This is a genomic window from Paraburkholderia sp. HC6.4b (genome assembly GCF_014200875.1).
GTDB classification, from domain to species: Bacteria; Pseudomonadota; Gammaproteobacteria; order Burkholderiales; family Burkholderiaceae; genus Paraburkholderia; species Paraburkholderia tuberum.
The window spans coordinates 1-114262 of the sequence record NZ_JACHDC010000001.1 but is presented as its reverse complement, the minus strand read 5'-3'; the positions used below and the strand labels follow the sequence as shown (position 1 = coordinate 114262).

The 114262-nt window shown below is 64.9% G+C and carries 101 protein-coding genes and 2 pseudogenes (1 of these 103 cut by a window edge); 65 read left to right on the top strand and 38 right to left on the bottom strand.

Translation table 11 applies throughout. From position 1 onward, the window contains the following. The 3 genes and pseudogenes from HDG34_RS00510 to HDG34_RS39760 all read left to right on the top strand — a co-directional run. On the top strand, positions 1-410 hold the final stretch of the coding sequence (locus tag HDG34_RS00510; protein ID WP_260320952.1) for a hypothetical protein. It extends 1924 nt beyond the left edge of the window; the window shows 410 of its 2334 coding nt (coding positions 1925-2334); its start codon lies off the left edge, out of view; its stop codon occupies positions 408-410. A 12-nt stretch (positions 411-422) separates the two neighbouring features. Further along, positions 423-833 (top strand): hypothetical protein, encoded by a 411-nt coding sequence (locus HDG34_RS00505; RefSeq protein ID WP_184056847.1) that lies wholly within the window; start codon positions 423-425, stop codon positions 831-833. Between the two features lie 110 nt (positions 834-943). Further along, positions 944-1174, top strand: a pseudogene (locus HDG34_RS39760) (PAAR domain-containing protein); the annotation flags it as partial. Between the two features lie 384 nt (positions 1175-1558). On the opposite strand, the gene HDG34_RS00495 reads toward HDG34_RS39760, so the two are convergent. Together HDG34_RS00495 and HDG34_RS00490 are read right to left on the bottom strand one after the other, a co-directional pair. Continuing rightward, positions 1559-2539 (bottom strand): amidohydrolase family protein, encoded by a 981-nt coding sequence (locus tag HDG34_RS00495; protein ID WP_184056844.1) that lies wholly within the window; start codon positions 2537-2539, stop codon positions 1559-1561. Between the two features lie 51 nt (positions 2540-2590). Then, positions 2591-3874: an MFS transporter gene (locus HDG34_RS00490; protein ID WP_184056841.1), complete on the bottom strand. Its 1284-nt coding sequence runs from the start codon at positions 3872-3874 to the stop codon at positions 2591-2593. Positions 3875-3999: 125 nt separating this feature from the next. On the opposite strand from HDG34_RS00490, the gene HDG34_RS00485 reads away from it, so the two are divergent. From HDG34_RS00485 to HDG34_RS00430, 12 genes are all read left to right on the top strand, one after another. Then, positions 4000-4902 carry a LysR family transcriptional regulator gene (locus HDG34_RS00485; protein ID WP_184056838.1) on the top strand — a complete coding sequence of 301 codons (903 nt, stop codon included), beginning with the start codon at positions 4000-4002 and terminating at the stop codon, positions 4900-4902. 120 nt (positions 4903-5022) lie between these two features. Continuing rightward, positions 5023-5646 (top strand): 2'-5' RNA ligase family protein, encoded by a 624-nt coding sequence (locus HDG34_RS00480; RefSeq protein WP_184056836.1) that lies wholly within the window; start codon positions 5023-5025, stop codon positions 5644-5646. A 459-nt stretch (positions 5647-6105) separates the two neighbouring features. Then, the gene (locus HDG34_RS00475; protein WP_018417683.1) at positions 6106-6507 is read left to right on the top strand and encodes a DnaJ family domain-containing protein; all 402 of its coding nucleotides are present in this window, start codon (positions 6106-6108) and stop codon (positions 6505-6507) included. Beyond that, entirely contained in the window at positions 6504-7232 is a 729-nt protein-coding gene (tadA, locus tag HDG34_RS00470) for a tRNA adenosine(34) deaminase TadA (protein WP_184056833.1), read from the top strand. The genes HDG34_RS00475 and tadA overlap by 4 nt, the downstream gene beginning before the upstream one ends. 26 nt (positions 7233-7258) lie before the next feature. After that, on the top strand, positions 7259-8185 hold the full coding sequence (gene ldcA, locus HDG34_RS00465) for a muramoyltetrapeptide carboxypeptidase (protein ID WP_184049200.1): 927 nt from the start codon (positions 7259-7261) through the stop codon (positions 8183-8185). A gap of 319 nt (positions 8186-8504) precedes the next feature. Then, positions 8505-9218 carry a GntR family transcriptional regulator gene (locus HDG34_RS00460; RefSeq protein WP_184056830.1) on the top strand — a complete coding sequence of 238 codons (714 nt, stop codon included), beginning with the start codon at positions 8505-8507 and terminating at the stop codon, positions 9216-9218. A 367-nt stretch (positions 9219-9585) separates the two neighbouring features. Next, positions 9586-11067 (top strand): NCS1 family nucleobase:cation symporter-1, encoded by a 1482-nt coding sequence (locus HDG34_RS00455; protein WP_184056827.1) that lies wholly within the window; start codon positions 9586-9588, stop codon positions 11065-11067. Between the two features lie 48 nt (positions 11068-11115). Further along, positions 11116-11898: an aspartate/glutamate racemase family protein gene (locus HDG34_RS00450; RefSeq protein WP_184049210.1), complete on the top strand. Its 783-nt coding sequence runs from the start codon at positions 11116-11118 to the stop codon at positions 11896-11898. A 194-nt stretch (positions 11899-12092) separates the two neighbouring features. Beyond that, positions 12093-13043, top strand: coding sequence for an allantoinase PuuE (puuE, locus tag HDG34_RS00445; protein WP_184056824.1), 951 nt, complete (start codon positions 12093-12095; stop codon positions 13041-13043). Beyond that, positions 13040-13561, top strand: a complete 522-nt coding sequence (uraD, locus tag HDG34_RS00440) for a 2-oxo-4-hydroxy-4-carboxy-5-ureidoimidazoline decarboxylase (RefSeq protein ID WP_090800522.1) — start codon at positions 13040-13042, stop codon at positions 13559-13561. Before puuE ends, uraD begins: the two co-directional genes overlap by 4 nt. A gap of 66 nt (positions 13562-13627) precedes the next feature. Beyond that, entirely contained in the window at positions 13628-14638 is a 1011-nt protein-coding gene (alc, locus tag HDG34_RS00435) for an allantoicase (RefSeq protein ID WP_184056821.1), read from the top strand. Then, on the top strand, positions 14635-15147 hold the full coding sequence (locus HDG34_RS00430; RefSeq protein WP_184056817.1) for an ureidoglycolate lyase: 513 nt from the start codon (positions 14635-14637) through the stop codon (positions 15145-15147). The genes alc and HDG34_RS00430 overlap by 4 nt, the downstream gene beginning before the upstream one ends. A gap of 95 nt (positions 15148-15242) precedes the next feature. Here the strand turns inward: HDG34_RS00430 and HDG34_RS00425 are convergent, their stop codons facing one another. From HDG34_RS00425 to uraH, 4 genes are all read right to left on the bottom strand, one after another. Further along, the gene (locus tag HDG34_RS00425; RefSeq protein WP_184056814.1) at positions 15243-16589 is read right to left on the bottom strand and encodes a type II toxin-antitoxin system HipA family toxin; all 1347 of its coding nucleotides are present in this window, start codon (positions 16587-16589) and stop codon (positions 15243-15245) included. Continuing rightward, on the bottom strand, positions 16586-16852 hold the full coding sequence (locus HDG34_RS00420) for a helix-turn-helix transcriptional regulator (RefSeq protein WP_184056811.1): 267 nt from the start codon (positions 16850-16852) through the stop codon (positions 16586-16588). The genes HDG34_RS00425 and HDG34_RS00420 overlap by 4 nt, the downstream gene beginning before the upstream one ends. Positions 16853-17100: 248 nt before the next feature. After that, a complete protein-coding gene (locus HDG34_RS00415; RefSeq protein ID WP_184056808.1) occupies positions 17101-18294 on the bottom strand; it encodes a urate hydroxylase PuuD in 1194 nt (397 codons plus the stop codon). Between the two features lie 169 nt (positions 18295-18463). After that, entirely contained in the window at positions 18464-18817 is a 354-nt protein-coding gene (gene uraH / locus HDG34_RS00410; RefSeq protein WP_018417696.1) for a hydroxyisourate hydrolase, read from the bottom strand. Positions 18818-19321: 504 nt separating this feature from the next. On the opposite strand from uraH, the gene HDG34_RS00405 reads away from it, so the two are divergent. After that, on the top strand, positions 19322-20710 hold the full coding sequence (locus HDG34_RS00405) for an 8-oxoguanine deaminase (RefSeq protein ID WP_260320946.1): 1389 nt from the start codon (positions 19322-19324) through the stop codon (positions 20708-20710). A 100-nt stretch (positions 20711-20810) separates the two neighbouring features. On the opposite strand, the gene HDG34_RS00400 is transcribed toward HDG34_RS00405, so the two are convergent. Then, positions 20811-21743: a LysR substrate-binding domain-containing protein gene (locus HDG34_RS00400; protein WP_184056805.1), complete on the bottom strand. Its 933-nt coding sequence runs from the start codon at positions 21741-21743 to the stop codon at positions 20811-20813. A gap of 231 nt (positions 21744-21974) precedes the next feature. Here HDG34_RS00400 and HDG34_RS00395 point away from each other — a divergent pair, with 231 nt between their 5' ends. The 4 genes from HDG34_RS00395 to HDG34_RS00380 all read left to right on the top strand — a co-directional run bounded on the left by HDG34_RS00395 (position 21975) and on the right by HDG34_RS00380 (position 26900). Next, on the top strand, positions 21975-23573 hold the full coding sequence (locus HDG34_RS00395; RefSeq protein WP_184056802.1) for an ABC transporter ATP-binding protein: 1599 nt from the start codon (positions 21975-21977) through the stop codon (positions 23571-23573). 93 nt (positions 23574-23666) lie between these two features. Beyond that, a complete protein-coding gene (locus HDG34_RS00390; protein ID WP_090805345.1) occupies positions 23667-24773 on the top strand; it encodes an ABC transporter permease in 1107 nt (368 codons plus the stop codon). 39 nt (positions 24774-24812) lie between these two features. Beyond that, positions 24813-25742, top strand: coding sequence for an ABC transporter permease (locus HDG34_RS00385; protein ID WP_090800507.1), 930 nt, complete (start codon positions 24813-24815; stop codon positions 25740-25742). Positions 25743-25805: 63 nt separating this feature from the next. Beyond that, complete coding sequence (locus HDG34_RS00380; RefSeq protein ID WP_184056799.1) at positions 25806-26900, top strand: BMP family ABC transporter substrate-binding protein; 1095 nt, start codon at positions 25806-25808, stop codon at positions 26898-26900. A 108-nt stretch (positions 26901-27008) separates the two neighbouring features. Here HDG34_RS00380 and HDG34_RS00375 read toward each other — a convergent pair whose 3' ends face one another. Further along, complete coding sequence (locus HDG34_RS00375) at positions 27009-27218, bottom strand: dodecin (RefSeq protein WP_184049245.1); 210 nt, start codon at positions 27216-27218, stop codon at positions 27009-27011. A 448-nt stretch (positions 27219-27666) separates the two neighbouring features. Between HDG34_RS00375 and HDG34_RS39755 the strand changes: the two are divergent. Together HDG34_RS39755 and HDG34_RS00370 are read left to right on the top strand one after the other, a co-directional pair. Then, a pseudogene (locus HDG34_RS39755) lies at positions 27667-27812 on the top strand (NAD(P)-dependent oxidoreductase); the annotation flags it as partial. A 93-nt stretch (positions 27813-27905) separates the two neighbouring features. After that, entirely contained in the window at positions 27906-29498 is a 1593-nt protein-coding gene (locus tag HDG34_RS00370; RefSeq protein WP_090800503.1) for an ABC-F family ATPase, read from the top strand. A 154-nt stretch (positions 29499-29652) separates the two neighbouring features. On the opposite strand, the gene HDG34_RS00365 is transcribed toward HDG34_RS00370, so the two are convergent. The 3 genes from HDG34_RS00365 to HDG34_RS00355 form a co-directional block, all read right to left on the bottom strand. Beyond that, positions 29653-30585, bottom strand: a complete 933-nt coding sequence (locus HDG34_RS00365) for a uracil-DNA glycosylase (protein ID WP_260320944.1) — start codon at positions 30583-30585, stop codon at positions 29653-29655. A 110-nt stretch (positions 30586-30695) separates the two neighbouring features. Next, complete coding sequence (locus tag HDG34_RS00360; RefSeq protein WP_090800501.1) at positions 30696-30899, bottom strand: DUF1289 domain-containing protein; 204 nt, start codon at positions 30897-30899, stop codon at positions 30696-30698. 123 nt (positions 30900-31022) lie between these two features. Continuing rightward, a complete protein-coding gene (locus tag HDG34_RS00355; RefSeq protein ID WP_184056796.1) occupies positions 31023-32324 on the bottom strand; it encodes an Nramp family divalent metal transporter in 1302 nt (433 codons plus the stop codon). A 534-nt stretch (positions 32325-32858) separates the two neighbouring features. On the opposite strand from HDG34_RS00355, the gene HDG34_RS00350 reads away from it, so the two are divergent. From HDG34_RS00350 to HDG34_RS00335, 4 genes are all read left to right on the top strand, one after another. Beyond that, positions 32859-33959, top strand: coding sequence for a polyamine ABC transporter substrate-binding protein (locus tag HDG34_RS00350; protein ID WP_184056793.1), 1101 nt, complete (start codon positions 32859-32861; stop codon positions 33957-33959). Positions 33960-34049: 90 nt separating this feature from the next. Next, the gene (locus tag HDG34_RS00345; RefSeq protein WP_184056790.1) at positions 34050-35216 is read left to right on the top strand and encodes an ABC transporter ATP-binding protein; all 1167 of its coding nucleotides are present in this window, start codon (positions 34050-34052) and stop codon (positions 35214-35216) included. Beyond that, a complete protein-coding gene (locus tag HDG34_RS00340; RefSeq protein WP_184056787.1) occupies positions 35213-36145 on the top strand; it encodes an ABC transporter permease subunit in 933 nt (310 codons plus the stop codon). The genes HDG34_RS00345 and HDG34_RS00340 overlap by 4 nt, the downstream gene beginning before the upstream one ends. Next, on the top strand, positions 36142-36960 hold the full coding sequence (locus tag HDG34_RS00335) for an ABC transporter permease subunit (protein ID WP_184056784.1): 819 nt from the start codon (positions 36142-36144) through the stop codon (positions 36958-36960). Before HDG34_RS00340 ends, HDG34_RS00335 begins: the two co-directional genes overlap by 4 nt. A 247-nt stretch (positions 36961-37207) precedes the next feature. Here the strand turns inward: HDG34_RS00335 and HDG34_RS00330 are convergent, their stop codons facing one another. Beyond that, positions 37208-38698: an NAD(P)/FAD-dependent oxidoreductase gene (locus tag HDG34_RS00330; RefSeq protein WP_184056779.1), complete on the bottom strand. Its 1491-nt coding sequence runs from the start codon at positions 38696-38698 to the stop codon at positions 37208-37210. A 212-nt stretch (positions 38699-38910) separates the two neighbouring features. On the opposite strand from HDG34_RS00330, the gene HDG34_RS00325 reads away from it, so the two are divergent. Then, entirely contained in the window at positions 38911-39579 is a 669-nt protein-coding gene (locus HDG34_RS00325; RefSeq protein ID WP_184056776.1) for a TetR family transcriptional regulator, read from the top strand. Between the two features lie 93 nt (positions 39580-39672). Here the strand turns inward: HDG34_RS00325 and HDG34_RS00320 are convergent, their stop codons facing one another. The 3 genes from HDG34_RS00320 to HDG34_RS00310 form a co-directional block, all read right to left on the bottom strand. After that, the gene (locus tag HDG34_RS00320; RefSeq protein ID WP_184056773.1) at positions 39673-40857 is read right to left on the bottom strand and encodes a tetratricopeptide repeat protein; all 1185 of its coding nucleotides are present in this window, start codon (positions 40855-40857) and stop codon (positions 39673-39675) included. 161 nt (positions 40858-41018) lie between these two features. Further along, positions 41019-41699 carry a PspA/IM30 family protein gene (locus HDG34_RS00315; RefSeq protein WP_018417715.1) on the bottom strand — a complete coding sequence of 227 codons (681 nt, stop codon included), beginning with the start codon at positions 41697-41699 and terminating at the stop codon, positions 41019-41021. Positions 41700-42158: 459 nt separating this feature from the next. Continuing rightward, positions 42159-42824 (bottom strand): hypothetical protein, encoded by a 666-nt coding sequence (locus HDG34_RS00310; protein ID WP_184056770.1) that lies wholly within the window; start codon positions 42822-42824, stop codon positions 42159-42161. A 559-nt stretch (positions 42825-43383) separates the two neighbouring features. On the opposite strand from HDG34_RS00310, the gene HDG34_RS00305 reads away from it, so the two are divergent. Then, a complete protein-coding gene (locus HDG34_RS00305) occupies positions 43384-45885 on the top strand; it encodes a penicillin-binding protein 1A (RefSeq protein WP_184056766.1) in 2502 nt (833 codons plus the stop codon). An 82-nt stretch (positions 45886-45967) separates the two neighbouring features. On the opposite strand, the gene HDG34_RS00300 is transcribed toward HDG34_RS00305, so the two are convergent. Both HDG34_RS00300 and HDG34_RS00295 read right to left on the bottom strand, forming a co-directional pair. Next, positions 45968-46327 carry a hypothetical protein gene (locus tag HDG34_RS00300; protein WP_143037174.1) on the bottom strand — a complete coding sequence of 120 codons (360 nt, stop codon included), beginning with the start codon at positions 46325-46327 and terminating at the stop codon, positions 45968-45970. 15 nt (positions 46328-46342) lie between these two features. Beyond that, positions 46343-47098: a hypothetical protein gene (locus HDG34_RS00295; RefSeq protein WP_184056763.1), complete on the bottom strand. Its 756-nt coding sequence runs from the start codon at positions 47096-47098 to the stop codon at positions 46343-46345. Between the two features lie 343 nt (positions 47099-47441). Between HDG34_RS00295 and HDG34_RS00290 the strand changes: the two genes are divergently transcribed. Then, positions 47442-47771, top strand: coding sequence for a DUF2489 domain-containing protein (locus tag HDG34_RS00290; RefSeq protein WP_184056759.1), 330 nt, complete (start codon positions 47442-47444; stop codon positions 47769-47771). Positions 47772-47946: 175 nt separating this feature from the next. Here the strand turns inward: HDG34_RS00290 and HDG34_RS00285 are convergent, their stop codons facing one another. From HDG34_RS00285 to HDG34_RS00275, 3 genes are read right to left on the bottom strand one after another with little or no spacing between them, the layout of a single operon-like run. Beyond that, positions 47947-49512 (bottom strand): efflux transporter outer membrane subunit, encoded by a 1566-nt coding sequence (locus HDG34_RS00285; RefSeq protein WP_184056756.1) that lies wholly within the window; start codon positions 49510-49512, stop codon positions 47947-47949. A 14-nt stretch (positions 49513-49526) separates the two neighbouring features. Then, positions 49527-52655, bottom strand: coding sequence for an efflux RND transporter permease subunit (locus HDG34_RS00280; protein WP_184056753.1), 3129 nt, complete (start codon positions 52653-52655; stop codon positions 49527-49529). Continuing rightward, positions 52652-53800, bottom strand: a complete 1149-nt coding sequence (locus tag HDG34_RS00275; RefSeq protein ID WP_184056748.1) for an efflux RND transporter periplasmic adaptor subunit — start codon at positions 53798-53800, stop codon at positions 52652-52654. Before HDG34_RS00275 ends, HDG34_RS00280 begins: the two co-directional genes overlap by 4 nt. Positions 53801-54018: 218 nt before the next feature. Between HDG34_RS00275 and HDG34_RS00270 the strand changes: the two genes are divergently transcribed. After that, positions 54019-54636 carry a TetR/AcrR family transcriptional regulator gene (locus HDG34_RS00270; RefSeq protein WP_090805323.1) on the top strand — a complete coding sequence of 206 codons (618 nt, stop codon included), beginning with the start codon at positions 54019-54021 and terminating at the stop codon, positions 54634-54636. A gap of 85 nt (positions 54637-54721) precedes the next feature. On the opposite strand, the gene HDG34_RS00265 is transcribed toward HDG34_RS00270, so the two are convergent. Next, the gene (locus tag HDG34_RS00265) at positions 54722-54934 is read right to left on the bottom strand and encodes a hypothetical protein (protein WP_184056745.1); all 213 of its coding nucleotides are present in this window, start codon (positions 54932-54934) and stop codon (positions 54722-54724) included. Between the two features lie 269 nt (positions 54935-55203). On the opposite strand from HDG34_RS00265, the gene HDG34_RS00260 reads away from it, so the two are divergent. Further along, positions 55204-56268, top strand: coding sequence for a LysR family transcriptional regulator (locus tag HDG34_RS00260; RefSeq protein ID WP_184049287.1), 1065 nt, complete (start codon positions 55204-55206; stop codon positions 56266-56268). A 31-nt stretch (positions 56269-56299) separates the two neighbouring features. Here HDG34_RS00260 and HDG34_RS00255 read toward each other — a convergent pair whose 3' ends face one another. From HDG34_RS00255 to HDG34_RS00230, 6 genes are all read right to left on the bottom strand, one after another. Continuing rightward, positions 56300-56530: a DUF2795 domain-containing protein gene (locus HDG34_RS00255; protein WP_184056742.1), complete on the bottom strand. Its 231-nt coding sequence runs from the start codon at positions 56528-56530 to the stop codon at positions 56300-56302. A 192-nt stretch (positions 56531-56722) separates the two neighbouring features. Continuing rightward, positions 56723-56977: a hypothetical protein gene (locus HDG34_RS00250; protein WP_090805320.1), complete on the bottom strand. Its 255-nt coding sequence runs from the start codon at positions 56975-56977 to the stop codon at positions 56723-56725. A gap of 216 nt (positions 56978-57193) precedes the next feature. After that, a complete protein-coding gene (locus HDG34_RS00245) occupies positions 57194-58531 on the bottom strand; it encodes a C45 family peptidase (RefSeq protein WP_184056739.1) in 1338 nt (445 codons plus the stop codon). Between the two features lie 142 nt (positions 58532-58673). Then, positions 58674-60407, bottom strand: coding sequence for a ClcB-like voltage-gated chloride channel protein (locus HDG34_RS00240; RefSeq protein ID WP_184056737.1), 1734 nt, complete (start codon positions 60405-60407; stop codon positions 58674-58676). 112 nt (positions 60408-60519) lie between these two features. After that, positions 60520-61257, bottom strand: a complete 738-nt coding sequence (locus HDG34_RS00235; protein ID WP_090805317.1) for a glutathione S-transferase — start codon at positions 61255-61257, stop codon at positions 60520-60522. Positions 61258-61458: 201 nt separating this feature from the next. Next, entirely contained in the window at positions 61459-62538 is a 1080-nt protein-coding gene (locus tag HDG34_RS00230) for a YeiH family protein (protein WP_184056734.1), read from the bottom strand. A 132-nt stretch (positions 62539-62670) separates the two neighbouring features. On the opposite strand from HDG34_RS00230, the gene HDG34_RS00225 reads away from it, so the two are divergent. The 8 genes from HDG34_RS00225 to HDG34_RS00190 all read left to right on the top strand — a co-directional run bounded on the left by HDG34_RS00225 (position 62671) and on the right by HDG34_RS00190 (position 70716). Next, on the top strand, positions 62671-63564 hold the full coding sequence (locus tag HDG34_RS00225) for a LysR family transcriptional regulator (RefSeq protein ID WP_184056731.1): 894 nt from the start codon (positions 62671-62673) through the stop codon (positions 63562-63564). Positions 63565-63800: 236 nt separating this feature from the next. Beyond that, positions 63801-64595, top strand: a complete 795-nt coding sequence (locus HDG34_RS00220; protein WP_184056727.1) for a sugar phosphate isomerase/epimerase — start codon at positions 63801-63803, stop codon at positions 64593-64595. Between the two features lie 165 nt (positions 64596-64760). Then, positions 64761-65744 (top strand): sugar kinase, encoded by a 984-nt coding sequence (locus tag HDG34_RS00215; RefSeq protein ID WP_260320942.1) that lies wholly within the window; start codon positions 64761-64763, stop codon positions 65742-65744. 123 nt (positions 65745-65867) lie between these two features. After that, a complete protein-coding gene (locus HDG34_RS00210) occupies positions 65868-67157 on the top strand; it encodes an MFS transporter (protein WP_184056724.1) in 1290 nt (429 codons plus the stop codon). Next, a complete protein-coding gene (locus HDG34_RS00205; protein WP_184056721.1) occupies positions 67157-68122 on the top strand; it encodes a D-glycerate dehydrogenase in 966 nt (321 codons plus the stop codon). Before HDG34_RS00210 ends, HDG34_RS00205 begins: the two co-directional genes overlap by 1 nt. Before the next feature lie 54 nt (positions 68123-68176). After that, positions 68177-69271 carry a LacI family DNA-binding transcriptional regulator gene (locus HDG34_RS00200; RefSeq protein WP_184056719.1) on the top strand — a complete coding sequence of 365 codons (1095 nt, stop codon included), beginning with the start codon at positions 68177-68179 and terminating at the stop codon, positions 69269-69271. A gap of 83 nt (positions 69272-69354) precedes the next feature. Continuing rightward, positions 69355-70254, top strand: coding sequence for a YhfC family intramembrane metalloprotease (locus HDG34_RS00195; RefSeq protein ID WP_184056716.1), 900 nt, complete (start codon positions 69355-69357; stop codon positions 70252-70254). A 96-nt stretch (positions 70255-70350) separates the two neighbouring features. Next, positions 70351-70716, top strand: coding sequence for a DUF3022 domain-containing protein (locus tag HDG34_RS00190; protein WP_184056713.1), 366 nt, complete (start codon positions 70351-70353; stop codon positions 70714-70716). Positions 70717-70756: 40 nt separating this feature from the next. On the opposite strand, the gene HDG34_RS00185 is transcribed toward HDG34_RS00190, so the two are convergent. Further along, complete coding sequence (locus tag HDG34_RS00185; RefSeq protein WP_184056710.1) at positions 70757-71194, bottom strand: PGDYG domain-containing protein; 438 nt, start codon at positions 71192-71194, stop codon at positions 70757-70759. Positions 71195-71460: 266 nt separating this feature from the next. Next, a complete protein-coding gene (locus tag HDG34_RS00180) occupies positions 71461-71970 on the bottom strand; it encodes a Spy/CpxP family protein refolding chaperone (RefSeq protein ID WP_184056708.1) in 510 nt (169 codons plus the stop codon). A 355-nt stretch (positions 71971-72325) separates the two neighbouring features. Here HDG34_RS00180 and HDG34_RS00175 point away from each other — a divergent pair, with 355 nt between their 5' ends. Together HDG34_RS00175 and HDG34_RS00170 are read left to right on the top strand one after the other, a co-directional pair. Next, positions 72326-72784 carry an Lrp/AsnC family transcriptional regulator gene (locus HDG34_RS00175; RefSeq protein ID WP_090805298.1) on the top strand — a complete coding sequence of 153 codons (459 nt, stop codon included), beginning with the start codon at positions 72326-72328 and terminating at the stop codon, positions 72782-72784. A 257-nt stretch (positions 72785-73041) separates the two neighbouring features. Then, positions 73042-74139 carry a saccharopine dehydrogenase family protein gene (locus HDG34_RS00170; RefSeq protein WP_184056705.1) on the top strand — a complete coding sequence of 366 codons (1098 nt, stop codon included), beginning with the start codon at positions 73042-73044 and terminating at the stop codon, positions 74137-74139. A 116-nt stretch (positions 74140-74255) separates the two neighbouring features. On the opposite strand, the gene HDG34_RS00165 is transcribed toward HDG34_RS00170, so the two are convergent. Both HDG34_RS00165 and cydX read right to left on the bottom strand, forming a co-directional pair. Next, positions 74256-74837 (bottom strand): ATP-binding protein, encoded by a 582-nt coding sequence (locus tag HDG34_RS00165; RefSeq protein WP_184056703.1) that lies wholly within the window; start codon positions 74835-74837, stop codon positions 74256-74258. Next, positions 74834-74980, bottom strand: coding sequence for a cytochrome bd-I oxidase subunit CydX (cydX, locus tag HDG34_RS00160; protein WP_184056699.1), 147 nt, complete (start codon positions 74978-74980; stop codon positions 74834-74836). Before cydX ends, HDG34_RS00165 begins: the two co-directional genes overlap by 4 nt. A gap of 339 nt (positions 74981-75319) precedes the next feature. Between cydX and HDG34_RS00155 the strand changes: the two genes are divergently transcribed. From HDG34_RS00155 to HDG34_RS00095, 13 genes are all read left to right on the top strand, one after another. Further along, positions 75320-75760 carry a hypothetical protein gene (locus tag HDG34_RS00155; protein WP_260320941.1) on the top strand — a complete coding sequence of 147 codons (441 nt, stop codon included), beginning with the start codon at positions 75320-75322 and terminating at the stop codon, positions 75758-75760. 179 nt (positions 75761-75939) lie between these two features. Further along, positions 75940-76917, top strand: a complete 978-nt coding sequence (corA, locus tag HDG34_RS00150) for a magnesium/cobalt transporter CorA (protein WP_184056692.1) — start codon at positions 75940-75942, stop codon at positions 76915-76917. A 315-nt stretch (positions 76918-77232) separates the two neighbouring features. Further along, complete coding sequence (locus tag HDG34_RS00145; protein ID WP_184022717.1) at positions 77233-78207, top strand: sugar ABC transporter substrate-binding protein; 975 nt, start codon at positions 77233-77235, stop codon at positions 78205-78207. A 291-nt stretch (positions 78208-78498) separates the two neighbouring features. Continuing rightward, complete coding sequence (locus HDG34_RS00140) at positions 78499-80091, top strand: sugar ABC transporter ATP-binding protein (protein WP_184056690.1); 1593 nt, start codon at positions 78499-78501, stop codon at positions 80089-80091. Then, positions 80091-81194 (top strand): ABC transporter permease, encoded by a 1104-nt coding sequence (locus HDG34_RS00135; RefSeq protein ID WP_184056687.1) that lies wholly within the window; start codon positions 80091-80093, stop codon positions 81192-81194. Before HDG34_RS00140 ends, HDG34_RS00135 begins: the two co-directional genes overlap by 1 nt. A 145-nt stretch (positions 81195-81339) precedes the next feature. Then, entirely contained in the window at positions 81340-82383 is a 1044-nt protein-coding gene (locus HDG34_RS00130; RefSeq protein WP_184056684.1) for a LacI family DNA-binding transcriptional regulator, read from the top strand. 86 nt (positions 82384-82469) lie between these two features. Further along, entirely contained in the window at positions 82470-83399 is a 930-nt protein-coding gene (gene rbsK, locus HDG34_RS00125; RefSeq protein ID WP_184056681.1) for a ribokinase, read from the top strand. A 357-nt stretch (positions 83400-83756) separates the two neighbouring features. Further along, positions 83757-85553, top strand: coding sequence for a methyl-accepting chemotaxis protein (locus HDG34_RS00120; RefSeq protein WP_184056678.1), 1797 nt, complete (start codon positions 83757-83759; stop codon positions 85551-85553). 361 nt (positions 85554-85914) lie between these two features. After that, positions 85915-86676: a 2-keto-4-pentenoate hydratase gene (locus HDG34_RS00115; protein WP_184056674.1), complete on the top strand. Its 762-nt coding sequence runs from the start codon at positions 85915-85917 to the stop codon at positions 86674-86676. Positions 86677-87259: 583 nt separating this feature from the next. Then, on the top strand, positions 87260-89182 hold the full coding sequence (locus tag HDG34_RS00110) for a PrkA family serine protein kinase (protein ID WP_184056670.1): 1923 nt from the start codon (positions 87260-87262) through the stop codon (positions 89180-89182). Positions 89183-89344: 162 nt separating this feature from the next. Further along, complete coding sequence (locus HDG34_RS00105; RefSeq protein ID WP_184022725.1) at positions 89345-90616, top strand: YeaH/YhbH family protein; 1272 nt, start codon at positions 89345-89347, stop codon at positions 90614-90616. 244 nt (positions 90617-90860) lie between these two features. Continuing rightward, complete coding sequence (locus tag HDG34_RS00100; protein WP_184049337.1) at positions 90861-92384, top strand: SpoVR family protein; 1524 nt, start codon at positions 90861-90863, stop codon at positions 92382-92384. 256 nt (positions 92385-92640) lie between these two features. Then, the gene (locus HDG34_RS00095) at positions 92641-93948 is read left to right on the top strand and encodes an MFS family transporter (protein ID WP_184056667.1); all 1308 of its coding nucleotides are present in this window, start codon (positions 92641-92643) and stop codon (positions 93946-93948) included. A 103-nt stretch (positions 93949-94051) separates the two neighbouring features. Here HDG34_RS00095 and HDG34_RS00090 read toward each other — a convergent pair whose 3' ends face one another. From HDG34_RS00090 to HDG34_RS00075, 4 genes are all read right to left on the bottom strand, one after another. Further along, positions 94052-95245: a glycosyltransferase family 2 protein gene (locus HDG34_RS00090; RefSeq protein WP_260320938.1), complete on the bottom strand. Its 1194-nt coding sequence runs from the start codon at positions 95243-95245 to the stop codon at positions 94052-94054. Between the two features lie 222 nt (positions 95246-95467). Next, positions 95468-95695, bottom strand: a complete 228-nt coding sequence (locus HDG34_RS00085) for a hypothetical protein (protein WP_184056664.1) — start codon at positions 95693-95695, stop codon at positions 95468-95470. A gap of 77 nt (positions 95696-95772) precedes the next feature. Continuing rightward, entirely contained in the window at positions 95773-96702 is a 930-nt protein-coding gene (locus HDG34_RS00080) for a LysR family transcriptional regulator (RefSeq protein WP_184056661.1), read from the bottom strand. Positions 96703-96796: 94 nt separating this feature from the next. Continuing rightward, positions 96797-98194 (bottom strand): DHA2 family efflux MFS transporter permease subunit, encoded by a 1398-nt coding sequence (locus tag HDG34_RS00075; protein ID WP_221309003.1) that lies wholly within the window; start codon positions 98192-98194, stop codon positions 96797-96799. 148 nt (positions 98195-98342) lie between these two features. Here HDG34_RS00075 and HDG34_RS00070 point away from each other — a divergent pair, with 148 nt between their 5' ends. Further along, positions 98343-99203, top strand: coding sequence for a LysR family transcriptional regulator (locus tag HDG34_RS00070; RefSeq protein ID WP_184056658.1), 861 nt, complete (start codon positions 98343-98345; stop codon positions 99201-99203). A 41-nt stretch (positions 99204-99244) separates the two neighbouring features. Here HDG34_RS00070 and HDG34_RS00065 read toward each other — a convergent pair whose 3' ends face one another. Next, positions 99245-99682, bottom strand: coding sequence for a carboxymuconolactone decarboxylase family protein (locus tag HDG34_RS00065; RefSeq protein WP_184022732.1), 438 nt, complete (start codon positions 99680-99682; stop codon positions 99245-99247). 242 nt (positions 99683-99924) lie between these two features. Between HDG34_RS00065 and HDG34_RS00060 the strand changes: the two genes are divergently transcribed. The 6 genes from HDG34_RS00060 (at position 99925) to HDG34_RS00035 (ending at position 106660) form a co-directional block, all read left to right on the top strand. Then, complete coding sequence (locus HDG34_RS00060; RefSeq protein ID WP_184056654.1) at positions 99925-100983, top strand: NAD(P)/FAD-dependent oxidoreductase; 1059 nt, start codon at positions 99925-99927, stop codon at positions 100981-100983. 503 nt (positions 100984-101486) lie between these two features. Beyond that, positions 101487-103460 (top strand): PAS domain-containing sensor histidine kinase, encoded by a 1974-nt coding sequence (locus tag HDG34_RS00055; protein WP_184056651.1) that lies wholly within the window; start codon positions 101487-101489, stop codon positions 103458-103460. Between the two features lie 117 nt (positions 103461-103577). Further along, positions 103578-104774, top strand: coding sequence for an acyl-CoA dehydrogenase family protein (locus tag HDG34_RS00050; RefSeq protein ID WP_184056648.1), 1197 nt, complete (start codon positions 103578-103580; stop codon positions 104772-104774). 33 nt (positions 104775-104807) lie between these two features. Beyond that, the gene (locus HDG34_RS00045; RefSeq protein WP_184056645.1) at positions 104808-105413 is read left to right on the top strand and encodes an SAM-dependent methyltransferase; all 606 of its coding nucleotides are present in this window, start codon (positions 104808-104810) and stop codon (positions 105411-105413) included. Further along, positions 105410-106075, top strand: coding sequence for a glycosyltransferase family 2 protein (locus HDG34_RS00040; protein WP_018417768.1), 666 nt, complete (start codon positions 105410-105412; stop codon positions 106073-106075). Before HDG34_RS00045 ends, HDG34_RS00040 begins: the two co-directional genes overlap by 4 nt. A 90-nt stretch (positions 106076-106165) precedes the next feature. Next, entirely contained in the window at positions 106166-106660 is a 495-nt protein-coding gene (locus tag HDG34_RS00035; RefSeq protein ID WP_090805813.1) for a DUF421 domain-containing protein, read from the top strand. 52 nt (positions 106661-106712) lie between these two features. Here the strand turns inward: HDG34_RS00035 and HDG34_RS00030 are convergent, their stop codons facing one another. Further along, positions 106713-108116 carry an MFS transporter gene (locus HDG34_RS00030; protein ID WP_184056642.1) on the bottom strand — a complete coding sequence of 468 codons (1404 nt, stop codon included), beginning with the start codon at positions 108114-108116 and terminating at the stop codon, positions 106713-106715. 228 nt (positions 108117-108344) lie between these two features. On the opposite strand from HDG34_RS00030, the gene HDG34_RS00025 reads away from it, so the two are divergent. The 3 genes from HDG34_RS00025 to HDG34_RS00015 all read left to right on the top strand — a co-directional run bounded on the left by HDG34_RS00025 (position 108345) and on the right by HDG34_RS00015 (position 112790). Beyond that, positions 108345-108488: a hypothetical protein gene (locus tag HDG34_RS00025; RefSeq protein WP_184056639.1), complete on the top strand. Its 144-nt coding sequence runs from the start codon at positions 108345-108347 to the stop codon at positions 108486-108488. Between the two features lie 448 nt (positions 108489-108936). Then, entirely contained in the window at positions 108937-111528 is a 2592-nt protein-coding gene (gene mprF / locus HDG34_RS00020; RefSeq protein ID WP_184056636.1) for a bifunctional lysylphosphatidylglycerol flippase/synthetase MprF, read from the top strand. Beyond that, on the top strand, positions 111525-112790 hold the full coding sequence (locus HDG34_RS00015) for a virulence factor family protein (RefSeq protein ID WP_184056632.1): 1266 nt from the start codon (positions 111525-111527) through the stop codon (positions 112788-112790). Before mprF ends, HDG34_RS00015 begins: the two co-directional genes overlap by 4 nt. Here the strand turns inward: HDG34_RS00015 and HDG34_RS00010 are convergent. Further along, on the bottom strand, positions 112762-113043 hold the full coding sequence (locus HDG34_RS00010; RefSeq protein ID WP_184056630.1) for a hypothetical protein: 282 nt from the start codon (positions 113041-113043) through the stop codon (positions 112762-112764). The two genes, HDG34_RS00015 and HDG34_RS00010, sit on opposite strands and share 29 nt — an antisense overlap. 101 nt (positions 113044-113144) lie before the next feature. On the opposite strand from HDG34_RS00010, the gene ilvA reads away from it, so the two are divergent. Then, on the top strand, positions 113145-114262 hold a 1118-nt coding region (gene ilvA, locus HDG34_RS00005; RefSeq protein ID WP_184056626.1), incomplete at its 3' end, for a threonine ammonia-lyase, biosynthetic.

Sequence of the window (114262 nt, the reverse complement as noted above, 5' to 3'; positions counted from 1 at the left end):
ATCCAAGAATTACGCCAGCGTCTCTCCATTACTGGGAGGATCCCACTAAGAAGGTGCATGGGCAGATAGTTGTCGTCGGAGTGCCGAAGCTCTGGGCGCCGCGGTACGACCCAGATGTTGTTGGAGCTGATTCGTTCGCAGCGTGTGATAGTGGTGGTTTTTTTTGGATCTGGAAGCACCATGACGGGACTCGAAATATTAGCCGTGTAGCCGATTTGGGGATTTCGGGGGCAACTATCGATAAAGTGAATAAGCTCGTAAACGGTGGGCCTTTTGGCTATTTCGAAAGATTTGCCTTTACTTGGTATACACAAAATATTTTTACCGATTGGATACCTGCTGCCGCAAAAATTAACGTCGCGACACCGCGGCAAGCCACGGTTTTTGTCGATTTGTCTCGTCCAAGTTAAGGAGTTATACGCATGAAAGCGATTTTTCGTATTCTTCTGCTTGCATTGGTTGTAGTGGGATCTACAGCAGCGTTTTCGAAGGCGTTAGATGCCGATGCCTATCAGATTTGTATGAATCGCACGAAGCATGATCGCTTGAATTGCCAGGCGGGTTGCGGGATGATTATTCAGCAGTGTTATGACGAGGGCGTTGCAGATATAAATAAGAAAATAGATATTTTGATTTCGGATATAAAATCTAAAAATGGAGCGGCCTGCTCTGCTCTTGCGACGAATTATTTGAGTGAGGCGTCTCGCATGGAGGGGGGTGTTGAAAATAAAGCCAACAATCTCATAGGGTGGGTCGGGAGTGAATTGACTCTTAATTTTGCGCGACAGCGTCTAGATAATCTTGGAATAATAATGGGTACGTGTAAGCAATAACTTAAATGATTGAGTCGGTTACGATGAAAATTAGATCCTTCGATCCGATGTTTAGACGGCGGGTTGCAACGCGTATTGTGAAAAATAATTAACTAGCTTGGGTGCAGACTATGAAGTCTCCTATCCGTAAAGGTGACAAGCTCGAACATGGCGGCGAAGTCACAGGCGGCTCACCGTGGTTCGAAGTGATGGGCCGCCCGCTCGCCCGCAAGGGCGACGAGGCGATCTGCGAGCAGCACGGGCCAACCACGATTGACGAGGGCTACGCCAAATTTCCCGATCGCGACGGCAAGAAGGTTGCCTTCCATCATTACCGCTGCGCGTGCGGCTGCCGTCTGCTCTGGCGCACCGGCTCACCACCGGCCTCTTTTCTGCCCGGATTGCCGGCCATGGGTGAAACCCCTGCCGGGCAGGCCTCTCCGGCCTGTCCTGTTGCATTCACGCAACTTTCCCCATATATATTCAGATACTGCTTTCAACGACGTTGAAGAGGGCGCGCGTAGGGCTATCGAAGCGACAGATTGCCACGACGTGCATACGTCGTTCGCCCGCTACCTGCCAGATAACCGTCGTCTGGTGGCCACCTACGCGGCGCTGCTCGACGATCTGGTCGCGCGAGCGCCGCGGTAGTCGTCGCGCGCGGCACAAGGGCGAGGTGTCGTTGCGAGAACAGAATTGCCAGCGTATCCCGGCGCATCAGGTCCTCGCTGCCGCCGCGACTCGCGTCAGAACCCGAAGACCCGCAGCGCGTTGTTGCCGCGGATCGCGTCGCATTGCTCCTTCGGCAGACGCGCGGTGTTGGCGAACGCGCCGCGAATGTCGTACACCTGATGCGGCCAGTCGGTCCCGAACATCACGCGATCCGCGCCGACCACCGAGACGAGAAATTCGAACGACGCCGGGCTATACGTGATGCAGTCGTAGTAGATATGGCGCAGATAATCGATCGGCTTGCGCTTCATCTTGCGACGTTGCGGGATCTCGACCTCGTTGCCTTTCTCGAAGCGGCCCGCCAGATAAGGCAACGCGCCGCCCGCGTGTGACGCGATGAGCTTCAGATTCGGATACTGATCGAAGAAGCCTTCGAAGATCATCCGCGTGATGGCGAGCGTCGTGTCGAACATGAAACCGACCGCCCAGCTCAGATCGAACTTCGTCATGTCCATCAGATCGACGCCGGGCGGATCGGTCGGATGCACGAGCACCGGCAACGCGCGACGGTCGATCTCGGCCCAGATCGGCGCGAACATCGGATCGGTGAGGCTGCGTCCCGCGATGTTCGCGAGCACCATCACGCCGCTCGCGCCGTTCTCGCAGGTGCGGCGCAGTTCTTCGAGCGCCGCTTCCGGATATTCCCACGGCAGCGACGTGAACCAGCGGATGCGGCCGGGATATCTGGCCTGTGCTTCGGCGATCGTGTCGTTCGATTCGCGCGCGGCGAGGCAACTGGTTGCCTGATCGCCCCAGTACACGTTCGGGCAGGTCAGCGACACGACCGAAATATCGATGCCCGATTCATCCATCTGGCGGATCCGCATGTCGAAATCGAAGTGGCCTTTTTGCGGAATCACGACCGGCGTGTTGCCGCGAAACACTTCCTGCTGACCGTCGGGGCGCGTCTGAATGTTGTACGCACCGCCGCGCTGCCGCAGCAGTTCGAGCCATTTGTGCGTGAAGATGTGCGTATGAACGTCAATGACAGGCATGCGGGATCTCCCGGAGAAAGTGCGGGTAAGAGGAAAACGGGGATGAGCGGGCTACTGGGTGGCGAACTCGTTCACCGGCGCGGCGCGGCGTTTCAGCATGAACGCGCCGAAAAGGCCGAGCGCGAAGAACACCGCGCAGAAATGCGCAGGCATCATGTTGTTGCCAGTCACGTGCAGCAGCCACGTCAGCACCATCGCTGAGAAGCCGCCGAAAACGGCCGCGCCGATGTTGTACGAGATCGCGAGGCCGGTCGAGCGGACTTCGGTCGGGAACAGGCCGGCGAGCGCGGTCGGAATCGGCGCGTTCGACGCGCTGATCAGCAGCGCGAAGCCGAGTTCGACGGACATGATCGATGCGAACGACGGCGCGTTGACGATCCAGTAGTAAGCGGGGTACAGCACGACGAGAAACAGCGCGAGCGCGACGCGAATCATGCGCTCGCCGCCGATGCGATCCGCGAGATGACCGAATAGAGGAATCGTCACCACGCGCAGCAGCACGCTCGCGAGCAGCACGGAAAACGGCAGCGTCACCGGCATATGCAGGTTCTGCACCGCGTAAATCGGCAGATACGTGATGATCACGTAGGCCATCACGTTGAGCGCGGCCGACAGCGCGGTCGCGACGAACAACTCGCGCGGATAGTGCATCACGACGCGCGAGAACGGCACCTTCACACGCGCGCCAAGCTTCTGGAACGCCTCGGTTTCGGGCAGGTTGCGGCGGATATAGAAGCCGACCGGGCCGATCAGCAGACCAAGCAGGAACGGAATGCGCCATGCCCACGACTCGAGCGCCTCATGCGTGAACAGATGCGTGAGCGCGCTGCCCATCGCGACCGCGAGCAACGCGCCCAGGGCCTGCGCGAACATCTGCCAGCTGCCATACAGATTGCGGCGCGCTGTCGGTGCATATTCGATCAACATCGCGGTCGCGGTGCCGAATTCGCCGCCGGCCGAAATGCCCTGCAACAGACGCGCGCACAGCACGATCGCCGGCGCGATCAGGCCGATCTGCTGGAAGCCGGGGGTGAGCGCGATCATCGCGGCGGCCACCGTCATCATCGCGATGACGAGCGTGAGGCCTGCCTTGCGGCCTTTGCGGTCCGCGTACATGCCCAGCAGAATCCCGCCGAGCGGCCGCACGACGAAGCCCGCGCCGAACGTCGCCGTGGTGAGCATCAGCGCGGCGTACTCGCTGTGGCTGGGGAAGAACTGCTTCGCGATGATGATCGACAGAAACCCGAACACGACGAAGTCGTACCACTCGAGCACATTGCCGAGCGTCGACGCCATTGCGCCGATCAAGCGTTTGCGCGAATCGATTGCTGTCACGACTGTCTCCTGTCGTTTTTTGAACGGCTGTGCGCTGCGTAGGAGAGCAATGTAGGGTACTGTCCGAATGAAAACAATCGAACAAAATCAATGGTCCCATAAAGTAACTTTATGATTGCGCTTCCATGACTCCAACCATCAAACAGTTGCGTGCATTCGCGCTCGTCTGCCGTTTCGGCGTGCTGACGCGCGCTGCCGACGAGATGTTCATCACCCAGCCCGCGGTCAGCGTATTGATCCGGCAAATGGAGGTGGCGCTCGGCCTGCGGCTGTTCGACCGCACGTCGCGCTCGTTGCGGCCGACCGCGGCTGCGCATGAAATCCTGCCGACCGTCGAGCGGATGCTGCGTGATCTCGAGTCGATCCAGTCGAGCGTGAAGGAACTGGCCGGGCGTGAGCGCGGTCGACTGCGCTTCGCGGCGACGCCGTCGATCGCGGCGGCGATCGTGCCGAAACTGCTCGCCGAATATCGCGCGCTGTACCCGAACATCGAGGTCTCGGTCGACGACGCCGCGCCCGATCGCCTGACCGCGTCGACGCTGACGGGCGACGTCGAGTTCGGCATCGGCACGATCAGCGAGCGCCCCGAGGGCATCACGCTGCAATGCCTCGCGCGCGACAACTTGTGCGCGATCTGCCGCAAGGATTCGGCACTCGCGAAAAAGCGGCGTGTGAGCTGGAAGGATGCGCTGCAGTATCCGTGGCTCGGCATCAAGTCGACGAGCGGCATCCGCAAGTTGATCGACGAAACGTTGTTCACGCTCGGCATGCGCAAGGCGGTCGAGTACGAAGTGTCCTATATGACGACCGGGCTTTCGATGGTGCAGGCCGGTCTCGGCATCGCGATTTTTCCGGGCATTCTGCTCGGGTCGTTTCCACATCGCGATCTGGTCGCGCGCAGGCTCGAAGCGCCGCTCGTCACACGCGACGTGAATCTGATCCGACGCGCCGAGCATTCGCTGTCGCCGGCGGCCGAGTCGTTTATCGAGCTTTGGTACAAACGCATCGGCAAGCCGGCCGATCTGTAGCGCGTCGCAGTTGCACACGGCCTGTCATACTGTATGAATATACAGTATCATGACTGCAATGGGCCGCTTGTGCGGCGGTGTGCGGATCGACGGAAAGAATCAGCGAAGGAACGAGGCGCGATGCCTGAACAACTGTGGTTGCCCGGGCTCGAGGCGCCGTCTCCGCCCACCGACGGGCTCTTTTTCGCGGTCTATCCCGATGCCAATACCGCGGCCGGTATCGCGAAGTTCGCGCAGCAGCTTTGTGCGGAGGCACGCATGCGCAGCGGCGTGCGTAGCGGCGGGCACAGCGGCGTGCGCGGCAAACCGCTCGCGGCGAACCGCTTGCACGTCACGCTCAGGCATCTCGGCAATTTCGCGGGCGGCTTGCCGGCGAATGTGGTCGAGGCGGCGAAACGGGCGGCCGCGGCGGTCAGCATGGCGCCATTTACGGTCGAATTCGACGCGGTCGCCAGCTTCGCGAAAAGGCCGCGGCTTGGGCCGGCGGTGCTGGTGGGCGAGCACGGTGTGCACGGACTGCAAGCGCTTCACGATGCGCTCGAAGCGGGCTTGCGCGACGACGGCATCGAGCCCGACGCACGTTTTACGCCGCACATGACGCTGGCGTACGGGATGCAGTGGATCGAGCGCCATACGGCCGAGGCGGCGTGCTGGAATGTGCGCGAGTTTGCGCTGATGCACAGCCTGCTGGGACGGACCAGACATGTCGTCCTCGCGCGTTGGCCGTTGGTGGGGCCGAGCTGAGGGAGGGGCATAGGCCACCTCGGTAACGAATTCGCGGCTGTTTCGCGAGGCGCCGGCTAGAACCGCACGCTCGTCCCGCAGCCCCCGGCATAGGCTCCGCCGCTCGCCGCGGCGCCACCGCAAAAAACGCCGCAGCCGGAAAGCAGCGCGGCCGCGGTAATCGCCGCCAGCGCGCTACGCACGCCGATCCGCCGAGACGCTTGGACGGGAAGAGCACTGGGACGGCCGATCGGTTTGAATGGCATGGCGGCGTCAAATTCGACGAGAGGGAACCTCTGCGTGCCGCGCCGGTTAAGCGCCGCGCGCGTTGTGCGACTTGATGACTTACTCTAAGTCCACGCTGAAGCACCGTCAAATGCCGGGTTGCCGGCAAATCGGCGCCTTTATGCCGTCAAGTGAGCACGGAGCGTCCGTGCGCTCCCTGATAGAATGCTCGGGCCGCAACGTTGTGGATTGCAGATGAAATTGCTTGATGCGCTTGTCGAACAGCGTATTGCCGCCGCCGCTGCGCGCGGAGAATTCGACGACTTGCCGGGAGCGGGCGCGCCGCTGGCCCTTGACGACGATGCGTTGGTGCCGGAAGAGGTGCGCGTCGCCAACCGGATTCTGAAAAATGCGGGCTTCGTGCCGCCCGCCGTCGAGCAGCTTCGCGCGTTGCGCGATCTGCAAACGGAGCTGAATGCCGTGAGCGATCAGCCGACCCGTTGCCGTCTCCAGGCGCGCATGCTCGCGCTCGATATGGCGCTCGAATCGCTGCGCGGCGGCCCGATGGTCCTGCCGCGCGAATATTGCCGCCGCATCGCGGAGCGTCTCTCTGAGCGCGTGGGCAATGTCGATGTGGCCGCCGCGGGTTCGCAGTGAACGAGCCGCTCCCGTGTGCCGCCTCGATCGGCTCTTCTGCGCCAGCCGAGGCCGGCGAGAAATCCGTTGGCGCTTGCATCGGCGCGGTCTTCGCACCGGCGGCTGATCACCCGATGGCCGCTGCCGCCATCCCTCCCGGAAATTCCGACGCTCCCATCATCTCCGAACGCGACCTGCGCTTCATGGCGCTCGCTCAGGCCGCCGCCGAAGAAGCGCGCGCAGCCGGCGAAGTGCCCGTCGGCGCGGTGCTCGTGCGCGGCGACGAAGTCATCGCCACAGGCTTCAATCATCCGATCGGCGCGCATGACCCGTCCGCGCACGCCGAAATGGTCGCGCTGCGCGCAGCCGCGCAGTCGCTCCAAAACTACCGTCTGCCGGGTTGCGAACTCTATGTGACGCTCGAGCCTTGCCTGATGTGCGCCGGCGCGATCATGCACGCGCGCATCGCCCGTGTCGTGTTCGGCGCGCGCGATCCAAAAACCGGCGCGTGCGGCAGCGTGGTCGATGCGTTCGCGAATCCTCAGTTGAACCATCACACGACGGTCAGCGGCGGCGTCCTCGAAGCCGAATGCGGTGCCGCGCTCAGGTCGTTTTTTGCCGAGCGGCGTCGGACGAGTCGCGCAGCCCGCGCGGCGGCGCGTGGCGAAACGGCTGAAGCGGCCGAAGCGGCCGTGGACACCGCCACACCCTCCAGCAGCGAACCGCCCCCAACCACGCCGCTCTAAAACAACAACGCCCAACGGGTCTCGCCATGACCGCTTCTCGCACCATCGAACTGATTGCGCCATCCGGCTATCCGCATGATCCGGAGGTGCTGCATCGCGCGCTGCATCGGCTGCGTGCGCAGGGGCATCGAGTCGACGGCGAGGAGGCCGCGAAGCGCCGCTACCAGCGCTTCGCCGGCACCGACGGCGAGCGCGCGGCCGATCTGAACCGGCTCGCCGATCCATCGCGTGAGCTGCCCGATGTCGTGTTGGCCGTGCGCGGCGGCTACGGCGCGGTGCGGATTCTGCACGGTCTCGACTACGAAGGGCTGCAGCGGCGGCTCGCCGATCAGCCGATAGCGCTGGTCGGTCACAGCGACTTCACCGCGATCCAACTGGCGCTGCTCGCGCGCGCCGGCTTGAAGACCTTCGGCGGCCCGATGCTGATGAGTGATTTCGGCGCCGAGCAGCTCAGCGAATTCACGATGCGCCATTTCTGGTCGGCGTTGACGCAGCCGACCATCACGGTCGCGAGCGACACGCCGCAAGCGCAGAGCGTCGACGTAACGGGCACGCTGTGGGGCGGCAATCTGGCGGTGGTTGCGTCGCTTGTCGGCACGCCGTACATGCCGCCGGTGCAGGGCGGCATCCTGTTCGTGGAGGACGTCAACGAGCAGCCGTTCCGTATCGAGCGGATGATCTATCAACTACATCTGGCCGGCATCCTCGCACAGCAGAAGGCGCTCGTGCTCGGTGATTTCTCGGGCGGCAAGCCGTACGACTACGACAACGGCTACGACCTGCACGCGATGGTCGAGCAAGTGCGCTCGCTGATCGGCATTCCTGTCGTGACGGGGCTGCAGTTCGGGCACGTTCATAACATGGTGACGCTGCCGGTCGGCGCGGACGCGCATCTGGTCGCCAATGCGCATGGCTTCAGGCTGACGGCGTCGGGCTATCCGAGCATTGGCTGAAGCCGTCGTGGGCGGAGCGGCGGCGGGCGGATCGCCCGCTTTTTATTGCGTCAGTAACGCAACTAACTGTCAGCATCTCCACACTCACCACCTCCCACACCCATCGCCAATGTTTGCAGTTTTTGTTGACAAAAACTGGCTGTCAGTACTCGTCTTGGCATTATAAAAAACGGGTAAGATTCCCGCCAGACAGCCGTGCAGCTTGGCTCACAGCCTTCCGCTGACGCCACGCAGCACAAAAACTGTCGAAAATCGACGCAAAAATTGTTGACAATATTTGCGTCCGCCCTATGATGACCAACATACCGAGACGCCAATCATGTCCGACACCGAATCCGTCGCGAACAGTTCGAAGCCCGAAGCAATCGCCGAGCGCATCCGCGCGGCGATCCTCGAGCACCGGCTGGCACCCGGCGCGAAGCTCACCGAAGCTCAGCTATGCGAAGTATTCGGTGTGAAGCGCGGCCCCATCCGCCAGGCGCTGTCGCAGCTGGCGACTGAGCGCCTCGTCGATCTCGAGCCGAATCGTGGCGCGTTCGTCGCGAGTCCGTCGTTGCAGGAGGTGCACGAGGTGTTCGAAATGCGCCGCATCATCGAGCTGGCCGTCGTCGAAAAGATCTGTAGCGGACACGGCATGCGGCGTCTGAAGAACATCGGCGGCATGATCGGCCGGGAACGCAAGGCATTCGAAACGCGGGATTTTCCGGCATGGATCCGCTTGTCGGGCGAGTTTCATACGGAGCTCGCGAACCTGACCGGCAACTCAGTGCTGTGCGATTGCCTGAACGGGCTGGTCGCGCGTTCCACGCTGATTTCCGCGCTGTACGAATCGCTCGGACGCAGCCCGTGCTCGTTCGAGGACCACGAAGCGATTCTCGCCGCGCTCGACGCCGGCGATGCGAAGCAGGCGGCCGCGCTGATGTCGCACCATCTGCAAAGCGTCGAGTTGAAGATGCTGGAGCGCCCCGCGCGCGGGGCAGCGGATCTGCATGAAGTATTCGGCGCGCTTGCGTCGAAAGAAGCATCCACCTAGACAGCCGAAGCCGACTCCACCCCAGGCTGAGGCAAGCAGCAGGCGAGCGCCCGTTCGTGGTGCGCGCCGCACTGAATTGAACTGAACCGATAGATGCACGGCCAGGCGGCCTCGCGTGAGCGCCGCCGGCCTGAACACGCACGTCCGTCGCGAGACGACGGAGTTCGGGTAGCGACGCATCGCCGGAAAGCCGCGGCGGCTGGCGATGCGACAACCACAAGTACGTCAGTACGGAGACACGCGCGGCACGGTCCGGAACCACGACGCCGACTTCTTCGACCCACGCGGGACGAGAAGCGAGCAACTGGCATGGCCGATGCAATGTCCGTCGATGCTCTTTCGACGGTCCCTATCCAAAGGAGGAATCATGGCTCAGTTCAGTGCAGCGCCAGGCAGTCACCCCATCTCCAACTATCCGGACGGCACGGCTCAAACCGATCCGTCGATGCCGGCCGGCTACAGCGAGCGGCTCTACAACAAGGACCTCGCGCCGCTGCGCGCGCAGAACTGGAGCGCGTACAACATCTTCGCGTTCTGGATGTCGGACGTGCATAGCGTGGGTGGCTATGTATTCGCGGGGAGTCTGTTCGCGCTCGGCCTGACGAGCTGGCAGGTGCTGGTGTCGCTGCTGATCGGCATCACGCTCGTGAACGTGCTGTGCAACCTGATCGCGAAGCCGAGCCAACTGAACGGCGTGCCGTATCCGGTCGCGTGCCGCGCGACCTTCGGCGTGCTCGGCGCGAATGTCCCCGCAGTGATCCGCGGCCTGATCGCGGTCGCGTGGTACGGCATCCAGACCTATCTCGCGTCGAGTGCGCTCGTGATCGTCGTGCTGAAGTTCGTGCCGCAACTGCTGCCGTATGCGGACGTGCATCGGCATGGTCTGCTCGGTCTGTCGACGCTCGGCTGGGCGGGCTTCATGCTGCTGTGGGTACTGCAGGCGCTGGTGTTCTGGCACGGCATGGAGACCATCAAGAAGTTCATCGACTTCGCCGGGCCAGCCGTCTACGTCGTGATGTTCATTCTCGCCGGCTACATGGTGTATCGCGCGGGTTGGCGCAACATCGGCATCAACCTCGGCGGCGTCAAATTTCACGGCATGGAAGTGGTACCGGTGATGATCACGGCGATCTCGCTGGTGGTGTCGTACTTCTCCGGACCGATGCTGAATTTCGGTGACTTCTCGCGCTACGGCAGGAGCTTTCGCAGCGTCAAGCGCGGCAACTTCTGGGGCCTGCCGGTCAACTTCCTCGCGTTCTCGCTCGTCACGGTGATCACGACCGCGGCCACGCTGCCGGTGTTCGGCGAACTGATCACGGACCCGGTCGAGACGGTGGGCCGCATCGACTATCCGATGGCCGTGATTCTCGGCGCGCTGACCTTCACGATCGCGACGATCGGCATCAACATCGTCGCGAACTTCGTGTCGCCGGCCTTCGACTTCTCGAACGTTGCACCGCGTCTGATCAGCTGGCGCGCGGGAGGTATGCTCGCGGCGGTCGCGTCGGTGTTCATTACGCCGTGGAACCTGTTCAACAATCCGGCCGTCATCCACTACACGCTCGACGTGCTCGGCAGCTTCATCGGGCCTTTGTACGGCGTCCTGATCGTCGACTTCTACCTCGTCAAGCGTCAGAAGATCGTGCTCGACGATCTGTACACGGTCGCGCCGAGCGGCTCGTACTGGTATCGCAACGGCGTCAACTATCGCGCGGTGGCCGCGTTGCTGCCGGCCGCGCTGATCGCGGTGATCTGCGTGATGGTGCCGGGGCTCGACGGCTGCGCGAATTTCTCGTGGTTCATCGGCGCGGGACTCGGCGCGCTGTTTTACCGGATGCTCGCACGCTGAGTTTCACGGGCTTTCGCCGCTGCAATAACGAGTCGAACAGGAGTCGCCATGCGTATCAAACTGATCAATCCGAACACGACGCGCCGCATGACCGAGGCGATGGGGCGCTGCGCACGCGACGTCGCCGCGCCCGGCACCGAAGTGATCGCCGTCAATCCGACGATGGGGCCGCCGTCGATCGAGGGCTATTACGACGAAGCGCTCGCCACGCCCGGTCTGCTCGCCGAAGTCGCGGCCGGCGAACTAGACGGTTGCGACGGCTACGTGATCGCGTGCTTCGGCGACCCCGGTCTCTATGCGGCCCGCGAGTTGGCGCGCGGCCCGGTGATCGGCATCGCCGAGGCGGCGATGCACGCGGCGAGCGTGCTCGCGCCGGGCTTTTCGGTCGTGACGACGCTCGCTCGCACCTGCGGCATGGCCTGGCATCTGGCCGAGCGCTACGGCATGAAGCGCTTCTGCCGCAACGTGCGTGCGACCGACGTCGCCGTGCTCGATCTCGACCAGCCGGGCTCGGCGGCGCGCCGCATCATCCTCGACGAATGCCGGCGCGCGCTCGCCGAGGACGGCTCGGACGCGATCGTGCTCGGCTGCGCGGGCATGGCCGAACTGTGCGCGGAGATCGAGGATGCGCTCGGCGCGCCGGTGATCGAAGGCGTGACGGCGGCCGTCAAATGGACCGAGGCGCTGGTGACGCTGCGTCTCGCGACGGCCAAGCGCGGCGACTACGCGCGGCCGCTCGCGAAGCGCTACGACGGCGCGCTCGCGTCGTTCAGCCCCGGTCCGCTGCGGGTAAACGCCGAGTCGGCGGACTCGCACATACACTCGCTGTAACACGCACTATCTGCCCGGCTGTATGGGCGCACCGGGGTGTTTTCGCTACACTGGGTCAACTCGGCGCTGCGGTTTCCGCAGCCGCCGAAGCCGCCTGTTGCGTGGCTACACGTGTGAACCCCGCACCGTTGCCGAGGGGTTTCGAACCGCGTTCACGCGCATTCCTGGTCCCGTCACTACGCATCCGTCAAACCATGCCACTCGACCCGAACTACCCGCGCGATCTGATCGGCTACGGCCGCCACCCGGTGCATCCGAACTGGCCGGGGCGAGCGCGCGTTGCGGTGCAATTCGTCCTCAATTACGAAGAGGGCGGCGAAAACTGCGTGCTGCACGGCGATCCCGCTTCCGAGCAGTTCCTGTCGGAGATCGTGGGCGCGGCGGCGTATCCGGCGCGGCACATGAGCATGGAGTCGATCTACGAATACGGCTCGCGCGCGGGCGTATGGCGCATCCTGCGCGAATTCGAAAGGCGCGACCTGCCGCTGACGGTGTTCGGCGTCGGCATGGCGATCGAACGGCATCCAGACGTTGCGCGGGCGTTCGTCGAACTCGGACATGAGATCGCGTGCCACGGCTATCGCTGGATTCACTATCAGGACATGTCGCCGGAGCAGGAAGCGCAGCACATGCGCCTCGGCTTGGAGGCGATCGAGCGCGTGACCGGCGTGCGGCCGCTCGGCTGGTACACCGGCCGCGACAGTCCGAATACCCATCGGCTGGTCGCCGAATATGGCGGCTTCCTGTACGACTCCGATTACTACGGCGACGACCTGCCGTTCTGGATGGACGTCGAGGTGGCGGGCGGCAAGACCGTGCCGCAACTGATCGTGCCGTACACGCTCGACACCAACGACATGCGCTTCGCCACCCCGCAAGGCTTCAACACCGCGGACCACTTCTTCACCTACCTGCGCGACGCATTCGACGTGCTGTACGAAGAGGGCGACGAAGTGCCGAAGATGCTGTCGATCGGCATGCACTGCCGGCTGCTCGGGCGGCCGGGGCGTTTCCGGGCGCTGCAGCGCTTTCTCGACCACATCGAACAGCACGATCGCGTGTGGGTGTCGCGGCGCGTCGATATCGCGCGGCACTGGCACGAAACTCATCCTTACCAGCAAGACAACCGCGAGGCTGCGGCATGAAGGCGATGCAATACACCCTGGACCAACTCAACAGGATCTCGACCGACGCGTTCGTCGCGGCGCTGTCGGGCATCTTCGAGCACTCGCCGTGGGTCGCCGAAGTCGCGGCGCGGGAGCGGCCGTTCGCGAGCATCGACGAGCTGCATCGCAGGATGTCGCAGATCGTCGAAACGTCTGGCGAGGACAAGCAGCTCGCGCTGATCAACGCGCACCCGGAGCTGGCCGGCAAGGCCGCGGTGCGCGGCGAGCTGACCGCCGAGTCGACGCGCGAGCAAAGCGGCGCGGGTCTCGCGCAATGCACGCAGGAAGAGTTCGACAAGCTGCATGCGCTCAATCAAGCGTATCGCGAGAAATTCGGTTTTCCGTTCATTCTCGCGGTGCGCGGCTACGACCGCCACGGCATCATCGCGGACTTCGAATCGCGCGTGAACAACAGCCGCGCCGACGAACTGCGCGCGAGCCTCGATCAGATCTATCGCATTGCACGTTTGCGGCTCGACGACCTGATCGGCGCGTGACGCGCACTGCGTCACGCAGCGAGCCGTAACGTTTTTCCCGCACCAATCGATCTCAAGGACGACAAAATGGCACTTCCGATTCTCGACCCCAACGCACCGGAATTCACGCGCCGTTACGTGAACCTGGCGGACCCGCGTCTGGGCGCGCAGGCGCTCGAGGCCAGCGACGAATTCTTCGCGCCGAAGGACCGCATGCTGAATCCGGAACCGGCCGTCTTCATTCCGGGCAAGTACGACGACAACGGCAAGTGGATGGACGGCTGGGAAACGCGTCGCAAGCGCACGACCGGCTACGACTGGTGCATCGTCAAGCTCGCGCGGCCCGGCGTGATCAAGGGACTCGACCTCGACACGAGCCACTTCACCGGCAACTTCCCGCCGGCGGCGTCGGTGGAAGCGGCGCGCGTTGCGGATGGCGAGCCGAATCAGGCGACGCAATGGACCGAGATCGTGCCTTCGACCACGTTGCAGGGCAATAGCCACCACTACCTCGAAGTCGGCGACGCGAGCGCGTACACGCATCTGCGCGTGAACATCTATCCGGACGGCGGCATCGCGCGTCTGCGTGTTTACGGTCAGCCGCAGGTCGACTGGGCCGGCGCGAGCCGCACCGAGCAGTTCGATCTCGCGGCGATGGAAAACGGCGCGTATCTGGTCGGCGCGAACAACCAGCACTTCGGCGCGGCCTCGACGCTGCTGATGCCGGGTCGCGGCGTGAATATGGGCGACGGCTGGGAAACGCGTCGTCGTCGCGAGCCGGGCAACGACTGGGCGATCATCGCGCTCGCGCAGCCGGGCGTGATCCGCAAGATCGAAGTCGACACCGCGCACTTCAAGGGCAATTATCCGGATCGCTGCTCGATCCAGGCCGCGTACGTGAAGGGCGGGACCGACAGCTCGCTCGTCACGCAGGCGATGTTCTGGCCGGTGCTGCTCGGCGAACAGAAACTGCAGATGGACAAGCAGCATTTCTTCGAGAGCGAGATCGCGGCGCTCGGGCCCGTTACGCATGTGCGCTTCAACATCTATCCGGACGGTGGCGTGTCGCGTCTGCGTCTGTGGGGTACGCTCGAATGAAAGCGCTCGCCATCGAAGCGCTGACGAAAGCGGCGTTCGCCGCATTCGGCGACGTGATCGAACTCGAAGGCGCGAAGCAGATTCCGATCAACCTCGGCACGACGATCCGCTATCACGACCTCGCGAAAGTCGACGTGGCCGACGAGCACGGCCGCACGCTCGTCAATCTGTTTCGTGGCCAGCCGCGCACGCTGCCGTTCGAAGTGAAGATGCTCGAGCGTCATCCGCTTGGCAGCCAGGCGTTCGTGCCGCTCAACGACAAGCCGTATCTGGTCGTCGTCGCGCCCGCGGGCGAACTCGACACGAAGAAGATCCGCGCGTTCGTCACCACTGGCTGGCAGGGCGTCAACTACGCGAAAGGCGTGTGGCACCATCCGCTGATCGCATTGGGCGAGGCGAGCGACTTTATCGTCGTCGATCGTGGCGGCGAGGGGCTCAATCTGAACGAGCAGGATCTGGCGGAGTCGCTGTGGCTCACGGAAGATGCGCTGAGCGCGGTGGCGGTTTGATGGCGATGCAGCTGCCGGGTCGTCGGCAGCGTTGTGGTTCGAAGAACAGGCCCGCGACGTGCGTTACGTCGTGGGCTTTTTTGCATGGATGGCGATCACTTGCGCCTGCCAAGCAGCGGCGAATGCCCAATGACTTCCCTTGACCGATCGGGCGGCTCCGGCGCCGAAAATCCCGCTGCTTCGATGGCCGGCTTGAGCCCCCTGAATTGCAGGCTTTTCTTCGGCGAGCGCAGCGATGTCATGCCGTCGTCCCACGCATGCAGCATCTGCTTGGCGAGCGCACGCCACTGCGGTTCGTTGCGCGCTGCTTCGATCAACTCGTGGCCGACGTCGACAGCGGAGTCGCACAGCGCTTCAACCATCTGCGCATATTGCCGCGGGGCGATGCCCATGCGCGTGTTGAAAAATCGTTCCAGCGTTTTACCGGCTGCCCAGGTTTTGCGGCCGTCGACAGGCAGCCCGGGCGGATTGGCTGCGAAGCGCGGATAAGCCTGGGTCGTCACGACATCGTAGACGGGCGTGAACGCAACGTCGTCGACCGAGGTATAGAACAGTGCGACGTTCTTGGTGTGGCAGTCCGCATTGCGCACGACGTAGTTCGTCAGCAAATGCCAGCCGAGCTGCTGGAGTTGCATCCGCATGGTGTCGCGATCGAGCAGATACGCTCTTGCCGCGTTGAGCATTTTCTCGCTCGTCGAATTGTATTTTTCGTGCGGTGGCAAGCCGAGCAGACCGCACAAGTCTTCGACGCCATACGCCGGCAGTCCCTGCGCGTCGACATCGAAGCGCTCGACGACGAGCGCCCTGCCATCGTCCGACATCCGCGTGCGCGCAACGTGCGCCACCCCCAGCCGCTCCAGCACCCGCATCGAATGGAACTCGTTGAAACCGAGAAAGGGCGTGTTGTCGTCCGAACCTTTGACGATGTGACGGCTCGTTCGAATCGTCGGCTTACCGAGCTGCAACGGTGTCGATGCGGCAGACTGCGCCTGCGGCGCGATGAACTTCGGCACGACGCCCGAAATGGCCGCTCGCGCGTATTCACGTACGAGTTGCGCGAAATGGTCGGCGGTGTTGTCGCCGTGCAGGATGTGCTGGACGTCGAGCGCCTGGAGTTCGGTGCCCGGCGCCACGCCTTCGGGCGTCACGGTGACCCGGCCGATCCCCATCGAGCCCACGACGGCGAGCAGTGACAGGTCGGTTCCGTCGAGCAAGGGCCCGAATTGCTCGCGGATCAGATTCAGCAGATAGCCTTCGGGCAGGTTCTGCCGGAAAAACGGATGCAGGTCGCGTGGCCAGCGCCAAGGCTCTTCGCGCACGGGCATCGTCAGGCTGACGAAGTCGGCCGCGCTCGCATCGCCGTGATATTTGAGGACATAGTCGTCGCGCTCGCGAAACAGCGTGGCAACGTTCTTGCCTAGCACCTGAACGTCGAGCTTCATGGCTGCGCGTCCGGGTTGCGCTGTTCAGCGAGGATGTCTTCCAGCGTGCGGCCATGTCCATGCGCGACGAACTTGAGGTCGTAACCGGCAGCCTCGAGCAGGCGCACGAGCACGGACACGCTCATATCGTTCCTGGCGAGCGTTTCCATCCGCGCGACGGTCGTGCGGGCCACGCCCGCGCGGCGCCCAAGTTCTTCCTGCGATAGTTTGCTGTCGCGTCGCACGGCTTTCAGCATGTCCGAGACATCGGCGAGGTTGGTCATTTGTAGCCTCAGGGCGTCAAATTCAGCGTATTTGGCATTTATTGTAGCCCAAGAGACACAACAGGGTTGCTCGTATTTGTGTCTGCAAGGCTACATTTTATGTATTTTTGCCGATTTTTGTAGCCCGAGGGCGACAGATTCCGCACGTCACCTTCCCAAACAACAACGGGCTTGCCGCTCTCGCGACAAGCCCGCTTCGCACTCCAGCCTCTGCCTCGGCACCGGCTCCGTGATCCGGACAGAGGTCCTTACTTCGCCGCGCCACCTTCGAACCACGCGGCAATCTTCATCCGCTCCTCGTCGGTCATATGCGTGACGTTGCCGAGCGGCATCGCCTTCAACGTGACCGCCTGCTGGTAAATGCGCTGCGCGTTCTGCGAAATTTCGTCGGGCGTATCCATCAGCACGCCGGCGGGCGCGCTGCCCATCATCGTCGGATGCGCGGAGTGGCAGGCCACGCAGCGCTGCTGCAGCACCGGCGCGATGTCGGCGACCTTCAGCGTCGGCGCGTTGGCGGCCTGCGCCTGCGGCACCATCGGACGCGGCATGGTCCACACGAGTGCCGTGCACATCAGCGCGACGCCGACGATCGGCAGATACCACAACACCTGGCCGCGATGGCGCATCACGAAGAACTGACGGATCAGCGCGCCGGCCAGCATGATGACGACGAGCACCGCCCAGTTGTACGGATGCGTGTAGGTCATCGCGTAGTGGTTCGACAGCATCGCGAACACGACCGGCAGCGTGAAATACGTGTTGTGCACCGAGCGCTGCTTGCCGCGCTTACCGTAGATCGGGTTCGGCGTGTCGCCCTTCAGCATCGCGTCGACCATCTTGCGCTGGCCCGGAATGATCACGAAGAACACGTTGGCCGACATGATCGTCGCGAGCATCGCGCCCATGATCAGATACGCTGCGCGGCCCGCGAAGATATGGCAGGCGAGATACGCCGCGATCAGCACATAAACGCCGACGCAGATGCCGAGAAGTTTGTCGCGTGTGCCGAGAATGCGGCACAGCGAGTCGTAGACGATCCAGCCGGCCGCGAGGAAGCCGATCGCCGAGGCGACGGCGACCACCGGCCCCATGTCGAGCACGTTCCTGTCGATCAGGTAGGTGCTCGGCGAGAACAGATACAGCACGGTAAAGAGACCGAAGCCCGACAGCCACGTCGTGTACGACGGCCATTTCGACCAGTGCAGGTCTTCGGGCATTTCGGGCGGCGCGACCGTGTACTTCTGCATGTTGTAGAAGCCGCCGCCGTGCACGTGCCACAGTTCGCCGAACACGCCGCGACGGCGCTGGTTCGGATCGGTCGGCGGCTTCAGGCTGTTGTCGAGCGCGACGAAATAGAACGATTCGCCGATCCATGCAATGGCGGCGACGACGTGGAACCAGCGAATCGCGAGGTTCAACCAGTCGGTGATAAAGCCTTCCATGAAACTCCTCCACTTCTGATTCGTTGCGCGCGCGATGACGTTCGACCTCGCAGGTCATCGCGCCGACTGCGGATAGAAGACGCAGCGCGGGTTGTTATGGGTAGCGCGGGGCGTTGTGCCTGTCCAGGTCTGTTCGTGCCGGTTCGGACGCGGCTCGCATCCAGCAGGGCTAGCTGCCCCGATACGTGCTGTACGAAAACGGCGACACCAGCAGCGGCACGTGATAGTGCGCGTCGGCATCGGCGACGCCAAAGCGCAGCACGACGCGATCGACGAAGCGTGGTTCCGGCACCTTCGTGCCGAGCGAGGCGAAGTAGTCGCCCGCGCCGAACACGAGTTCGTACTCGCCCGCGACGAGCGCGTCGCCTTCGAGCAGCGGCTCGTCGCAGCGGCCGTCGTGATTGGTGACAGTGGTTTTGAGCGCGCGGCGCGTGTCGCCCGCGAGCGCGAAGAGTTCGACCTTGATGCCTGCGCCGGGACGGCCGTTCGCGGTGTCGAGCACGTGGGTAGTGAGCTTGCCCATTCGCAATTGTCCTTGTGTGAATGCGAGGTGTCGGCGGCGGCCCGATCCATTACGTTTGCGGCGGATCGAGGCTCCACGTCAGTGGCTACATACCCGTCGGCGAATCGAAGCGAGCGCCGTGGCAGCCATTGTAGAAAGGATGCTCTGTCCCGAGCGCGAGCGATAGGAAAGATAATAGTTCGCGCATGATGGACAGCCAGACGAAAGCCGCGCCGGCTCATCGGCCGATCGTACCGGCGCCAAAAATGCACCACTATATTGGCGGTGTGAAGTTGGGTATCGCAACCGCGCGGGTTGTCAGCGGGATTTTGGCTACCGAAGGTAAGCGCTGTGCGGCGCGACACACCCGTGCAAAGGCAGGCCTTTGGCACGGACAACCCCGAAGACGGCGACTCACGCTGGGTAACCGGGCCAATGGCGTTCAACGGAACGCGACGGCACGGTGGCGTGCCGCCGCATCGCGTTCGAACGGCTTTGCATGCAGGCAATCAGGCGGACAGACGAATGACGATGAATGAAGCACTGAAACAACCCGGTAAAACGATGCTCGTGAAGCACGCGGACGTGCTGGTCACGATGGATGACGAGCGGCGTGAACTGCGCGACGCCGGGCTGTATATCGAGGACAACCGGATCGTCGCGGTCGGACCGACCGCGCAACTGCCGCAATCGGCCGACGAGGTACTTGACCTGCACGGCCATCTCGTGATTCCGGGCCTCGTCAACACGCATCACCACATGTACCAGAGCCTCACGCGCGCGATTCCCGCCGCGCAGAACGCCGAGTTGTTCGGCTGGCTCACGAACCTGTACAAGGTGTGGGCGAACCTCACGCCTGACATGATCGAAGTATCGACGCTGACCGCGATGGCCGAGCTGCTGCTGTCGGGCTGCACGACGTCGAGCGACCATTTGTACATCTATCCGAACGGCAGCCGTCTCGACGACAGCATCGCGGCCGCGCGCCGAATCGGCATGCGCTTTCATGCGGCGCGCGGCAGCATGAGCGTGGGACGCAAGGACGGCGGCCTGCCGCCCGATTCGGTGGTCGAGCGCGAAGCGGACATCATGAAGGACACGCAGCGTCTGATCGAGACGTATCACGACGATGGGCGCTACTCCATGCTGCGCGTCGTCGTGGCGCCGTGCTCGCCGTTTTCGGTGAGCCGCGACCTGATGCGCGAATCGGCGGCGCTCGCGCGCCAGTATGGCGTGTCGCTGCATACGCATCTGGCGGAGAACCTCAACGACGTCGCGTACAGCCGCGAGAAGTTCGGCATGACGCCGGCCGAGTATGCGCACGATCTCGGCTGGGTCGGCCATGACGTATGGCATGCGCACTGCGTGCAACTCGACGACGCGGGCATCGCGCTGTTCGCGCGCACCGGCACCGGCGTCGCGCACTGTCCGTGCTCGAACATGCGGCTCGCGTCGGGCATCGCGCCGGTCAAGCGCATGCGGCTCGCGGGCGTGCCGGTCGGGCTCGGCGTCGACGGCTCGGCGTCGAACGACGGTGCGCAGATGGTCGCCGAAGTGCGCCAGGCGCTGTTGCTGCAGCGCGTCGGTTTTGGGCCCGATGCGATGACCGCGCGCGAGGCGCTCGAAATCGCGACCCTGGGTGGTGCGCGCGTGCTCAATCGCGACGACATCGGCGCGCTCGCGCCCGGCATGGCCGCGGATTTCGTCGCGTTCGATCTGCGTGAGCCGCATTTTGCCGGCGCGCTGCACGATCCGGTGGCGGCTCTGGTATTCTGCGCGCCGTCGCAGGTCAGCCATAGCGTGATCGACGGCAAGGTGGTGGTGAAGAATGGGCAGTTGGCGACGCTCGAACTCGGGCCGGTGATCGAGCGGCATAACGCGCTCGCGCGGCAGCTTTACGAGGCGGCCGCTTGAGCTCGAGCGGAAGGGGCGGCACTCGCGCCGCGCCGCGCGCAAGCCGCGAGTCGCTGATCCGTGAGCGGCGGCGCCAGTGCGAACGGCGCCGCATGCGGCGTCAGGACTTGTCGATCAACGTCCGGGTCGCCTCGCCAACCACGCCGCGCAGCCAGCGCACTTCATCGGAATAATGCACGCGCTCGTGCCACAGCTGGTAGTACTGCATCGGCGGAAAGTCGAGCGGCGCGGGCATCACGGTCAGCGGCAGAAAGTTCGCGTAGTAGTCGGCAAAGAGGCGCGTCGTCGTGAAGATCAGATCGGATTTGATCAGCACGTACGGCGCGAGATTGAAGTAGGGCAGCGTGACGACCACATGGCGCTTGAGCCGCTCGCGCGCGAGGTGCACGTCGATCGCGCCGCGCTGGCCGACCGAATACGGCGTCGGCGCGAGATGTGGCGCGTTCAGGTACTGGTCGAGCGTGAGCCCGCCGCGTTTGGCGAACGGATGCGTGTTGCTCATCAGGCACACGATCTGATCGACGAACAGGTTCGACAGATGCAACTGCTCGGGCGGCTCCGGCCAGTTGCCGACCACGATGTCGAGCTTGCCGTCCTCGAGCGCGAGTTCGTAGTCGAACGCGGGGCCGAGCGAATGGAATTCGAGCGTCGCGTTCGGTGCGGCCTTGCGGAAACGTTCGACGACCGTCGGCACGAACAGCACGTTCAGGTAGTCGGGACAGCCGATCCGGTAGCAGCGGATCGACGTGGCCGGATCGAAGTTGTGCTGCTGGAACTTGATGCGCTCGATTTCGCGCAGCGCGTTCTGCACCGGTTCGAGCAGGCGCAGACCGTACTCGGTCGGCACCATGCCGGACTTGCCGCGCACCAGCAGCGGGTCGCCGGTGATGTCGCGCAGACGGCGCAGCGCCGCGCTGATGGCGGGTTGGGACTGGTTCAGTTTGACGGCGGCGCGGGTGACGCTGCGCTCCATCAGTAGCGTGTGCAACACGCGCAGCAGGTACGTGTCGATCGCCTCGCGTTGCTGGCTCATGGATTCTCCGAATATATGTGCAGGCTGATCGAACGAACGTGGGGGTATATGCGTTTTAATATGGACGAAAAACGGCGTCAAGGGCGATATACCCGCAGAGCTTGTAGCGGCGGGGGTTTGCGGGAATTTTGTCAACTCGACTGAGTGGGGCGAATTAGGTATTGTCATCCGGTTGTGGTGACGGATCGCCAGCCGGCGGCAAGCAGCGTCACGAACGCACTACGGAATCTCATGAGCGACACTCCACTTAGCGACGGCGCGCAACTCACCGGCCAGGCGGTGCCTCGGCTCGCGCTGACGGGCATCACGAAGCAGTACCCGGCCGTGCGCGCCAACGACGACGTCACGCTCGTCGTCGCGCCCGGCGAAATCCACGCGGTGCTCGGCGAGAACGGCGCGGGCAAGAGCACGCTGATGAAGATCATCTACGGCGCCGTGCGACCCGACGCCGGCGAGATCCGTTGGGAAGGCGAGACGGTCGACATCGCGAGTCCGGCGGCCGCCCGCAAGCTCGGCGTCGGCATGGTGTTCCAGCACTTCTCGCTGTTCGAGACGCTGACGGTCGGCGAAAACATCGCGCTCGCGCTCGACGAACCGTTCGATCTGAAGACGTTGGCCAAACGCATTCGCGAGGTGTCGGCCGACTACGGGCTCGACATCGATCCGCAGCGGCATGTCCACAGCCTCACCGTCGGCGAGCGGCAGCGTGTCGAAATCGTGCGCTGCCTGCTGCAGAATCCGCGTCTGTTGATCATGGACGAACCGACCTCGGTGCTGACGCCGCAGGCGGTCCGCAAGCTCTTCACGACCCTGCGCCGGCTCGCGGCCGAGGGCTGCAGCATCCTCTACATCAGCCACAAGCTCGACGAAATCCAGGAGTTGTGCGACACCGCGACGGTGATGCGCGGCGGTCGCGTGACCGGCCATGTGACGCCGAAGAACGAGACGCATGCATCGCTCGCGCAGTTGATGGTCGGCCACTCGCTGCCGGACTACACGCGGCGCGAGCACAAGCCGGGCGCGGTGCTGCTCGACGTCAGGCAGTTGTCGGTCGCGAGCGACGATCCGTTCGGCACCTCGTTGCGCGACGTGTCGTTCAGCGTGCATGCGGGCGAGATCTTCGGCATTGCCGGTGTGTCGGGCAACGGGCAGGCGGAACTGCTCGCGGCGTTGTCCGGCGAGAAGCGCGCTGAAAAACGCAGCCTGCCGGCCGACGCGATCACGATCTGCGGCAAACCGGCCGCGCGCCTCGGCGCGGGCGCTCGGCGCGCGCTCGGCTTCGGCTTCGTGCCTGAAGAGCGGCTCGGCCGCGGCGCGGTGCCGGCGATGAGCCTTGCCGACAACGCGCTGCTCACCGCGCATCGGCAGAGCATGGTCAACTCGGGCTGGATCAAAACGGCTGTGATGCGCGCATTCGCGAAGCGCTGCATCGACGCGTTCGACGTGCGCTGCGGCGGCCCCGACGCGCTCGCGCAAAGTCTGTCGGGCGGCAATCTGCAGAAATACATCATGGGCCGCGAGATTTTGCAGGCGCCGAAGGTGCTCGTGGTCGCGCAGCCGACGTGGGGCGTCGATGTCGGCGCGTCGGCGTTCATCCGTCAGCAACTGCTGGATCTGTCGGCGCGCGGCGTTGCGATTCTGGTGATCTCGGAGGAACTGGAAGAGCTGTTCGATATCTGCGATCGCATCGCGGTGCTCGCGGGTGGGCGGCTTTCGCCGGTGCGCGCGACCGGTGCGACCAACGCCGAGGAAATCGGCCGCTGGATGGCGGGGCTGTTCGGCGACCGCGAGGGCGCGGCGCCAGCGGCGGATCAACCGGCGCATGCATGAGGCGAGGCGTTGCCCGCCGGCCACGCCAACACGCTAACCACGCACGCGAATGCGGACCCTGAAGAACAGAACCCGAACAAATACACGCTACCCATGATGCTTCCCTATCGACTCGAAGCCCGCACGTCGCCGTCGCGCACGATGCAGCTCGCCGTGCCGCTGATCGCCGCGTTGCTGACGCTCGCGATCGGCTTCCTGATCTTCGGCCTCGTCGGCCGCGACCCGTTGCAGGCGATGCACGGGTTTTTCATCGAGCCGCTGTCGAGCATCAACGGCTGGTCGGAGCTGCTGCTGAAGGCGTCGCCGCTGTGCCTGATCGGCCTCGGTCTCGCGATCGGCTATCGCGCGAACGTGTGGAACATCGGCGCCGAAGGGCAGATGCTGCTCGGCGGCATCGCGGCGAGCGGCGTCGCGATCTATTTCGATCAGGCGAGCGGCTGGTGGATCCTGCCGACCATGATGGCGGCCGGCATCCTCGGCGGCATGGCGTGGGCCGCGATTCCCGCGTTTCTGAAGAGCCGCTTCAATACCAACGAGATTCTCGTGAGCCTGATGCTCACGTACGTCGCGACGCAACTGCTGATCTATCTCGTGAGCGGCCCGTGGCGCGATCCGCAGGGCATGAACTTCCCGCTGTCGGAGATGTTCAGCGGCGACGCGCTGTTTCCGACGCTGTATGGCGACTGGCACTGGAAATTTCTGCGTGGCACGCGCCTGAACGCGTCCGTGTTCCTCACGCTAATCGCGATTCCGCTCGTCTGGCTGTTCATGCGCAAGAGCTTCGCGGGCTACCGGATGAACGTCGGCGGACTTGCGCCGCTCGCCGCGCGCTACGCCGGTTTCTCCGACAAGAAGACGATCTGGACGTCGCTGCTGATTAGCGGCGGCCTCGCGGGCCTCGCCGGTATGGGCGAAATTGCCGGTCCGATCGGCCAGTTGCAGGCGACGTGGTCGCCGGGCTACGGCTTCACCGCGATCATCGTCGTGTTCGTCGGCAGGCTGCATCCGCTCGGCATCGTGCTCGCCAGTCTGCTGATGGCGTTGCTGTATCTCGGCGGCGAAGCGGTGCAGACCTCGATGCAATTGCCGCAGGCGCTCTCGGGCGTGTTCCAGGGGCTGCTGCTGTTCTGCCTGCTCGGCGCCGACCTGTTCGTGAACTACCGCGTGCGGCGCCGCTCGGCCGCAGCAGTGGCTCGTTAAGTTTGCCAATCAGCTCGCTCATCCGCTTTCAGACTCGATATGGATATCCAGCAAGCCAGCGCGCTCACGTCGAGCGCGATCACCGCGTCGATCCCGCTGATGTTCGCGGGCGCCGGCGAACTCGTCGCCGAAAAATCGGGCGTACTCAATCTTGGCGTGGAAGGGATGATGCTGATGGGCGCCGTCAGCGGCTACGCGGTCACGTCGATCACCGGCAGCCCGTGGCTCGGCGTGCTCGCCGCGATCGGCGCCGGTCTCGCGATGTCGCTGCTGTTCGCGTTCCTCACGCTGACGATGCTCGCCAACCAGGTCGCGACCGGCCTGTCGCTGACGATCTTCGGCATCGGGCTGTCCGCGTACGTCGGCAAGCCGTACACGTCGGCGGCGGTGCGCGCGACGATCGATACGTGGACGATCCCCGGGCTGTCGAACATCCCGGTGCTCGGCCCCGCGCTGTTTACCCTCACGCCGCTCGATTACCTCGCGTTCCTGATGTTCGCCGCGATCGGCTGGTTCCTCTATCGCACGCGCGCGGGACTCGTGCTGCGCTCGGTCGGCGAATCGCCGCAGGTCGCGCATTCGGTCGGCTTTCCGGTGGTCGGCGTGCGCTATGGGGCGGTCGCGTTCGGCGGTGGCATGGCGGGGCTCGCGGGCGGCTACTATTCGATCGTCAATCTGCACCTGTGGCAGGAGAACCTGACCTCGGGCCGCGGCTGGATCGCCCTCGCGCTCGTGGTGTTCGCGACGTGGCGCCCTGGGCGACTGCTGATCGGCTCGCTGCTGTTCGGCGCGGTGACGGGGCTGCAGTTCTATGCGCAGGCGATCGGTGTGCCGGTGCCGACGCAGTTCCTCGCGATGCTGCCGTACGTCGCGACGATCGTCGTGCTCGCGCTGATCTCGCGCAATCCGAACACGATTCGCCTGAATGCACCCGCGTCGCTCGGCAAGCCGTTTTTCTCGGCGGGCTGACGGCGACACAGGTCCTTTATCGATCCGCTCAAACTATTCGCTCATTACGACAGGGGAGAAAACATGAAGAGAAGAAATCTGCTGACCGCTTTCGCTTGGGGTGCGGCGTCGCTGGCGCTTGCGGCGCCGCTCGCGCAAACCGCGCAGGCCGCTGACGTGCCGGGCGTCGCGTTCGTCTATCTCGGCAATCCGGGCGATGCCGGCTGGACCTTCGCGCACGATCAGGGCTCGCGGGAAGCCGAAGCGAAGTTCGGCAACAGGATCAAGATCACGCGCGTCGAGAACGTGCCCGAATCGGCCGACTCCGAGCGCGTGTTCCGCGATCTCGCGAACAAGGGCAACAAGATCATCTTCGGCACGAGCTTTGGCTACCAGGACTTCGAGCTGAAGGTCGCGAAGGACTTTCCGGACACCATCTTCCTGCACGCGACCGGCTACAAGAAGGCGCCGAACTTCGGCACCTACGATGTGCGCATGTACCAGGGCGCGTATCTGGCTGGCGTCGCCGCGGGCTACGTGACGAAGAGCAACACGCTCGGCTTCGTCGCGTCGGTGCCGATTCCGGAAGTGGTGCGCAACATCAACGCGTTCACGCTCGGCGCGCGCTCGGTGAATCCGAAGGTGCATACGAAGGTGATCTGGATCAACAGCTGGTTCGATCCGGGCAAGGAAAAGCAGGCCGCCGAAACGCTGATCGGCCAGGGCGCCGACGTGCTGCTGCAGAACACCGATTCGAGCGCGACGCTCGCGACCGCGTCGGAGAAGCACGTGCACGCGTTCGGCTGGGATTCGGACATGAAGAAGTTCGGTCCTGACGCGCATCTCGGCTCGGTGGTCGCGCACTGGGGCGTGTACTACAGCGCGGTGATCCAGCAGGTGCTCGACGGCAAGTGGACGAACGCTCCGGTGTGGTGGGGCATTCCGCAGAAGGCCGTCAACCTCGAGGACCTGAACACGTCGGCGATTCCGGCCGATGGGCAGAAGCAGGTTGCCGCGAAGCGCGACGAACTCGCGAGCGGCAAGCGCGACGTGTTCACGGGCCCGATCAAGGATCAGTCGGGCACGGTGAAGGTGCCTGAAGGCAAGACGCTGACCGATCCGGAACTGCAGCGCCTGAACTGGTACGTGGAGGGTGTCGACGGGTCGCTGCCGAAGTAAATCGGGCGGTCCGTTGTTGAAAAAAGCTGCGTCCAGCCCCGCCTGGACGCAGCTTTTCTGTTTGCGGCTTGCGCGTGGCAAGGGGCAAGCGTGTCGTGCGGTCGCCGCTCAGTCCTCGATGCGCAGGCCGACCTTCAGCGTTACCTGCCAGTACGCGACCTTGCCGTTCTCGATCTGGCCGCGCGTTTCCGTGACCTCGAACCAGTGCAGATTGCGCAGCGTTTCCGACGCTTTGGCAATCGCGGTGGTGATCGCGTCGTCGATCGATTGCTTCGACGAACCGGTCAGTTCGATCTTCTTGTAAACGTGTTCTGACATGAGTTCCTCCTTGGTGTGCGTCGCTGGTCAGTAAAACGCTGCTCGGAAACGTGCATGGAAAAAGTATAGGCAACGGTTCGCGCAGTCCGACGGACAGATGCGCCCTCGCCAGCGCAATCGCCTGCGCGGCGGATCAGACGCCGCCGCTCGAACCATCGATACCGCACATCGCATGCCCGGTATCGCGCGACTTCAGCGCCTGGCGCGGTCGCTATCATCTGTACGCAACATAAGCGATTCAATCTGATAGCCGACGAGGTTCGAACGTGGAAACTGGTTTTTGCGGCCCCGGCCTGATGGGCGCGCCGATGATCCGGCACCTGCTGCGCCGCGCCGCATGCGCTGGATCGTCGATCATTCGAGCATTGCGCCGGCCGCGACGCGCGCGCTGGCGCGGCGGGTGGCGGATTTCGGCGAGGCGGGCGGGGGGCGGACGGCGCGGCGGGGGAGCGCCTACGAGACCGGCACGCCGATGCCGGTCACGTCGACGGTCCAGCAATTGCTGCGACTGGGTGCCGCGATGGGGCTCGCCGACGCGGATTTTTCGGCCTCACCGACATTCTGCAGACGCCACGCGGCGGCTCGAACGGGTGACGCGGGCCGCGCCGGACCAACTGTCGGGTTGAAATCTCTAAACCTGCTAAAATATTGGGTTTTTCGCCGATATCACATTCAAAGGGACGCGCTGTGCTGTCTACTGCCAATATCACCATGCAATTCGGGCCGAAGCCCCTCTTCGAGAACATTTCGGTCAAATTTGGGGGAGGGAATCGCTATGGCCTGATCGGTGCGAACGGCTGCGGTAAATCCACCTTCATGAAGATTCTCGGTTCGGATCTCGAGCCCAGCTCGGGCAACGTGATGCTCGAGCCGAACGTGCGTCTGGGCAAGCTGCGCCAGGACCAGTTCGCGTACGAAGACGTGCGCGTGCTCGACGTCGTGATGATGGGCCACGCCGAAATGTGGGCCGCGATGACCGAGCGCGACGCGATCTACGCAAACCCCGACGCGACCGACGACGACTACATGCACGCGGCCGAGCTCGAAGCGAAGTTCGCCGAGTACGACGGCTACACGGCCGAAGCGCGCGCGGGCGAGTTGCTGCTCGGCATCGGCATTGCGATCGAAGACCACAACGGCCCGATGAGCAACGTGGCGCCCGGCTGGAAGCTGCGCGTGCTGCTCGCGCAGGCGCTGTTCTCGAAGCCGGACGTGCTGCTGCTGGATGAGCCGACCAACAACCTCGACATCAACTCGATCCGTTGGCTGGAAGATGTTCTCAACCAGTACAACTCGACGATGATCATCATCTCGCACGACCGGCACTTCCTGAACCAGGTCTGCACGCACATGGCCGACATGGACTACGGCACGCTGAAGGTCTATCCGGGCAACTACGACGACTACATGCTCGCCAGCACGCAGGCGCGCGAGCGTCAGCAGGCCGCCAACGCGAAGGCGAAGGAGCGCGTGGCCGATCTGCAGGACTTCGTGCGCCGCTTCTCGGCGAACAAGTCGAAGGCGCGCCAGGCCACCAGCCGTCTGAAGATGATCGACAAGATCAAGATCGAGGAATTCAAGCCGTCGTCGCGGCAGAACCCGTTCATCCGCTTCGAGTTCGAGAAGAAGCTGCACAACATCGCGGTGGTCGCCGACAGCATCTCCAAGAAATACGAGCGCTCGATCTTCAATAACTTCAGCATCAGCGTGCAGCCGGGCGAGCGCATCGCGATCATCGGCGAGAACGGCGCGGGCAAGACCACGCTGCTGCGCTCGTTGCTCGGCAATCTGCAACTCGACCACGGCACGGTGAAGTGGGCGGAAAACGCCAACGTCGGCTACATGCCGCAAGACACGTACGAAGAGTTTCCGGGCGACGTCACGCTGATGGACTGGATCGACCAGTACCGCAAGGAAGGCGACGACGAGCAGATGGTGCGCGGCACGCTCGGCCGGCTGCTGTTCAATGCGGACGACATCCGCAAGTCGGTCAAGGTGCTGTCGGGCGGCGAGAAGGGCCGCATGATCTGGGGCAAGCTGATGCTGGGCCGCCACAACGTGCTGCTGATGGACGAGCCGACCAACCACATGGATATGGAGTCGATCGAGTCGCTGCAGATCGCGCTCGACAAGTTCGACGGCACGCTGATTTTCGTGTCGCACGACCGCGAGTTCGTGAGCGGCCTCGCGAACCGGATCATCGAAGTGAAGACCAATGGCACGCTGAACGACTTCGGCGGCAACTATGAGGACTTCCTGACGAGTCAGGGCGTGCAATAAGCGCCTGGTTGCTGGTCTTCAGCTATTCGCAAAGGCCCACGCTGGCAGTTTGCCGGCGTGGGCCTTTTTTGCTTTTGGTGGCTATCCGGCGCCCCAGGCGAACATGCGTTCACAGTGAAGACCGCTCAATGATTCGATCGCGACAAGCACCGGACTAATGCCGGCTCGACGCAAGCCGTCGAATCACCTCATCCAGCTTGGCCATATGGCGAACCTTTCCTTGAAGCGCCTCGCTTGCAGGCTTCGCCGCTCTCGCCGTAGGGTGCCGCACGAGTTCGTGTAGAGGCCGCATCGGGTGACTGAGCAACGCGCTTTCCGCTTCCCGCCCAAGCGCAACGAACCGTACGGTTCGAGGGAACAGGCTGATGAAGTCGGCCAGAATCTGGCCCGTCGCATGTAGCTCGTGATTCGTTGGGCGGCGATTGCTCTGGGCATCTTCGTCCGCGAACGGATGAAACGGGAACGCATTCCATAGCGCAAACTCAGTCGGTCCGAATCCATTGGCAAGCATCGTCTGCCAGACGACCGAGGCGGTTCTCTCATAGACCCCGTAGTCGCGGTCCGTCATTCGAGACAGCGCATCACGGCAACTGGTGCGGGCTGCCGGGCCAGGGAGGTAGTCCGGTAGTGGGCTGTGGTCCGATCCCGTGGCGAAGCTGTTGAGCTTCGTATCGTTGCCAAGCAGAATCCGCTCGGAGGTCATCGCGATGCCTGTGAAACGCCCGCCGCGGCAGCTCAGCGCCTCCGCAATCAGGATGATCTCGACACTCCTTTGGCGGGCTTGCAGGTAGGCCGCAAGTTGTTGCTGGCGAATCCGCGGCGCGTTGATGCCGGGCTGATCGCGCTCATCGGTCTCGGACCATGGATTGAACACGTTCGCCATGCGGCGCCATTCTGCGAGGCACTGAACGAAGTCCTTGGCGGTGGTCATGTAGCCGAAGTTTTGCGAGGCGTTTTCAGGTTCAGTTGCGTCGGGATCTGAAGCGTCTATGGCCGCGAGCCGGCTCTGTCCAACGTATAGCACGTTGCGTAACGCGACCCTCGGTCGCAGCCCGACAATTGATCCGCTGATCGTCGGCGTCGGCATGCGCTTCTGATGCTCGCATCAGAAAACGTGGGCCATAAAAAATGCCGGGAGGTCCCGGCATTTTTTATGGCCGCAACCGGCATCAACGCTCAAGCGCGCAACGAACACCCTCACACCTTGTCGTTCTGAAACCGCATCGCCGTGCCTTCCCGTTCGATCCGAGTCCAGATCGCGCGCTTTTCCTCGTCGCTCAGAAACACCCAGTTCGACACTTCGGTGGCGGTGCGGCCGCAGCCTTTACAGACCTCGTCGAAGAGCGTGGAGCAGACGCCGATGCACGGGCTGTCGGGAAGATCGTGGAGATTCGAAGTCATCGGAAACCTTGAGGCGGGGAGGCGAAGTCCCGCTATGTTAACCGATGCGCGCCGTGCGCCTTGCATGCGCCGCTCAGCGTCGTGCGAACTTCATGTCAATTGCGCTGACCTTTGCGTCTGCGATCACGCCGAAGTCGCCAGTTGCCACATCAGCGCGCCATTGAGCGCAATGATGAACGCCGCCGACAGCCATGACAGCACGAGCGGCACGCCGTGCACGCGCCAGCCGCGCATCAGCGCCGCATCGGACGCGCAGCGGATCAGCGGCACGACCGCGAGCGGCAATTGCAAGCTCAGCACGACCTGGCTCGCGACCAGCAACTGATTCGAGCCATGCTGACCGAACACGCCCACCGCGAGCAGGGCCGGCCCGATCGCGAGCGCACGCGTGAGCAGCGCGCGTTTCCAGCGCGGTAACCGCAGCCGCAGGAAGCCCTCCATCACCGTCTGACCGGCCAGCGTGCCGGTGACGGTCGCGCTGAGTCCGCACGCGAGCAGCGCCGTCGCGAACAGGATGCCGGCCCAGCGGCTGCCGACGAGCGGCGCGATCAGCCGATGCGCATCGGCCAGATCGGTCACGTCGCGATGACCGCTGGCATAGAACACGGCCGCCGCGACGATCAGCAGCGCCGCGTTGATCACGAACGCGAACGCAAGCGAGCCGAAAGTATCGAGATTGACGACGTGCAGCGCGGCCTTGATCTGCGCGTCGCTGCTGTCGGGCGCGTGATGCTTGACGAGCGCCGAATGCAGATACAGGTTGTGCGGCATGACCGTCGCGCCGACGATGCCGGCCGCGAGCCACAGCATGCCCGCGCTTCTGATCAGCTCCAGGCTCGGCACGGTGCCGGCCAGCGCCGCGTGCCAGTCGGGTCGCGCGAGCGCGAGCTGCACGACGAAGCACAGGCCGACGAAGCCGATCAGCGCGGCGATCACCGCCTCCAGCCTGCGGCCGCCTTTCTGCTGGAGCGCGAGCAGCGCGAAGGTGCAGACCGCCGACATCAGCACGCCGACCGTCAGCGACACGCCGAGCAGCAGTTGCAGCGCGACCGCGCTGCCGACCACCTCGGCGACATCGCAGGCGATGATCGCGACCTCGCTCGTCAGCCACAGGAACAGCGTCGCGCGCCGGCCATTGCGCTCGCGGCACAATTGCGCGAGGTCGCGCCCGGTCACGACGCCGAGGCGCGACGACAGCCATTGCATCAGCATCCCCATCAGGCTCGACAGCAGCACGATGCCGAGCAGGCGGTAGCCGTAGCCCGCGCCGGCGCCGAGCGCGGTCGCCCAGTTGCCGGGATCGATATAGCCGACCGCGATCAGCGCGCCGGCGCCGAGGAACGAGAACCAGTGCGCGGGACGCATCGGCTCGCCCGGCAGGCGCCGGCGCCGGTTGGGACGCATCGCGAAAGGATTGGTGTTCATCGTGCCAGAGCTTGTGGGAAACGCATCCTGTTGCAAGTCACATGCCCATCGCACGCGCGCAGCGGCTGGCCGGCCATCGCGCGACGACGTCGCGCAATACGCATCAAAAGATCATGATAGGAGCATTCGAGCCGTCGTGGCGGCGCCGCGGCGCATGAAAGGCGCGCCGGACGCCGACGCGGCTCTGCACCGGCAAGCACCGTCCGGCACTCGCGCGCGCCAGAGCGGCGCACCGTCCAGGCGCGAGCCAACGCCGAGCTGACAACCAGATAACAGCGACGCGATGAAACCCTCGCAGCCTGTGCCCAGCGCGGATAAAGCGCGGCCGACGACCGCGTATTTTTCGGTAGACACGGGCCGATAACCCGTTAAAATTGCGCCCATTTTGCAAGGGTGCGGCCAGAGCCTGTACCGTTTGCGCGACAGCTCCGGGTTTTTTTTTGTGCGGGCAATAATTGGTGGTAGTTTTCGGGGTTTTCAGGGGACCGTGCGGGCGACGGCGCGGCTTGAGTGACGAGAGGATCGGAGAACGGGATGAACAAGCGGATAGTGGGGCATATGGCGGCGCTGATCTTGTGCGCGGCGCCGTGGTTGACGGCCGCTGCGAAGGATACGCAGCTCAACGTGTATAACTGGTCCGACTACATCGCGAAGGACACGATACCGAACTTCACCAAACAGACCGGCATCCAGGTCAAGTACGACAACTACGACAGCGACGACACGCTGCAGGCGAAGCTGCTCACCGGTCACTCGGGCTACGACATCGTCGTGCCGACCAGCAACTACGCGGGCAAGCAGATCGCCGCGGGCATCTTCGAGCCGCTCGACAAATCGAAGCTGCCGAACCTGAAGTACCTCGACCCGTCGCTGATGGCGCTCGTCGCCGGCGCCGATCCAGGCAACAAGTACGTGGTGCCCTGGGCGTACGGCACGACCGGCCTCGGCTACAACGTGACGAAGGTCCAGCAGATCCTCGGCAAGGACGCGCCGCTCGATAGCTGGGACATCCTGTTCAAGCCGGAATACATCTCGAAGCTGAAGGCCTGCGGCGTGTCGGTGCTCGACGCGCCGGACCAGATGTTCGCAGCTGCGCTGCACTACATAGGCAAAGACCCGATGAGCACGAACCCGGCCGACTACCGCGCCGCGCTCGCGATGCTGAAAAAGATCCGCCCGTACATCACGCAGTTCAACTCGTCGGGCTATATCAACGACCTCGTCGGCGGAGACATCTGCTTCGCGTACGGCTGGTCGGGCGACGTCGTGATCGCCAAGCATCGCGCGATCGAGGCGAACAAGCCGTACAAGATCGAGTACTTCGTGCCGAAGGGCGGCGCGCCGGTGTGGTTCGACGTGATGGCGATTCCGAAGGACGCGAAGCACAAGGAAGCCGCGCTCGAGTGGATCAACTACATCGAGACGCCGCAAGTGCACGCCGCGATCACCAACGCCGTGTACTACCCGAGCGTCAATATGGAAGCGCGCAAGTACGTGGACAAGGACGTCGCGAACGATCCGGCCGTGTACCCGTCGCCGGAAACCATCAAGACGCTGTTCCTGTTGAAACCGCTGCCGCAGGAAATCCAGCGGCTGCAAACGCGGCTGTGGACCGAGTTCAAGTCCGGCCGCTAAGCGCGACAACAAACAGATAAGCAGCCTATGAAGCCCTCGGTGTTCACCGGGGGCTTTGTTCGTCAAACGCCGGAGTGAAGCAGCATTATGATGAGTAGTGACCAGCCGGGCGCGCTGGCCGGGACGGCGGTGCCGTCGACGGGCTCGAACGCCGTGACGGGCGACGCAGCGGAGCAGTTCATCCAGATCGTCGATGTCGTGAAGAAGTTCGGCGAGACCGTCGCGGTCAAAGGGGTCAATCTGACGGTGAAGAAGGGCGAGCTGTTCGCGCTGCTCGGCAGCTCGGGCTGCGGCAAGTCGACCCTCCTGCGCATGATGGCCGGGCTCGAAACCGTGACGTCGGGCAAGATCCTGATCGATGGCGAAGATCTCGCGCAACTGCCGCCGTATCGCCGGCCGGTCAACATGATGTTCCAGTCGTACGCGCTCTTTCCGCACATGACTGTCGAGGCGAACGTGGCGTTCGGTCTCAAGCAGGAAGGCGTGTCGAAGGCCGAGCTGAAAGATCGCCTGCACAACGCGCTCGAACTCGTGCAGATGGGCCGCTTCGCGAAGCGCAAGCCGCATCAGCTGTCGGGCGGGCAGCAGCAGCGCGTTGCGCTCGCGCGCTCGCTCGTCAAGCGGCCGAAGCTGCTGCTGCTCGACGAGCCGATGTCGGCGCTCGACAAGCAGATCCGCCAGCGCACGCAGATCGAGCTCGTCAACATTCTCGACCAGGTCGGCGTCACCTGCATGATGGTCACGCACGATCAGGAGGAAGCGATGACGATGGCCAACCGCCTCGCCGTGATGAGCGAAGGCCAGATCGTGCAGCTCGGCACGCCGCATGAAGTCTACGAGTACCCGAACAGCCGTTTCTCGGCGGAATTCATCGGCTCGACCAATCTGTTCGAAGGCCGCACGGTCGAGGACGAGCCCGATCACGTGTTCATCGAAACGCCGGATCTGACGTGCCATTTGCACGTCAATCACGGCATCACCGGTCCGCTCGGCATGCCGGTGACGATCTCGGTGCGCCCCGAACGCATCGCCCTCACGCGTAAGCCGCCGGAGGGCGCCTACAACTGGGGCAGGGGCGTCGTCACGAATATCGCGTACATGGGCGGCTATTCGCTGTATCACGTGAAGCTCGACGGCGGCAAGACCGTGATCGCGAACGTGACGAGCCTGGCGCTCACTGAAATCGATCCGCCATCCTGGGGCGACGAAGTCTACGTGCGCTGGAGCGCATCGGCCGGCGTGGTGCTGACGTCATGAAAGAGGCGCTTTCGTCGTTTTTCGCGTGGCCCGTGCGGCGTCTGAAGTTCAGGGGACGCACCGCGGTGGTGGCGGGGCCGTTCATCTGGCTGCTGCTGTTCTTCCTCGTGCCGTTCCTGCTGGTCGTGAAGATCAGCTTCGCCGATTCGCAGCTCGGCATTCCGCCGTACACGCAGCTCGTCACCTTCGCGGAAGGCGCGCTGCACATCACGCTCGATCTGTCGCACTACGCGTTTCTGTTGACCGACAGCCTGTACTTCGCGACCTATGTGAATTCGGTCGTGGTCGCGGCGATTTCGACCGTGCTGTGTCTGCTGATCGGCTATCCGATGGCGTACTACATCGCGCGCTCCAATCCGGCCACCCGCAATCTGCTGATGATGGCCGTGATGCTGCCATTCTGGACCTCGTTCCTGATCCGCGTGTACGCATGGATCGGCATTCTGAAGAACAACGGGCTGCTGAATAACTTCCTGATGTCGGTCGGCCTGATCCATTCGCCGATCGAGCTGTATCACACGAACACGGCGGTCTATATCGGCATGGTCTATTCGTACCTGCCGTTTCTCGTGATGCCGCTGTACGCGCATCTCGTGAAAATGGACCTGACCTTGCTGGAAGCCGCCTACGACCTCGGCGCGAAGCCGTGGAAGGCGTTCTGGCAGATCACGCTGCCGCTGTCGAAGAACGGCATCATCGCGGGCTGTCTGCTGGTGTTCATTCCGGCGGTCGGCGAGTACGTGATTCCCGAGCTGCTCGGCGGCGCGAACACGCTGATGATTGGCCGCGTGATGTGGAATGAGTTCTTCGACAACGCCGACTGGCCGATGGCGTCCGCCGTCACATGCGCGATGGTGCTGCTGCTGCTGGTGCCAATGGCGCTGTTCCAGCATGCCCAGGCGAAGGCATTGGAGGAGGGCCGCCAATGAAGCCGAATCGCATGCTGCAGCTGATCGCTCTGGGCATCGGCTTTCTGTTTCTGTATATCCCGATCGTCAGCCTCGTCGTGTATTCGTTCAACGAATCGCAACTGATGACGGTGTGGACGCGCTTCTCGACGCGCTGGTACGCGGCGCTGTTGCAGGACGGCGAGCTGATCACGTCGGCGTGGCTGTCGCTGCGTATCGGCCTGCTCACGGCGTTCGCGTCGGTGATCATCGGCACGTGGGCCGGCTTCGTGCTCGCGCGCATGGGGCGCTTTCGCGGCTTCACGCTGTACACCGGCATGATCAACGCGCCGCTGGTGATCCCCGAAGTGATTCAGGGTATCTCGCTATTGCTGCTGTTCATCGAAATGGCGCGCTGGATCGGCTGGCCGGCCGAACGCGGCATCTTCACGATCTGGATCGGTCACGTGATGCTGTGTATTTCGTACGTCGCGATCATCGTGCAATCGCGCGTGCGCGAACTGCATCCGTCGCTCGAGGAAGCCGCGCTCGACCTCGGCGCGACACCGCTGCGCGTGTTCTTCTTCGTCACGCTGCCGCTGATCTCACAGGCGCTGGTGTCGGGCTGGCTGCTGTCGTTCACGCTGTCGATCGACGACGTGGTGCTGTCCGCGTTCCTGTCGGGTCCCGGCTCGACGACCTTGCCGCTCGTCGTGTTCTCGCGCGTGCGACTTGGTCTGAACCCGGAGATGAATGCGCTCGCGACGCTTTTCATCGCGGTCGTCACGGTCGGCGTCGTCGCGGCGAACTTCTTCATGCAACGCGCGGAGCGCAGGCGGGCCGTGATGGCGGTTTGAGCTTGCGCGACGCGCGGGCATCGCGCGCCACGCGCGATCGAACTGGAAATCGCGGCCCTCACTTCTTCTGACGATAGCGATGATCGAGTCCCTTCTGCGCGTGTTGGACTGGCAGCCGCTCTATCGGCTGTGGGAACTGATCGTGATCGTCGTGAAGTTTCTGTGGGAGCTGTTGCAGTTGCTGAGCGGTGGCGGGTAACGAATGCGCCGGCCCATGCCCGCGGCGCCGGATGGCCATTGTGCGGACTCAACGCGCGAAGCGGTAATCCTGCGGCCGCACGCGGCGCGTACGCTTGCGAAAGCTGAACGTGAAGCCGGGCCAGATCGCGGTGACTTTGCCGCTCTGCGTTTGATACCAGCTGTGGCAGCCGCTCGTCCACACCGCGTGCCGCATCTCCTGTTGCAAACGCGTGTTGAAATCGCGCTGCACGTCGGCGCGCAAGGTCATCGTGCGCGCATTCTGTTTGCGCAGCACGCGCAGGCAATCGCCGATATACCGCAGTTGCGACTCGATCATGTAGATCATCGAGTTATGGCCGAGCCCCGTGTTCGGGCCGACGATCATGAAGAAGTTCGGGAAGTTCGCGATGCTCGTGCCGAGATAGGCCTCGGGGCCATCGCGCAGCCATAGCGTGCTGAGGTCGGTGCCGTCGAGGCCGGTCACTTCGAACGGCGCGGGCACGTCGTTGACCTGGAAGCCGGTGCCGCAGATGATCGCGTCCGCGTGGTGGTGCACGCCGTCGTCGGTCACGATGCCATCCGCGACGATCTCGCGGATACCGCTCGTCACGACGTCGACGTTCGGCTGACAGACGGCCGGGTAATAGTCGCTCGACAGCAGCACGCGCTTGCAGCCGAGCCGGTAGTTCGGCGTGAGCTTCGCGCGCAGCGCCGGGTCCTTGACGCGTCGCTGCAGATAGCTGAGACCGAACTTCATCGGCATCTTCATCAGCTTCGGATTGACAACGAACGCGATCCCACGCGACTCGAGCTGCCAATAGATCGCGCTGCGAACGAAGCGCTGCGTGAACGGCAGCGTACGGAACAGCCATTGCGCGCGCAGGCCGATCGGCTTGTCGCGCTTCGGCATCACCCATGGCGCGGTGCGCTGGAACAGAGCCAGATGCGCGACGCGCGGCTGGATTTTCGGCACGAACTGGATCGCGCTCGCGCCGGTGCCGATGACCGCGACGCGTTTGCCGTCGAGCGGATAGGCGTGATCCCAGCGCGCCGAATGGAACAGCTTGCCCTCGAAACGTTCGATGCCGGCGATGCGCGGCAGCGCGGGACGCGACAGCGGACCGTTCGCGGCGATCAGCACGTCGGCCTCGACGATTTCGCGCGCGCCGTTCGTGTCGAGCTCGACGAGCCAGATCTGCCGCGCTTCGTCGAAGCGCGCGGCGCTCACTTTCGCATTGCAACGCACGTAGCGATCGACGCCGTACTTGCGCGCGCAGTGCTGCAGATACGCGAGAATTTCGGCCTGGCTGCTGAACGAGCGCGACCACGCCGGATTCGCCTCGAACGAGAACGAATAGAGATGCGAGGGGACATCGCAGGCCGCGCCGGGGTAGGTATTGTCACGCCACGTGCCGCCGATGCCGCTCGCGGCCTCATAGACCGTAAACGACGTGATGCCCATTTGCTGCAGACGGATGGCCATGCCGATGCCGGCAAAGCCACTGCCGACGATCGCAATGCGCAGCGCGGTGGATGAAGCGGAAGGGGCAGGCGTCACGGCGGTCTCCGGCACGGGGCGAAAGCGGCGGGTGAAACGATAGCGGCTACGGCGCGCTGGACTCGCGCGGCGCGACGGGCAGGGGCGAAATCGCGCGTCTACAGCTGTCTACACACGGCTTAACGCGCAGGGTAGACAACTGTACACATCGCGTCAAGATCGTTTAGAGTGCAGCTATTAAACGCGCATACCGCGCGACGATTGAACGCACGATGACGACCGTCCCCGAAGCAGCGTCCGTCGCCGGCCCGCAGTTGCCGCCCGGCAAGCGCAAGCTGATCGAAGCCGCGCTGCGGTTGACCGCCGGCGGCCGCAGTTTCGCGAGCCTCGGCTTGCGCGAGCTCGCACGCGAGGCGGGGCTCAATCCGAACACGTTCTACCGCCATTTCAGCGCGCTCGACGAGCTTGCGCACGAAGCTGTCGCCTCGGTGAGCCGACGGCTTCGGCCGATGCTGCGGCGCGAGCGCTGGCTCGCCGCGCACGACGAACCGCACAGCGTGCCGCGGCGCGCGTGCGTCGCGTTTTTCGCGTTCGCGCTCGCGAACCGCGAGGCGTTCCTGAGCGCGCTGGCCGAATACCACGGCACGTCGCCGGCTTTGCGCGAAGCGGTGCGCGCGAACCTGCACGAGGTGTCGGCGGAGATGGCGGACGACGTCGTGCAGCTCGAATTGATGCCGCGACTCGCGCGCGAGACCGTCGACGAAGTCTGCACGCAGATCGTGCTGCAACTGTTTCATCTATCCGCTGAATACATCGATGCGAACGCCGCGCGCCGCGACGCATTGATCGATTACGCGGAACGTTTCATCGTGCGGCTGTTTGCGGGGGCGGTCGTGCTCGCGCAGCACGAGGGTAGCCGGGCGGAGTCGGCGCGGGCCTGACCTGAACGAAGGCGGTACACAAAACCGGCAGGCAAAAAACAGGCTCCGCGAAGGAGCCTGTCTTTTCATTCGACGCGGATCGATCGGGTTCGATCAGGTATCGGTCCAACCGCCGGAATCGTCGTTGCTGCCCATGTCGATGCCGCCGCCGCTGCCGTCATCGTTCCAGTCGTTCGAACCCTGACCGAAGTCGAGGCCGCCGCCGTTTCCGCCGTCGTTGCCGCGCCGGCGCAGTTCGTCGGGGTCGACGACCACGTCGCGCTCGACTACGCGGTCACGCCCATGACTGAGCGCCTCGCCAAGCAGCACGCCGGTCAGCAGACCGCCCATGCCGCCACCCATGCCACCGCCTTGCTGCACGATGACCTGCGGCTGCTGCTGATAGGGACCCTGTTGCGGATAAGGCGCTTGCGGGTTGCCGAAGCGGTCGGCCTCCTGCGCGTACGTCGATTGCTGAGCGCTGCCCACGGACGCGGCGGTCGGATCGGGCCGGCCGTCGGCGCGCGCGCGCAGGCTCGCGATGCGCTGCTCGAATTCGTCGAGTGCATAGGGCGGCAGCGGATTCTTGCCGTTCGACAGCGTTTCGACGGCGCCGCGCAACTGTTCTTCGGTCGCTTCGACGTCTTTCTCGAGCAACTCGTGACCCGGCGCGGCGGACAGCTTCACGTCGAGCTTGATCGAACGCACCGTGTTGAGCATGTCGGTGGCGCGCTTCAATTGTGCACGGCGGTCCTCGTCGGCGCGCGTGTCTTCCTGGCTGCGCGCGCGGCGCAAGGTCCAGCGCAGCACGAGCGCGATCACCGCGATCAGAACAATGATACCGATCCACATACCCACCCCCGGACCATGCCGTTGTTGCGCTTGCGACATCATCGCCGACTGTTGCTGCACAGCAGGCGCATTCTGCTGCGCGAACGGATTCGCGGCGTGACGGGTGACGTTGCCGCCCGCGCGTTCCGCGTCGCGGCGCAGGCGCGCTTCGGTTTGCGCGAAGCGGCTCGGGTCGGTGAAGCGGACCTGCGGATCGAGCGTCTTTGCCTGTTGGAGCTGCGCGAGCGCGTCGGCGGAACGGCCTTCGCGATCGAGCACCTGGGCGTACAGATAGTGCGCGTGTGCGTTGTTCGGATGCGCTTGCAACACTTCGGTGAGGCCGGCGTCGGCCTGCTGCCAGTTGCCCTGCGACATCGCCGATTCGATTTGCTGAGCGGTCGGCACCGCGAACGCCGCGGCCGACACGAGCAGCAGCGAAGCGAAGGCGGTTGCGAAAAGTTTTTTCATTTGCGGACCGGGCGGGACGCGCCCGTCTCCATCAGTCGATTGCGGTGGCTGCCTGTGGCGGCCGGTATGCCGGTGCGTTCAGAAGCGAGCGCACCGGCATGTACTGCTACTGCAGTCATTGCTGCGTGTACTTGCTGCGAGGAAGTACACGCATCCAGCACTTACTGCGCCGGCGTATTGAGCTGCTTCTTCAGCGCTTCGAGCCGATCGTCGACGGACGGCCCGCGGTTCAGATCCGCGAGCTTGTCGTCGAGCGCCTTGCCGCTTTTCTCGTCGGCGGAGTTCAGACGTGCGTCGGAACGCGCGTTCGACAGCGCGACTTTATCTTCGAGCTTCTGGAAATCCTCGGACAGGTTCTTGCCGCCGATGCCGCCGAGTGCGGTGGCCGCGGTATCTTTCGCCTGCGCGATCTGCTGCTTGGCTTGCAGGATGTTCGAGCGCGCGTTCAGGTCGTTGCGGCGCGTGCGCATGTCCTCGATCTGGCTTTTCAGTTGCGCGACCGACGGCTCCAGCGAAGTCAGTTCTTTGGTCAGCGCATCGCGTTCGGCTTCGGCCGTGGCCTGCGCGCCGAGCGCTTCACGCGCGAGCGCTTCGTCGCCGGACTGCAGCGCACGGCGAGCACCGTCTTCATACTTCTTCGCCTTGTCCGCGGCAACATCGCGCTTGCTTTGCTGGGTGGCGACCTGCGCCTGAATCTCGATCAGCGAGTTTTCGGCCTTGCCGATGCTGTCGTCGAGTTCGCGCACGATCTGGCGCGAGTCGCGCGACGGATCCTGCACCGAATCGGCCGCATCGTTCAAAAGACCTTTGAGCGTGCGCGAAATGCTGTCAAAAAGCGACATGAAAACCTCCAGAGAATGTGAGCGGCGCCGACGATGCGTGCGCGCCTGACTGCCTTGAACTACTGCTACTTTACGCCGCCGTGCGCCATGCTGCGCAACGTTCGGACCGGAGTTCGGGGCGCACTTGCCAATTGCAATAGCGCGGTCCGTTTTTGTTGAGGCGCAATGCCGGTTGAGGATTGCCTCGATGATGGAAAGCCGCGATGGGCATGGACTTGACGGCGGATATTACACCACCGGCTGTCTTAAAGATGGCTTAATCGATGCGCTACCCGAAGGCGCGAACGATGCGCGAAAAGCCGCTGTTTGCGGGTGTGGGCGGGCGTTACCGAGCGGCGTTTCACGCAGGTGTCACTGATGTAACGATATGCAACGGGGACCCGTTGCGTACGCTCGCCTGCATCGCTCGGATGCAGTGATTGCGGCTCGGTGCGCAGTAATTTTCCGTCACGCTTTGCGTCACGCGAAACGGCCGCCTTCGGCGCTCGGGTCGCTGTGCGGTTCGTCGTCGTCGGAGTCCTGGTCGTTGGGACGGCGCTTGAGTGAGTTGCGCAGACGCGCCGACGTGCCGGGCAGCCGTTTCGACGCGGCGTTGTCGATTGCGTCCGCTTCGGCGTTTTCCGCGTTTTCGGCGGCTCGTGCTGCCGTCAGACGCGCGACGGCTTCGGCGGTGGCCGCGGCCTGTTCGTCCTGCCCGGCGGCGAGCGCGGCGGCGACGCCCGCGGGAAGCAGCGGGGCGGGGGCATCCACAGCGTCGGTCACGGGAGCGGGGCGACCGGCTTGCTGCATCGAGGGCGAAGCCACGGCATCGGCCGCGCCGGCAGCCGCCGGAGCCGCCGCGTCTTTCTCATCCGCTTGCAGCGCTACCGGCAGCGCGGCGCGCGCATAGCGCGTACCGCGCGCGACGCGCTGCAGCGCCGCGTTCAGCGGATCGGGCGCGCGCGGCGCGCGCAGCCGGTCGACGATGCTCGCGGCCTTGACCTGTTCGCTGGTCGCGCCGAAGCTCAGCACCGCGCGCCGCATCAGTTCACTCACGCTGATGCCCAGATCCTCGGCAGTCGCGGTGATCGCACGTTTCTGCGCGGTCGTGACGAATACGACGATGCGCTCACTGGGCTTGGACATGATCGACTCGCAGTCTTGTTAGCATGGGCGGATCGGCGCGTGCCTTCGGATACGGTGTCGGAACCCGTCATCGGAACTGCCGTTGGATCCCGCCGTTGGGGTCCCCATCGCGCGCATCGAGGGACGCGCGCGGGGTTCATCATATGACGAGTTGCGCCGCCACGGAACAAGCGCGGTGCGAAAATCCCGTGGCATCAACGAGTTGTAGTGTTTGCGGCCGGTTTGTCCACAGCCCTTTCAACAGAAAATGTTGATAACCCCGCATAAGCTGCGCGTCGCGCGCACGCTGCAATGCGCGCTGCGCGAAATTACAGACCCTTACCAGGAAAAGGCGGCCGGCAAAGGGAATTCTTACAAAAAAACTGCCTTGGACCGCTGCCGATTTCTTTAAAATGCGCTGTTACGTTGCGCCGGACATGGTCCGTGGCGTGCCGTGCGGCCAGCCGGGGGCAAGGTCCGCAGGGCAGCGTACGTCCCTGCCAGGATGTCGAACACGACCCATGCGCGCGCCGCGAGCGCGTGCAGACAGGCGCGCAGTTGCGGGCCCATTATTCCAGTCATGCCAATCATCAAACGACCGCATTCCTCGAACTCTCCGGCCGGTGAAGACCGGGACTCCCACCAACGCACCCCTGGACGCAATGCCGCTTCGCGCGAGCCCGGGCGCGGCCGTCGTTCGATCGGCGCGTCGCTCGTGCTGTGGTTCTTCGGCCTGATCGCGACCGTCGTCGTGGTCGGGGCGCTGATCGTCGGCTATGCGCTCGTCGTGATGGGGCCGCAATTGCCGTCGCTCGACGCGCTGACCGACTATCGCCCGAAAGTGCCGCTGCGCGTCTACACCGCCGATCACGTGCTGATCGGCGAATTCGGCGAGGAGCGGCGCAGCCTCGTGCGCTTCCAGGACATCCCCGACCAGATGAAAAAAGCCGTGCTCGCGATCGAGGACTACCGCTTTTACGAACACGGCGGCGTCGACTTCGTCGGCATCCTGCGCGCCGGTTTCGCCGACCTTGCGCATGGCGGCGCGTCGCAGGGCGCGAGCACGATCACGATGCAGGTCGCGCGCAACTTCTTCCTCTCCAGCGAGAAGACGTACACGCGCAAGATCTACGAGATGCTGCTCGCGTACAAGATCGAGCGCGCGCTGACGAAGGACCAGATCCTCGAGCTGTACATGAACCAGATCTATCTGGGCGAGCGCGCGTACGGCTTCGCCGCGGCCGCGCGCGTGTACTTCGGCAAGGACCTGAAGGACCTCACGCTGGCCCAGGCCGCGATGCTCGCGGGCCTGCCGAAGGCGCCGTCCGCGTATAACCCGGTCGTCAATCCGAAGCGCGCGAAGATCCGTCAGGAGTACATCCTGCGACGCATGCTCGAGCTGAACTACATCACGCAGCAGCAGTACGACCAGGCCGTGAAGGAAGAGATTCACACGAAGAATCCGGGCAACGAGTACAGCGTGCACGCCGAGTACGTCGCCGAAATGGTGCGGCAGATGATGTACGCGCAGTACAAGGACGAAACCTATACGCGCGGCCTGAACGTGACCACCACGATCGATTCCGCCGATCAGGACGCCGCGTATCGCGCGGTGCGCAAGGGCGTGATGGACTACGAGCGGCGCCACGGCTATCGCGGACCGGAAGGCTTCGTGCAGTTGCCCGAGGCGGGCGACGACCGCGACCAGACGATCGACGACGCGCTGACCGATCACCCGGACAACGGCGAGATCATCGCCGGCGTGGTGACGGACGCGAGCCCGAAGCAGGTGGCCGCGCAACTGGTCGACGGTACGCAGGTGACGGTGTCGGGCGACGGCCTGCGCTTCGTCGCCGCGGCGCTGAGCCCGCGCGCGAACGCGACGCTGCGCATCAAGCCGGGTTCGATCGTGCGCCTCGTCGCCGACGACAAGGGCAACTGGCAGATCACGCAGTTGCCGCAGGTCGAGGGCGCGCTCGTGTCGCTGACGCCGCAGGACGGCGCGATCCGCGCGCTGATCGGCGGTTTCGACTTCAACAAGAACAAGTTCAACCATGTAACGCAAGCGTGGCGGCAGCCGGGTTCGAGCTTCAAGCCGTTCATCTATTCGGCGGCGCTCGACAAGGGGCTCGCACCGGCGACGATCATCAACGACGCGCCGCTGTACTTCCCGCCGAGCACGCCGGGCGGCGACGCGTGGGAGCCGAAGGACGACGATCAGCCTGATGGTCCGATGTCGATGCGCGTCGCGCTGCAGAAGTCGAAGAACCTCGTGTCGATCCGCATCCTGTCGTTCATCGGCACCAGGTACGCGCAGGATTTCGTCACGCAGCGCTTTGGCTTCGACGCCGACAAGACCCCGCCGTATCTGCCGATGGCGCTGGGCGCGGGCCTCGTCACGCCGCTGCAGTCGGCGGGCGCGTACTCGGTGTTCGCGAACGGCGGCTACCGGATCAATCCGTATCTGATCAACGAAGTGACCGACGCGCGTGGCGTGGCGATCTCGCGCGCGCAGCCGCTCGTCGCTGGGCACGACGCGCCGCGCACGCTCGAGCCGCGTAACGCATACATCATGAACAGCCTGTTGCACTCGGTCGCGACCGCGGGTACGGGCGCGGGCACCAACGTGTTGAAGCGCTCGGACCTGCAGGGCAAGACCGGTACGACCAACGACGCGAAGGACGGCTGGTTCGCCGGCTATCAGCAGTCGCTGGTGGCGGTTGCGTGGATGGGCTACGACCAGCCGAAGAGTCTCGGCAGCCGCGAATTCGGCGCGCAGCTCGCGCTGCCGATCTGGATCGAGTACATGCAGCGCGCGCTGCGCGGTGTGCCACAGGCCGAGCCGCAGCAACCCGACGGTGTGACGGTGATGAACGGCGAGCTGTTCTTTACCGACAAGTTGCCGGGGCAAGGCTTCGTCGCGAGCATCGGTCTCGATTCGGGCAATCCGATGGCCGGCGCGACCGATGCGGTGGGCGGGGTCGGCCCGGCGGGCATGACGCCGCCGGTGGTGCCGCCGCCGAGCGTGTCGACGACCGAGAAGAAGCAGATCATGGATCTGTTCGAATCGAACAAGCCTTGATGTCTCGGATGGCGGGTGCGCGGGGGGCCGCGGATTCTTAAGCGATACGGGCACCGGCCCGCTCTCGCCGCATACCGTCATGTCAGCGGCGAAACACCTCGACGCGAGGCACATCGTCGGAAAAAGCGGACTGAAGTGCCCACTCCTCGTAGCGTTTCGCGCCGGCAAGATGCTCTGATAACTTCATGGTCAGATCATGCCAGGCTGAATCGCCTTCCGGCACGGTCATGGTACGGCCATCGTCTAGCCGGACGAGCAATACGATCGAATTTCCAATCCATTGTTCTGACCGCGTAGCGACGATTTCGCAAATATCTTCCCAGGCAATCTGTTGCTCGCCTTGCTGATTTGTCACGACGAGACCCTTATCGCTCAGGGATAGAGCGAAGGAGAATCTGCGTGACGGCAGGCGTCCTAGCAGCCAGGAGTTGATCCGGCTCATTATCATGTCGTAGCTCTATTTCCATTTGATTGGGGCGAGGCGCCAGATATTCTCTGCGGCCTCCTTGCCGACATGGTGGCCGAGCCAGCTCGCCATCATTCCACCGGCAATACCCCCCAGCACAATTGCCCCGCCTTCCGCCAACTCTCCTACGACCGGAATCATCAACGATGGCGCGGCCCATGTGCCAGCCCATGCCGCGCCAGCCGCCGCACCTGCCCACATGCCTCCCGTGCCCGCTGCCAATCCACCGATGGCTCCTGCAAATTCCTCAGTCGCTACTCGCGCTTTGTCCTTCTGCGGCGCTTTCTCGATGACTACGCCGACGGCAACAATCTCAATCACGATGCCGGCGGACCCAGCCATCCGGCCTACAAATGCGATACGGTTAACGACAGACCGCGTTTTGCCGACGCTCAGCAGAACCGCTTCTATATTGCCTTTTTTTCGAAGCAGGGTGTCCAGGGTTGGCAAATTTTTGGATGGTTTGAGCGCCTCAGAGTAAAAGCGCCCGAATGGACTTAGACGCCTGCGCATTTCAATCACCAAACCGTTGCGTTGCACTTCGACCAATTGTCTGGCTTCCTCGTGAGTGATATTCCCACGCTGAAGGAGTCGCTTGGCCTGTTGCTGAATTACGGAATTCGTCTTGTCATAGATGTGTCTTGCATATCCGTCCCAAGCCATATTCGCGGCGACGGGAAGCTGAATGTTAACTACATCTGAAACTTTAGCTGTATAGCTGTATCGTGTTCTACTTTGATCTGCCATTATCTAACTCGCATTGAGAAAATCGAAAATCTTGCATAGTCTATATGGCGAATCATCCTAAAATTGCGGCGATAGCTACCGTGACCTAAGCGCACTGTGCGCGGCAACCGTGACTCAAAGCAGTGCGCGGGTAGCCCAAAACTGGACGGAAAGGAAACGCACGAAAAAAGTATGAGCAAGTGTTAAATAACGGGATGCAGATCCAACGCAAATCATCGTCATGACCTCGGATATTGATGATATCTCCAATCGAGAGCCCTTTTTCGCGATTCTGATACAGTTCTATTCACCACAGACTCACGATGGGCGTCCGATCGATCTTTGAAATAGACAACGGTTTGAAATGAACGAAAGTGAAACCTTTGAGCGTCGCCGTTTAGTGGCAGTGGCACAGGCAATGTTGGACGGCAATCTATTCGTTCTTGAAGGGGCGGCGCAGCTACTCGCTCTTAAGAATCAGTTAGACGGGATTGCCGATCGCGATCCGGACTTTGATGTCTTCGTCGTCATTCGATCAGAGACCGATCATTTGCCTTTCGAAGCGCAACGGTCGCAGTGGCTATCTGAGGCGCTTGCTCGTCTTCAGCCCGAGTTCAAAAGCTCGCAAGAGTGGGCAAGTTCTTTCGCGCCTCAAGCATGCATCGATCTGATAGCACGATTCAGTGATCGATAAACACCGTTGAGGCGCTGCAGAGCACGCGTCCTGTGGCTTGCTTCTGATTCGTTTTGCACCGTACAAACAAATCGTATTAGGTTCAATGCGTTAGCCCGTTGTTCAGACAGTTTTCAACAGGCTCATCAACACGGACTGGGGATAAGTGCGCCGCGTTCCGTACGGAATCCGAGATTTAGTTGGATGTCGCCGTGTTCGTCGTCCCAACCGATGCAGGCGCAGAAGCCGAAGTCGCCGCAGCCGATGATGCGCCTGCCTGATCAACCAGCGGATTCCCCATCGCCTGAAACAACGCCGCCGTATCCGTCAGCCGCGCGCTCATATAGCGGATCTCATCGAGCTGCGCGTTGCGCCATTGCTGCTCGCTCGAACGCGTCGCGGCGACGGGCAGCGCGCCGAGCCGATAGCGCGCCGAGGTTTCGTTGAACACGCCCTGTGCCGAACGCGCGGCGACGTTCGCGGCGTCGAGCGACTGCGCGTCGTGCTCGAGTGAGGCGAGCGTGTCGGCGACGTTCTGAAACGCGGCCAGCACGGTCTGTTTGTACTGCGACACGCTCGCTTCATACGTGTGCTGCGCCGCGCGGCGCTGCGCGAGCAGCGCGCCGCCATGAAACAGCGGTTGCGACAGCGACGCGCCGATGCTCCAGATGGCCCCCGCACCGGACATCGCGACCGGCCAGCTAAACCCGCCTTGTCCCATCGATGCCGACAGCGACAGACTCGGGAACATCTGCGCGGTGGCGACGCCGACATCGGTCGCAGCGGCCTTCAGCGCGGCGTCGGCGGCCTCGATGTCAGGCCGCGTGCGCAGCAGCTCCGACGGCACGACCACCGGCACCTGCTCCGGCACATGCAACTGCGCGAGATCGATGTCGTCGGGCGCTGCATCGGGTGTGCGGCCAAGCAGCACCGCGAGCGCGTGACGCGTAGTGAGCCACTGTTGCTTCAGCGCCGGCAGACTCGCCGACACGCTCGCCGCGCTCTGCTGCGCGTTCAGCAGATCGGCATGCGATACCGCACCGAGCGCGAAGCGCCGCTCGGTATCGCGCGCCTGATCGTTGGCGAGAACCACGAGCCGCTCGGTCGTATCGATCTGCGCGTGCAGCGCGGCGCTCGTGATCGTCGCGGTCACGATGTTCGCGGCGAGCGCGCGCCGCGCCGCCTCGAGCTGGTAGACCTGCACGTTCACGCGCGCGGCGAGCGCCGCGTTCGCGAGACGCGCGGCGCCGAACAGATCGAACGTGTAGTGCGCCTGCAACTGGCCGACGAACACGTTGTACAGAAACGTGTTCGGTCCGATCTCGGGGATCGCGAGCGCGCGATTGCGGGTGGCCTGGCCGCCGGCGTCGATGGTCGGCAGCAGCGAGCTGCCGACCTGCGCGCGCAATTGCTCGCGCGCGGCCGCGAGACTGCGGTCGGTCGCGTCGAGCGTCGGACTATTGCGCAGGCCTTCGTCGACGAGCGCGTTCAGCGCATCCGAGCGGTACAGCTTCCACCATTCGGGCACCGGCTGCGCGCCGGTCACGAACTGCTGCGTGACGCCCTGCGCGGGCACGGTTTGCGTCGGTAGCGGCTCGGCACCGTAGTGCGCGGGCCGCGGCATCGCGGGCGCGTCGCCGTTCGGTCCGAACGAGCAGGCGCCGAGCATGCAGGTGATGCTGGCGATGCTCGCGGCAAGCGTGGTGCGGGCCAGCGCGTCGAAGCGCGCGCGGCGTTGGGGGGAGAGGGCGGGAATAGTCATGCTCGTGCTCATGCTCAGTTACCCGTGTGCGTGGCGCCGGCACCGGACGGCGTCTGCGGCTCGCGCTCGTCGGCGCGTACGCGGAACGACGCGGCGTACAACGCGGGCAGATAGAACAGCGTGAGGATCGTCGCGCTCGTGATGCCGCCCATCAGCGCGGTGGCCATCGGCCCGAAGAAGTTCGAGCGCAGCAGCGGGATCAGCGCGAGCACGGCGGCCGCGGCGGTCAGCGTGATCGGCCGGAACCGCCGCACGGTCGCGCCGACGATCGCATCGAAACGCTTGTGCCCCGACGCAATGTCCTGCTCGATCTGATCGACGAGAATCACCGAGTTGCGCATGATGATGCCAAACATCGCGATCACGCCGAGCATCGCGACGAAGCCGAACGGCTGGCCGAACAGCAGCAAGGTGAGCACGACGCCGATCAGGCCGAGCGGCGCGGTCAGCACGACCATCAGCACGCGCGCGAAGCTTTGCAGCTGGATCATCAGCAGCGTGAGCACCGCGATCACCATGATCGGAATCTGCGCGTTGATCGAGGTTTGACCCTTCGCGCTTTCCTCGACTGAGCCACCGATCTCGATCCGGTAGCCGACCGGCAGCGTCGCGCGGATCGGCGCGAGCGCGCGGTCCACCGCGTGCGTGACGTCGATGCCTTGCGCGCCGGCCGCCACGTCCGACTGCACGGTGATGGTCGGCTGACGGTCGCGTTCCCAGATCACGCCGTATTCGAGGTCGTTGCGCAGATGTCCGAGCGTGCCGAGCGGCACCGGGCCGTTGGGCGTCGGCATCGCGAGCGCGGTCAGCTGCGACGGGTCCACGCGTTCGGCGCGCGGCGCGCGCAGATCGACGCTGATCAGCTTGTCGCGCTCCCGATACTGCGTGACCGTGTAGCCGGACATCGTCATCGCGAGGAAGCTGGCGATGTCTTCGGACGTCACGCCGAGTTCGCGCGCGCGCTTCTGGTCGATCTCGAAGCGCACCGAGCGCTCGGCGGGTTCGTCCCAGTCGAACTGCACGTTGCGCGTGCCGCGATTGGCGCGCATCGACGCGGCGACGCGTTCGGCGATCGAGCGCACGGTCGCGATGTCGTCGCCGCTCACGCGGAACTGCACCGGATAGCCGACCGGCGGCCCGTTCTCGAGGCGCGACAGGCGCGTGCGGATCGCCGGGAAGTTGTTGAGCAACTCCGGTTCGAGCCACTGCGCGAGCTTCTCGCGATCCTTGACCGACTTCGCGGTGATCACGAACTGTGCGAAGTTCGGCTGCTGCAATTGCTGATCGAGCGGCAGATAGAAGCGCGGCGCGCCGGTGCCGACGAAGCTGACTGAGTGATCGATTTCAGGCCGGCCCTTGAGAACCTGTTCGAGGCGCTGCGCCTGGCGCAGCGTTGCATCGAACGACGCGCCTTCGGGCAGCCGCACATCGACCAGCAACTCCGGCCGGTCCGAGCTCGGGAAGAACTGCTGCGGCACGAGCGAGAAGCCGGCCATCGCGAGCACGAACAGCAGCACGGTGATCGCGAGCACGACGAAGCGCCGCTCGATGCACCAGCCGATCCAGCCGCGCAAACGCGTGTAGAAGCGCGTGTCGTAGATGTCATGTTCGTGGTCGTCAGGCTCGTGCGCATGGCGCTTGCGCTCGGGCAGCATGTGATAGCCGAGCAGCGGAATCAGCACGACCGCCGCGAGCCACGACGCGATCAGCGCGATCGCCGACACCTCGAAGATCGAGCGCGTGTACTCGCCGGTGCTCGACTTCGCGAGCGCGATCGGCAGGAAGCCGGACACGGTGACGAGCGTGCCGGTCAGCATCGGAAACGCGGTGCTGGTGTACGCGAAGGCCGCGGCGCGCGTGCGGTTCCAGCCTTGCTCGAGCTTCACCGACATCATTTCGACCGCGATGATCGCATCGTCGACGAGCAGGCCGAGCGCGAGCACGAGTGTGCCGAGCGATACCTTGTGCAGGCCGATATCGAACAGGTACATGCACAGCGCGGTGACCGCGAGCACCACCGGAATAGAGATCACGACCACCATGCCGGTGCGCACGCCGAGCGACACGAGGCTCACGACCAGCACGATCCCGACCGCTTCGGCGACCGCTTCGAGGAAGTCGTCGACCGAGCGCGCGACCGCGTGCGGCATGCTCGATACTTCGACGAGATTCAATCCGGCGGGCAGCGCGGCGCGCAGTTGGGTCATCTGCTGATCGAGCGCGCGGCCGAGGCGGATCACGTCGCCGCCCGGCTGCATCGTCACGCCGATACCGAGCACGGGTTTGCCGCCGAAGCGCATCTGCGTGACGACCGGGTCGTCGTAGCCGCGCTTGATCGTCGCGATGTCGCCGAGACGCAACGTGCGGTTGTTGATGCGGATCAGCGTGTCGGCGAGCGCGCCCACGTCGTTGAACTGGCCGCTCGGGCGCACGAACACGCGGTCGTCCGTGGTGGTCAGCGTACCCGCGGGAGCGATCGTGTTCTGCGCGTTGATCGCCTGCCCAAGCTGTTGTGGCGAGATGCCGAGACGCGTCAACTGCGTGTTCGCGATCTCGATGTAGATGTGCTGATCGGGATCGCCGAAATAGTCGACCTTGCCGACGCCCGGCACGCGCACCAGCACCGAGCGTAGCTGGTCCGCGTAATCGTGCAGTTGCGCGGCGGAAAAGCCGTCGCCTTCGAGCGTGTAGATGTTGGTGTAGACGTCGCCGAATTCGTCGTTGAAGAACGGGCCCTGGATGCCCGGCGGCAAGCTCGACGCGATGTCGCCGACTTTCTTGCGCACCTGGTACCACGTCTCGGGCACCTGGCTCACCGGCGCCGAGTCCTTCATCGTGAAGAAGATCAGCGATTCGCCGGGACGCGAATAGCTGCGCACGAAATCGATGTACGGCGTTTCCTGCAGCTTGCGGCCGATGCGATCGGTCAGCTGCTCCTGCACCTGGCGCGCGGTGGCACCCGGCCAGAACGTGCGGATCACCATCACGCGGAACGTGAAGGGCGGGTCTTCCGACTGCGCGAGCCGCGTGTAGGCGAGGATGCCGAACGCGGTGGCGAGCGCGATCAGGAATACGACCAGCGCCTGATGACGCAGCGCCCAAGCGGACAGATTGAAGCGTCCTTCTTCGTGCGACGTGCTCATGAAGCGAAGTCCTCGGGATGCAGCGGCGCGATCGCGCGGACTTTCTGGCCGGCGCTCACGGTGTGCACGCCTTGCAGCACGACGCTTTCGCCATCTTTCAGGCCATCGCTGACGACGAACGTGCGCTCGTAGTAGCGCGTGACGGTCACGCGACGCAGCTCGAGCGTGTTGTCCGCGGCGCGCACGACCCACACGGCCGGTTCGCGCCCCTCGTGAAACAGCGCGGTGACCGGCAGCGTGAACACGCCGTGCTGCGCGGCCGCCGCGGCGAGCGGCACGGCCGGCGTGACGTCGGCGGTCATGCCGAGGCGCACGTCGGCGCCGGCATCGAGCAGGGTCAGACGCGCGCGCCAGGTGCGGCTCTGCGGATCGGCGGCCGGCGACAGCTCGCGCACGCGTGCGCCGAGCTTGCGGCCCGGCAGCGCGGCGAGCGTGACGCTCGCGTTCTGGCCGACCGCGAATGCGGCGAGCGCGCTTTCGGGCACGTCGCACAGCACGTCGACGTCGCCGCTCCACGCGAGGTTGTAGACGGCCTGACCCGCCGACACGTTCTGGCCCGTGTCCGCCTGTTCAGCCGTGATGACGCCCGCATGACCGGCGACGAGCGTCGTGTACTGCAGCTGGTTCTTCGCGAGTGCCGCCTGCTGCTGCGCCTGATCGCGCTGCGCGAGCGCGGACGCGTAGGCGTTGGTGGTCTGTTCGAGCTGCGCGGGCGCGATCAGGTTCTCTTTGGCCTGCGCCCTGTCGCGTTCGAGCTGCTGCTGCGCATAGACGAGGTTGTGCTGCGCGGCGTCGAGCTGCGCCTGCGTGCTCGCGGCGTTTTTCTGCGCATCGGCCGGGTCGAGCAGCGCGACGACTTCGCCGCTTTTCACCGTGTCGCCGAGCCGTACCCGCCGCTCGATGATCTTGCCGGCGACGCGGAACGACAGCGGCGTCGAATAGCGCGCCTGCACTTCGCCGGGCAGCGACGCCGCCTGCAGCGCGTGGCCGTCCGCATGCACGGCGAGCGCGACCACCGGGTGCGGCGCGGGCGCCGCGGCTTCCTTCTTCGAGCAGGCCGCGAGCGCTAGCACGCCTGCCAGCGCCAGCGCGCAGGTCTGCCTGGAGAAACCGCGGTGAGAGGATGGGGGAGACTGCTGGCGCATCGCTGACGATGCGGGAGAACCGGGACGCTTCACAATTACCCCAACTGGAGACAGCGAACGAACACGGCAAGCCGCGCGGCCCGCCAGCGAAGACCCGCATGCCGCGTCATGCTAATGGCATACAGGGATGGCTTTGAATGACGAAATGCATTCTAATACACTCATGTATCTGAATGCATGGATGGATTTGAATTCTTTTGGGTGCTAGGCTTGCGGCCATGAAACGTCAAAGACTGACAAGAGAGCAGAGCAAGGATCAGACGCGGGAGCGGCTGCTCGATGCCGCGCAGGCAATTTTCATGAAGAAGGGCTTCGTCGCGGCGAGTGTCGAGGACATCGCGGCGGCGGCTGGCTATACACGCGGCGCGTTCTATTCGAACTTCCGCAGCAAGACCGAGCTGTTTCTGGAGCTATTGCGGCGCGATCACGAAGCGATGCAGGCGGGCCTGCATGCGATCTTCGAAAGCGCGGCGTCGCGCGAGGAGATGGAGGCGCGCGTGCTGCGCTACTACAGCTCGCTGCATCGTGAGAACAAGTGTTTTCTGTTGTGGGTCGAGGCGAAGCTGCTGGCGGTGCGCGACGGCCGTTTCCGGCTGCGCTTCAACGCGTTCATGCACGAAAAGATCGAACAGTTGAGCGCCTATGTGCGCGAGTTCTCGGAGCGCGTGGGCACGCCGATGTCGATGCCGCCCGAGCAGCTCGCGATCGGCCTGATGGGTCTGTGCGACGGCGTGCAGTTCTTCTACACGGTCGATCCGCAGAATGTCCCGGCGGAGATGGCCGAAACGGTGCTGGCGGGGTTTTTCTCGCGCGTGGTGTTCGGGCGCGATGCGTAACGGTAGGCGTTGAGCCTGGAGGCGCAGATGCGCGAATGCGCGACCCGGAGGGATCGCGCATCAGATACGGTTCAAGGCGGAAAAATCATTCGACCGGCAGTCGCGCGCAGGCCTCGGCGGCGGGCGCCGCGCACGCGAACGCGTACTGGCCGCTGGCGTCGAGGAATTTTTCCCCGGCGTGCAGGGCAACCTTGATATCGGGGCAGCGCTCGTAAGCGATATAGGCCGAGCTCGCGGCGGCCGACCAGCAAACCAGCGAAAACGCGATCTTTTCCAGCAGACGAAAACGATGTGGCATGGCGGTGTAGCGGTAACTTTCTTTGGCCGCCATCTTACCAGCAAGCTAGGGTTTATACCTAGCTAAAATCCACGATAGACGCCGTAATAGTGGCGCGATGGACACGCCGCGCCGAATCTGACCGGAATGTCATGTCTGGGTCAGGGTTGGGACATGTCCTATCGCTAGAATCGGTTGCGTTGGGCGGACCCGCGCGCGCCCATGCGGCGCGGGTCGACACAGGCGGCAACGGTTGCGCCGGCCCGGCTTTACCGAGGCAGGAGTCGTCCATGAATCAACTGCAGTCGATGCGCGTGTTCGTCAAGGTGTCGGACCTCGGCAGTTTCGTCGGCGCGTCGGGCGCGCTGGATCTGTCCACCGCGGTCGTCACGCGGCACGTCGCGGATCTCGAAGCGCGGCTCGGCACGCGACTGCTGAACCGCACCACCCGCCGTCTTTCGCTGACCGAATCCGGCGCGACCTATCTGGAGCGCGTACGCCACATCCTCGCCGATCTCGAAAGCGTCGAGCAGATGGTGGTGGCGCGCAATCACGAGCCGGTCGGCACGCTGCGCATCGTCGCGCCGGTCGTGTTCGGATTGCACAGTCTCGCGCCGGTCGTGCAGTCGTACGCGGCGCGCTATCCCGACGTCGTGCCCGACGTCACGCTCGCCGACCGCCACGTCGATCTGGTCGAAGAGGGCTTCGACGTCGGCATCCTGGCTGCGCGGCACATGCGCAGCGCGAGCATCGTCACGCGGCGGTTGACGACCGGCTACATGACGGTTTGCGCGACGCCCGAGTATCTGGCGCAACACGGCACGCCGAAGCGCCCCGAGGATCTACTCAGGCATTCGTGCCTGAGCAGGCCGGCCGAGCAGGGCGGCGAGGAGCGGTTGTTCAATGGGCCGGACGGCGAAGTGCGGGTGCGGCCGACCAACGCGATCGCGGCGAACAACGCCGAGATGCTGCGGCAGTTCGCGCTGCTCGGCATGGGCGTGGCGATCCTGCCGAGCTACCTGATCGGCCGTGATCTGACGGCGGGGCGGCTCGTGCGTCTGCTCGACGCGTACAGTCTGCCGCCCATCGAAATCACGATTGCGTATCCGAGCCGGCTACATCTGCCGGCGAAGGTGCGGACGTTCATCGACCATCTGGTCGAGCATTTCCAGCCGGACAGCGCGCAGGCGCGGGATTCCCGTAGCGTGGCGCCGGTGCGGGTGGTGGCCGGGGTGAGCGGGTCCGACGCCCCGACGGCGCGCGAGATCGCCGACGACGCGCTCGAAAACAGCCGCACGACGCGCCGTGTGACGCGGGTGGCGCGCGCGCGGATCGCGGCGTCGTCGCAGTTCTGACGTGTGAGCTGAGGCGAGGCTGAATCCGGGTTCAGGTCCCCAGGCCCGGGCCATAGTTGCCGCCGATCAGGCGCGTGACCGACTCGATGTCGACATAATCCTGCTCCGGCATACCATCGAGCATCGCCAACACCTCGTTGCTCGCGCCGGCTTCGCGCGCGGCGTCGACGAGTGCGTCCTTGTTGGTCGGGAATTCGACTTCGCTGAGAAGATCGGCGATCTGCAGATCGATCGATTCGCCGGGGATGTCCGAGGCCGTCATGCGCATGCTCCTGGTGAGCTTGAGTTAGTCACGTCGTTATTGCTGCCACGAAAAGCCAGCGCCTCGCCGCGATGAGTTTCTCGCAGTCTGTTGCAATCCCGCGCGCATTGCCACCCCATCGTCATGACAGCCGGCGCAAACCGGGCAGGCGCGCCGTCGTAGCCGCGCCGCCGCCCGCCGTTGCGGCGGCCCTCACGTGGTCAGATGCTCGTTCTGCCCGGTCAGGCTGCGGTCCAGATGTCGGGACTTCGGCAGCGCAATATGCTCCCAGTGCTGCGGACGGCTGGCGTCGGTGCTCGACACGTCCGGGGCCGGAGGCGCGACCGGCGCGGCGTTCGCGCGTTGCGCGAGCGTGATGGAATCCGTGCTGTCCGAGGCGGTATGAACCGGCGCGGCAAAGCACGAGGCTGACAGCGTCACCATGATTAACAGTGTCGAGGTTTTCATCGCCCGACCTCCTAAAGCTCATGCGGCGCTGACAATCGAGCAAACCCTGTGCCGTCCCGCGTCGAGAGGACGGTGCAAGCCGAGGACGGCATGGCGCTGCGCGGCCCAGGCTCCTTACCATCTTAGATGGCAAATACTGCAACGCGCGCACATTTGCGACAAAACCGGATTGTAGATTCGATCATGGCACGAACAGGCGCGCGCGTCCGCCATGCGCTAGCGCAGCACATCGAAGCGCGTCCACGGCCACGACGGCCGGTCGCGCATATAGCCGTTCAGCCAGTTCCACTGCGGATGCCGCTTCATGAACGCCTGTGCGTCGAACGGCCGGCCGCACGGATGCCCCCAGCGCGCGGTGAAGGCCATCTCGCGGGCCATTTCGCTGTCGATCACCTTGCCGTCGTTCGCGCCCCACGGATTGAACGGCCCGTGATCGGTGCCGCCGAAGCGCGCGTCATCGAGCTCCAGATGCCCGCAGATCGTGCGCGAGCACGGGTTGTCGTTGCGATCGAGATAGACGTCGTGATGATCGGCGATCATCTGCTTCGCGAGCTCGACGTCGATGCTGCCGCGATGCAGTTCCTCGAGCTGCATGAAACGCAGACGCCGCGCGCCGTTCTTGCGCACGTCGGTATAGTCCTCGCCTTCGCCGATGCATTCCTGGTTGCGGATCTTCAGATCCGTCGCGGTGTTGTAGCCGCTGTAGAAACCGTCTGTGGTGGTCTCGAAGCCCGCATAGTGCAGCCCGAGTTCGTAACGCGCGATCTCGCCGGTCTTCGTGTCGCCGAGCAGCCAACTGTTCGCGTAGCCGCCGTTGTTCGCGAGCGAGAACATGTCGCACCATTCCTTGATGCTGTTCGCATATTGCGACGCGCGCCGCGAGCGATAGAACTCGGGCGCACCGGCCGCGTTGTAGCCCGCGAAGTTCGAGATCGTCGTTTCGGTGATCATCAGGCCGGCCGCCGTGACCCAGAAATCGGTCAGGCTCGAGATGCAGCCCGGCAGGCCCTGCATCAGGATGCGGTTGCCGCGGTCGGGCACGATGTCGAACACGACGTTGAACGCGTCGCCGGCCGCGTAGCGGTCCCACGAGTTGTGCGCCATCACGATGCGGCCGTCGCGCGTCGCGTTGCCGGTTGCGATGAACGCGCTGCAGTGGTGACCGCGCCGGCCGCGCCACAGTTTCGCGCCCAGATGCGGCTGCGCCTGCGCGGCGTGCGTCGGCCACCAGCTTTGCAGCAGATCCATGTAGCCGTTCCACGCGAGCACTTCGGCGAACGGCAGCTTCGCGCCGTCGGCGATGCCATGGATTTCATCGGCGAATTCGGTGTCGAGCTTGCTCGCGAACTGGCTCGTCGCGGCATTGACGAAGGTGTCGAACTCCTCCCCGGTGTCCCATTTGGCGAGATAGCGCGCGGTGCGGATCGCGTTTCTGATTTCGTCGGCGAGTAACTGGCCGTGCTGCTCGCCGCGATCGTACGGCTCGCCTTCGATATGCACGAAAATCCAGCCGGCCTGATCGCGGCGTACGGCCTCGGGGGACGGTTCGCTCATCTTCGCTCCGACGCTACGGCGGGCGCTGTCGCTGCGCCCAAGCTGGGCTCACGCGTGCCGGCCGCGTGAAGGGCCGGCGGGTCTGTCCATTGTAGAGAATCCGCGGCGCTTTGCATCGCGCCCCGCGAAGCCTTCAAAAGCTCTAGCGCGACGGACTCATGCGGAAGTACGCATCGAGCAGCGAGGTCTTGTAGACGACGCCGGCGAGCTTCGGATGCGCGGTGCTTTCGATCACCGGCAGCCGCTCGCCCTGAAACGCCATGAAGTGCTGTAACGCGATGGCGAGCGACATGTCCGGCGTCAGCACGTCGAAATGCGGCTGCAGATAATCGGCGGCGGTTTTCATCGACGTTTCGCGCCGCTCGAGCAGATCGGACGTGATGTCCTTCAGCGCGACCACGCCGAGAAACGCGCCCGAGTCGTTCGCGACGTACAGATACTTGACCGGATACTCGAGGAACACGCGCGTCATGTCGTGCACGGTCGCGTTCGGCGGCACGACGGTCTGCGCGGGGCGGATCAGCTCGCGCATCTGCGTCGCGCGCAATCGCGAGCGCTCCTGCTCCTCGCGATTGCGGCGCAGCGTGATCTCGTACATCGAGGTCTTGCCGATCGCGCGAGCGATGAAATACGCGACCACGCACGACAGCATCAGCGGCAGCACGACCTGATAGCTCAACGTCATCTCGAAGATCATCAGGATCGCCATCAGCGGCGCCTGGGTCGCGCCCGCGAGGAATGCGCCCATGCCGACCATCGCATAGGCGTAAGCGGCCGACGTCGCATGCGGCCACAACGCGTGCATGCCCTGGCCGAACAGCGAGCCGACCGCCGCGCCGACGAACAGCGTCGGCGTGAACACGCCGCCCACCGCGCCGGAGCCGGCCGTCGCCGCGGTCGCCGCGAGCTTGCAGACGAGCACCAGCAGGAGCGCGGACCATGTCCACGGCGAATGCAGGATCGAGTTCACGACGCTGTAGCCGTTGCCCCACACCTCGGGCTCCGCGACCGAAATGATGCCGACCACGAGACCGCCGAGCGCGAGCCGCACCGGCAACGCCACCGGCAGCTTGCGAAAGGCCGCCTTCGATGCGTTGAGCAGCCGCAGAAACTGCGGCGCGGCCGCGCCGCACAGCGCGCCGAGCGCGACGAACAGCAGCACCTCGGGACCGGTCACGGTCGGAAACTCCGGCATCTCGTAGGGCGGCTTGTAGCCGGCGAACTCGCGCATCGTGATGTTCGCGACGACCGCCGCGACCAGCACCGGCCCGAAGCTTTCCATCGCGATCGAGCCGAGCACGATCTCGGTGACGAAAAACGCGCCCGCGATCGGCGCGCTATACGCGGACGTGATACCGGCCGCCGCGCCGCACGCGACGAGCAGGCGCAGCCGCGGCGGATCGAAGTGGACCCAGCGGCCGATCAGCGACGAGGCGAGCGCCGCGAGCTGCACCATCGGACCTTCACGACCGATCGAACCGCCGCTCGCGATCGTAAACAGCGACGACACGCTGCGCCACAGGCTCAGGCGCACCGGCACGACGCCGTCGCCGATCGCGACCGCTTCCATGTAGTCGGTGTGCGTTTTCGTGTCGGCGTGACGCTGCGCAATCAGCAGGAAAATGCCGGCGACGAGACCACCCGCGGCCGGCAGCCAGATGCGCATGGTCCACGGTAGGCTGCGCGCCATGTCGACGAAGCTGCCGGAGCGGCCGGCAATCGCCAGCTGCAGCAGTTCGATGCCCTTGCGAAACACGATGGTCGCCAACGCGCCGGCAATGCCGACCACAACGGCCCAGACCAGCACCGTATGGGCTTCGGAGAGGCGGAAAACGCTTTGGGCGCGGGTGCGCAGCTTCAGCAGGAATGAAAGCACGTCGTCGGTACGGGGCGTGATGGAAGGTTGAAAAAACCGCGGCGCAACAGCAGCGCGCCCGCCTCGAATGGCGGGCGCGCGGCGGCGAGCGGGCGGAGGCGGGCGGCGCGGTTCAAGTCGCCGCCTTGTCGAGTTCAGGATAGTGCCGGAAGATGCAGCTTTCGTTATGGCCGATGCGCCGGTCCGAGTCCAGATACGCGGCGATGTTCGGTCTTGCGATCACGGCGTCGTGCAGCGCGGCGAGCCGCGGATAGTGCTCGCCGAAGCGCTTCAGCGCGCGCGGAAACGCGTACAGCAGACCGTCGATCAGCTGGAACATCGACAGGTCCACATAGGTCAGCGTGTCGCCGACCATGAAGCTGTCGCCGGCCGGATTCTGCGCGAGCACGCGCTCGAAGTACGACATGAACTTCGGAATCCGATGGTCGATGAAATCGTGCGCGCGCACCTTCGCCGCGTCTTTCTGCTCCTCGTAGTAGAGGCCGCTCGCGAGCGGATGGTGGGTGTCGTGCGCTTCGGTGACGACGTCGGCGATCGTCAGCTGCAGGCCGTTCGCGACATAGCGCAGGCTGTCCACCTCCGGCGCCAGCTTGAGCCGCGGGCCGAGATAGAACAGGATGTTGGCGGTCTGCGCGATCACCAGATCGCCGTCTTTCAGAAACGGTGGCGCGAACGGCGGATACGGCTCGTCGGGGCTTTGCATCACCGCCATCATCGCTTTGGTGCCAAGGCCCTTCGAAGGCTTGCCGCGCGCGACTTCGACATAGTCGACGCCGGCTTCCTCCAGCGCGAGCCGCACGAATTCGCCGCGGCCTTGCAGGCCATCCCAGTAGTACAGTTCCAGGCTCATCGATCGATCCTCATTCCGGTCGCCCGGACGCGTCGCGGCAAGGCGGTTTCACCGCTGCCATCGGACGTCGCGCACGGGCGGGTTGGGGGGCAAAGTTCGCAGCAACGAGTATGCCGTGTGATCGGCCGGGATGGTGCGCCAGAAAGCGCAAAACCCCGCGCGCGGCGGGGTGTCGGGGAAGGCGGGAGAGCCGGCGACGGCTTAGTGGAACAGGTGCTGGACGGTCCATGTGATGCCGAGTCCGCCGGCGATCAGCCATACATACAGAATCAGGCCGGTGGTCAGCGCGCGCGGACCCGCTTCGCGAATCTGCGAGAAGCGCGTTTCCATGCCGAGTGCGGTCATCGCCATCGTCAGCGCGAAGGTGTCGAACAGGTTCAGCGTCGAGGTGGCGCTTTCCGGCAGCACATGCAGCGAGTTGATCGCCACGCAGGCGAGGAAGCCGAGTGCGAACCAGGGGATCGCCAGCTTGCGCGGGGCGGCGCCGTCCGTGCTGCCATCCGTCGCGCCGCGCGTCGCGCGGTTCACCCACAGGCCGACCACCAGCAATACCGGCACGAGCAGCATCACGCGGGTCATCTTGACGATCGTCGCGATGTGCGTCGCTTCGGGGCTCACGTTGCTCGCCGCGCCGACCACCTGCGCGACCTCGTGGATCGTGCCGCCGAAGAACAGGCCGGCGCCGACCGTGTCGAGATGCAGCCAGCCTGCGTTGAACAGCACCGGGTAGAGGAACATCGACAGCGTGCCGAACAGCACGACGCTGCCGACCGCCATCGCGCTCTTGTGCGGCTTCGACTGCAGCGTCGATTCGAACGCGAGCACCGCGGCCGCGCCGCAGATCGCGCTGCCGGCCGCCGTCAGGAGCGCGGTGTCGCGATCGAGCTTCATGATTTTCATGCCGGCCCAGGTGCCGATCACGAGCGTGCTGACGACGATCAGCACCGACTCCGCGAGACCCGGCAGGCCCACCTGGGCGATTTCCTGCAGGCTCACACGCAAGCCGAAGAACGCGACCGCGATGCGCAGCAGCTTGCGCGCCGAGAAATTCACGCCGGCCGCCCAACTGACCGGCATGCTGTCGCGCAGCGCGTTGCCGTAGATCGCCCCCGCGACGATGCCGACGATCAGCGGACTCAGGCCAAGGCCGGCAATCGCCGGAATCGCCGCGATGCGCGTGACCGCGGCGGCGAACAGCGCGACGAACAGTACGCCGTTGAGCTGGCCGCGGGTGGACAGCGCGGGGGAGGCGGCGGCGAGCGGGGCGGTGGGTGTGGACATGATCGGTGGTTTCGTAACGGACTTGCGTGGGACTGCATAAGCAGCAATGGGGCTAATCCTAAATTAGATATATCGATATGAAAAATCGTGATTTAGAATGTGAAGTATCGGCTCAACGGATATTTAATCGAGATGACCCCGGATCAACTTATAACGTTCGCCGCCGTCGCTGAGCATCGCAACATCAGCCGGGCGGCGGTGGCGCTGCATCTGTCGCAGCCGGCGGTGTCCGGCCAGCTGAGGCAATTGCAGGACGAGTTCGGCGAGCCGCTGTATCAGCGCGATGGCCGCGGGGTGCGGCTGACGCCAGCCGGCGAACAGCTCGACGCCTATGCGGCGCGGCTGCGCGACACCTGGCGGCAGGCGCATGCCTATCGCGACGCGCTGCGCGGTCTCGAACAGGGCACCTTGCGGATCGGCGCGAGCACGACGCCGGCGAGCTACCTGCTGCCGTACCTGATCGCCGAATTCCATCGCCGCTATCCGCACGTGAGCGTGCATACCGCCAACGGCAACACGGCCGAGATCGTCGGTGCGCTCGGCTCGGTCGACATCGCGATGATCGAGGGTCCCGCCGGCGCCGATCTGCCGCCGGACACGGTCGTCCATGCGTGGCGCGAGGACGAAATCGTCGCGATCATGCCGCGCTCGCATCCGCTCGCGCAGGCGGACAATGGCGGGCGCATCGAACTGGCCGCGTTCGGCGCGTATCCGCTGGTGCTGCGCGAGGAAGGCTCGGGCGTGCGGCAGACGGTCGAGCGCGAGTTCGCGCGCGCGGGCGTGCCGATGCGCGTGGCGCTCGAAATCGCGGGGGTCGAAGGGGTGAAGGAGGCGGTGCGGGCGGGGATGGGTGTCGGTTTCGTGTCGGCGATGTCGATGCGGCATGAGGACGGTGCGCTGCGGCTCATGTCGCTGAGCCCGCAGCCGCTGACGCGGCGGCTGTCGATTCTGGTGCCGCATGCGAGCGCGCCGTCGCGGGTGGTCGAGCAGTTTCTGGCGATGTGCGTCGCGGACGAGGGCGGCTGATTACCGCGCTGGCAGCGTATGGGGTCGAGAATCCGAACCCGCGCGGGGCGCTGCCGTGGCCGGCGCGCTTCGCTTTACGCTCGCCGTATGCCGGCCGCGCCTGGGGATTTCCTCTATGGTGCGCGATGGCTGTCCCGAGCACCATTCGCACATCGCAGCGCCTCGGCGCTTTTTTTCGAAGTTTAGTTGGAACCGGTTCCAAAAGCGGTTTCGCTTCAGAATTGCGTGAGTTGGATATGGCTGATGCAGTGGAGATCGTGGTCGTCGCCAGCGCGTTCGGTGTGAACGCCGTGCGCGCCGACGGCCATCTGAAATGGGCGCAGGCGGCAAAGCGCGCCGGCGCAGCGGGTTTCGAAGTGCGCCGGGAGCTGTTCGCGAGCGACGCGGACGCGGACCCGCAACGGCTGCGCGCGCTCGGCGCGGCGTTGGCCGATCTCGGGCTGTGGTCGGTGTTCTCGACGCCGGCATCGTTGTACGCGGCGGACGGCCAGCTCGATACCGACGCACTGCGTGTCGCGCTCGATCAGGCGGCCGCGCTCGGCGCGCGCTTTGTCAAGCTGCAACTCGGCGGCTTCGCGGGCGAGGCTCACGGCGCGGCCATCGTCGCGCACGTCGCGAGCGGCTCGGGCACCACGGGCGGTGCGCAGCCACGGCTCGTCGTCGAAAACGGGCAACTGGCGCAGGGCGGCTCGCCCGCGCAGTTCGTCGGGCTGTTCGATGCGCTCGCGCGTGAAGGCCACGCTGGCGTGCTCGGCATGACCTTCGATACCGGCAACTGGGCGTGGCTCGACGTCGCGCCGCTATCCATCGCGCCGCAGCTCGCGCCGTACGTCGAGTACATCCATTGCAAGACCACCACGGGCGAGGGCGCGCGGCGCTTTGCGAGCGCGCCGGCCGAGGATGACGCGCCATTGCGCGCGCTCCTCGACCGGCTGCCGCGCGAGGTGCCGCGCGGCATCGAGTTTCCGTTCGATCCGAGCCGGATCGACGCGGATGCCGCGCGTTATGTGAGCTGGCTTGCGCGCGTGTAGACGCGCGACGCGGCATCACGAAGCGCCTCGGTCGAAGCCGTATAGCAGACGAGGCGGCAACTCAGGCAGCAACCCCGGCAGCAACCCAGGCAGCAACCCAGGCAGCAAAGAACGCATTCCACGCAACACGAATCACCGCATCAGAAGCACCACCAGGAGCCCAGCATGACGCACCCTTACCCCGCGCTCGACGTGATCACCTACGGCGAAGCGATGGCGATGTTCGTCGCCGCCGAAGCCGGCCCGCTCGCGGGCGTCGGGCACTTCACGAAGCGCATCGCCGGCGCGGATCTGAACGTCGCGATCGGCTTGTCCCGACTTGGCTTCAGGGTGGGCTGGATGAGCCGCGTCGGCGACGATTCGTTCGGCCGGTACGTGCGCGACACGCTGACGAAAGAGGGCATCGACCAGCAATGCGTGAGCACCGACGCGCGCCATCCGACCGGCTTCCAGCTGAAGTCGAAGAGCGACGACGGCAGCGACCCGGCGGTCGAATACTTCCGCAAGGGCTCGGCGGCGAGCCATCTGTCGCTCGATGACTACCTCGCCGATTACGTGCTGCCCGCGCGTCATTTGCATCTGACCGGCATCGCCCCGGCGATCTCGGCAAGCTCGCGCGAACTCGCATTCCACCTGGCCCGCGAAATGCGCGCTGCAGGCAGGACGATCTCGTTCGACCCGAACCTGCGTCCGACGCTGTGGCCCTCGCGCGCGGCGATGGTCGAAGGCTTGAACGCGCTCGCCGCGCTCGCCGACTGGGTGCTGCCCGGCATCGGCGAGGGTGAGATTCTGACCGGCCACACGCAGCCGGAGGACATCGCGAAGTTCTATCTCGAGCGCGGCGCGCGCGGCGTGATCGTCAAGCTCGGCGCGCAGGGCGCGTATTACCGCACCGCGACCGATGCCGCGACGATCGCTGGCCGGCCGGTCGCGAGCGTCGTCGATACGGTCGGCGCGGGCGATGGTTTCGCGGTCGGCGTGATCAGCGCGCTGCTCGAAGGCCGCACGCTCGCGCAGGCGGTCGCGCGTGGCAACCGGATCGGCGCGCTCGCGATCCAGGTGATCGGCGATTCGGAAGGTTTGCCGAGCCGCGCCGAACTCGACGCACTGGAGCTGGCCGAGGTACCGGACATCGCAAGCGCGGCCTGACGCGGATCGGACCGCATCGATAGCGCTGCATCCACAACCAGCATCGACGACAACAAGAGCGCCCACAGCGCGCCCAGATTTTTTCATCATTGATTCGGGACGACGCCGTCCAAGGAGACTTCCATGACCTCATCACTTGCGATTCGCCGTTGGTGGACGATCATGCCGATCGTGTTCATCACCTACAGCCTCGCGTATCTGGATCGCGCGAATTTCGGCTTCGCGTCGGCGGCCGGCATCAACCAGGATCTCGGCATCAGCAAGGGGCTCGCGTCGCTGATCGGCGCGCTGTTCTTCCTCGGCTATTTCTTCTTCCAGATTCCGGGTGCGATCTATGCCGAGCGCCGCAGCGTGAAGAAACTGGTGTTCTGGAGCCTCGTTCTGTGGGGCGGCTGCGCGGCGTTGACCGGCATGGTCAGCAACATTCCGTCGCTGATGGCGATCCGCTTCCTGCTCGGCGTCGTCGAAGCCGCGGTAATGCCGGCGATGCTGATCTTCATCAGCAACTGGTTCACCAAGAGCGAGCGCTCGCGCGCGAACACGTTCCTGATCCTCGGCAATCCGGTCACGGTGCTGTGGATGTCGGTCGTGTCCGGCTATCTTGTGCATTCGTTCGGCTGGCGGCACATGTTCATCGCCGAGGGCGCGCCCGCGATCATCTGGGCGATCTGCTGGTGGTTCCTCGTCAAGGACAAGCCCGAGCAGGTGTCGTGGCTCACGCAAGAGGAAAAAGACGCGCTCGCGCAGACGCTGCGCGCGGAGCAGGCCGCGATCAAGCCGGTGCGCAACTACAGCGAGGCGTTTCGCACGCCCGCGGTCATCAAGCTGTGCGCGCAGTATTTCTGCTGGAGCATCGGCGTGTACGGCTTCGTGCTGTGGCTGCCGTCGATCCTGAAGAACGGCTCGTCGTTCGGCATGGTGGAAACCGGCTGGCTGTCGGCGCTGCCGTATCTGGCCGCGACGATCGCGATGCTTGCAGCTTCGTGGGCATCGGATAAACTCAACCGCCGCAAGGTGTTCGTGTGGCCGTTCCTGCTGATCGGTGCGATTGCGTTCGCGGCGTCGTACGGGCTCGGCTCCGCGCATTTCTGGGTCTCGTATGCGCTGCTCGTGATCGCGGGCGCGGCGATGTACGCGCCGTATGGACCGTTCTTCGCGATCGTTCCGGAACTGCTGCCGAAGAACGTCGCGGGCGGCGCGATGGCGCTGATCAACAGCATGGGCGCGCTCGGTTCGTTCGTCGGCTCGTACGTGGTCGGTTATCTGAACGGCGCGACCGGGTCGCCCGCGGCATCGTATGCATTCATGAGCGTGGCGCTCGTCGCCGCGGTGATCCTCACGCTCGCCGTCAAGCCGGCCGCCGCCGAACAACGTGGCTCCGCTCGTCCCACCGTCACAAGGAAAATTAGCTGATGAACAAGATCGTCGCCTGGAAGTCGCTGCCCGAGGATGTGCTCGCCTATCTGCAACAGCATGCGCAGGTCGTGCAGGTCGATCCGTCTCAGCATGATGCGTTGGTCGCCGCGCTGCGCGACGCCGACGGCGGCATCGGCGCGAGCGTGCAGATCACGCCGGCGATGCTCGAAGGCGCGAGCCGGCTGAAGGCGCTGTCGACGATCTCGGTCGGCTACGACCAGTTCGACGTCGACGACCTCACGCGCCGCGGCATCGTGCTCGCGCACACGCCGGACGTGCTGACCGAATCGACCGCCGATACCGTGTTCTCGCTGATCCTCGCGTGCGCGCGGCGCGTCGTCGAACTGGCCGACTGGGTCAAGGCGGGGCAGTGGCGCACGAGCATCGGGCCCGCGCAGTTCGGGCTCGACGTGCAGGGCAAGACGATCGGCATCGTCGGCTTGGGTCGGATCGGCGGCGCGGTCGCGCGACGCGCGGCGCATGGCTTCAACATGAAGGTGCTGTATACGAACCGCAGCGCGAACCACCAAGCGGAGCAGGCGTATGGCGCGCGGCGCGTCGAGCTGGCTGAATTGCTCGCGCAGTCCGATTTCGTCTGTCTGCAGGTGCCGCTCACGCGAGAGACGCGGCATCTGATCGGCGCCGCCGAACTGCGCGCGATGAAGAAGAGCGCGATCCTGATCAACGCTTCACGCGGCGCGACCGTCGACGAACCGGCGCTGATCGAGGCGCTGCGCAACGGCACGATTCACGGCGCGGGCCTCGACGTGTTCGACACCGAACCGTTGCCTGCCGACTCGCCGTTGCTCGCCATGCCGAACGTGGTCGCATTGCCGCATATCGGCTCGGCGACGCACGAGACCCGTCATGCGATGGCGCTCAACGCGGCGGAGAACCTGGTCGCCGCGCTCGACGGCACGTTGACGACCAACATCGTCAACCGTGACGTCCTGGCGAAGTGATTCGCAGGGCGGCGCGCAAGCTCCCGTCCTCGGACCGGCACGAGCGATGAGCGAATGAGCACGACCCCGCCCCCGGCCAGCATGCCGCCTGGTCCCCCGAGCGCGCCGCCGCGACGCGCGACGATCACCGATGTCGCGCGTGAAGCCGGCACCGGCAAGACCAGCATCTCGCGCTATCTGAACGGCGAGTTCAGCGCGCTGTCGCCCGAGCTGCGCGCGCGCATCGAAGCCGCGATCGCGCGGCTCGACTATCAGCCGAACCAGATGGCGCGCGGCCTGAAGCGCGGCCGCAACCGGCTGGTCGGCATGCTGGTCGCCGACCTGACCAATCCGTACTCCGTCGAAGTGCTGCAAGGCGTCGAGGCCGCGTGCCACGCGCTCGGCTTGATGCCGCTGATTTGCCACGCGGCGAACGAAGTCGAGATGGAGCGGCGTTATCTGCAACTGCTGACCACGTACCGCGTGGAAGGTGTGATCGTCAACGCGCTAGGCGTGCGCGAGGAGACGTTGCGGCCGGTCGGCGACGGCGGGATTCCGGCGGTACTGGTCGATCGGCGCGTGGAGGGGCTGGTCGCCGACATGGTCGGTCTCGACAATGGCGCGGCCGCCGCGCTCGGTACGCGGCATCTGCTCGAACGGGGCTTCGAGCACATCTGGTTCGTCGTGCAGCCGTTCGAGCAGGTCAGCTCGCGGCAGTTGCGCGTCGAAGCATTCGATCGGGCGATGCGCGACGATGGCCGCGCGCGCGGTCGTACGCTGGTGCTCGATCTCGCCGATGCAACTGCGCTCGAGCGCGGTCTCGCGGAGCTGGATCGTGCGATCGACTCGCCAGGCGGGGCCGGTGCCGAGCCCGCCGGCGCCTCCCCACGCGTCGCGCTGTTCGCGGCCAACGCACCGGTCGCGTTGCGTCTCGCGCTGCATCTGAACGCGCGTTACGGCGCGCACTGGCAGAGCCGCGTCGCGCTGCTTTCCATCGACGATCCGGAGTGGGCCGAGCTCGCCGGCATCACGACGATCCGCCAGCCGACCTACGACATCGGTTATCGCGCGGTCGAATTCCTGCACGAGCGCATCGAAGGCGCGCAGACGGGCGCGCGCGACTGCCTGCTGCCCGGCGAGCTGATCGTGCGTGCGTCGACCGCACGCTGATTTCCGGCCAATCTGCGATGATGCGGGCTGCGGCGCGCAGCGGTTGCGCGCCGGGGATTGCAAGGAACCCCGCAAGGATACTCATGGTCGTGCCACCGCTTACCCTCGCGAGCCTCGCGCTCGCCACGCTCGTCATCGCCGCTTTACCGTTTCTGATTTACCGACAATTGCGCCGTCCGCTCGCGCTTCGGCCACGCGACGCGATCGCCGGCGTCGCGGTGTTCGCGCTGTTCGCGATGGTCATCGAGCGTGCACTGCACGACTATCTGTTGCGTGGCAACGAGACGACCGCGGCGTTCCTTTCGCAGCCGCTCGCGTTCGTCGTCTATGGTGCGCTGGCCGCGGGCGTTTGCGAGGAAGTGGGGCGGTTCGTCGGCATGCGGCTGCTCATGAAGCGCGCGGCGGCGCGGCCGGCGGTGCGCAAAAAGGCGAACGTCGACGCGCCCGCCGGCGTCGCTGCAAGCGCGGGCGCGAGCCCCGCCGCCAGCACGACCGCCGACACGCGCACCGCCGCATTGCGCGCCGACGATGGCGCCGCGCTCAGCTACGGCCTCGGCCACGGCGGCGCAGAAGCGTGGATGGTCGGCGTGTTCGTGCAGTTCCAGTGGCTCGTGTTCGCGGTCCTCGAAAACCGTGGCCGGCTCGGCGATTACCTCGGCAATCTGCCGGCCGAAGCGGTGATGCGCGTGCATCTGATTCTCGCGAGCCTGACGCCGCAACTGGCCGGCATTTTCGCGCTCGAACGCGTCGCGGCGCTGGTGTTCCAGATCGGCCTGTCGGTGCTGATGTGGCGCGGCGTGCGGGCCGGCTCGCGCGGCATCCTGCCGCTCGCGATCGGGGTGCACGCGCTGATCGACGTGCCCGCGGCAATGACGCAGGCGCGGCTGCTGCCGCTCGCGGCGGCCGATACGATCTATGGGGTGGCGGCGGTGTTCGTCGCGGGACTGCTGATACGGACTTACCGGCGGCCGGCGGCGGCGTGAGCGGATGAGCCGCTGGACAGCAGGCGCCTCGCTATCCCTTCAGCGTTTCTCTAAAATGCGCCTACGTTTCAGGACCTTCTTTTCCCGGCAGCCTTCATGGAAGCTTACCAATACGACTGCGCGCATCCGGAGTTCGACGAGCTCGCGCGCGTCATCAGCGATCTGTTTCCCGAGCAGACGCAGTTCATCGAGCGTGCCGCCGACGATGGCACGCCCACACTGACGGTTCACTGGGTAGCAATGCGCTTCGGTTCCACCGCGCGCCGTATCGTGATGACGGTCGCGATCGCGCCGGCGGCGCTCGCGCGTTATCGCGCGATGCCGGCGCGGTTGCGTGGCCGCAGCTTTGCGGTATTGCGCGCGTACGTCGAAGCGAGCCTGGGCTCGCTCGAAGAAATGTACGCGAATGGCGAGGCGGTCCCGCGCGAAGTCACGGTCGATCTCGGCGACGAGTTCGCGTGACGCGCGAATGAAGCGCGAATGAAGCGCGGGCGAAGCGGATTCAATCCGCGAGCCGATAGACCTTCGCGAAACGCGCGGCCTGCACGACGCCGTAGTCGCCGGGCGCGTACTGCATGACCCAGTCGCCGGCCGCGCCGTGCAGCACGTCGCCACCGCTCGCGCAGCGCGCGAGCGAGAAGGACTCGTCCATCTGGCGGGCGAGTACGACCGCCGGGCGATTGCGGTAGGCGCCGGCTTCGCCGTGCGCGAGCGCGGCGTCGGCGGGCAGGTACTTCGCATCGAAGCGCTCGCGCGACACGACCCAGCGCTCGCCTGTCGAGCCGGTGATCAGCGCATCGCCGCGCACATAGCGGTTCGGGCCTTCGAGGCTCATCAACTGGCCTTCGGCGGCGGCGAATTCGACGCTTACCGTTTCGTCCTTGACGACGCGTTGGGCGTGCGGATCGTCACGCAAATCGAGATTCCTGAGTTCGGTCATGAAGCGGGTGGAAGATTAGGGGGGGCGAGCGTTGCGGCGAGACTTGCCGCTTTGCGGCGATCGTGCGTCGAGTCGCTGGGACGGGTAGCCGGCCCAGACAGCGCGCCCCCGAATAATGCCAGATGCATGAGCCGGGCGGGGGAGGCGAAAGGCTGAGGCGTGGTGAGAAAGCCGCTGTTCGGGCGCCATCGGAATTGCCGAAATCAACCGCGTCCGAACGGACCCTCGCCCGCAACGGGGCAACCCCCGCCGCGGGCGCTCTTTCATTACGGCTTGACAGTCGCGTCGCTCGCGGCTGCCGCGGGCTTGCCGCCCTTGCCATGGTGGCCGCGATGATGACCCTCGGGGCCGCCCTGGTGGAACGTCGCGTCGGCGAGCTTCTTCTGCTCCGGCGACAGGCTGCTATACAGCGGATCGAACGCATCGACGAGCTTCTTCATGCCGTCCGCATGCGCCTGCGCGATCGTTGCGTACTGTTTCATGTCGTCGAGCGCGCTCACGTTGGTGGCCGCCTTGCGCTGCTCGAACAACTGGCCCATCGTTTCGCCGTTGCTGCGCATGACGTCGGCGAACGCCTTCCATTGCGTTTCCTGCGCGGGCGTGATCTTCAGTTGCGAGTGCAGATAAGCGATGCGGTCTTCGACGTTGCGTTCGTGGCCGGCCTTGGCCGCGGAGGCCGAGGCCGTGGTGTCCGGCGCGGCGGCCGGCGCGGCGGTTTGGGCGAACGCGCCGCCCATCGAAACGGCCGTAGCCAGCATAACCAGTGCTTTTTTCATCGAAACTCCTGATGTCTGTTCGTTATTGAGACACGGCGCGCGGCGAGCGTCTTGCCCCGCGCCAGCGGCGAATGGCGCCGCACCGCAAGCGGCTGCCGCATTCGCCCGGCGCCGCTATTAGTAACACGTTAACCCTACAATACGGTGCGTGTGCGACAAACGCTTACAACCGAAACGAACGCGAAACGGCTCGCGCCTGAGCGGCAATCGCGCCGACATACTGCGCCGAGGCCGCCCCACAGTGTGCCGTGCATCTGTGACCGTAGCGCGTGACATGGCGCCGCTGCGTGCAGACGCGCGATAATCCGCGACATTCCACACCAACTTCATTCCACACCAACTTCCTTCCCCTTCGATGAGACCTCCGCGCCTCGACCAGCTCGACGACCTCGACCGCAACCTCGTTGCACTGCTGCAAGCCAACGCGCGCGAGAGCGTCGCGAATCTTGCGCGGCAGCTCGGCGTCGCGCGCACGACCGTGATCGCGCGCATTGCGCGGCTCGAGCGCAGCAACGTGATCGCCGGCTACAGCGTGAGGCTTGGCCAGGACGTGCTCGATTCGAGCATCGTTGCGTATGTCGGCATCATCATCGCGCCGAAGCACGGACCGGCCGTGCAGAAACGCCTCGGCAAAATGCCCGAAGTCCAGATGCTGTGCGCGGTCAGCGGCGAGTTCGACTACGTGGCATGGCTGCGCGCCGATTCGCCCGAGCGGCTCAACGATCTGCTCGATCAGATCGGCGGACTAGAGGGCGTCGAGCGGACCACGACGTCGATCATTCTCGCGCGCAAGATCGACCGCGGCACGGTGTGAGTCGGCGCGCGGCGTAACCTCTTCGCGAGTGCTGCGAGAGTTCATCGTTGACGCCTTTTTTACGCTGTTTCGACAAATCGTTTGACCGATTCGTCAGAACGTCGAACCGCATGGTCATACCGCAGCAGTTTGCGCGTATGAACTGTTTTTGCTTCTTCCTACACTGTCATTCAGGGGTTCGGCCCGCAGGCGCCGCGCGCAACACGCGGCGCACTTCCCAAGCTCAGAGACAGCACATGGATAACAAGGAGAAGCAGATGAAAGTAGCTATCGTTGGCGCAGGTCTGATCGGTCACACCATTGCCCATATGCTGCGCGAGACGGGCGACTACGAAGTCGTCGCGTTCGACCGCGATCAGCACGCGCTCGACAAGCTCGCCGCCCAGGGCATTCCCACCCGCCGCATCGATTCCGCCGACGCCGCCGTGCTGCGCGCCGCGATCCAGGGCTTCGACGTGCTGATCAACGCGCTGCCGTACTACCTCGCGGTCAACGTCGCATCGGCCGCGAAGGGCGCGGATGTCCATTATTTCGACCTGACCGAGGACGTACGCGCGACGCACGCGATCCGCGCGATCGCCGCAGATGCCGATCACGCATTCATGCCGCAGTGCGGTCTCGCGCCGGGTTTCATCGGCATTGCCGCGCACGAGCTCGCGAATCGCTTCACGGAAATCCGCGACGTGAAGATGCGCGTCGGCGCGCTGCCCGAGTTTCCGACCAATGCGCTGAAGTACAACCTGACGTGGAGCGTCGACGGCCTGATCAACGAGTACTGCCAGCCGTGCGAGGCCATCCGGGATGGCCGCACGCAATGGGTGCAGCCGCTCGAAGGCCTCGAGCATTTCTCGCTCGACGGCACCGAGTACGAAGCGTTCAACACGTCGGGCGGGCTGGGCACGCTGTGCGAAACGCTGGCGGGCCGCGTCGAATCGCTCGACTACAAGTCGGTGCGCTATCCGGGTCATCGCAACCTGATGCAGTTCCTGCTCGAAGACCTGCGTTTGTCGAGCGACCGCGATACGCTGAAGACCATCATGCGCCGCTCGGTGCCGTCGACCGCGCAAGATGTCGTGCTGGTGTTCATCACCGTGAGCGGCATGCGCGACGGTCAGCTCGTGCAGGAGGTGTTCACGCGCAAGATCTTCGCGAAGACCGTCTGCGGGGTGCCGATGAGCGCGATTCAGATCACGACCGCCGGCGCGATGTGCGCGGTGCTCGATCTGTTCCGCGAGCGCAAGCTGGCGCAAAAGGGCTTCGTGCGGCAGGAGCAGGTGTCGCTCGGCGATTTTCTGGCGAACCGCTTCGGCAAGTTGTACGAAGGTCAGTCGCTGGAGGCAATGGCGACGGTTTGAGGCCGGCATGGCTCGCGTCAAATGAAAATCCCCGTATGTCGCCGACGTACGGGGATTTTCCGTTTTTCAGCCATCATCGGACCAGCGCGGCACTCGCCAGACACAAGGGAGGGCCGTCATCCAGCCACGATTTGCGCGACGAGCGCTTCATGGTCCGCCGAACTGGGCGCGGTATTGTCGAACATCAGCAGACCCTCGCGGCTCGCGCCGCTCGGCTCGAAGCGCCGCCGCCGGTAGTCGTCCCAGTGCGCGAGCTTGTACGCATCGTTGGGATTCGCGCGCGCGACGATCCGCTGCCGCGCCACGTCCTCCGAGGTCCGCACCCACACGACACGCAACCTCACGTCCGACGCGACGCCGAGCCAGGCATGATCGAACAGCCGCCGCTCGCGCACCTCGCGAGACAGCGGGCCGACGACCAACGCGCTGATGCCGAGTTCGAGATTGTCGCGCGCCGTATCGATGAGGCCGCGATACTCGGGGTCGCGCAGATGCTGCAGGAAAAGAGGGCTGTCGCGATCGTTCGGATTGCCGGTCAGCATCGCCATCGCGGCCGCGCTATAGCCGCCGTACAGCGTGTCCTTGTCGAGCAGGCAGAAGGGGGTGCCGCTCACTTTCATCAGCGGGCCGAGCAGTTTTTTCGCCAGCGTCGTCTTGCCCGTGCCCGCATGACCGCAAAAGAAAACCAGAGAAGTCACGCAGGCTTGTCCTCACGCGGCGCGGCGGCGTCATCGGGGCGCGGGTCGCGCGCGAACGTGCCGTTGGCCTCGAGCCACATCACGTTGATGATGCCGAAGCCGAGCGCCACACCCACGCCGAGAATCCAGGTGAAATACCACATCGCAGTCTCCTTGATCGTGCGTCCGGCGATGCGGATCGACAGGCATGCCGGCAACCGACGATGGCCAGCCGCGAGCGCGGCCGCCTGCACCGATCATGAAGAAGAACGCCGCGCCATGCAAGAGGCGCGGCGCCCGAGTTCCGTGCGCCGTGGCTGGCGGTATGTCCGCGCGTTGCTATGATGCGCAACGGTGATGCGTACGAGCGTACCGTGTCCGCCGAACCGGCGGACGCGGAGCGACGACCCACGCCGCGTAGTCGGAAACGCGGGCCGCAATCGAGAGTACAGGGGAGAACCAGCATGCCGAGGCGCCTGTCTTGCCGCTGCCGAGCCGCACGGATGGCCGGGTCCGCACGCTGCGCCGCGTTGGCCGCATGCGTCGCGCTCAGCGTGCTCACGCTGGCCGGCTGCGCGTCGACGCCGGCCGAGCCGGTACCGTTCAAACCGGTGCCTGCCGAGCGCATCGTCAGACAGGGCTATACGGCGCCGGGCCCCGGCCTCGTCGCGGTGGACGTGCGGCGCGAGCGTTCGCGCGACGTGATCGTGCGGTTCCGCAATGCGCTCGTCTATATCGACGGCGAGCGCGTGACCGACCTGATGAACGGCGAGCACGTGGTGTTCTATCTGCGGCCCGGCGCGCATCGGATCGGCGTATCGACGCAGTTCGATCCGGTCATCGAGCTGAACTTCGTCGTGACGGCCGACCCGCGCTACACGAACCGCGCCTCGGTCACGTTCAACGACGATCACCGCATCGGCCTGCAGCGGGTCGCGCAGTAGCCTGTCGTCGCGCATTAACAATTGGAAACGCGCGGCTCACGCGGCACGTCTTAACATGGCGGCTGATTCAAGCCGGCTGGAAGCGTGCTTGTCCGTTCATGCAGACCCGTCGACCGTCTTACGCAATGCTTACGTGAGAGGGTGGCGAGGTCTGCTTTTGTATGCAAGGTAATCCGAACATGCTGATCAATTGCGCCGCCTATCAGGACGGCCGGAAACTCGCCGACATCGATATCGACAGCATCAGCGACTACGTCTCGCGGCGCGAGTGCTTCGTCTGGGTCGCACTAAAAGACCCGGAGCCGGAGGAACTCGCGGCCATGAAAGACGAATTCAATCTGCATGAGCTCGCGATCGAAGACGCGCAACACGGTCATCAGCGCCCGAAAATCGAGGAGTACGGCGATTCGGTCTTCACCGTGATGCACACGGTCGAGATGGATGAGACAGGCGAGCTGGTGATCGGCGAAGTCGATGTGTTCGCCGGCACCAACTATGTGCTGTCGGTGCGCCGCGGCACGCGCACCGGTTTCCAGAGCGTGCGGACGCGCTGCGAGCGCGAGCCGCATCTGTTGAAGGAAGGCTCGGCGTTCGTGCTGTACGCACTGATCGACGACGTGGTCGACCGTTATTTCCCGATCATCGAGGCGATGAGCACCGAACTCGAAACGCTCGAGGACCGCATCTTCGAGAAGAACGATTCGGCCGCCTCGCGCGCGATCGTGCAGGACCTGTACTCGATGAAGCGCCGGCTCGTGATCCTCCAGCACCATATCGTGCCGCTGCAGGAAGCGGTCGGCAAACTGACGGGCGGCCGCATTCCGAGTGTTTGCGCAGGCATGCAGGCGTACTTCCGCGACGTCTACGACCACCTCGACCGGATCGTCAGAACCATCGAGGGGCGCCGCGAAATCGTCGTCACGGCGGTGCAGGTGAACCTCGGCATGATCTCGCTCGCCGAGAGCGAAATCACCAAGCGGCTCGGCTCGTTCGCGGCGCTGTTCGCGGTGCCGACCATGATCGCCGGCATCTACGGGATGAACTTCGAGCGCATTCCCGAGCTGCATTTCAAGTTCGGCTATCCGGTCGTGCTGGCGGTGATGCTGGCGATCGACTGCGTGCTGTACCGGCGTTTTCGCAAGGCCGGCTGGCTGTAGCTGGCGCGCCGTTCAATTTCCTCGGGGTTTCACTTGCGGCGCGCGCGATACCAGGCCAGCATAAGCGGCCTGTGTGTCGCGCCGCACGCGACGCACAGGCGTCATCGACTGCACGAACTGAGCGAGGGAACCTTGCCACACGCTGCCCGGATCGATCGAGCGCATTGCGGCGCCGCAGATGTTGCGCGCCGGTGCGTTGCAACAGCGCGAATCGTTGACATTCCGAAGAGCTTGCGCTGAGAATGGGCCTCGCAAACGTTTGCGCATCACAAAAAATACGGCTCGCCCGCGAGCCTGACAACCTTGGAGATACGCATGAGCCATCGAACCCGTCGTCGCATTCTTGCCGCCGCAGTTCTCGCCACCGCCTCCGCCGTCCTGCCTTTTTCCGCCGCCCACGCGCAGAACGCCCCGGCTCATAAGCCGAAGGTCGCGCTCGTGATGAAGTCGCTCGCCAACGAGTTCTTCCTGACCATGGAGACCGGGGCGAAAGACTATCAGAAGCAGAACCCCGGCAAGTTCGACCTGATCACCAACGGCATCAAGGACGAAACCGACACCGCCAACCAGATCCGCATCGTCGAGCAGATGATCGTGTCGAAGGTCGACGCGATCGTGCTCGCGCCGGCCGATTCGAAGGCGCTGGTGCCGGTCGTCAAGAAGGCGGTCGACGCGGGCATCATCGTCGTCAACATCGACAACCGGCTCGATCCGGACGTGCTGAAGTCGAAAGACCTGAACGTGCCGTTCGTCGGCCCCGACAATCGCAAGGGCGCGCGGCTCGTCGGTGACTACCTCGCGAAGCGCCTGAAGGCCGGCGACGAGGTCGGCATCCTCGAAGGCGTGTCGACCACCACCAACGCGCAGCAGCGTACCGCGGGCTTCAAGGACGCGATGCAGGCAGTCGGCGCGAAAGTCGTGTCGGTGCAGTCGGGCGAGTGGGAAATCGACAAGGGCAACGCGGTCGCATCGGCCATGCTCAACGAGTATCCGAACCTGAAGGCGCTGCTCGCCGGCAACGACAACATGGCGATCGGCGCGGTGTCGGCCGTGCGCGCGGCCGGCAAGCAGGGCAAGGTGCTGGTGGTCGGCTACGACAACATCAACGCGATTCATCCGATGCTGAAGGACGGCCGCGTGCTCGCCACCGCCGACCAGTTCGCGGCGAAGCAGGCCGTGTTCGGCATCGATACCGCGTTGAAGGCATTGAGCGAAAACAAGAAGCAGTCGCAGCTGTCGGGCGTCGTCGAAACGCCGGTCGTTCTGGTGACGAAGGACACCCTGAAGTAAGCGCGCCGCGCCCGGCGTGAAGCACGAGCCGGGCGCAGCCGGAAAAACGCACGGGAAGCCGCAAAAATCACCACGAATTATGGATAGCGTGTTTTAGAGGCAAACCACCACCCAGCGATCCGCTTTTATTCAACGAACGCTCAAGAATCCCGCCGCACCGCCGTTAATCCCAGAGATAAGCGTCGTGACGGCGGCTCGCGTGGTGAGAGGGAGCGCGGCCATGAGCAGCTGTGCATTCCGCGTAATGGGGCGCCACGAAGGCGCCAGAAGCGCCATGCAACCAGGAGCGCGATGGATTCGACCGACCACGACGCCTTGCCTGTCGTACTGAGCGTCAGCGGCATCGGCAAGACCTATGCCGAACCGGTGCTCGCCGACGTATCGCTGTCGCTGCGAGCGGGCGAGGTATTGGCGTTGACCGGCGAGAACGGCGCGGGCAAGAGCACGCTGTCGAAGATCATCGGCGGGCTGGTCGAAGCGAGCGCGGGCACGATGCGGCTTGCCGACGCGCCGTACGCGCCCGCGAGCCGCACCGAGGCCGAGGCGCTCGGCGTGCGCATGGTCATGCAGGAGTTGAATCTGCTGCCTACGCTGTCGGTCGCCGAGAACCTGTTCCTGAACCGGCTGCCGCGTGCGGGCCCGTTCAGCTTCGGCTGGATCGATCGCGGCAAGCTGCGCGAGAACGCGCGCGAGGCGATGGCGCAGGTCGGGCTCGACGCGATCGATCCCGGAACGCTGGTCGGCGAACTGGGCATCGGTCATCAGCAGATGGTCGAGATCGCCCGCAACCTGATCGACGACTGCCGCGTGCTGATCCTCGATGAGCCGACCGCGATGCTGACCGCGCGCGAGGTCAATCTGCTGTTCGAGCAGATCGGGCGGCTCAAGGCTCGCGGCGTCGCGCTCGTCTATATCTCGCACCGGCTCGAAGAGCTGGCGCGGGTCGCCGAACGGGTCGCGGTGCTGCGCGACGGCCGCCTCGTGCATGTCGACGCGATGGCGAACCTGACGAGCGAGCAGATCGTCACGTGGATGGTCGGCCGCGAGCTCGGCGAGCATATCGATCTCGGCGAGCGCAACATCGGCGCGCCGCTCCTGAAAGTGGAGCGGCTCGCGCGCGGCAAGGTCGTGCGCGACGTGTCGTTCGAGGTGCGCGCGGGCGAGATTTTCGGTGTGAGCGGACTGATCGGCGCGGGCCGCACCGAGCTGATGCGGCTCATCTACGGCGCCGACCGCAAGGACGGCGGCAGCGTGTCGCTCGCCGCGACGCCGGGCGCGCCGCCTACGCCGGTGCGAATCGACTCGCCGGCGGACGCGGTACGCGCGGGTATCGCGCTGATCACCGAAGACCGCAAGGGCGAAGGCCTGCTGCTGCCGCAACCGATCGCGGCCAACCTGTCGCTCGGCAATCTCGGCAGCGTCGCGCGGCACGGCGTGGTCGACGCGAAGCGCGAGAACGCGCTGGCGCACAAGCAGATCGCCGCGATGCGGATTCGCAGCTCGGGGCCCGCGCAGGTTGTCGGCGAGCTGTCGGGCGGCAACCAGCAGAAGGTCGTGATCGGCCGCTGGCTCGCGCGCGAGTGCCGCGTGCTGTTGTTCGACGAACCGACGCGCGGCATCGACGTCGGCGCGAAGTTCGATATTTACGGCCTGATGGGCGCGCTCGCTCGCGACGGCCGTGCGCTCGTCGTGGTGTCGAGCGATCTGCGCGAACTGATGCTGATCTGCGACCGGATCGGCGTGATGTCGGCGGGCAGCATGACAGGCGTGTTCGAGCGCGCGAGCTGGAGCCAGGATGCGCTGCTCGCGGCTGCGTTCGCCGGCTACCGCGGCCGTGACGCGCTGCTGCACACGCACGGCGTCAACGAAGCAGGGAGTCTGTGATGACCGATCAATCGTGGCGCGAGGCAGCGGGTGTCAAACAGGACGGCCATTTGGGCGGCCAGCAGGATGGCCAGCAGGACGGCAAGCAAGGCGGTGCGCCGGACGCGCCCGCCGTGACGCCGCCCGCCGATCCGTCGGCGCCGCTCGCGAGCGGCAAGCCGGCCGGCACGCGGCTCGGCTTTTCGAACTACCTGGGCCTCGCCGGCGCGCTGCTCGCGATGATCGTGCTGTTCTCACTGCTGAGTTCGCACTTTCTGACCTACGACACGTTCAGCACGATCGCGAACCAGATTCCGGATCTCGTCGTGATGTCGGTCGGCATGACCTTCGTGCTGATCATCGCGGGGATCGATCTGTCGGTGGGCTCGGTGCTCGCGCTCGGGGCGTCGGTGGTCAGCGTGGTGACGCTGAAGTGGGGCTGGGGGCCAGCTGCCGGCGCGCTGCTCGGGGTCGCGGTCGCGGCGCTGACCGGCACCGTGACCGGCGCGGTGACGGTGGGCTGGCGAATTCCGTCGTTCATCGTGTCGCTCGGCGTGCTCGAGGCGGCGCGCGGCATGGCGTATCAGATGACCAATTCGCGCACCGCGTATATCGGCGATGCGTTCGATTTTCTGTCGAACCCGATCGCGCTTGGCATCTCGCCGGCCTTTCTGATGGCGGTCGCGGTGATGGTGATCGCGCAGCTGGTGCTGACGCGCACGGTATTCGGGCGCTATCTGGTCGGGATCGGCACCAACGAGGAAGCGGTGCGGCTCGCGGGCGTCAATCCGCGGCCGTACAAGGTGATCGTGTTCGCGCTGATGGGCGCGCTGTCCGGACTCGCGGCGCTGTTCCAGATCTCGCGGCTCGAGGCGGCCGATCCGAATGCGGGTGTCGGCCTGGAGCTGCAGGTGATCGCGGCGGTCGTGATCGGCGGCACGAGTCTGATGGGCGGGCGTGGTTCGGTTATCAGCACGTTCTTTGGCGTGCTGATCATTTCGGTGCTGGCGGCGGGTCTCGCGCAGATCGGCGCGAACGAGCCGACCAAGCGCATGATCACCGGCGCGGTGATCGTGGTGGCGGTGGTGCTCGATACGTACCGCAGCCGTCGCAAACGCGCCTGAGGTGGGAGCCGCCGCGCAACGATGAATGACTGCATGGGACCGGAGTAAGCGCTAAAGCGCTAACTCCGATCGACCGCGATGAAACTGCATGGGATCGGAGTAAGCGCTAAAGCGCTAACTCCGATCGACAGGAGAGCAACAGGTTATGACGACGATCAAGGATGTAGCGGCGGTGGCGGGCGTGTCGTTCACGACGGTATCGCACGTCGTGAACAACTCGCGGCCGGTGTCGGCCGATGTGCGCGCGAAAGTCGAGCACGCGATCCGTCAACTGCACTATGTGCCGTCGGCGGTCGCGCGCTCGCTGAAGTCGCGCGCGACCGCGACGATCGGACTGGTGGTGCCGAACAGCACGAACCCGTATTTCGCGGAGCTCGCGCGCGGCATCGAGGACGGCTGCGCGCGCAATGGCTACTGCGTGTTCTTCTGCAACTCCGACGATGACCCCGCTAAGCAGCGCAACTATCTGCGCGTGCTGCAGGAAAAACGCATCGACGGGTTGATCGTCGCGTCGGCCGGCGACGACGCTGTGCTCGCGCAGGCGCTCGCCGACGCGCGCGAGCCGCTCGTGGTGGTGGACCGCAACATCGAGGGAGTCAGCGCGGACCTCGTGCAGATCGATCACGAGAAGGGCGCGTATCTGGCCACCCGGCATCTGCTCGAGCTCGGGCATGTGCGGATCGGTTGCATCACGGGGCCGGTGCAGACCGCGGTCAGCGCGATGCGGGTGCACGGCTTCATTCGCGCGATGGCCGAGCGTGGCATCGAGATTCCGGCCGATGCGATCGTCGAAAGCGATTTTTCGGGGACGGGCGGACATCGCGCGGCCGCGCAGCTGTTCGATACGGTCAGGCCGTCGGCGATTTTCGCGGGCAACGACATGATGGGCATCGGCGCGTTGCGCGCGGCGGCGGAGCGCAATATCAGCGTGCCGCGCGATTGCTCGATCATCGGTTTCGACGATATCGAGCTGGGCCGCTTCACGTTCCCGTCGCTGTCGACGGTCGGACAGTCGGTGCGCGCGCTTGGCGACACCGCCGCGCAGACGCTGATCGACCGGATCGCCGAGGCGTCGTCGAACCGCACCACGCGAGCGCCTGCGCGCCGCCGCGTGGTGTCGCCGCGGCTGATCGTGCGGGAGTCCACCGCGACATGGGCGGGCGAGGAACGGCGGGATCTGGCGGCCTGATGCGCCGGATCAAGGACGCATGAGGGGCGCTCGAAGGACGCGCGCGCAATAGCGACGCGACCCGTCGCGCAACGGAGGACACTCGAGTGGCAAGCAACCCAACGCGCGCACGCGTCACGGTGGTCGGTAGTCTGAACATGGACCTCGTGGTGCGTTCGCCACGCCTGCCCCAACCGGGCGAGACGCTGGCCGGCCGCGGCTTCGCGCAGGTCGCGGGCGGCAAGGGCGGCAATCAGGCGGTCGCGGCCGCGCGGCTCGGCGCGCAGGTGTCGATGCTCGGCTGCGTCGGTGCCGATGCGAATGGCGCGCAGCTGCGCGCGGGCCTCGAAGCGGAGCGCATCGACTGCGCCGCGCTCGAAACCGGCAGGGAGCCGAGCGGTGTTGCGCTGATCGTCGTCGACGATGCGAGCCAGAACACGATCGTGATCGTCGCGGGCAGCAACGGCGAGGTCACGCCGGCCACCATCGCGCGACACGAAGCGACGCTCGCCGCCGCCGCCGTCGTGGTCTGTCAGCTCGAAACCCCGCCCGAATCGGTGCGCGCGGCGCTGGCGGCGGCGCGGCGGCTCGGCAAGACCGTGATCCTGAATCCGGCGCCCGCCACCGGCCCGTTGCCGGCCGACTGGCTGCCGCTGATCGACTACCTGATTCCGAACGAACTCGAAGCCGCCGCGCTGAGCGGTCTGCCCGTCGACTCGCCCGAGGACGCCGCACGGGCCGCCGCCGCATTGCGCGCGGCCGGCGCACGCAACGTGCTGGTCACGCTCGGTGCGCGCGGCGTGCATGCGTCGCTCGAAGGCGCGGCCGCGACGCTGTACGACGCGCCGCGCGTCGAGGCGGTCGACACGACCGCGGCCGGCGACACCTTCATCGGCGGCTTCGCGGCGCAGCTCGCGCAGGGCGCGAGCGCCGATGCGGCGATCCGCTTCGCGCAGCGCGCCGCCGCGCTATCGGTGACGCGCGCGGGCGCACAGCCATCGATTCCGACGCGCTCCGAGGTCGACGCATCGGACTGACGCCGCGGCGGCATTGGCACCGCGCACGCTGCCTGATCGAACTGTCCTGCCACCGCTTAGGGCGACTCCGAACGGCTCGCATCTCCACCCATTCCCGCCGCCAAACCGTCAAAAATCGTGCTTTGACGAATATCGCCGCGTTTCCCTGCGCGCCGCGAACACACTCATTTCCAGTCAACTTGCTTTCAACGTCTTACAACGTCTTTGTTCATACCTTTTAAATGCTTCAAGTCTATGAGTGCGCTGCCGTAAACGGAAATTAGAGCGCTCTTTCAAAAAAGCGCCGGACCCAACACACGCCGCCCCCACGCTGCGTAGGCAGCGGCCTCTCATTGAGCACAGCACACAGGACCCAGCATGTTGAATAAAGGCATCACGATCAAGGCGCGAATTGGCCTCACGATGGCATTCCTCGCCGCGTTGCTGGTTGCGATCGGCGTTTTCGGTCTGTTCGGCATGAGCCGTTCGAACGACGCCTATGAGGACACGTTCACCAACGCGATGCCGGGCGCGGTGAACATCGGCAACGCGGAAATCTACGCGGCGCGCGAACGACTCGCGCTCGACCGCGCCGCGTTCCTGGTCGGCACACCGGAAGCGGCCACCACCATCGAGCGCGGGCGCATGCTGGGTGGCACGTCCGACATGTGGTGGAAAAAATATCTCGATCTGCCACGCAACGCGGACGAAGACCGGCTTGCGCAGGACGTCGCCGCGAAGCGCAACGCGCTGCATCAGCAACTCGAAACGTTCGCGGTGGCGATCACGGCGAACGATCAGGGCAAGCTGGTCGAGCACGCGAAGAATCTGCAGGTCGTCTTCAACGACCTCGTCGGCGCCGACGACGCACTGCGCAAATACCAGTTCGATTCGGCCAGGGAGGGCTTCGACTCCGCGCAGAGCAGTTTCCAGACGTTCCGCGTGGTCAGCATCGGCGCGCTGGTGGTCGGCGTGCTGGCGGCGGCGCTGTCGTATCTGACGCTGAGCCGCTCGATCGCGCGTCCGCTCGACGAAGCGCTCGGCCACTTCGATGCGATTGCGGCCGGCGATCTGCGTCGTCCGGTGATCGCGACATCGCGCGACGAAATGGGGCAACTGCTCGAAGGAATCGCCAGAATGCAGCGCAGCCTCACCGAAACGGTGCGCAGCGTGCGCGGCGGTAGCGAGTCGATCGCGACCGCGACGCGCCAGATCGCGGCGGGCAACATCGACCTGTCGTCGCGGACCGAGGAGCAGGCGTCGGCGCTGCAGGAAACCGCCTCGAGCATGGAGCAGCTGACCGGCACGGTGCGGCAGAATGCCGACAACGCGCGCCAGGCGAGCGCGCTCGCGGCCAACGCGTCCGAGATCGCCAACAAGGGTAGCGCGGTGGTCGGCCAGGTGGTCGGCACGATGGGCGACATCAACCAGAGCTCGGCGAAGATCGCCGACATCATCTCGATCATCGAAGGCATTGCCTTCCAGACCAACATCCTCGCCTTGAACGCAGCCGTCGAGGCGGCGCGCGCCGGCGAGGAGGGGCGCGGCTTCGCGGTCGTCGCGGGCGAAGTGCGCAGCCTCGCGCAGCGTTCGTCGGCGGCGGCCAAGGAGATCAAGGAGCTGATCGATACGTCGGTCGAGCGCGTGCAGTCGGGCTCGGCGCTCGTCGACGAGGCCGGCCGCACGATGAGCGAAATCATCGGCGCGGTGCAGCGCGTGACCGACATCATGGGCGAGATCGCGGCGGCGTCGGAGGAGCAGAGCGGCGGCATCGACCAGGTCGCGCGCGCGGTCACGCAGATGGACGAGGTCACGCAGCAGAATGCGGCGCTCGTCGAGGAAGCGGCCGCCGCCGCGTCGTCGCTCGAGGAGCAGGCGGCGCGGCTGCGCAGCGCGGTCGCGGTGTTCCAGGTCGACGACAGCGGCCGTGGCGGTCACGAAGCGGCGTCGGCGCTTGCGGCGCCGAAGCGCCCGGTGTCCACGAGCCGGGTCGCCACACGCGCGCGCAAGCTCGCGCCGGCTACCGCGCAGGCGGCGTTGCCGGCGAAGTCATCGATCCAGGCCGCGGCCGCTGTCGCGCCGCCGGTAGCGGCCGCCTCCACGTCCACGCCCGCGCGCGCGCCGGCCAGATCCGCGGCGACGGCCGGCAGCGATCAGGATTGGGAGACCTTCTGAGCTGGCTCGGATCAGGTGTACATGGGCGGCGGCGCTCTCGTGCCTGAGGTGAGTCGAGACGCGCCGTTCGGCGCAACGGCCGTTCCCGTTCGCTAGCTGTCCGGCATCCGCGTCGCACCCGCGACGATCGCTTCGCGAAAAGCCGCGCCTGGACACCCCATGCGCGGTTTTTTTCAGCTGCGGCAAGAATTAACGTTTGCGCGCCGCCGCCTTTCACCGGCGCGTGTCGCGATCCGGTACATTGACGGGCACGGCCCCGATCCGTTTGCGCGGCGCGCGGCTGCCCGCACCTCCAACAGGTGGTTCCCACATATTGCTACGTCCTGCGAACCCTGCCATGCGCCAGCCACAAAGAACCGACATGACGCGATACGATCTTGCGCAACGCCTCGTCGAGGCACGCCGGCAGCGCCGGCCGATCGACGCGCCCGCACCCGACAGCCTGCCGCCCGACGCGGCGACCGCCTACGCGATCCAGCAGGCGGTGATCGAGGGCCTCGGCGAGTCGACCGGCGCTTGGAAGATCGGCGCGAAGTCGCCGGGCGGCGCCGCGTCGGGCGCACCGATTCCGGCCTCGCTGGTGATGCCGTCGCCAGCGAGGCTCGCGCATGACGGCTTCTTTCGCGTGCTGGTGGAGCTCGAGATCGCGTTCCGCTTCGACGTGACGATCGAGCCGCGCGCTCAGGCGTATGCGCGCGACGAGGTACTGTCGAAGGTCGGCGCCGTGCTGCCGGCCATCGAGATCGTCGACAGCCGCTTCGCCGAATGGCCGAACGTCGCGCCGCTCGCGCAGTTGGCCGACGCGCAGAACAACGGCGCGCTGATCACCGGCCATCCGGCCGTCTATGCGAGCCTCGCGCGCGGCTTCGACTTCGTGTCGCCGGAACTGGAGCTGAGTTTCAACGGCCGCTCGCTGATACCGGAAGTGACCGGCAATCCGGCAGGCGATCCGCGCGAGCTGCTCGTGTGGTTCGTCAACCATTGCGCGGCGATGGGCATCACGATCGAGGTTAACTGGACCTTGACCACCGGTTCATACGTCGGCGCGCACAAGATCGACGAACCCGGCATCGTGCGTGGTCATATCGACGGATTGGGTGAAGTGGAAATTGAACTGACCTGATCGATGCTGCGGCGCTTGTAACCGCAAATTACAACGCTTGATTCCAAACGGCTGCCCGCGTGCAGCCGTTTTTATTTTTGGCGAATTTGAAACGGTGGCAGTCTTTGAATCGTCAACCTGTTCGAATGCATTTGTTGCAACTTTGCCGCTTCCACACCTATGAGAGCGCCGCGAGTTCGTCACGTGCATGCTTTTTGTGACGAAGTGTGCGTGCGCAGACAGCCGCATTTTGGTGGCGGGTCGACGGTGCGGGTACGGGATGTGCAATAGCAATGCGGTGACTTGACGCGATGCAGCGGTCCGGCGAAGTCCTGCAGGAGCACTGAATAGCGATGCGGTGCTGAAGAAAGTAGCGATACAGCGGTGCAGCAGATGATGTGACTGGTTGCTGTGTGAGTAAAAAAATTGTAGGTGGTCGAATCTCTGTTTCCAAGTGAGGATTGTAGGGTGGCGGTTACGGCGCGATTTTCGCAACGTAGTCCGTGAAAAAAAATTTAAAAGGGTTTAGGATGAATTCGAGCGATGTCGTTTCCGAATAGCGCGCCGCGCACGACATCGCCCCAGACTTCGGCGAGGAGGTAGCATGGATATCTACAGCAGTTTCGCGACCCGCTTCGAGAAAACACGGGAGGACGAACTCTCGCTCGAGGAGTATCTCGCGCTCTGCAAAGACAATCCCGCCGCGTACGCCACCGCGGGCGAACGCATGTTGACGGCAATCGGAGAACCGGAACAGATTGACACTCGCAACGATCCGCGTTTATCGCGTATCTTCGCGAACAAGGTCATCAAGGTATACCCCGCATTCCGTGAATTCTACGGAATGGAAGAGGTGATCGAGCAGGTGGTCGCCTACTTCCGGCATTCGGCCCAGGGGCTCGAAGAAAAGAAGCAGATCCTGTATCTGTTAGGACCGGTCGGCGGCGGCAAGTCGTCGATCGCGGAACGTCTGAAGCAATTGATGGAACGCGTGCCGTTCTATGCGATCAAGGGCTCGCCCGTCAACGAATCGCCGCTCGGTCTGTTCGACTACGAGGAAGACGGTCCGATCCTCGAAGAGCAATATGGCATTCCTCGTCGCTACCTGCGAGGCATTCTGAGTCCGTGGGCGGTCAAGCGCCTGCACGAGTACAACGGCGACATCCGCAAGTTCCGCGTGGTGCGCCGCTATCCGTCGATCCTTCGCCAGATCGCTATCTCGAAGACCGAACCGGGCGACGAGAACAATCAGGACATTTCGTCGCTGGTCGGCAAGGTCGACATCCGCAAGCTCGAACAGTACGCGCAGGACGATGCCGACGCGTACAGCTACTCGGGCGGCCTGTGCCTCGCCAATCAGGGCCTGCTCGAGTTCGTCGAAATGTTCAAGGCGCCGATCAAGGTGTTGCACCCGCTGCTCACGGCGACCCAGGAAGGCAACTTCAAGGGCACGGAAGGCTTCGGCGCGATTCCGTTCGACGGCATCATCCTCGCTCACTCGAACGAATCGGAATGGAAGGCATTCCGCAACAACCGTAACAACGAGGCACTGCTCGACCGGATCTTCGTCGTCAAGGTGCCGTACTGCCTGCGCTATAGCGAAGAGGTCAAGATCTACGAGAAGCTGCTGCGCAACTCGTCGCTCGCCAGCGCGGTCTGCGCGCCGGGCACGCTGAAGATGATGGGGCAGTTGTCCGTGCTCACGCGTTTGCACGAGCCGGAGAACTCGAGCCTGTTCTCAAAGATGCAGGTCTACGACGGCGAGAATCTGAAGGACACGGACCCGAAGGCGAAGTCGTATCAGGAGTATCGCGACTTCGGGGGCGTCGACGAAGGCATGACCGGCGTGTCGACCCGCTTCGCGTTCAAGATTCTGTCGCGCGTGTTCAACTTCGACTCGACCGAGGTCGCGGCCAATCCGGTGCATCTGATGTACGTGCTCGAACAGCAGATCGAACGCGAGCAGTTCCCGCCGGAAACCGAGCAGAAGTATCTGTCCTTCATCAAGGACGTGCTCGCGTCGCGCTATGCGGAGTTCATCGGCAAGGAGATTCAGACCGCGTACCTGGAGTCGTACTCGGAGTACGGTCAGAACATCTTCGACCGCTATGTCACGTACGCGGACTTCTGGATCCAGGATCAGGAGTTCCGCGACCACGACACCGGCGAAAGCTTCGACCGTGCCGCGTTGAACGCCGAGCTGGAGAAGATCGAGAAGCCCGCGGGCATCAGCAATCCGAAGGACTTCCGCAACGAGATCGTGAATTTCGTGCTGCGTGCGCGGGCTGCGAATGCGGGCAAGAACCCCGCGTGGATCAGCTACGAGAAGCTGCGCGTCGTGATCGAAAAGAAGATGTTCTCGAACACGGAAGAGCTGTTGCCGGTGATCTCGTTCAACGCGAAAGGCTCGGCCGAAGAGCAGCGCAAGCATGAAGACTTCGTCAATCGCATGGTGGCGAAGGGCTATACGCCGAAGCAGGTGCGCTTGCTGTGCGATTGGTATCTGCGCGTGCGCAAGTCGTCATGATGCGCGCATGATACTCATGGTGTGCCGCCCGTACGGTTCGACCGTACGGGCAACCGGCGAGGCGCAAGCCGCATAGCATTGCACTGCGCGGCGGGCGTCTCGCGCACCCGAAATATTAGTGCGGCCGCAGGGAATCGCGGTTGCATGGACGGGAGACCGGGCGTGCTTCATCAAATCATCGACCGCAGGTTGGCAGGCAAGAACAAGAGTATTGCGAACCGTGAGCGCTTTTTGCGCCGCGTCAAAAACTATATTCGTCGTGCCGTTTCGGAGGCAGTGCGCGATCGCAGCATCAAGGACATCCAGAACACCCAGAGCATCACCATTCCACGCAAGGACATCGCGGAGCCGTCGTTCCGTCATGGACCGGGCGGCCGGCGCGAGATGGTGCATCCCGGCAACTCGGACTACATCCGCGGCGACAAGATCCAGCGCCCGCAAGGCGGCGGTGGCGGCGGCGGAGGCAGTCAGGCCAGCAACGAGGGCGAGGGTCAGGACGACTTCGTGTTCGAGCTGAGCCGCGAAGAGTTCATGCAGTATTTCTTCGACGACCTCGAACTGCCGCGTCTCGTCAAGACCCATCTGATGGCCGTGCCGACGTGGAAAAGCGTCCGCGCGGGCTGGGCCGCGGAGGGCACGCCAAACAATATCGACGTGGTGCGCTCGTTGCGCAGCGCGCTCGGCCGGCGCATCGCGCTCGGCGCGCCGCTCGTCAACCAACTGCACGAAATGGAGCGGCAGCTGGAAGAGTTGAAGGCCGATCCCGCCGATCGCCGCGACGAGATCAAGCTGCTCGAAGACGACATCCACCATCTGAAAGGACGCATCTGGCGGATCCCGTTCATCGATCCGTTCGATCTGCGCTACGTGAATCGCGTGAAGCAGCCCACGCCGTCGAGCCAGGCGGTGATGTTCTGCCTGATGGACGTGTCCGGTTCGATGGACGAGCAGCGCAAGGATCTCGCGAAGCGCTTCTTCATCCTGCTGTACCTGTTCCTGAAGCGTAACTACGAGCGCATCGAAGTCGTGTTCATCCGCCACCACACGCGCGCCGAGGAAGTCGACGAAGACACGTTTTTCCACTCGACCGAAAGCGGCGGTACCGTGGTGTCGAGCGCGCTCGAACTGATGCGCAAGGTGATGGACGAGCGCTACTCGCCGACTGAATGGAACATTTACGGCGCCCAGGCGTCCGACGGCGACAACTGGACCGACGACTCGCCGAAGTGCCGCAAAATACTCTCGGATGACATCCTGGAGAAGGTGCGGTATTTTGCGTATATTCAGGTGACGCCCGAAGAGCAGAATCTGTGGCTCGAATACGCGCAACTGGCGCTGTCGCAACCGCACATGGCGATGAAGAAGGTCGAAACCGCGGCCGATATTTATCCGGTGTTTCGCGAGCTGTTCGAGAAGCAGGCGGCGACTTCTTGATGGGATGCTGGTGGCGCACGAAGCACCTGAACGACGAAGCGCGCGGCGATTCGTACGACAAGGGGTGACCCAGGGGCGACCCGCCGTATGACCGCGCCGCAGCGCAACAAAGGCGTGCCGCAGCGACAGTCGGGGCATGCCGAGGCAGGAGCGGCCAGCACGGGAGCCGCTAACGCCGGAGCAGTCCGCGATGCTGCAGCACGGGACACACCGGAACGCCCAACGAGGGCAAAGGGAAGTCCGTATGAACGTAGCCGATAGACGGCCTCTGCCGTGCCCGTCCGACTGGACCTTCGAATTGATCGAAGAGTACGACTCGCATATTGCCCGTGTAGCGGAGCAATACGAGCTCGACGTATATCCGATCCAGCTCGAACTCATCAGCGCCGAACAGATGATGGATGCCTATGCGTCCGTCGGCATGCCGGTGAACTACCGTCACTGGTCGTTCGGCAAACATTTCCTTGCTACCGAAAAAAGCTATCGCCGCGGCCAGATGGGGCTCGCGTACGAAATCGTCATCAATTCGAACCCCTGCATCGCCTATCTGATGGAAGAGAACACGATGACGATGCAGGCGCTCGTCATCGCGCATGCGGCCTACGGTCACAACTCGTTCTTCAAGGGCAACTATCTGTTCGGCTTATGGACGGACGCGCACGCGATCATCGACTACCTCGTCTACGCAAAGAATTACATCGCGGAATGCGAGGAGCGCTATGGGCTCGATCGCGTCGAGGAATTGCTCGACTCGTGCCACGCGCTGATGAATTACGGCGTGGACCGCTACAAGCGGCCGCAGAAGCTGTCGCTCCAGAAGGAGTTCGCCGCGCGTCGCGAACGTGAGGCGTATCTGCAGTCGCAGGTCAACGAGTTGTGGCGCACGTTGCCCACGCGCCATACGCCGCTGCCCGAAGAGGTCGAGGGGCGCTATCCGCCCGAGCCGCAGGAAAACCTGCTGTATTTCGCGGAGAAAAACGCGCCGCTGCTCGAAGCGTGGGAGCGCGAGGTGATCCGGATCGTGCGCAAGATCGGTCAGTACTTCTATCCGCAGCGGCAGACCCAGGTGATGAACGAAGGCTGGGCGACGTTCTGGCACTACACGCTGCTCAATACGATGTACAACCAGGGCAAGCTCGAAGACGGCTTCATGATGGAGTTTCTCCATTCACACAGCAACGTCGTCTATCAGCCGCCGGTCACGAAGCCGTATTACAGCGGCATCAATCCGTATGCGCTGGGCTTTTCGATGATGAGCGATATCCGGCGCATCTGCGAAGCGCCGACCGACGAAGACCGCAAGTGGTTTCCGAATCTGGCCGGCAGTCCGTGGCTGCCCGCGATGCACTACGCGATGCGCAACTTCAAGGACGAGAGCTTCATTGCGCAGTATCTGTCGCCGCATCTGATCCGCGAAATGCGCCTGTTCTCGGTGCTCGACGACGACATGCGCGACGCGCTCGAAGTGTCGGCGATTCACGACGATAGCGGCTACCAGTACGTGCGCCAGGCGTTGTCGCGGCAGTACGACATGCATCACCGCGAGCCGAACATTCAGGTGTGGGCCGTCAATACACGCGGCGATCGCAGCCTGACGTTGAGGCATTTCATGAGCGACAACCGGCACCTGTCGTCGGATAGCGAGGAGGTGCTCAAGCACATGGCGCGCTTGTGGCAGTTCGACGTGTACCTCGAGAGCGTCGACGAAAACGGTACCGTCAGAAAACGCTACGACTGCCGGTATATGCCGCCGTCCGTGAGAATATGAGCGCCGCCTGACTCCCGCCTGAGCGGTTCGTGTCGCCCGTCAAGCCCCTGCCAGTCCCCAACTGGCAGGGGCTTTGTTCTATTGGTGCGCAAATCCGGCCGACCCAGGGCTTTCATCAGGCCACGCTGACAAAAGACCTTCCTCTGCTTTCATTTATGTAAAATTCGCGCACCTGCGACGGCCGCTCAGGCCGGGCGCGCGACATCAAGGCGGCGCCACGACCGTCCTCCTCGTTTAAATAAGGAAAGACACCAGCATGAACGACCAAACCGAACAATACGTCGTGGCCTCGACGCACGACACGCGGCGCCGCATTTTTGCAATCGTCGGCGCTTCATCGGGCAATCTCGTCGAGTGGTTTGACTTCTATGTGTATTCGTTCACGGCGCTTTACTTCGCGCCGTCGTTCTTCCCGAGCGGCAACACGACCACGCAGTTGCTGAACACGGCCGGCGTGTTCGCCGCGGGCTTCCTGATGCGGCCGATTGGCGGCTGGTTCTTCGGGCGGCTCGCCGACAAACGTGGTCGCCGCACCGCGATGATGGTGTCGGTATTCATGATGTGCGGCGGCTCGCTGGTGATCGCGATGCTGCCCACCTACGCGCAGATCGGCGCGCTCGCGCCGGCGTTGCTGCTGCTCGCGCGGCTGTTGCAGGGGCTGTCGGTGGGCGGCGAATACGGCACCAGCGCGACCTATATGAGCGAAGTCGCGTTGAAGGGCCGGCGTGGCTTTTTCGCGTCGTTCCAGTATGTGACGCTGATCGGCGGCCAACTGTGCGCGCTGCTCGTGCTCGTGACCCTGCAACAGACGCTGACGACCGAAGAGCTGAAGGCGTGGGGCTGGCGTGTGCCGTTCGTGATTGGCGCCTTCGCCGCGTTGATCGCGCTCTATCTGCGTAAATCCCTTGATGAAACCACCACCGCGGCGATGCGCCAGCGCAAGGAAGCGGGCACGCTGCGCGGGCTGTGGGAGCACAAGACCGCATTCATGACGGTGCTCGGCTTCACGGCCGGCGGCTCGCTGATCTTCTATACGTTCACCACCTACATGCAAAAGTACCTGGTCAACACGGCCGGCATGCACGCGAAGACCGCGAGCTCGGTGATGACCGCCGCGTTGTTCGTCTACATGCTGATGCAGCCGGCGTTCGGCGCGTTGTCGGACCGCATCGGGCGGCGCCGCTCGATGCTGTGTTTCGGCCTGTTCGCGACCCTCGGCACGGTGCCGCTGCTGCATGCGCTGAAAGACGTGACGAGCCCGTATGCGGCCTTCGCGTTGGTCGTGGTGGCGCTCGCGATCGTCAGCTTCTATACGTCGATCAGCGGCCTGATCAAGGCGGAAATGTTTCCACCGCAAGTGCGTGCGCTTGGCGTAGGGCTGTCGTATGCGCTCGCCAATGCGATCTTCGGCGGCTCGGCGGAATATGTCGCGCTGTGGCTGAAGTCCGCCGGTGTCGAGACGATGTTCTTCTGGTACGTGACGGCGCTGTGTGCACTCGCGGGTATCGTGTCGCTGCGCATGCGCGATCCCTCGTCGGCAGGGTATCTGCGGCACGAGCCGTGAACCGCTAGTCGGACACGGCGAAACGTCGTGCCGCGATGGCAGCGTTCAGGCGGCGGTCCAGGGCAACCGGGCCGCCGTTTTTCATGGCATCGACGTTTGCGCGTCAATCCGCAAGCGAGGAGCAGCGCGCTTCGCTTAATTGACGACGATCCGTGTCCCCCATGCATGCAGCAGGTCGCACAAGCTCTCGGCCTGTTCCATCGTCGACGAACGCATCGACCCTCGCGGCCTCATTCACCGTGGCCGCGCCAACCGCCGCGACCGTCGCCATCGAAGGCGTTGCCGCTACGCCGGCGACAGCATCGGCCGCGGCGCGCGGCATCGGCAGACGGCCACGCCAGGCCGCGCGCGCCAGCATCAGCAGATGGTAGTAAAGCCGCGCGCTAAAGCCGTAGTTGTAGGCGAACAGATGCGCGCGCGCGATGCGCCAGCCCGCGCGCGCCTCGCCGTTGCTCGCGTGAATCGACACCACGATCGGTGCGAGCCGCCGCAGCGCCTGCCGCCGCGACGGTTCGAGCGGCGCCGGCAGACGCAGCGACTTCACGAACGCATAGGCGCTCAACGTTGCGGCCATGCTCGTGCCGCGCGTGCTGTGCGAGACCGACGTCGCGGTCTTCCGATACACCGACACATAGTCGTGCAGATAAAACACCTCGCGCGCGGCCAGGCATAGCTCGGTGCCGAACACGTAGTCGCAGCAGACGCCATACCGCGCGTCGTAGCCGACCCGCTTGACGAGCCGCGCGTCGGCCATCCAGCCATTGTTCGGAAACATCTGGATCAGGCCGGTGCGGCCCGCGAGCGGCTGGAGACCCTCGCGGGCGTGAGTGCGCCGGAACGCCTCGTTCAGGCGCGCGCTCGCGGCGAGATCGATCGCGCCATTGTGATCCGCTTCGTATTGCGCACCGAATGCCGCATCGAGCCGCGGATAGCGCTGCCATAGCGACACGAGCTTGTCGACGGCGTCGCTCGTCAGCAGATCGTCGTCGTGGATCAGCAGGATCTTGTCGCCGCGCGCCCGCTCGAACAGGCTCGACACGTTGCGCGCCTGGCCAAGCGGCGGCTCGTGCTTCTCGTAGCGCACGCGCGGCTCGTCGCGGTAACGCTGCAAGATCAGTTGCCGCGAGCGCGCGTCCGTCGAATCGTCGCCAATCACGATTTCGACATGCGGATAGCTTTGCGCGAGGCACGAGTCGACGCATTCGATCAGCAGGTCGGGACGATTGCAGGTGGGCACGCAGATGGACACATGGGCGAGCGCCGCACGGGCGAGGGGAGAACTTGACGCGTTGGACATGATGACGCCTTTTATCGATCGGAAGCGGCAAAAACCGGCGGAAAGCGGCAGCCGGTTCGCAGGGCGCACACCTTGCTGCAAGCAGCAAAATAGTCCAAGGCGTCAAAAAAATATTCGGTAAAAATGAGGAAGAAATGTTTGCTTACAGAAAGGTGCTGGAAGGGAAAAGTGATGCGGCCCGGGTGCGCGACGCAGCCAGGGCCGCTCATAGGTTCTATTTTTTCAACCGACTGACGGTTCGCCCTCGCCGGGCTTTTTGCCCGGACGGTCCGCCGGGGACTGCTTGTGACCTTCGTCGTGGCGCTCGGGCATCTTGCTCTTCGCGTTGTCGCTATGCACGGCGCGGTGCGGATGCGCGAAATCCTCGGTCTGGGCGCCGGCCTCGCTTTTCGATTCGTTGTCGGCCGCACTGTTTGCTTCGCCTTGGGATTTTTCCGTCGCTTTGCTCATCGCTGCTCTCCTGGAGGGAAGACAAGCCTCCGACAGCAAGACGCGGACCCGGGCGGGAGCAAACAGACGTTGCGCGCTCAGGCACCCGCGTGGCGCGGCCTGCCGCCCGTCAGCGACATGATGAAGTCGAGAAACACGCGCACCTTGGCCGGCGGATGGTGCCGTGACGGATACAGCGCATACAGCGGGTACACCTCGTCGCCCCAATCCGGAAAGAGCTCGATCAGCTTGCCGCTCGCAAGCAGCGACTCCGCGCCGAGCGCGAGAATCTGCGCGATGCCCTGGCCCGCGATGCATACGCTATGCAGCGTGCCGACGTCGTTGACGGTCAGCCGCCCCTGCGGCGTCAGCGCGAGCTGCTTGCGGCCGCGATGGAATTCCCAGCTGAACGGATAACCGGTGAGCGGATCGCGAAACTTGATGCAGATATGCCGGCCGTCTTCGAGCTCGCCCGGATTCGCCGGCTTGCCATGCTTCTTCAGATACGACGGCGCCGCGACGGTCAGGATGCGCGTATCGAGCAGCTTGCGGGCGACGAGCGTCGACACCGGCGGGTCGCCGAAGCGGATCGCGACATCGAAGCCGTCCCCGACCATGTCGCCCAACTGGTCGCGCGTGACGAGTTCGAGCTGCAGGTCCGGATGTTTGTCGATGAAGCCGCCGAGGCGCGGCCCGAGCACGAGCCGCGAAAAGAACGGGTCCATGTTGACGCGCAGACGGCCCCGCACCGCGGTCGCGCCGTGCGCGGCGGAGGCGGCCGCTTCCTCGAGTCCGCCGAGCAGCGGCACGATCTGCTCGTAGAAACGCCGGCCTTCGTCGGTCAGCGTGACCGAGCGCGTGGTGCGGTCGAACAGACGAATGCCGAGGCGTGCTTCGAGCCGGGCGACCGAGCGGCTTACGCCCGATTGCGACATGTCGAGCGCTTCACCGGCGGCCGCGAAACCGCCGCAATCGACGATCGCAGTCAGGACGCCCATGCCGTTCAGCACGCGCTCATCAAATGGCATCGGGGCTCCCTGCCTGGTAGCCATGGATGCCCGACATGCTAACGCTATGACCTTTCGAATGCGTGCGCCGGCACGCGATGAAACGCGTCGCGTCTCAACGCCCCGCGCTCGGCGCAGCCTGGCCGCGAATCACGCGCGTGCCCGACGGGTCGTCGAGGTGGCGAAAGATCCACGCGGACACGAGCGTGATCGCGCCGACGCACACGAATGCGAGCCGGAAGCCGAGCGCCGCCGACCATTGCGTCGCGAACAGATTGACGAGCCCGCCGCCGATCGACACGCCAAGCCCGATCGCAAGCATCTGCACCATCGAGAACAGGCTATTGCCCATGCCAGCGTCTTCGTGCGACAGGTCCTTCAGCGTGACACTGTTCATCGCCGCGAACTGCATCGAGTTGGCCGCGCCGAACACCGCGAGGATCGCGATTTCAATCACGAGCGGTGTGCCGAGCGAAATCAGCGAGAACGCGACGATCGCCGAGCCGACGATGACCGTGTTGACGAGCAGGAACGTGTCGTAGCCGTAGCGGCGCACGAGTGGCGCGATCCAGCGTTTCGCGAGCGTGCCGGCGAGTGCCGCGGGCAGCATCATCAGACCCGAGTGCAGCGGCGAGTAGCCGAGCTGCAATTGCAGCAGCAGCGGCACGAGGAACGGCACCGCGCTCGAACCGACCCGGCATACGAGGTTGCCGATCAGGCCGACGCTGAAGTTCGGCTCGCCGAACAGCGACAGCTTGAACAGCGGATCGCGGCGGTTTCTGGCGTACGGAATGTAGGCGAGCGCGCTGGCGACGGCCAACGCAAACAGCCCCGCCGACCACGCCGCGCGATGCGAGGGGACCGGCGCGTCGATCGCGAGCGAAAACGCGATCATGCACGACGACAGCAGGGCGCAGCCGATCACATCGAACGGCGGCGCCTGCGCCTCGTCATGCGACGGCAGAAAGCGATGCACCGCGTACAGACCGAGCGCGCCGATCGGCACGTTGATCAGAAAGATCCAGTGCCACGTGATCGCCTGCACGAACCAGCCGCCGAGCGTTGGCCCGGCGATCGGGCCGAGCTGCCCCGCGATCGATATGAACGCGAGCGCCGACACGTATTGCTCGCCCGACACGCTGCGCAGCACCGCGAGGCGTCCGATCGGCAGCAGCATCGAGCCGCCGAGGCCTTGCAGCACGCGCGCCATCACGAGCTGGCCGAGCGTGTGCGCGCTCGAGCAGCAGATCGAGCCGAGCACGAACACGAGAATGGCGGCGAAATAGACGCGGCGGGTGCCGAAGCGGTCGGCAAGCCAGCCGGAGGCGGGCGTCAGCATCGCCATCGTCAGCGTGTAGGCGACGACGACCGGTTGCATCGCGAGCGGCGCGACGCGCAGGCTGTTCGCGATCGACGGCAGCGCGGTGTTGACGATCGTCGTGTCGAGCGACTGCATGAAGAAGCCGGCGGCGACGATCCATAGTAGGGCGGTTTGAGAGGAATCCTTGGTCATGTTTTCGACAGCGGGCGCGGCGGCAAAGCGCCGCCAGAGCGGGGCCAGGCGGAATTCCGTCATCTTATTGACATCCTCGTCAATCGGGAACCCCACTAAGCCCGCTGACTGTTATCGACAATGCCGATAAGCAGCGCCACAATCAAGCATGCTCAATCCAATCTGGCTCAAGACCTTCTCGACCGTCGCGGCTTGCCATAGCTTCACCGAAGCGGGGCGGCGGCTCGACCTGACGCAGTCGAGCGTCAGCGAACATATCCGGCGCCTCGAACAGAGCGTGGGCCGGCGCCTGTTCGTGCGCGACACCCATTCGCTCGCGATGACACCCGACGGCGAAGCGATGCTCGCGCATGCGAGCGTGATCCTGCAGGCGCTGTCGCGCGCGGAATCGCAGTTTCGCGCGCCGCGTCTGAAGGGGCGCGTGCGGCTCGGCTCGTCGGACGACATCGCGCTCGGCCCGCTCCCCACCGTGCTCGCGGCGTTTCGCAACGCGCATCCCGACGTCGAACTGGAAATCACGATCGGCATGACGGGCAGGCTCTACGAGTTGCTCGACGCGGGCGCGATCGATCTGCTGGTCGGCAAGCGCCGGCTCGGTGACCGGCGCGGCGTGGCGCTTTTCACCGGGCGTCTCGAATGGCTCGCGCGGACCGGCACGCTCGTCGATCTGAGTCAGCCGCTGCCGCTGATTCTGGTCGCCGAGCCGAGCGTGACGCGCGCGGTCGTGCTCGATGCGCTCGCCGAAGCCGGCGCGAGCTGGCAGATCGTCTGCACGAGCATCAGTCATTCCGGCTGTATCGCGGCCGCGCGCGGCGGACTCGGCATCACCGTGCGGCCGCAGTATCTGACCGCGCGCGGCCTCGCGCCGCCGTTGAATGCGGCCGGACTGCCGACGCTGCCGTCGGTGGAATTCATCGCGCTGGCGGCGAAGCGCTTGAGTCGCCCGGCGGGCACGCTGCTGCAGTTGCTGCATGACAGCGATCTGCGCGGGTCGTGGATCGGGGAGTGAGGCGGGCAGTGCGTCGCCTCATGCTGCCGTCATGCCGAGGCTCAGGCCGGCATCTTCCGGAACGAGATCGCGAAGCGGTTCCATGCATTGATCGCCGAGACGAGCAGCGTCAGGTCGACCAGTTCCTCGTCGCTGAAATGCGGCCGCACCGCCTGCCATACCGCGTCGGGCACATGATCGTGCGACACCAGCGTGAGCGCTTCGGTCCACTCGAGCGCCGCGCGTTCGCGGTCCGTGAAGAACGGCGTTTCGCGCCACACGACGACGGTCGCGAGACGCCGCTCGGTTTCGCCGCCCTTGCGTGCGTCCGCCGTATGCATATCGACGCAATACGCGCAGCCGTTGATCTGCGACGCGCGCAACCGCACCAGTTCGGTCAGCGATTTTTCGAGCGACGATTTGCCGATGCGCTCTTCGACGCCGAGCAGCGATTTGATCGCGGCGGGATTGGCTTTGTAGAAGTCGAGACGTTGTTCCATGATGGGCTCCTGGGCGGGTTTGACGATGCGATGCATCGGACAGGTGTTAGCTTAGTCCGTCGTTTGGATCATAAGAATGGCCGATTCCAGGTATTTTCAGGTAGCCACTTTCGGGCGTTGAGCGGGCACGCCCAGCACCCTTACCGTCGACGATGGCATCGTTGCCGCGTGCGGGCCGATTCGGTATGGTGGGTCATCGACGCTTCCATTGCGCCTTTCACCGTGATCCGGAGACCTGCCCCATGACCGTTGCCACCGATCCGTCCGCTGTGCCCACCTCGCCGATCCGCACCGATGTCCTGATCGTCGGCGCCGGTCCCGTGGCTCTGTTCGCGGCATTCGAGGCCGGCGTGATCGGCCTCACCTGTCAGATCGTCGACATACTCGGACGGGTCGGCGGCCAATGCATCGAGCTGTATCCCGAGAAGCCGATCTACGATATCCCCGCGATTCCAGCGTGCACCGCGCGCGAACTGGTCGAGCGACTGGTCGCGCAATGCAAGCCGTTCGATGTGCCGATTCATCTCGAACAGCGCGTCGACACGGTCGAGCAGCGCGACGACGGACGCTGGACCGTGCGCACGCAGCGCGGCCTCGTGTTCGACGTCGCGGCGATCCTGCTCGCCGCCGGTAACGGCGCGTTCGTCCCGCAAAAGCTCCCGCTCCCCGAGGCCGTGCCGCTGGAACAGCGCTACGTGCACTACAGCGTGCCGCGCCTCGCCGATTTCGCCGACAAAAACGTGGTCGTCGCGGGCGGTGGCGATTCGGCGCTCGACTGGGCGCTGGCACTACGCAAGGTCGCGCGGCGCGTGACCCTCGTGCATCGGCGCGCCGGCTTCAGCGCGGCCGATTCGAGCGTCGAGCTGATGCGGCGCGCGGTCGACGCTGGCGAGATGGACTTCGTCGTCGGCGGGATCGCGGCGCTCGATGTGGAAGACGGCGCGCTGCGTTCGCTGACGCTGCGGCAGGTCAACGGCGAGACACAGCTCGAAGCCGACCATCTGATCGCGCTGTATGGACTCGTCGCCGATCTCGGACCGATCGCGCAATGGGGACTGACGATTCATGGCGGGCGCGTCGACGTTGATACTTCGAACTACGAAAGCTCGCGGCCGGGCATTTTCGCCGTCGGCGACATCGCGAACTATCCGAACAAGCAGAAGCTGATCCTGTCGGGCTTTCACGAGGCGTCGCTCGCGCTGCGCAAGGCGTACGCGTACGCGTATCCCGACAGGAAACGCGTGCATGTTCATTCGAGCTACGACGCGAAGCTCGCGGAAAAGATCGGCGCGGCGGCTTGACGGGCGCGCCAGCGCAGCAGCAGTTTCGATTGGCGACGCGTGCCGATTCTCAGCGATGTCGAGCCGGGCCGGCCGTTGGCATCACGCGACGGTCGGCCCGCTGTTATCTGCTCGTGTTGCTCGCGGCTGGCAGTATTTTCCAGCGGGTCGACTCGCAGCGGCCGCGGCGCTCGCGGCCTTGTCTTTCTTTCTTGCTGGCCTCATGGTGGCCGATCGCGCAGCCCGCCGCGTCGTGAATACCTTTTTCAATTGACACGCCTGTTTTTGCCAACGAAGGCCAAAACGGAAAGCCGAAACCGCAGCGCGGCGACGTTTTCCGTCATGACCCGCTAGCTATCGCGGTGCTCGCCGTTATAAGCTTGGCGCCTTACAGCCGGCGCGCGAGCGCCCTTGGCGACGCATCCCGGCCCCCTCCGTGGACCGCGCAAGCGCTTGCGCGACGGCTTCGCCGCCGGCCAGGCGCGAGGCTTGCTTAAAACGAAAGTTCCAATGACGTGTCCGCCATGACCCAGCTCGAAGCTTCTTCTTCCCACGACTACGCCGAGCGCGCTCGAGTGCCGGCCGAGGCCGCGCCGTCGGCGCCCGTCGGCATCGATTATTTGTCGCTCGTGCAGGCGATTTCGGACTACGCGATCTTTCTGCTCGATGCGAAGGGCAACATCGTCAGCTGGAATGCCGGCGCCCAGAAGCTGAAGGGCTATGCGCAGAGCGAGATCGTCGGTCAGCATTTCTCGCGCTTCTATACCGAGGAAGCCGTCGCGCGCGGCTGGCCGACCTACGAACTGGAACAGGCTGCGCTGACCGGCCGTTTCGAAGATGAAGGCTGGCGCGTGCGCAAGGACGGCACGACGTTCTGGGCGAACGTCGTGATCACCGCGATACGCAACGAGAAGGGCGCGGTCACGGGCTTCGCGAAGATCACGCGCGACCTGACCGCGCAGCGCGAATACCTCGAAGCGCTGCGCCAGAGCGAGGAGCGCTTCCGTCTGCTCGTCGATAGCGTGAAGGACTACGCGATCTTCATGCTCGATCCGCAAGGCTTCGTCGTCAGCTGGAATTCGGGCGCCGCGCGCATCAAGGGCTATACGCACGACGAAATCGTCGGCCGGCACTTCTCGCAGTTCTATGTGCCCGAGGAGGCCGCGGCCGGCAAGCCCGCGCGCGAGCTCGCGATCGCGCGGCAGATCGGCGCCGTCGAAGACGAAGGCTGGCGCATGCGTAAGGACGGTTCGACGTTCTGGGCCAACGTGATCATCACGGCCGTCTATGACGAATCGCGACGCTTGCGCGGCTTCGCCAAGGTCACGCGCGATTTGACCGAGCGGCGCCGGCGCGAGGAACTGGAGCGCTCCGGGGAGCGCATGCGCGAATTTCTCGCGACGCTCGCGCACGAACTGCGCAATCCGCTCGCGCCGGTGCGCAACGCGGTCGGCACGATGCAGATGGAAACCGATCTGAGCCCGGTGGTCGCGCGGGCGCGCGATCTGATCGATCGCCAGGTCACGCACCTGACGCGACTCGTCGACGATCTGCTCGATATCGGCCGCATCATGTCCGACAAGGTCGAACTGCGTATTGCGCGCGTCGATCTCGCCGAGCTCGTCGCGCGCGCGATCGAAGCGGCGCGGCCGTTCACCGACTCGCGCGAGCAGCGCGTGGTCGCGCATGTACCCGACGCTCCCGTGATGATTCGCGGCGACATGACGAGGCTCGTGCAGGTCCTGCAAAACCTGCTGCACAACGCGTCGAAGTTTTCGCCGAACGGCAGCGCGATCGAGATGCAGGGACGTGTCGACTTTCGTATGGCGGTGCTCGAAGTGCGCGACCCCGGCTGCGGCATTCCGGTGCGCTCGCTCGACAAGATCTTCGAACTGTTCGCGCAGGAGAAGGAAGGGCAAAGTTTCGGCGAGGGCGGCCTTGGGATCGGCCTGACGCTGTGCAAGTCGCTCGTCGAAATGCATGGTGGCAGCATCGTCGCGAGCAGCGAAGGACTGGGACTCGGCAGCACGTTCACGCTGAGTCTGCCGCTCGCCTCCGCGCAGTCCGACACCGCGGAGAGCGGCACGATCGATGCCGCGCCCCACGTGCAGCCGCTGCGCATTCTCCTCGTTGACGACAATCGCGATTCGGCCGACAGCCTCGCGATGCTGCTCGAACTGAAGGGCCACGAGGTGCGTATCGCCTACGAGGGCGAGCAGGCGCTGCAGATCTCGCCACGCTTCTCGCCGCATCTCGCGCTGATCGACCTCGCGATGCCGAAGATGGATGGCTATGCGACGCTCGCGGCGATGCGCGCGCGGCCCGAGATGTCGCGCACGATGTACGCGGCGATGACGGGTTTCGGCCATGCGAGCGATCTCGATCGAACTCGCCACGCGGGTTTCCATGCGCACCTCGTGAAGCCGGTCGAGATGGCGGTCCTCGACGCGTTGCTCGCGAAGGCGGATGGACGTCTGAGCGGAAGTGGCGGGACGTAGCCGCTGTTTCGCTGCGCGGCTGCCTCGCCAGCCGGGGCACGGTGTTTGCTGCCACTCTGCATACATTCCGGTCCGCCGCTCGGCGGGCCGTGGATCGAACCGGTGCAGGGAGGCACGATGCTCGACATACGCGACCACGCGGCTAGCTTCAAGGCCCAGTCACGGCAGGTCTCAAATCAACACGGTGGCCGCGCACTACGCGCGAGCGCCCGCGCGCCGCAGCCCGGCAAGCCTGCTATCTCGCTCGACGATTTTCTGCGCGACGCGCGTTTCGATGCGAACGATCCCGCTGCCCTCGGAGCACTGCTCGCTGATCTGATCGAGCGCGGCTACGATCGCGCGCCGACCTTGCCATGGCCGGGGCATGGGGAGACGCTGGTGCGCTGGCGCGCGCTGGCCGCCGTTGCCGCATGCGACCTCGGCCTCGTCAAACTGTTCGAAGGCCATACCGATGCGCTTGCGATTCTCGCCGAGCTCAATGGTCCGCTGCCGCCCGCGGCAAGCCGCTGGGGCGTGTGGGCCGCCGAAGCGCCGCACGCGCGGGTGCGCGCCATCGACGAAGGAATCCAGACCGTTGCCGGCGAGGGCGCGCAGGTGCGCCTGTCCGGCACCAAAGCCTGGTGCTCCGGCGCGCAGGCGCTCACCCATGCGCTCGTGAGCGCATGGCGCGACGATGAGCCCGTGCTCGCGGCGCTCGCGCTGGACCAGCGCTCGATCTCGATCGATACATCGAAGTGGCAGGCCGTCGGCATGCAGGCGACCGCGAGCGCGGATGTCACGTTCAAAGACACCGTGGCGACGCTCGTCGGTGCGCCGCATGCGTATCTGCGCCGCGCGGGCTTCTGGCATGGCGGCGCCGGTATCGCCGCGTGCTGGTACGGCGCGGCCGCGCAGATCGCGCGCACGCTGCGCGACGCGTGCGCCCGGCACGCGGACGCGCATCGGCTCGCTCATCTCGGTGCGACCGATGTCGCCTTGCAGTCGGCCGCCGCGCTGCTGCGCGAAACCGCCGCGTGGATCGACGCGCAGCCGTCGGCCGATGCAGCGACGCGCGTGTTGCGCGCGCGTCTGGCCGTCGAGCAGGCCGCGAGCGCCGTGATCGAGCACGCGACACGCGCGCTCGGCGCGGGCCCGTTGTGCCGCGACGCGCGCTTCGCGCGGGCGCTCGCCGACCTGCCGGTGTTTCTGCGGCAAAGCCACGCGGAACGCGACCTCGCAGCGCTCGGCGAACGGCTCGTCGAGGCCGCTGACACGACTGCCGCGCCGGCATCGCATCAGGCGTCTTCGCAAACACTCGCGCCGTGGACGCCATGACTTTTTTCCCCCTGCCTTGGGAGGATCGCTGAGATGAACTCGACGGCGCCGTACTTCGATGAACTCTACCGACGCAGCGACGATCCGTGGCGTTTGCGCGAAGGCTGGTACGAACGCCGCAAGCGTTCGCTGACGCTCGCGTTGCTGCCGCGGGCGCGCTATCGCAACGCGTTCGAACCGGGCTGCGCGAACGGCGAGTTGACGGCCGGGCTCGCGACGCGCTGCGACGCGCTGCTCGCTGCCGATCTGCACGCGCGCGCCGTCGAGCTTGCGTGTGAACGCATGGCGGGCGCATCGAACGTGCGGATCGAGCAGCGCAGGGTGCCGCGCGACTGGCCGACGGAGCACGGGCCGTTCGATCTGATCGTGATCAGCGAGTTCGCGTACTACCTCGACGCGGGCGAGCTCGAAACGCTGGCCGCGCGGATCGCCGGGTCGCTGACGGCGGACGGCACGCTGCTCGCCTGTCATTGGCGCCGGCCGTTCGCCGAAGCGCGCGAATCCGCCGACCATGCGCACGCGCTATTCGATGCACGCTGCGGTCTCGCGCGTCTCGCGCATCACGACGAAGCCGACTTGCTGATCGACGTGTGGTCGCGTGACGCACGTTCGGTCGCGCAGCGCGAGGGGCTTCTATGATCGGCGTGATCGTTCCGGCGCATAACGAAGAGGCGTTGCTCGCACGGTGCCTCGCGGCCTTGCTCGAAGCGTCCCGACACGAAGCGCTCGCCGGCGAGGAGGTGCGGATCGTCGTCGCGCTCGACGCCTGCAGCGATTTCAGCGGAGCGATCGCGCGCGCTTACGGCGTGCAGACGCTGACGCTGAAGGCGCGCAACGTCGGGATCGCGCGGGCGCTCGGCGCGTCGCTGCTGCTCGCGCACGGCGCGCGCTGGCTGGCGTTTACCGATGCCGACAGCCGCGTGTCGCCCGGTTGGCTGGCCGCGCAACTGGCGCTCGGCGCCGATGCGGTGTGCGGCTCGATCGCCGTCGACGACTGGAGCGCGCATCCGCACAGCGTGCGCGAATATTTTCGCAAGACGTATGTCGACGCCGACGGACATCGTCATGTGCACGGCGCGAATCTCGGCGTTTCCGCCGACGCCTATCGGCGCGCGGGCGGCTTTCCGCCGCTCAAGTGCAGCGAGGACGCCGCGCTCGTCGATCGCCTGATCGCGACTGGCGCGCGCATCGCGTGGAGCGCCGCGCCGCGCGTGACCACGAGCGCGCGCACCGTGGCCCGCGTGCGCGGCGGTTTCGGCGATACGCTCATCTCATGGGCGACGGACGGCGCGCTGGCCTGAGCGACGGCGATGCGTCGCGGGCTCGTCTCGCTCGCAACTATCCGGACACCAGAACATTTCGCACGGCAATCCGCCGCGGGGAGGACGAACATGATGGACGCGTTTTTCGTTCTATTCGGCCAAGGCAGGGAGCTCGATCCGTTGCAGATGGGTATGCGCTCGATCGCCGTGTTCGTGATCGCGCTCGCGCTGATCCGTGTATCGGGGCGCCGTTCATTCGGGCAGCGCTCGCCGTTCGATTCGGTCGTCGTGATTCTGCTCGGCGCGACGCTGAGCCGCGCGATCGTCGGTGCGTCGCCGTTTATCGCGACCGTGGTCGCGTCGTTCGCGATCGTCGTGTGTCACCGGGTGCTCGCGTGGTCGTTCATACGCTCGCGCCGCTTCGAGCTGCTGGTGGGCGGCGCCGAGCGCGAGGTGTTCAGCGACGGCAAGTTCCACGCGAACGAAATGCACGCGGCGCTCGTCACGCGCACCGACATCGAGGAAAGCGTGCGGCAGAAAACCGGCTCGCGCTCGATGGACGACGTGGCCGCCGCGATTCTCGAACGCAATGGCGAAGTGAGCGTGATTCGCAAGCGCGCGTGAGCGCCCGAACCCGTGAAGAGCGGGGCGCTCGCGCGGGGACACGGTAGCCGGCTCAGCCGCGCCCGCCTCGCGAAATCTCCGCGCCCGCGCCGCGCGGCAGGCGCAGCGTGACTGGAATCGACGCGAACGAGCATAGCCCGACCACGAGAAACGCGGGCCAGAAATCCGACCAGGTGATGCTCGGATGCCCATGCAGCGCGCGCGAAATCTGCAGCACGATGCCGCCGACCGTCACGCCGAGGCCGAGCGACATCTGCTGCACGACGCTGCCGAGGCTCGTCGCGCGGCCGACGTCGCGGCTCGCGATCTCCGCGTAGGTCAGCGAATTGAGGCTCGTGAACTGCAACGCGGGGAAGAAGCCGCCGAGCAACACGACGACCCAGATGATCCACGTCGGCGTGTGCGGGAAAAACAGCCCGCACGCGGCGATCGAAATGCCCGATAGCGCGGCGTTGAACACGAGCACCTGGCGAAAGCCGAAGCGGCGCAGCACCGTGGAGGCGATCGTGCGCATGAACATGCCGCCGAACGCGGACGCGCAGGTGATCAGCCCCGATTGGAACGCGCTCATGCCGTGGCCTTCCTGCAGCAGCAGCGGCAGCAGGAACGGCAACGCGCCGAGACCGATGCGAAATAGCGAGCCGCCGAGCACGCTCGCCTGGAAAGTCGGCACCTTGAAAAAACGCAAATCCAGAAGCGGCAGTGCGACGCGCTGCGCATACGCGACGTAGATCGCGAGCAGCGCCGCGCCGAGCGCGCACATGCCGAACGCGTCCGTGTTCGAAATCAGTTCGCCGCCGACCAGCGACAAGCCGAGCAACAGCAGCACCGCGCCCGCCGCCGACAGCAGGAAGCCGATCCAGTCGAGCGGGCCGGGGTCGGGCTCGCGCGTATTGGCGATATAGCGATTGGTGAGATAGATGCCGAGAATGCCGATCGGCACGTTGATGAAGAAGATCAGCCGCCAGTGCAGATACGTGGTGATGAAGCCACCGAGCAGCGGACCGGCGGCGGGGCCGAGCATTGCGGGCACGCTCAGGTAATTCATCGCGCGGATGAAGTCGGCTTTCTCCACCACGCGAAAGATGATGATGCGCCCGACGGGCACCATCATCGCGCCGCCGACGCCCTGGATGAAACGCGCAACCGTGAAAGTGGCAAGCGAGTTCGACGCGGCGCACAACAGCGAACCCGTCACGAAGACGCCGATCGCGGTGCGAAATACCGTGCGCGCGCCGAACTTGTCGGCGAGCCAGCCGCATACCGGGATGAACACGCCGAGCCCGAGCACGTAGCTTGTCACCGCGATCTTCAGCGTCACCGGATCGCGCCCGAAATCGCGTGCCATGGCCGGCAGCGCGGTGACGATCACGTTGGCGTCGACGCTTTCCATGAACATCGCGCACGCGACGATAAGAGGCGCAATCAGAGCTTTTTGGGTCTGGGCGACGGTCATATCGGCGAGCCTGCGGCGAAGCGTCGCAGGCAAAGGGGGCATTATGCACCTGTACGGTGCGGATTGTTAATACCTGCACGACCGATGCCGCCCCTTTACGAATTTTCCGTAGCCGGTACGCGACGTTGGCATCACGACGTCGCCAAAAAATATTGTTTTGTTGCGCTGCGGCACGAGATCGCTATAATCGGGTTATTCCGTAGGTATAAACCCTGATCAGGAGTCGCCATGAACACCGCATCGAATGCCGTCCGTTCCACCCCCGCTGCCAACACGTTCTTCGGCAAGCTGCGCGCGCTGGCGCTGCATGCGCTGAACCTGCATCTGCAGAACTGCGCAGTGATCGCCGAAGCGTACCGTCGCCCGAACTAAGCGCGAGTTTCCCGCGCGGGCCCCGCAAGCCCCTGCTGTCGTGTCAATGCCCGCTCGAGTAGCGGGCATTGTGCTTTGTGGCCCCGTCAAGCGGAGCACGTTCAGCGAGTCGGCTCCCCAGTCCCACCAGATAGACGCCCACCGTCAGCTAATTCCGGGCTGCCATCGCCGTTTCCCTTCCTGATATCGTGCTTCCGCTCCTGATGACGGCACGCCCAGCCGTGATCTTGATGCCGCGGTTGCGCCGGCCCGATGCCTCGCATCACGCGAGGAAGCATTACAATCGCGCGCTTTTGACACGCGACGCGCAAGTGAACTGACGGCAAAATTGCTAATGCTGTCAACCTTTTGCACGTTTTGCCGTTATCACTTTGTAATCGCCGCCACAGGCGATACCGCGCGTGACGACCCGTCGCCGCGACCGCTCCTCGCAAGGCCCGCATTGACCATGTTCCACCGACTTCAACACAGCTTCGAGCGCCTCCCGGCGCTGCTCGGCCGTGCATCGAAAGCGCTTGGCAGCCGGGGCCTTCTATCGCCCGTGCTCGCGCTCGTCATTTGCGGGTTGCTGCTGGTCGTGCTGCAGCATCTGTCCGAGGCAGTGAATTACCGTTCGGTGATCCGCGAACTGCGCCAGCTGTCGGCGCGCGAGTGGATCGGTGCGCTCGGCGCGACCGCGCTCAGCTACGTCGCGTTGGTCGGGCGCGACGCGGTCGGCCTGCGCTATCTCGGCGCGAGCGTGCCGCGCGCGGCGCTGTGGGTCGGCGCGACGGCCGGTTCGGCGCTCGGCAATGCGACCGGTTTCGGCGCGCTGACGGGCGGAGCGGTGCGCGCGCGCGTGTACGGCGTCGCGAACATCACGCCCGCGCAGATCGGCCGCATGACGGTGTTTACGAGCGTGTCGCTCGCGCTCGCCCTCGTCTTGATGACCGCGCTGGGCATGGTCTGCATGGCGGGCCAGCTCGCGCCGATGCTGCATCTGTCGCCAGCCGCGCTGCGCTGGAGCGGCGCTGCGCTGCTGCTCGCGCTGGCGCTCGCCGCGGCCGCGTGCCGTCGGCAAACCCGGCCGATCCGCACGCGCTGGCAGTGGCTCTCGTTCGATATTCCCGCGCGCCGCGATCTGCTCGCGCAGGTTGCGCTGGCGGTGCTCGACGTGGTCGCCGCGGGCCTCGCGTTGTGGGCGTTGCTGCCGCATGCGAACGTGAGCTTCGTCGGCTTCATCACCGTCTACGCGGCCGCGATGCTGCTCGGCCTGATTGGCCATACGCCCGGCGGCGTCGGCGTGTTCGAAGCGGCGATGGTGTTCACGCTGAGCGGCAGCGTGCCGATGCATCAGATGGTCGCCGCGCTGCTCGCGTATCGCGCGATCTATTTCGGCGTGCCGCTGATCGTCTCCGCGGCGCTGCTCGCGGGCTTCGAAGGGCGCGCGCTGAAGAATCGTCTGTCGATGTTGCAGGCGGAGCGCGTGTCGGAACTCGCGCCGCTGTTTCTGAGCCTCGTCACGTTCGTGGTCGGCGGCATGCTGGTCATTTCGAGCGCGACGCCGGCGTTCTGGCAGCGCATTCATATGCTGCGCGACCTGGTGCCGCTGTGGGTGCTCGAAAGCTCGCAGATGCTATGCAGCGTGCTCGGCGTACTGCTGCTGTTCGTCGCGCGCGGCCTGCTGCGGCGGCTCGATGCGGCATGGTGGATGACGCTCGCGCTTGCGTTGCTGAGCCTCGCGCTGTCGCTGACCAAGGGTCTCGCGTTCGTCGAAGCCAGTGTGCTCGGCATGCTGATCGTGCTGCTGCTCGCGACGCGCAAGCGCTTCAACCGTCATTCGTCGCTGTTCGCGGAGCGTTTCACGGCCGGCTGGCTCGTGTCGGTCGCGATGGTGCTGATGCTCGCGACGTGGGTCATGCTGTTCGCTTTCCGTGACGTGCCGTACACGGGCGATCTGTGGTGGCAATTCGCGTTCGACGAGCGCGCGCCGCGCGCGCTGCGCGCGACGCTCGCCGCGAGCGTGTTCGCCGCGACCTTCTCGTTCTGGCAATTGCTGCGTCCGGCGCCGGGCCGCTTCGTGAAGCCGGCGCCCGAAGATCTGCACGACGCCGCGCGCATCGTGCGCGCGCAGGAACGCAGCGATGCGGGTCTCGCGTTGATGGGCGACAAGAGCTTCCTGTTTTCGGAGTCGCGCGAAGCGTTCCTGATGTACGCGAAATACGGCCGCACGTGGGCCGCGTTGCACGATCCGGTGGGGCCGCGCGAAGAGTGGGCGGGTCTCATCAGCAAGTTCGTCGCGCTCGCGCATGCGCATGGCGGCCGCGCCGCGTTCTACCAGGTGCGCGCGAATGCGCTGCCGCTGTATCTCGACGCTGGCCTCACGCTGATGAAGCTCGGCGAGGAAGCCCACGTCGTGCTCGACGACTTCGATCTGAAGGGCTCGCATCGCGCGCATCTGCGCTATGCGCTCAAGCGCGGCGAGCGCGACGGCTTTAGCGTCGAAGTGATCGATCAGGCCCATGTGCCGGCCTCGCTCGAAACGCTGCGCGGCATTTCCGACGGTTGGCTCGACAGCCGCGACGCGCGCGAGAAGAGCTTCTCGGTCGCGGCTTTCCATGACGAATACCTGGCCGCGCAGTCGGTGATGCTGGTGCGCCAGAACGGCGAGCCGGTCGCATTCGTGACCTTCATGACGACCGATATGAATACCGAGGCGACCGTCGGCGTGATGCGTCACGTCGAAAGCGCGTCGCCGTATGCGATGGAATATCTGTTCACGCAGCTCGCGCTGCATCTGAAAGAGGCGGGCTTCCGCTCGCTCAGTCTCGGCATTGCGCCGCTCTCCGGTGTGCAGCCGACGCCGCTCGCGTCACGCTGGCATCGGCTGGCCGGCATCGTGTGGCGCTTCGGCGGTCGCTTCTACAACTTCCGCGGACTGCGTGCTTTCAAGAGCAAGTTCCAGCCGCGCTGGGAGCCGCGTTATCTCGCGGCATCCGGTTCGGGCGTGTTCTTCACGCTCGCGGACCTGTCGCTGCTGGCAGGAGGCCGGCGTTCATGACATTGCATCCGTTGTTCCGGCTCGCCGTCGCGGCGAGCGTTCTGAGTTGCGGCGCGCTCGCGCACGCGGCCACCACCACCGTGCCCGGCGGCCGCTATGGCGACGTGCGCGTGACGCAGTCCGAGGGGCCGCTACGCGGCTTCGTCGTGCTGTATTCGCAGGCAAGCGGCTGGAGCGCAGCCGATCAGCAGAGCGCCGATGCGCTCGCGAAAGCGGGCGCGATGACGGTCGGCGTCGATACCGCGCACTACGCGGCCAACCTTTCCGCGAAAAAGGAAACCTGTCATCAGTTGGTGGGCGATGCCGAGGCGCTCAGCCATCAGCTCGAACGGCAATCGCAGTCGAGCCGCTACTTCGCGCCGATCGTCGCGGGTACGGGACAGGGCGCGACGCTCGCGATGCACGTGCTCGAGCAGGCGCCGTCCAATACGATCGCGGGCGCGGTGTCGGTCGACGCCGATCACAAGCTCGACGCGCGCTTCGAACCGTGTCCGCCCGACCCGACCGTGATTCGCGACAAGGTGCCGGGCTTCGTCGAAAAGGCGAGCACGGGCAATGCCGATCGCGCGCGTCTCGTTGCCTTGCTGACGCCGCATCTGCAGCCGGTCTCGATCAGTGCCGACGACGTGTCCGACCTGCCGCTGATCGAATTGCCGGCCGCGCATCCGAACGGCTTGATGGCGATCGTGATTTCCGGCGATGGCGGCTGGCGCGATCTCGACAAGACGATCGCGCAGGCACTGCAGAAAGATGGCGTGTCGGTGGTCGGCTGGGACAGCCTGCGTTATTTCTGGAGCGAGAAGCCGCCGGCGCAAACGAGCCGCGATCTCGCGCGGGTGATGCAAACCTATGGCGAGCGCTGGCACGCGCAGCATATCGCGCTGATCGGCTATTCGTTCGGCGCGGACGTGCTGCCGTTCGCGTATAACCGTCTGCCGCAGGCGCAGCGCGATAAGGTGTCGCTGATTTCGCTGCTCGGCTTCGCGCCCGACGCCGATTTCCAGATCCGCGTCGGCGGCTGGCTCGGCATGCCCGCGAGCGACAAGGCGCTGAACGTGCGCCCCGAGTTGACGCATGTGCCGCCGTCGATCGTTCAATGCTTCTATGGCGAGAGCGAGACCGACACGCTGTGTCCGGCGCTCGACAAAACCGGCGTCGAAGTCATCCGCACGACCGGCGATCATCACTTTGGCCGCGATTACAACGCGCTCGAGCAACGCATTCTCGCGGCGTTCAAAAAGCAGAGCGGCGTGCGCCATTGATGTCGGTGTTGGTCGTCTCTGCGGGGCGCGCTTGCCGGTGCGCCCCGTTTTTCTTGTGTGGCACTGCCGCACTGCGCGGAGATTGACAAAGCTTGCCGAGTCGACGAAGATCGCCGACATGAACTGCCTCGACATCCGTATTGCGCTGATTATTAGCATCATTCATCGAATGGTGGGTTAGCGCGCGTCGACTTGCAGTCACACATAACCCGCCAAACGAGGCGGGTTTTTTTATGTCCGCTTTCAGGTTCATTCTCTGCCTGCCTCCTGGCGAACATGCCGCGATTGCTATCGTTCGATGTCGATCGCCGTTGATGCGTTGTTGCATCGAATGTTGCCACCCAGGAGCTTGCCGTGCTGTTAAACGAACTCGAACAGGCCGCCGCAGCGGCCGGGCGCGTCGCGCCGTCTCACGACTACCTGAAAAAGACCCTGACCGCGCGCGTCTACGACGTGGCGCGCGAGACCGAACTCGAACGCGCGCCGAACCTGTCGGCGCGGCTGCGCAACCCGGTCTATCTGAAGCGCGAGGACAACCAGCCGGTGTTCTCGTTCAAGCTGCGCGGCGCATACAACAAGATGGCGCATATTCCGGCCGAGGCGCTCAGTCGCGGCGTGATCACCGCGTCGGCGGGCAATCATGCGCAGGGCGTGGCGTTATCGGCGGCACGCATGGGCGTGAAGGCGATCATCGTCGTGCCGGTGACGACGCCGCAGCTCAAGGTCGACGCGATCCGCACGCATGGCGGGCCGACCGTCGAGATCGTGCAGTTCGGTGAGTCATATAGCGACGCCTATGGTCACGCGGTCAAGCTGCAGGAAGAGCGCGGCCTGACTTTCGTGCATCCGTTTGATGACCCCTACGTGATCGCCGGCCAGGGCACCGTCGCGATGGAAATCCTCAGCCAGCACCAAGGGCCGATTCACGCGATCTTCGTGCCGATCGGCGGCGGTCTGGCGGCCGGTGTCGCCGCATACGTGAAATCGGTACGCCCCGAGATCAAGGTGATCGGCGTGCAGACCGACGATTCGTGCGCGATGGCCGCGTCGTTGCAGGCGGGCGAGCGCGTGACGCTGAACGAAGTGGGCCTGTTCTCCGACGGCACTGCGGTGAAGCTCGTCGGCGAAGAAACCTTCCGTCTGTGCCGCGAATATCTGGACGAAGTGCTGCTCGTGAACACCGATGCGCTGTGCGCCGCGATCAAGGACGTGTTCCAGGACACGCGCAGCGTGCTCGAACCGGCGGGCTCGCTCGCGGTGGCCGGCGCCAAGCAGTATGCCGAACGGGAAGGCATCGAGAACCAGACGCTGATCGCGATCACGTCGGGCGCGAACATGAACTTCGACCGCATGCGCTTCGTCGCCGAACGCGCGGAAGTGGGCGAAGCGCGCGAAGCGGTCTTCGCGGTGACGATCCCCGAAGAGCGCGGCAGCTTCAGGCGCTTCTGCGAGCTGCTCGGCACGCGCAGCGT

What these genes read in the sequence shown, in the direction of transcription:
- HDG34_RS00260 (WP_184049287.1), top strand. Translation starts at nt 55,204, where the DNA reads ATGAATCAACTGCAGTCGATGCGCGTGTTCGTCAAGGTGTCGGACCTC.
- HDG34_RS00265 (WP_184056745.1), bottom strand. Translation starts at nt 54,934, where the DNA reads ATGCCACATCGTTTTCGTCTGCTGGAAAAGATCGCGTTTTCGCTGGTT.
- HDG34_RS00350 (WP_184056793.1), top strand. Translation starts at nt 32,859, where the DNA reads ATGAACAAGCGGATAGTGGGGCATATGGCGGCGCTGATCTTGTGCGCG.
- HDG34_RS00010 (WP_184056630.1), bottom strand. Translation starts at nt 113,043, where the DNA reads ATGAACCTGAAAGCGGACATAAAAAAACCCGCCTCGTTTGGCGGGTTA.
- HDG34_RS00415 (WP_184056808.1), bottom strand. Translation starts at nt 18,294, where the DNA reads ATGGAAGGCTTTATCACCGACTGGTTGAACCTCGCGATTCGCTGGTTC.
- HDG34_RS00315 (WP_018417715.1), bottom strand. Translation starts at nt 41,699, where the DNA reads ATGTCGCTTTTTGACAGCATTTCGCGCACGCTCAAAGGTCTTTTGAAC.
- HDG34_RS00345 (WP_184056790.1), top strand. Translation starts at nt 34,050, where the DNA reads ATGAGTAGTGACCAGCCGGGCGCGCTGGCCGGGACGGCGGTGCCGTCG.
- HDG34_RS00310 (WP_184056770.1), bottom strand. Translation starts at nt 42,824, where the DNA reads ATGTCCAAGCCCAGTGAGCGCATCGTCGTATTCGTCACGACCGCGCAG.
- HDG34_RS00065 (WP_184022732.1), bottom strand. Translation starts at nt 99,682, where the DNA reads ATGGAACAACGTCTCGACTTCTACAAAGCCAATCCCGCCGCGATCAAA.
- HDG34_RS00210 (WP_184056724.1), top strand. Translation starts at nt 65,868, where the DNA reads ATGACCTCATCACTTGCGATTCGCCGTTGGTGGACGATCATGCCGATC.
- HDG34_RS00135 (WP_184056687.1), top strand. Translation starts at nt 80,091, where the DNA reads ATGACCGATCAATCGTGGCGCGAGGCAGCGGGTGTCAAACAGGACGGC.
- HDG34_RS00115 (WP_184056674.1), top strand. Translation starts at nt 85,915, where the DNA reads ATGACGCGATACGATCTTGCGCAACGCCTCGTCGAGGCACGCCGGCAG.
- HDG34_RS00430 (WP_184056817.1), top strand. Translation starts at nt 14,635, where the DNA reads ATGAAAGCGCTCGCCATCGAAGCGCTGACGAAAGCGGCGTTCGCCGCA.
- HDG34_RS00075 (WP_221309003.1), bottom strand. Translation starts at nt 98,194, where the DNA reads ATGACCAAGGATTCCTCTCAAACCGCCCTACTATGGATCGTCGCCGCC.
- HDG34_RS00325 (WP_184056776.1), top strand. Translation starts at nt 38,911, where the DNA reads ATGACGACCGTCCCCGAAGCAGCGTCCGTCGCCGGCCCGCAGTTGCCG.
- corA (WP_184056692.1), top strand. Translation starts at nt 75,940, where the DNA reads ATGCTGATCAATTGCGCCGCCTATCAGGACGGCCGGAAACTCGCCGAC.
- HDG34_RS00485 (WP_184056838.1), top strand. Translation starts at nt 4,000, where the DNA reads ATGACTCCAACCATCAAACAGTTGCGTGCATTCGCGCTCGTCTGCCGT.
- HDG34_RS00360 (WP_090800501.1), bottom strand. Translation starts at nt 30,899, where the DNA reads ATGACTTCGAATCTCCACGATCTTCCCGACAGCCCGTGCATCGGCGTC.
- HDG34_RS00475 (WP_018417683.1), top strand. Translation starts at nt 6,106, where the DNA reads ATGAAATTGCTTGATGCGCTTGTCGAACAGCGTATTGCCGCCGCCGCT.
- HDG34_RS00205 (WP_184056721.1), top strand. Translation starts at nt 67,157, where the DNA reads ATGAACAAGATCGTCGCCTGGAAGTCGCTGCCCGAGGATGTGCTCGCC.
- HDG34_RS00480 (WP_184056836.1), top strand. Translation starts at nt 5,023, where the DNA reads ATGCCTGAACAACTGTGGTTGCCCGGGCTCGAGGCGCCGTCTCCGCCC.
- HDG34_RS00090 (WP_260320938.1), bottom strand. Translation starts at nt 95,245, where the DNA reads ATGTCCAACGCGTCAAGTTCTCCCCTCGCCCGTGCGGCGCTCGCCCAT.
- HDG34_RS00400 (WP_184056805.1), bottom strand. Translation starts at nt 21,743, where the DNA reads ATGAGCCAGCAACGCGAGGCGATCGACACGTACCTGCTGCGCGTGTTG.
- HDG34_RS00155 (WP_260320941.1), top strand. Translation starts at nt 75,320, where the DNA reads ATGGCCGGGTCCGCACGCTGCGCCGCGTTGGCCGCATGCGTCGCGCTC.
- HDG34_RS00175 (WP_090805298.1), top strand. Translation starts at nt 72,326, where the DNA reads ATGAGACCTCCGCGCCTCGACCAGCTCGACGACCTCGACCGCAACCTC.
- HDG34_RS00070 (WP_184056658.1), top strand. Translation starts at nt 98,343, where the DNA reads ATGCTCAATCCAATCTGGCTCAAGACCTTCTCGACCGTCGCGGCTTGC.
- HDG34_RS00015 (WP_184056632.1), top strand. Translation starts at nt 111,525, where the DNA reads ATGACATTGCATCCGTTGTTCCGGCTCGCCGTCGCGGCGAGCGTTCTG.
- HDG34_RS00045 (WP_184056645.1), top strand. Translation starts at nt 104,808, where the DNA reads ATGAACTCGACGGCGCCGTACTTCGATGAACTCTACCGACGCAGCGAC.
- HDG34_RS00320 (WP_184056773.1), bottom strand. Translation starts at nt 40,857, where the DNA reads ATGAAAAAACTTTTCGCAACCGCCTTCGCTTCGCTGCTGCTCGTGTCG.
- HDG34_RS00140 (WP_184056690.1), top strand. Translation starts at nt 78,499, where the DNA reads ATGGATTCGACCGACCACGACGCCTTGCCTGTCGTACTGAGCGTCAGC.
- HDG34_RS00120 (WP_184056678.1), top strand. Translation starts at nt 83,757, where the DNA reads ATGTTGAATAAAGGCATCACGATCAAGGCGCGAATTGGCCTCACGATG.
- HDG34_RS00245 (WP_184056739.1), bottom strand. Translation starts at nt 58,531, where the DNA reads ATGAGCGAACCGTCCCCCGAGGCCGTACGCCGCGATCAGGCCGGCTGG.
- HDG34_RS00230 (WP_184056734.1), bottom strand. Translation starts at nt 62,538, where the DNA reads ATGTCCACACCCACCGCCCCGCTCGCCGCCGCCTCCCCCGCGCTGTCC.
- cydX (WP_184056699.1), bottom strand. Translation starts at nt 74,980, where the DNA reads ATGTGGTATTTCACCTGGATTCTCGGCGTGGGTGTGGCGCTCGGCTTC.
- HDG34_RS00380 (WP_184056799.1), top strand. Translation starts at nt 25,806, where the DNA reads ATGAAGAGAAGAAATCTGCTGACCGCTTTCGCTTGGGGTGCGGCGTCG.
- HDG34_RS00285 (WP_184056756.1), bottom strand. Translation starts at nt 49,512, where the DNA reads ATGACTATTCCCGCCCTCTCCCCCCAACGCCGCGCGCGCTTCGACGCG.
- HDG34_RS00095 (WP_184056667.1), top strand. Translation starts at nt 92,641, where the DNA reads ATGAACGACCAAACCGAACAATACGTCGTGGCCTCGACGCACGACACG.
- HDG34_RS00025 (WP_184056639.1), top strand. Translation starts at nt 108,345, where the DNA reads ATGAACACCGCATCGAATGCCGTCCGTTCCACCCCCGCTGCCAACACG.
- HDG34_RS00055 (WP_184056651.1), top strand. Translation starts at nt 101,487, where the DNA reads ATGACCCAGCTCGAAGCTTCTTCTTCCCACGACTACGCCGAGCGCGCT.
- HDG34_RS00505 (WP_184056847.1), top strand. Translation starts at nt 423, where the DNA reads ATGAAAGCGATTTTTCGTATTCTTCTGCTTGCATTGGTTGTAGTGGGA.
- HDG34_RS00275 (WP_184056748.1), bottom strand. Translation starts at nt 53,800, where the DNA reads ATGCGCCAGCAGTCTCCCCCATCCTCTCACCGCGGTTTCTCCAGGCAG.
- puuE (WP_184056824.1), top strand. Translation starts at nt 12,093, where the DNA reads ATGCCACTCGACCCGAACTACCCGCGCGATCTGATCGGCTACGGCCGC.
- HDG34_RS00170 (WP_184056705.1), top strand. Translation starts at nt 73,042, where the DNA reads ATGAAAGTAGCTATCGTTGGCGCAGGTCTGATCGGTCACACCATTGCC.
- HDG34_RS00030 (WP_184056642.1), bottom strand. Translation starts at nt 108,116, where the DNA reads ATGACCGTCGCCCAGACCCAAAAAGCTCTGATTGCGCCTCTTATCGTC.
- HDG34_RS00195 (WP_184056716.1), top strand. Translation starts at nt 69,355, where the DNA reads ATGGTCGTGCCACCGCTTACCCTCGCGAGCCTCGCGCTCGCCACGCTC.
- HDG34_RS00385 (WP_090800507.1), top strand. Translation starts at nt 24,813, where the DNA reads ATGGATATCCAGCAAGCCAGCGCGCTCACGTCGAGCGCGATCACCGCG.
- HDG34_RS00250 (WP_090805320.1), bottom strand. Translation starts at nt 56,977, where the DNA reads ATGAAAACCTCGACACTGTTAATCATGGTGACGCTGTCAGCCTCGTGC.
- HDG34_RS00235 (WP_090805317.1), bottom strand. Translation starts at nt 61,257, where the DNA reads ATGAGCCTGGAACTGTACTACTGGGATGGCCTGCAAGGCCGCGGCGAA.
- HDG34_RS00355 (WP_184056796.1), bottom strand. Translation starts at nt 32,324, where the DNA reads ATGAACACCAATCCTTTCGCGATGCGTCCCAACCGGCGCCGGCGCCTG.
- HDG34_RS00270 (WP_090805323.1), top strand. Translation starts at nt 54,019, where the DNA reads ATGAAACGTCAAAGACTGACAAGAGAGCAGAGCAAGGATCAGACGCGG.
- HDG34_RS00180 (WP_184056708.1), bottom strand. Translation starts at nt 71,970, where the DNA reads ATGAAAAAAGCACTGGTTATGCTGGCTACGGCCGTTTCGATGGGCGGC.
- HDG34_RS00100 (WP_184049337.1), top strand. Translation starts at nt 90,861, where the DNA reads ATGAACGTAGCCGATAGACGGCCTCTGCCGTGCCCGTCCGACTGGACC.
- HDG34_RS00450 (WP_184049210.1), top strand. Translation starts at nt 11,116, where the DNA reads ATGCGTATCAAACTGATCAATCCGAACACGACGCGCCGCATGACCGAG.
- HDG34_RS00455 (WP_184056827.1), top strand. Translation starts at nt 9,586, where the DNA reads ATGGCTCAGTTCAGTGCAGCGCCAGGCAGTCACCCCATCTCCAACTAT.
- HDG34_RS00225 (WP_184056731.1), top strand. Translation starts at nt 62,671, where the DNA reads ATGACCCCGGATCAACTTATAACGTTCGCCGCCGTCGCTGAGCATCGC.
- HDG34_RS00200 (WP_184056719.1), top strand. Translation starts at nt 68,177, where the DNA reads ATGAGCACGACCCCGCCCCCGGCCAGCATGCCGCCTGGTCCCCCGAGC.
- HDG34_RS00420 (WP_184056811.1), bottom strand. Translation starts at nt 16,852, where the DNA reads ATGACCAACCTCGCCGATGTCTCGGACATGCTGAAAGCCGTGCGACGC.
- HDG34_RS00460 (WP_184056830.1), top strand. Translation starts at nt 8,505, where the DNA reads ATGTCCGACACCGAATCCGTCGCGAACAGTTCGAAGCCCGAAGCAATC.
- HDG34_RS00495 (WP_184056844.1), bottom strand. Translation starts at nt 2,539, where the DNA reads ATGCCTGTCATTGACGTTCATACGCACATCTTCACGCACAAATGGCTC.
- HDG34_RS00255 (WP_184056742.1), bottom strand. Translation starts at nt 56,530, where the DNA reads ATGACGGCCTCGGACATCCCCGGCGAATCGATCGATCTGCAGATCGCC.
- HDG34_RS00335 (WP_184056784.1), top strand. Translation starts at nt 36,142, where the DNA reads ATGAAGCCGAATCGCATGCTGCAGCTGATCGCTCTGGGCATCGGCTTT.
- HDG34_RS00390 (WP_090805345.1), top strand. Translation starts at nt 23,667, where the DNA reads ATGATGCTTCCCTATCGACTCGAAGCCCGCACGTCGCCGTCGCGCACG.
- uraH (WP_018417696.1), bottom strand. Translation starts at nt 18,817, where the DNA reads ATGGGCAAGCTCACTACCCACGTGCTCGACACCGCGAACGGCCGTCCC.
- HDG34_RS00050 (WP_184056648.1), top strand. Translation starts at nt 103,578, where the DNA reads ATGCTCGACATACGCGACCACGCGGCTAGCTTCAAGGCCCAGTCACGG.
- uraD (WP_090800522.1), top strand. Translation starts at nt 13,040, where the DNA reads ATGAAGGCGATGCAATACACCCTGGACCAACTCAACAGGATCTCGACC.
- HDG34_RS00040 (WP_018417768.1), top strand. Translation starts at nt 105,410, where the DNA reads ATGATCGGCGTGATCGTTCCGGCGCATAACGAAGAGGCGTTGCTCGCA.
- HDG34_RS00185 (WP_184056710.1), bottom strand. Translation starts at nt 71,194, where the DNA reads ATGACCGAACTCAGGAATCTCGATTTGCGTGACGATCCGCACGCCCAA.
- HDG34_RS00290 (WP_184056759.1), top strand. Translation starts at nt 47,442, where the DNA reads ATGAACGAAAGTGAAACCTTTGAGCGTCGCCGTTTAGTGGCAGTGGCA.
- mprF (WP_184056636.1), top strand. Translation starts at nt 108,937, where the DNA reads ATGTTCCACCGACTTCAACACAGCTTCGAGCGCCTCCCGGCGCTGCTC.
- HDG34_RS00305 (WP_184056766.1), top strand. Translation starts at nt 43,384, where the DNA reads ATGCCAATCATCAAACGACCGCATTCCTCGAACTCTCCGGCCGGTGAA.
- HDG34_RS00110 (WP_184056670.1), top strand. Translation starts at nt 87,260, where the DNA reads ATGGATATCTACAGCAGTTTCGCGACCCGCTTCGAGAAAACACGGGAG.
- HDG34_RS00145 (WP_184022717.1), top strand. Translation starts at nt 77,233, where the DNA reads ATGAGCCATCGAACCCGTCGTCGCATTCTTGCCGCCGCAGTTCTCGCC.
- HDG34_RS00280 (WP_184056753.1), bottom strand. Translation starts at nt 52,655, where the DNA reads ATGAGCACGTCGCACGAAGAAGGACGCTTCAATCTGTCCGCTTGGGCG.
- HDG34_RS00220 (WP_184056727.1), top strand. Translation starts at nt 63,801, where the DNA reads ATGGCTGATGCAGTGGAGATCGTGGTCGTCGCCAGCGCGTTCGGTGTG.
- HDG34_RS00425 (WP_184056814.1), bottom strand. Translation starts at nt 16,589, where the DNA reads ATGAAGCTCGACGTTCAGGTGCTAGGCAAGAACGTTGCCACGCTGTTT.
- ldcA (WP_184049200.1), top strand. Translation starts at nt 7,259, where the DNA reads ATGACCGCTTCTCGCACCATCGAACTGATTGCGCCATCCGGCTATCCG.
- HDG34_RS00190 (WP_184056713.1), top strand. Translation starts at nt 70,351, where the DNA reads ATGGAAGCTTACCAATACGACTGCGCGCATCCGGAGTTCGACGAGCTC.
- HDG34_RS00060 (WP_184056654.1), top strand. Translation starts at nt 99,925, where the DNA reads ATGACCGTTGCCACCGATCCGTCCGCTGTGCCCACCTCGCCGATCCGC.
- HDG34_RS00085 (WP_184056664.1), bottom strand. Translation starts at nt 95,695, where the DNA reads ATGAGCAAAGCGACGGAAAAATCCCAAGGCGAAGCAAACAGTGCGGCC.
- HDG34_RS00300 (WP_143037174.1), bottom strand. Translation starts at nt 46,327, where the DNA reads ATGAGCCGGATCAACTCCTGGCTGCTAGGACGCCTGCCGTCACGCAGA.
- HDG34_RS00365 (WP_260320944.1), bottom strand. Translation starts at nt 30,585, where the DNA reads ATGCCGACGCCGACGATCAGCGGATCAATTGTCGGGCTGCGACCGAGG.
- HDG34_RS00295 (WP_184056763.1), bottom strand. Translation starts at nt 47,098, where the DNA reads ATGGCAGATCAAAGTAGAACACGATACAGCTATACAGCTAAAGTTTCA.
- HDG34_RS00080 (WP_184056661.1), bottom strand. Translation starts at nt 96,702, where the DNA reads ATGCCATTTGATGAGCGCGTGCTGAACGGCATGGGCGTCCTGACTGCG.
- HDG34_RS00130 (WP_184056684.1), top strand. Translation starts at nt 81,340, where the DNA reads ATGACGACGATCAAGGATGTAGCGGCGGTGGCGGGCGTGTCGTTCACG.
- HDG34_RS00215 (WP_260320942.1), top strand. Translation starts at nt 64,761, where the DNA reads ATGACGCACCCTTACCCCGCGCTCGACGTGATCACCTACGGCGAAGCG.
- HDG34_RS00395 (WP_184056802.1), top strand. Translation starts at nt 21,975, where the DNA reads ATGAGCGACACTCCACTTAGCGACGGCGCGCAACTCACCGGCCAGGCG.
- HDG34_RS00375 (WP_184049245.1), bottom strand. Translation starts at nt 27,218, where the DNA reads ATGTCAGAACACGTTTACAAGAAGATCGAACTGACCGGTTCGTCGAAG.
- HDG34_RS00035 (WP_090805813.1), top strand. Translation starts at nt 106,166, where the DNA reads ATGATGGACGCGTTTTTCGTTCTATTCGGCCAAGGCAGGGAGCTCGAT.
- alc (WP_184056821.1), top strand. Translation starts at nt 13,628, where the DNA reads ATGGCACTTCCGATTCTCGACCCCAACGCACCGGAATTCACGCGCCGT.
- HDG34_RS00340 (WP_184056787.1), top strand. Translation starts at nt 35,213, where the DNA reads ATGAAAGAGGCGCTTTCGTCGTTTTTCGCGTGGCCCGTGCGGCGTCTG.
- HDG34_RS00405 (WP_260320946.1), top strand. Translation starts at nt 19,322, where the DNA reads ATGACGATGAATGAAGCACTGAAACAACCCGGTAAAACGATGCTCGTG.